Below are 115,343 nucleotides of genomic sequence, written 5' to 3'. Positions count from 1 at the left end.
GGGTGACGCCGCGTCGCAGGCAGAATACCTGACCCGCTTCCGTGCCGATTCCATTGTGGCTGACGCCGAGTACATCCGAGGTGTCCTGGGCTCCGGACCCTGGTCAGTGTTGGGACAGAGCTTCGGCGGGTTCTGTGCACTGACGTACCTGTCATACGCGCCGGAAGGACTGCGCGAAGTGCTCATCACGGGCGGCCTGGCACCGCTCCACGGTTCAGCGGAGCGCGTGTATCAAGCAACGTTCCGTCGGGTTGCAGCCAGGAACGCCGAGTATTTTTCGTGGTACCCGGAGGACCGGAAAAAGGTCACGCGCATTGCCCGTCATTTGGAGCAGCACCCTGAATTCCTCGCCAGTGGCGAACGGCTAACGCCGGAGCGTTTCCAAATGGTGGGATCCTTCCTGGGCGGCAACACCCGGGTTGATGCGCTTCACTATCTTTTGGAGGACGCGTTCATCGACACGCCCTCCGGCGAGCGGTTGTCCGAATCATTCCTTGAACAAGTACGGGGACTGGTGAGTCGGGCGGCCAATCCGCTCTACGCCGTCCTGCACGAATCAATCTACGCTCAGGGAGAGGCAACCAACTGGGCCGCCTGGCGCGTTCTGGAGGACTACCCGGAGTTCAAGCCGGAAGCCGGGGAGCCTCTGCTCACAGGCGAAATGGTGTATCCGTGGTATTTCGAACAGGATCCAGCGCTGGTTCCCTTACGCGAGGTGGCCGAACAACTGGCCGCCCGCAAGGACTGGAAACCGTTGTATGACCCCACCCGGTTGGCGTCCAACACTGTTCCCGTCGCAGCGGCTGTGTACAAGGACGACATCTACGTGGATCATGATCTATCGCTTGAGACCGCGGCCGCGGTGCGCGGACTTCAAACCTGGGTTACGTCGGACTTCCATCATGACGGCATCGGCGAAGACGGTGAGGGCATCTTCGGGAGGCTCTTCGGTATGGTGCGCGCCAACCGTTAGGTGGAGGTGCCATCGGTGCGGCCATCTATCGAGGTGGCCGCCCGCTGCCGGGTTGCCGTGACGGCTGTCAGGGCCAGCACGGCTGCGGCGAGAAGGCTGGAAGCGATATTGAGCCCTTGATAGCCGATCCACGCAAGAAGCAGGCCTGAGGTTGCGCCTCCGAGCGCCCCCGCGGCACCCATCAGGGTGTCGGAGACACCCTGCACGGTGACCCGTTGGTCAGGTACGACGCTCTCGGCCAAAAGCGTTGATCCAGCAATGGTTGCCGCCGACCAGCCCAGTCCCAGGAGAATCAACCCCGCTGTCACCAACACAGGCTCCTGCTGGCCGAACCCGGCGATGAACACCGCCACGAGAAGAAGTCCATGGCCCATGGCAATGGTCTGAAATCGGCCGGCCTTGTCTGTTAGCCAACCCCAGAGCGGAGACAGGGCGAACATTCCAGCAATGTGGAGGGAAATCGTGAGCCCGATAACCACCAGTGCATCCGTGCTGTCGGTGGTTCCGTGGTGTCCCTCATGGGATCCGCCCACCAGCTGTTGAAGATGCAGTGGGGTCATGGACATGACCGCCACCATGACGCCGTGCGCAGCCACGACGGCTGCCAGGGCCAGTATCGCCTGCGGTGATGATCGGACGGCTCGAAGACCGGACCGGATGGTTCCCCGGACAGGCTGAGGTCCCGGCTCGCCGCTAACGTCGGTCTGACGGGCCAAGCGACGGGACAGCAGCAGAGGATCTGGCCGTAGTCCCGCGTGCAGTAGCCCGGCCGCCAGGAACAATCCCACGGCCGAGAACACAAAGGGGCCGGCGATGGGCGGCAGGCCCAGTGCCGCACCTACGGCGGCTCCTGGCTGTATCAGGTTGGGCCCTGCCACAGCCCCGATGGTGATGGCCCAGACCACCGTGGACAATGATCGTCCGCGGTGCTCCGGTTCGGCGAGGTCGACGGCGGCGAAACGAGCCTGCAGGTTCGCGGCTGTGCCAAGGCCGAGAAAAGCTGCGCCAAGCAGAAGCAGGACGAACGACTCGCTCATCACTGCGGCGATGATGAGCAAGGCACCCACCATCGCAGCTGCCAGGCCGGTGACGAGTCCTACGCGCCGGCCCCGTGCCTCAGCCAACCTTGCCAGCGGCAGTGCTGCGATTGCTGCAGCCAGTGTCAGGACGGTGGTGATGGAGCCGGCCCAGGCTTCGGAACCTGATAAGTCCACGGCCAGCAGGGACCCGATGGAGAGAGTCGCCCCATTGCCAACGCCGCTGAGCAGCTGTGCGGAGCTGAGCAGGAAAACAGTACGGCGCTGAACCCGTTGTGGGTCCAGCGCCGTAGTTGAAGTGGTAGTCACTTCACGAGACTACAACCTTTGGAGGTCAGTTACTCGGCCTCGCTCATGCTCTTCTTGGCATCTGCCTCGAGTCGGGCATCCAGCTTGGCTTGCCGTGCCTGCGGGCTCATCAAGCTGGCTACGACAGCAACGATGATGGTACCGACGATGACAGCCAACGACACATAGGTGGGGATCTCAGGAGCCCATTCGATGTGGTGTCCGCCGTTGATGAACGGAAGCTCGTTCACGTGCATTGCGTGGAGGACAAGCTTGACCCCGATGAAGGCCAGGATGACGGACAGGGCATGCTTCAGGTACACCAGCCGTGTCATGAGTCCGCCGAGGAGGAAGTACAGCTGGCGCAAGCCCATCAAGGCGAAGATGTTGGCTGTGAAGACGATGAAAGCGCTTTGGGTCAGGCCGAAGATCGCGGGGATGGAGTCCACGGCGAACAGGAGGTCCGTGAGGCCGATGGTGATGAAGACGATCAGCATGGGCGTGAAGACCTTCTTGCCGTCCACCACGGTGCGGATCTTGTTGCCGTCGAACTTCTCGGACATCGGCAAGACCTTGCGCAGGCGGGCGATCAGAGGGTTTTCGGCGCCTTCTTCTTCGTCTTCGCCGGAGTCCTTGGCCTGCTTCCAGGCCGTCCAGAGAAGGAACGCGCCGAAGATGTAGAAGACCCAGCTGAACTGCTCGATGACCACTGCGCCCAAGGCGATGAAGATACCGCGAAGGATCAGCGCGATGATGATGCCCACCATGAGCACTTCCTGCTGGTACTTACGGGGCACCGAGAAGCGGGCCATGATGATGATGAACACAAAGAGGTTGTCGATGCTCAGGCTGTACTCAGTGACCCAGCCTGCGACGAATTGGCCGCCATATTCGGGGCCTGCAAAGACGAACATTGCAACTGCAAAGAGCAGGGCAAGCGCGACGTAGAAGCCGACCCACAGGCCGGCTTCCTTCATGGAAGGTTCATGGGGACGCTTGACGACCAACAGGAGGTCGATCAGCAGGATGATTCCGAGAGCGACAAAGGAGCCGATCTCAAACCAGACGGGAAGCTGCATTAAAGGTGCCTTTCGCAGGGTACGGGAAAGCGGTGTAAGTCTCTCCGGCCTGCCAGGGTGCGGTGAATGCAAATTTTGGCGGCCCGCTAGATCCGGCGAGGCATCTGTGCCTTGCGTGCTGACGGACGTAGCGCTTGGGATACTCCCCTACGTGACCTCAACCTTACCTTAGGCGTGCCCGGCGGACTGCATCTGGCGTAATTCGCGCTTCAATTCCTTGACTTCATCGCGGATGCGGGCAGCGACCTCGAACTGAAGCTCAGCAGCCGCCCCGTGCATCTGTTCGGTCAATTGCTCAATGAGGCCTACAAGGTCTTCTGCCGGAGCTGCGGCAAGGCCATCCTGCCGAACTGTGGCGGCACCTTTGGCGGCCGCCTTGCGCTTGCCGCCCTTGGCCAGCCTGTTGTTGTTGAGCAGTTCCTGGGTGTCCGCGTCTTCCTTGGCCAGCTGATCGGTGATGTCCGCAATCTTCTTGCGCAACGGCTGCGGGTCGATGCCGTGATCCGTGTTGTATTGCACCTGGATAGCTCGGCGCCGGTTGGTCTCCTCAATGGCATGGGCCATGGAGTCGGTAATCCTGTCCGCGTACATATGTACCTGACCCGAAACGTTACGGGCAGCACGGCCGATGGTCTGGATCAGGGAGGTGGAGGAACGCAGGAAACCTTCCTTGTCCGCGTCCAGAATGCTGACGAGGGATACCTCGGGAAGGTCCAAACCTTCGCGGAGCAGGTTGATGCCCACCAGGACGTCGAAGACGCCCATTCGAAGTTCGCGGAGCAGTTCCACTCGACGCAGGGTATCGACGTCGGAGTGAAGATACTCCACCTTGACGCCGTGACCCACGAGGTAGTCCGTAAGGTCTTCTGCCATGCGCTTGGTCAAGGTGGTGACCAGGACGCGCTCATTCTTTTCCGTGCGGGTCCTGATTTCACCGAGCAGGTCGTCAATCTGTCCCTTGGTGGGCTTGACCACTACCTCGGGGTCGATAAGGCCGGTGGGGCGAATGATCTGCTGCACATAGCCGTCGGCTTTGCCGAGCTCGTACTTGCCCGGGGTTGCGGACAGGTACACAGTCTGGCCGATGCGTTGCAGGAATTCATCCCATTTGAGGGGCCGGTTGTCCATCGCCGACGGCAGGCGGAAGCCGAAGTCCACGAGGTTGCGCTTACGGGACATATCGCCCTCGTACATGGCACCGATCTGCGGAATGGTGACGTGGGATTCATCAACCACCAGCAGGAAGTCATCCGGGAAGTAGTCGATCAGGCAGTGTGGTGCTGTTCCAGGCTCGCGGCCATCGATGTGCACGGAGTAGTTCTCAATGCCGTTGCAGAACCCCATCTGCTGCATCATTTCGAGGTCGTACGTAGTGCGCATCCGGAGTCTCTGGGCTTCCACAAGCTTGTTCTGGCCTTCGAGGACCTTTAAGCGATCAGCAAGTTCGTCCTCGATCCGCTTGATGGCGCGGGCCATACGCTCAGGGCCCGCCACATAGTGCGAGGCCGGGAAAACGTACATCTCTTCCTCGTCCCGGAGGACCTCACCGGTGAGGGGATGGAGTGTCTGGATGTTCTCGATTTCATCACCGAAGAACTCGATCCGAATGGCGAGTTCCTCGTACATGGGGATGATCTCAACGGTATCGCCACGGACCCGGAAGGTGCCCCGATGGAAGTCCATGTCATTGCGTGCGTACTGCATGGAGACGAACTTCCGGAGGAGATGGTCGCGGTTCATTTCTGCGCCCTTGCGGAGCGTCACCATGCCGGCGATGTACTCTTCAGGCGTACCCAGGCCGTAGATGCAGGATACCGTAGCCACCACGATGACGTCGCGGCGGGTCAGGAGGGCGTTAGTGGCAGAGTGCCGAAGCCGTTCCACTTCCTCATTGATTGAGGAGTCTTTTTCGATGAAGGTGTCCGTCTGCGCTACGTAGGCCTCTGGCTGGTAGTAGTCGTAGTAGGAGACGAAGTATTCCACCGCATTGTTAGGCAGCAGCTCCCGGAATTCATTGGCTAGCTGGGCTGCAAGGGTCTTGTTCTGGACCATCACCAGGGTGGGCCGCTGGACCTGTTCGATGAGCCATGCCGTGGTGGCGCTCTTGCCCGTACCAGTGGCGCCGAGCAGGACAACGTCCTTTTCACCGTTGTTGATTCGTTCGGTCAGTTCTGCGATGGCAGTCGGTTGATCACCCGCGGGTTTAAACTCACTGATCACTTCGAAAGGCGCGACGACACGGTTGATTTCCTGGGCAAGGCTCATGAAACCAATCTACCCCCGCCCTAGGACAGCTACTGTCCGCGTTTGCCTTCAGCTGAAGACATATACGACGGCGGCATCCAGCCTGTGCGCTCGGCCCAGGCGTTCATGAGCGGCCAGGCAACCTCGGTGAACCACGGCTCCTTTGCGTCAGCGTAGTCCCCCGTGCCGTGATCCGCCGCGTGCGCGGCCGCCAATTCCTGCTTGTGCGCCTGGTAATGGGTCAGGGCAGACTGGTCTGCCCGCAACCAGTCGCGGAAAAGCAGCGCATAGCGCCATCCGGGCGAGCCGGCCACCCGGACATGAAGGTTCACCGGCCGACCTGGATCTGCGTTGGCATGGAGTCTCTTCTGCCACTCTGCGGGATCGGCTTGGGAGGGCTTTGGGGTGTCTTGCTTAGCCTCCGGCACGGCGGGGAAGCCGGCAGCGGCAAGGAGCGGCGCGATCCTGTCGGCCGTCGCAAGATCGGCCACAGCGAGTTGGAGGTCAATCACGTCCTTTGCCGCCAGGCCCGGTACCGACGTGGAGCCGATATGGTCCACTGCAAGGATGTCGTGGGGAGCGGCAACGAGAACCCGCTCCGCGAGCCGCTCGGCCTGGACCCCCCAGTCCCCCTTCGACCGGCTCATGACAGGGCCATCGTTACGGGAGGCCCTGGTGCCCCGGCTGAGGTTCTCCGCGAAGGGGATCAGGCGCCGCTCCCACAAAGCCTCGACGGCGGCGAGCAACTCTTCCCGGCTTCCGGAGTTGGTCAGGACAACGTCGGCAGCAGCATTGCGCTCCGCACGCGTGGCCTGTGAAGCCATACGGGCCAAGGCGTCATCCCTGGACATCCGGCGGAACTCCACCATGCGCTGAATGCGCACTTCATCGGGAGCATCCACCACCAGTACCAAATGGAAGCTACTGCCCTGCCCGGTCTCGACGAGGAGCGGAATGTCCTGGACCACGATGTCACCAGGGCCGGCACCTGACACAATCGCCGCAGCAGCCTCGCGGACCAGCGGATGGATGATGCCGTTGAGTACTTCGCGTTGAGCAGGGTCCCGAAACACGATGGAACCAAGTTTGGGCCGGTCAAGCCTTCCCGTTTCGTCAAGGATTCCAGGACCGAATGCGTCCACGACGCCAGCCAGTCCTGGAGTTCCAGGCTCCACTACTTCCCGCGCAATGAGGTCTGCGTCCACAAGGATGGCACCCAATTCCTGCAGCTTGGATGCCGCCAGTGATTTCCCTGAGGCGATGCCGCCCGTCAGCCCGATCTTCAGCACCCTCCAACACTAGACTGAAGCGGTGGAAAATGAGGATGACAGCCGCGCGACAACGTACACGACACTCGCGGTGGGTTCGGATTTCCGACACGAACTGGAGATCCGGCGGTCCCGTTTCATTACCGTTCTTCGGCGCTCACCAGACGAGGAAACCGCCCGCTCACTGGTTAGTGACCTGCGGCGTGAATTCTACGACGCCCGTCACCATTGCTCGGCCTTCGTCATAGGTCCTGATCGGATGATTCAACGGTCCAGCGACGACGGCGAACCCTCGGGCACGGCAGGCATTCCCATGCTGGAGGCCCTGATCAAACGCGAGACCGCGCCGGGGGTGACGGACCTCAGCGACGTAAGTGCCGTCGTCGTGCGCTATTTCGGTGGAATCCTCCTGGGTGCGGGCGGCCTGGTCCGTGCGTACTCCGAATCGGTGTCGGCAGCCCTGGAGCGGGCACCGTTGGTTCATCGGCGAAGGCTGCGCCTGTGCGTCATCGACGTCCCCCATGCCGAGGCCGGCCGTTTGGAGAACGAACTTCGCAGCGCCGGGTACGTCATGGCGGAGACCGGATACGAACCCCGGCACACCGTACTGCGAGTGGCTTTGCCGGATGATGCAGCAGCAATTTCGGCGGCACGCTCACGGCTGGCTTCGCTGACAGCCGGCAACTTGGAGCTCAGGCCACAGGGAACAGAATGGGTTGACGTCCCCCGCTAAACATGGCCGGCTTCACGGAATATGCAAAAGGACCCCTGCCCGGAGGCAGGGGTCCTTTTTTGGCTATTCAGCACATCCCGTGAGGGAGGCGGAATTAGTTGCCGGTCAGCTTCTCACGCAGTGCGGCGAGTGCTTCGTCAGACGCCAGGGTACCAGCGTTGGACTCGGCAGCAGCCGGCTCCGAGGAGTAGCTGGTGGTGCCGGAATCGCTCTCACCGGACGTTGCAGCAGCAGCGTCGTCAGCAGCGTGCTGGGCAACCTGCTTCTTGTGGGCTTCCCAGCGGGTCTGGGCGTCAGCGTACTGCTGCTCCCAAGCGGCGCGCTGGGTCTCGTAACCTTCGAGCCATTCGTTCGACTCGGGGTCGAAGCCCTCAGGGTACTTGTAGTTGCCCTCTTCGTCGTACTCAGCGGCCATGCCGTACAGAGCGGGATCGAACTCGGTGCTGTCAGCGTCAACGCCCTCGTTAGCCTGCTTGAGGGAGAGGGAGATACGGCGACGCTCGAGGTCGATGTCGATGACCTTGACGAACAGTTCGTCGCCAACGGAGACAACCTGCTCTGCAAGCTCCACGTGGCGGACAGCCAGCTCGGAGATGTGCACGAGGCCTTCGATGCCGTCTTCGACGCGAACGAACGCACCGAACGGAACCAGCTTGGTGACCTTACCCGGAACAACCTGGCCGAGGGCGTGGGTGCGGGCAAAGGTCTGCCACGGATCTTCCTGCGTAGCCTTGAGCGACAGGGAGACACGCTCGCGGTCCAGATCCACTTCGAGGACCTCGACGGTGACTTCCTGGCCAACCTCGACAACCTCGGACGGGTGGTCGATGTGCTTCCAGGACAGCTCGGAAACGTGAACGAGGCCGTCTACGCCGCCCAGGTCCACGAATGCACCGAAGTTAACGATGGAGGAAACGACGCCCGGACGAACCTGGCCCTTTTCCAGCTTGTTGAGGAACGTGGAGCGAACCTCGGACTGGGTCTGCTCGAGCCATGCACGGCGGGACAGCACAACGTTGTTGCGGTTCTTGTCCAGCTCGATGATCTTGGCTTCGATCTGCTGACCGATGTACGGAGCGAGGTCGCGGACACGACGCATCTCCACGAGCGATGCGGGCAGGAAGCCGCGCAGGCCGATGTCCAGGATGAGGCCACCCTTGACAACCTCGATGACGGTACCAGTAACGACACCGTCTTCTTCCTTGACCTTCTCGATGTCGCCCCAGGCACGCTCGTACTGAGCACGCTTCTTGGAGAGGATCAGACGGCCTTCTTTGTCTTCCTTGGTGAGAACCAAAGCTTCGACCTGATCGCCAACGGCGACGACGTCACCGGGATCAACATCGTGCTTGATGGAAAGCTCGCGGGAAGGGATGACACCTTCGGTCTTGTAACCGATGTCGAGCAGAACTTCGTCGCGGTCGACCTTGACGACGGTACCTTCGACGAGGTCTCCGTCGTTGAAGTACTTGATGGTGGCGTCGACAGCTGCGAGGAAGTCCTCAGCGGTACCGATGTCGTTAATGGCGACTACGGGGGTACCGGGCTTCTCGGTGGAGGTGATGGTCATGTAGTAGGGGCTCCGTTGTGGATAGTTAGTCGGTCAGGCAAACCGCTGCCGCCCGGGTCCGGACGGCAGAACACGGCAAAATACCGGGTCAACCTGATTTGTGGATTAGTACAAATGGATGCATGCACGTAGTACACGCCCGTTTATTCTAGTCGCATTGGCAAAGCAGGGTCAAAAGGAGTGTCACGGCGAGAGGATGTCTCCCAGACGCGTGAACGTGACTCCTTGATCCAGTAGCTGCGGCAGGGCACGCGCATAGCCTCCGGCTGTGCCTGCGGCCGGTCTGTTGAAGTGTGAAATGACGATGTCTCCGGGCGCCACCCGCCCCACTTCGGCGGCAACGGTGGCCGCCGAAAACGTTGCGCCGCCGTCGCCGTTGACTGTGAAGTTGACCGGCAGCATACCGAGCCTTCGCGTCACCTCGACTGCGACGTCGTCGTAGAACGCAGTACCCGGACGGAAAAACTGTGGGACCTTGCCACTGATCTCCTGGAGGATCGCCTGGTTACCCATGAGTTCGTCGTAGGCAGCGGCAACGGTGGCGGTTCCATGGATGCCATACGCTGCCCTGCCGTTCACCGACAGCGGGAGGTGGGCGGTGCCGTGATTGGCGAGTTCGAACAGCGGGTCGAGCGCCAGTTCAGCCGAAAGCGAGGGGTTGGCGTGGAGCCATCGGCTGTTGACGAACAGGGTTGCAGGGACCTTGTGCCGGCGAAGAGTGTTCAGCAGTGCGTGGTCGCACCCTGTACCCCCGGGCCCGCCGCAAGCGTCGAATGTCAACGCCACGTGATGCGACCGCGAATTGTTCACGACCCCCGTCACATGCAGTCCCCATTCCTTGGGCTGCCTCCCCGCGAACTCGGCCACGATTTGTTGCTTGTCAGGTATCGACTTGGGGGGAACAGTCGGCGCGAGGGCAGCGGCCGCCTGTTCACTGGACCTGGTGGCTATGGACGGTGGCGGTACGGCCGGTCCCGTTCGGTGGGACATTGGAGCGGGCGGGCTTGTGCTTGACGTGGAAGGCTGCGTCGTACCGCCCCTGTCCGCACACGCCGTCAGAGCGGCGGACGCAAGGCCCGCCATTACAAGCAGCACTGATCGCCGGCCGGCCAATGGCCGCCGCTTGGAATCCCCCATGGATGTCCCTATCTGGTTTGTAGCTATGTGGTTGTAAAGACGTGCTTGCGAAAGACGAGGTTGCTAGAAGTGCGTCAGACAGTGAGCGGAACGTTCGACGGCAAACAACTGCTGGGCCAGGAAAGCAGCTCCCGCTGTTTTCTCGCTGATACGACCTGCAGCGGCCAACGTTACCGGCGACACGGCACCAAGGTAGATGGATGCGAGATCTGTGACGTCCAGGATGAGGTCCGGCGCCTCGCCGGACGCTTCATTCACGACGGCGGCAGCACCGCCGTCGGACTCCAGAACCCAGGTGCCACCCGCCAGACCCAAAGAATCCGACACCTCCAGCACCAGCCTGCCGGCGGCCGGGAAGCTGCGGGCGCGCAGGGCAGCAGGAGTATCGAGGATCCTAAGCCACAGCATGTCGCGGATCTCAGAGGCCTCGATGCACCTTGGGTCTTCCAAGGCCCATGCGAGGGGGTCGTCCACAGGCGCTTCTGCCCAGGTCACTTCGTCAATGAGGTCGATGCTGCCCAGGAATCGCCACAGGTCCAGGTAGGCCGCGTTGCTTGCCGCGACGAGGTCCACGATTTCCATGGTGTAAGGCTTATGGTCCCACCCTTTAAAGCGGTACGAAACGTAACCATCCAATGATCCGGAAGGGTCATAGTGAAGGGCGCAGCGGACGGAGGTGTCGGGCTTGCCGTCATGGCCGATGGAACCGGAGGCAAGCAGCCGGTAGTACTCTTGCCTGTCGATGGAACCCGGCGAGAGCCGCTGGACGCGTTCAAAAACCTGCGGCGCGATGTCCAGCAAAACAGAGGGATCGGCGACTTCCACGGCGCCCAGCGGCTGGCCCCTGAGGCGGAATCTTGGCCCGGTATCAACCTTGATGCTTCGCTCAAAAGTGGCAACACCGAAGCCGAAGCGGCCATAAATGGACGCCTCTGACGCGGTGAGGGCGGCCATGGCCAGGCCGTCATCCTTGGCAGCTTCCAAGTCGGCGGTGATCATGCCGCGAAGAATCCCGTTCCGCCGGTGGGTGCCGCGGACTGTCACGGCGGTGACGAGGTTGGATTCAAGCTGGCGGCCAAAACCTATGTTCAGGGCCTTGCGCATAGTCGCGTACGTTGCCACCGGAACCTCGGAGCCAAGCGAATGCACAGGCACGGTGCCATTGGCATAGACGCCTGTCAGTTCGCGCTTGTCCCTTTGGTAGGCCGCCAGGGTTTTGGCCAGGTATTCATCATCGCGCCGCTGTTGATGGAATCCGTGGGAGACGGCCTGCACCCAGGTGGTGCAGCGGCCATAGCCGGCGTCTTCAGGATCGGCTACGGCTGGGAAACGTTGGACGGTGTATTTTCCGGACATCTTTTCATTGGGATCGGCCACGCCTTCGAGCCTAGCCAGAGGCCGGAGGGCGCGCCACCATCAAGGCGGCGCGCCCTCCGGCGTTCCTCTGAAAGCTTCCGTGGACTAGTGTCCGGCCTCGTACCAGCTGGAACCGACGCCAATCTGGACATCAAGCGGGACGGACAACTCAGCGGCCGAACCCATCTGGTCGATGACCAACTTCTCCACGGCTTCGCGTTCGCCCGGGGCCACTTCCAGGACAAGTTCGTCGTGGACCTGCAGCAGCAGGCGCGATTTGAGGCCCTGGCTGGCGAGCTCCGCCGAGACACCCAGCATGGCGCGCTTGATGAGGTCCGCAGCCGAGCCCTGGATGGGCGAGTTCAGGGCGATGCGTTCTGCTGCTTCCCTTGCCTGCCGGTTCGTGCTGGTCAGGTCCGGCAGGTAGCGGCGACGACCCTCAATGGTGGCCGTATAACCGTCCGTCCTGGCCTGATCCACTACACCGCGCAGGTAGTCACGCACCCCGCCGAAGCGGTCGAAGTAGTCCTTCATGAGCGTGCGTGCCTCATCCACGGAGATTTCCAGCTGCTTGGACAAGCCGAAGGACGTCAGGCCGTACGCCAGGCCATAGGACATCGCTTTCACCTTGGAGCGCATGGCACTGGTAACTTCGGCCGGTGCCACGTTGAAGATCCGCGATCCTACAAAGCGGTGCAGGTCCTCGCCGTCACGGTATGCCTGGATCAGCGCTTCGTCGCCTGAAAGGTGAGCCATGATGCGCATTTCGATCTGCGAGTAGTCGGCCGACAACAGGCACTCGTAGCCTTCGCTGACGACGAAGATGCCGCGGACGCGACGTCCTTCCTCGCTGCGGACCGGGATGTTCTGCAGGTTGGGGTTGTTGGACGAGATGCGGCCGGTGGCTGCAATGTTTTGCGCATACGTTGTGTGGATGCGTGCATCATCAGCAACGGACTTTTTGAGGGTCTCCACCATCTGAGCCAGCTTGGAAGACTCGCGGTGCGCCATGAGCTGGACCAGGAATTCGTGGCCGGTCTTCTCCAGCAGCCCCTTCAGGGACGCGGCGTCCGTGGTGTAGCCGGACTTGATCTTCTTGGTCTTGGGCAGGCCGAGTTCCTCGAAAAGGACCGTCTGCAACTGCTTGGGCGATCCGAGGTTCACCTCGTGGCCGATCGCCGCGAATGCCTGTTCCTGGGCATTCTCGATCACCTTGGTGAGGTCCGCGAGTTGCTCGTCCATACGGTCCGTGGACACAAAGATGCCGGTCAGTTCCATCTGTGCCAGCACACGTGCCACAGGAAGCTCCAGCGTCGTCAGCAGGGCGTCAGCCTTGATGTCGGCAAGTTCCGTTTCGAAGTGCTTGCTGAGGGCATGTACGACGGCGGCATGCTGGACGAGCGCTGCTGCTGCAGCCTGGTCTGTTCCACCCGAGAGGTCGAGTTCCAGCTGCCCGGACTGTGTGGCGGCCGTGGCAAGGGAGATCTTCAAGTGAACTTGGGCGAGCTCGGCGAGGTCGTAGCTACGGCGGTCCGGCTGGATCAGGTAGCCGGAGATGGAGGTGTCATCCACTACGCCCTCCAAGCCGAGGCCACGGTTGTGGAGAGCCTTGAGGGCCGACTTGAACTCGTGAAGCACCTTGGCTTCCTCGGGGTCCTTGAGCCACCGAGCCAGGACGGTCTCAGCTGCAGCGTCCAGGCTCGTCAATTCGATGTACGCAGCTCCGTTGCTCCTGACGACAGCCAAGGCACTCGCGTCATCACCGATGCGTCCAGGGACCAGCTGTACTGCCAACGCTGAACGCACACCGGATCCGGCTGCGAAGAAGGCCTCAAGTCCCGCGGCGTCCGTGAGTACCGAGTAGTCAGGGGCATCGATGGTGTCGGGGGCCGCTCCGGCAGTGTCATCACCGTAGAGGTCGAACAACCGCGTACGGAGCGTCCGGAATTCGAGTTCCTCGAACAGATCCTCTATGGCCTGGCGATCCGGACGTGGCTCATGCAAGTCAGCCAAGGTGAGGGGAAGGTCGAGGTCGGTCAGCAGCCGGTTGAGCCTGCGGTTGCGCTTGACGTTTTCAATGTTTTCCTTCAGGGCCCCTCCCACCTTGCCGCCGATGGAGTCAAGGTTGTCAAGGATGCCTTCCAGGCCACCGTAGAGATTAATCCACTTGGCCGCGGTCTTGGGGCCAACGCCCGGAACGCCGGGAAGGTTGTCCGCAGTTTCGCCCACGAGCGCGGCGAGGTCCGAGTACAAACCAGGCTTGACGAAGTACTTCTCCTCGATGGCCGCAGCGTCCATCCTGGGGATGTTGCTGACACCCTGCTTGGGATACAGCACAAAGACGTTGTCGTTGATCAGCTGGAACGCGTCCCTGTCGCCTGAGACAAGAAGGACTTCGAAGCCTGCAGCGTCACCTTGGGCTGCCAGCGTGGCCAAGACATCATCGGCTTCATAGCCGGGCATGGCTATGGTCCTGATGCCCCAGGCTTCCATGACCTTGGCAATGAGGCCGATCTGGCCGGCAAACTCCGCAGGAGTGGCGTTCCTGCCACCTTTGTATTCGCTGTACTCCGCTTTGCGGAACGTCGTGTCGTCCGAGACGTCGAAAGCGACGGCAACGTGGGTGGGCTTCTGGTCCTTGATCAGGTTGATCAGCATGGACGTAAACCCGTGCACTGCGTTGGTGTACTGACCCCTGGCCGTGGAGAAATTCTCTGCGGGAAGGGCGTAGAAAGCCCGGAAAGCCATGGAGTGGCCGTCCAGGACCAGCAGCCTGGGCCGGCCCTCCCCCATTGAGCTGGTGGATGCTGTGGCAGAGGGGGTGGGTGCTGTAGCGATGGCAGCAGCTTGGGCCGTTGGAACCTGGTCCGGTTTGGTTGTTTCACTCACAGGTGCCAGCCTAGTTGGCATGATGGACAATTTCACGCCGAACCGGTTTGTCGACGAACTCAACGAGGCAGGTGTTCCCGAAGAGTTCCACGATTGGCTTTCAGCGCATGGCGTTGGCGCCCTTGTGGTGAAACTGGGCATCCGGTTCACGGAAATGAGCGCCGAGCGCACGGTGGCCACGATGCCGGTGGAAGGAAACACCCAAGTGGCCGGTATCCTCCATGGCGGCGCGCATGTTGTCCTGGCTGAGACTTTGGGTTCGTTCGCCGCTTCCCTCCACGCAGGCAGGGGTCGCCATGCGGTGGGTATCGAGGTGGGCGCAACCCATCACCGGTCCGTTGCGAGCGGCATAGTGACAGGCACGTGCACGGCCATTCACCTTGGCGGGACCTTGGCCACCCACGAGATCGTCATCACGGATGACAAAGGGCGCAGACTCTCAACTGCCCGGATCACCAACATGATCCGGGACAACCGCCACTGAGCTGGAACCGTCACTGAGCCTGAAGCGTCACGGCAAGCGGTAGTGCAGTTCGGCCGCGGCCCCACCCAGGATCTTCGACGAAACCAACTCAAGTGGCGCCGTCGGGCCGTTGAGGGGCAGTAGTCGCTTCCCTGCGCCCAGCACCACGGGAATGATGGTGACGATCATCTCGTGAAGCAGGCCGGCATTGGCGAATTGGGCCACGAGGTCGCCTCCGCCCACCAGCCAGACGTTCTTGTCGCCGGCATCCTTCAGCAGGTCCGGGGCGAACTCCCGGACGTCACCCCGGACGAAGGTGATATCCGAACCGGCCGGAGCGGAGTATTCGTGATGGGTGAACACCCAGCAGGGCGTGTCCGGATACGGCCATTTGCCGGGTTCGTGTTCCATGAGCCAGCGATAGGTATCGCCGCCCATGGCGATACAGCCGACGCCCGCCATGAAGGACTCGATGCTCTCGTTAACGCCCTCAACCTGGTCGAACTGCAGGAGCCAGCCAAGGTCGTCGTCCGGCGAAGCGATGAAGCCGTCAATGGTTGAAGCTACGTAGTACTGGAAAATCGACATGGCCCCAGACTAGGACATGACCCCGGACTAGTCAGCGGCAGACTTACTGCTCCGCTTAACGGCGGGTGTTTCACCGGCTCGTTTGGAATCCGGTGGTGTTGCAGCGTCATCCGGCGGACTTGGGGTGTTGCCGGAATCGTCATAGAAGAAGGTCACCGTTCCGGCGACATCCGCCGTGTCCGTGATGGATATCCGGATGGCGTCCCTGCCTTCGGCCGCGGGCATCCGCAAGTACAACGCCTGGTAGTCCCCTCCCCCGGCCACGACGTCCGGGGCTGTGGGGACACCGTCGAACAGGACCTCTCCTACCCGCACGTAGTAACCGTCCAAGCGGACAATCGTGCCACCGGCCCTGGGACCTGAGGCGCGGGTCGACCCGGTGACGGGCCGCAAGTCCCCGTCCACCACGGTCAGCCCGAGCAATTGCCGGGGGCAGGCTTCTCCCGGCGACTGTTCCGCTTTGAAGATGCCGCCGGGATTGCTCCGGTACTGCGCCACCACAGATGCTGACGTGGCGGCAACCCTGAACTCAAGGCACTGCCGTTGCGGGATCCGTGGGGTGTTGGCGACGGCGGCGGTTGCCCGCTGCCAGTCCTCTTGGCTTCCGGTCTGAAGGGCACGGCAGACGGCGGCACCCGCCAGCCAGACGGCCGCGTCTGCTGCCCCTGCCACGCTTTGGGCCAAGGCATCGCATTGGAACTGCTGGAGCAGGAGATAGCGCTGGCCCGGGGCTGGATCATTCGGACCGATGGGTCCCGTGGGCACCCAACTCACCACGGTGGGACTCTGGGAAGGGACCTGGGGGCCCGGAGTCTCCTGCTGTTGAGTAGTGGTGCTGGAGCCGCGTGTAGGGTCGACGGCGGTGGGTTCGGGTGTTGCGGTCGTGGCGTCCGCGGAGTTGGTGCCTGACGGGGTGGCTTCTGTGGCGGCGTCCGATGACGGGGCGCCCTCTGCCTGGGTCGGTTGTGTCGTACCCGATTGTGTCGTGCCGGCCTGAGCCGTGCTGGCCTGCGACGGTGTGGTCGCCGGTGGCGAGGCGGAGGTCGAGCCAGGCGGGAGACCGTCGTTTTCAGGAGGAAGGCACGCCGAAAGTCCAAGCATCAGGACCGGAACCAGCGCCAGTCCGATGAGATGCTCCCGGGATCGGCACGTCATCACAGCCCCACATCTGCCGGATTAAAACAACGCAGCTATGTGCATAACTACACTGCTGATTATTCTCCCGAACGGACCTGACGGCTAGAAAGGGGCTTACTTCCCGAAATAGGGCACGATCAAGTAGATGCCGAAAAGAACGGCCAGTGCACAGAAGCCAAAGCAAACGAATGCCAGGGAGCGCACCAGGGCGGGCGACTTCTGCCGGGCGTCACCGGCGATGGCCGTCAGGCGAACGCCCAATGAGTAGAGCACGACCAAAGTCACTGCGGCCACGAGCGTTACTCCGCCCACCTGCAGCAATTCCAACCATTTCATCGCTGCACATCCTCGCTGGGGGTGGTCTTTCGGGACTTCTTCTTCTTACGGAACCGCACGGCGTGGCCGGCTTCTTCAACCTCGACGGCGTTGTGGTGGCCAACGTGCGACCGGCGGGAAACGACGAACATGAACAGGACCGCGACAGTTCCCACCACTGCGGCGATGACGACGCCTACGACGCCGATGCTCACCAGGAGAGCTGTGAGGGCGCCGACGATAGCGGAGGCCGGGAGGGTGAACAACCATCCCAGGGCGATCTTTCCAGCGGTGCCCCATCGGACGGATGTGCCCTTGCGGCCGAGGCCTGAGCCGATGACCGAGCCTGAGGCAACCTGTGTAGTGGAGAGGGCAAAGCCCAAGTGGGAAGAGGCCAGGATGGCCGAGGCGGTGCTGGTTTCAGCGGAAAAACCCTGAGCCGGCTTTACTTCGGTGAGGCCCGAGCCCATGGTGCGGATGATGCGCCAGCCACCAGCGTAGGTTCCGATGGCGATGGCGAACGCGCAGGCGGCGATGACCCAGAACTGCGGACCGCTTCCCGGTGCCTGCGTGCCTCCGGCGATGAGGACCAAGGTGATGATGCCCATGGTCTTCTGGGCGTCATTGGTACCGTGCGCGAGGGCCACCAGGCTTGAGGTGAAGATCTGGCCGGTGCGGAAGCCGCCGCGTTTCTGCGTGAGCTTGTCACCGGTTTCGGGATCATGCCGCGAAGTCAAGGCATACGCGAGGCGGGTACAGATGTACGCCACAAGGCCTGCGATGAGCGGAGCGAAGATAGCGGGCAGGATCACCTTCTGGAGCACGGTCTCGAAGTTGATGGAATGCAGGCCGATGCCCACCACTGCTGCGCCGATGAGACCGCCGAAAAGAGCGTGTGAGGAACTCGACGGCAGGCCCTTGAGCCAGGTAATCATGTTCCAGAGGACGGCCCCCATGAGGCCGGCAAAGATAATGTCCGGCGTGATGTGGATTCCGTCCGAGCCTTCCCGGATCAGTCCGCCGGAAATGGTCTTGGCCACTTCCGTGGAGAGGAACGCGCCTACGAGGTTGAGCACGGCGGCCAGGGCGACTGCCGTCTTGGGCTTGATCGCCCCTGTAGCGATGGGCGTAGCCATCGCATTGGCGGTGTCGTGGAACCCGTTGGTGAAATCAAAGAATAGGGCCAACGCTATTACCAGCGCGACCATGAAGGTGATATCCACCTGTTGCCCAATCTGCAGAGTCGTCGACGTTCAGCAGTTTCACTTCCCCATACCTGCCATCCACAGCATAGTTCAGCAATTGTTCAACTGACTTGGCTTGCGGGATTCACTCTGGCGGGCTTGAAACCTTAAGAATCCTACGTGGCATCCGGTGAGCGGACAAACGTGCAGATGCTCCGCCTCAGCCCAGGTAAGCCCGTACGGACGCGAGGTCGCGACGGGACAGGCCCTTGCGGGGATCCGGTGAGATGCAAAGCACACGGTCCTGCTGGTATTCGGCCCAAGACCGGGCATCGGACTCCTGGCTGAGTTGGTCGTCAAGCCAAATGATCCGCTCGCTGCCGATGGCGGCCAGATCCTTTTGGAGGGCCGTCAGCTTCCACCACTCCGGGCCCTCATCCCAACCTTGACTGGACAGCACGGGCCAGTCATGGCCATTCAAGCCAATGGCAGGGCACAAAAACTCCGGGGCCAGGCGTTCCCACGTAGTAAGCCAGACAAAGCGCGCAGCTGGATGGTCCGCCAAATCATTGAGTTCGGCAACAACTTCCGGCGCATAGGCGACATCAAGGATCCCTGCGTCAGCGATGCTCCATTCGCCACCCCAGTCAGTGGTTCCGACCGGACTGAAGGGGTTCACCACGCCGTCGACGTCCAGATACACGGACACTGGCGCAGTGGCACCTTGGCTGGCATCCATGGCCACTCCCCCTTCCCCAACGGTTGTGAATCAGCCTACGGGAGAGCGGGGCAGGAGAAGCGGATCGCCGGAAACGGATGAGCATCGGGAGACTGGATAAATCATTCTCTTGACGTGCGTCATGGAAGTGATAATCTCGAAGTATGGAAAAGCCCACAGTTCATTCCGCCCAAAGCGTCCGGGATATCGAGGACACAGTCCGTACGGATTTCCGGCATGCAATGTCGTACGGCGGATATCTGGACCTTGACCACCTGCTCAGCTCCCAGCACCCCCTCAGCGAACCCGAACACCACGATGAGTTGCTGTTCATCATCCAGCACCAGACCAGTGAGCTCTGGCTGAAGCTGGTTCTGCACGAGTTGCTGGAAGCCCGGCGGCTTTTCGATGCCGACAACCTCGGCAAGGCACTCAAGTGCATCGCCCGGGTAAAGGCAATCCAACGCACCATGACCGAGCAATGGTCGGTGCTTGGAACGCTCACACCCCGTGAGTACGCTCAGTTCCGCGGTTTCCTGGGGAGCTCGTCCGGCTTCCAGTCGTACCAATACCGCGGCGTTGAATTCCTGCTCGGCAACAAGAACCGTGGAATGTTGCGGGTCTTCGAAAGTGAACCCGAGGCTCACGCATTGCTCGGAAAGCTCCTTGAGGAGCCCACGCTGTATGACGCCTTCCTCAGGGTCCTTGCGCGAGCCGGCTACGACATTCCGTCCGACATTCTTGACCGGGACACCAGCGAGCCGTGGACGTTCCGCAAAGACCTCGTCCCCATCTTCCAGAAGATCTACGAATCGGACGACACCCCGTGGGGCCTCTACGAAGCCTGCGAAGACCTGGTGGACATTGAGGACAACTTCCAAGCCTGGCGCTTCCGCCACCTCCGGACGGTCCAACGCACCATCGGCTTCAAGGTAGGTACCGGCGGATCGTCCGGCGTGGACTTCCTGAAGCGCGCCTTGGACCTCACCTTCTTCCCCGAGCTCTACGCCGTCCGAACCGAAATCGGCAACTAGCAACTCCGCCCGGCCAGGGCCGCCACACACTTCCGCAGGAGGAACCATGACCACAGCACAGCAGACCCAAAAGCCGACGTCGGCCGAGCTGGACGCCGCTGATCCCCTCGCCGCCCAGCGTGAGGCGTTTTACACGCCCGACGCCGATCAGCTCGTCTCATATCTGGACGGCAACTCCCTCGGACGCCCGCTGAAGGTCACCTCCGCGAATCTGGCTTCCTTCGTTCACGACGCCTGGGGCAGCCGCCTCATCCGCGGCTGGGACGAACAATGGATGGACGAGCCCACCGTCGTGGGTGACCGCATCGGCAAAGTGGCCCTTGGCGCTGCTCCGGGACAGACCACGGTGGGTGACTCAACCTCGGTGATGCTGTACAAGATGATCCGCGCCGCAGTGGATGCCCAGCCGGGTCGCGACGAAATCATCATCGACCGGGACAACTTCCCAACTGACCGGTTCATCATCGAGGGCATCGCCAAGGAGCGCGGGGCGAACATCAAATGGATCGCCGCGAACCCTGCCAGCGGTGTGTGCGCGGAAGATCTGGACGGGTTGCTGGGCGAGCGGACCGCCGTCGTGGTCCTTAGCCATGTGGCCTACCGCTCCGGATTCCTGGCCGATGCCAAGGGAATCACAGCCAAGGTGCACCAAGCCGGCGCCTTGATGTTGTGGGACCTGTGCCACTCCGTTGGCTCCGTGCCTCTGAACCTGGACGAATGGGGCGTTGACCTTGCCGTAGGATGCACCTATAAGTACCTCAACGGCGGACCGGGCTCACCGGCCTTCGCCTACGTCAACGCGTCACAGCAGGATCGTTTGCAGCAGCCCATCTGGGGTTGGATGGGTGCGGACAACCCGTTCGGGATGACTGACTCGTACAAGCCCGCGCAGGGCATGCGCAGGTTCATCACGGGAACGCCTCCGGTGTTGGCCATGCAGCCCCTCAAGGACATGGTGGAATTGATCGCCACCGTGGGAATGGATGCCGTCCGTGAGAAGTCGATCAAACTGACCGAGTACGCGATCGCGCTTTCCGAGGAACTCCTGGTCCCGCTTGGTGCGGAAATCGTGAGTCCCCGCAATCCCGCCGAACGTGGCTCGCACATCACAGTGGACCACCCGCTCTTCGCCGATGTCACCGCCAAGCTGTGGGAAAAGGGTGTCATCCCCGACTTCCGTCCCCCTCACGGCCTGCGCATCGGCCTGTCACCGTTGAGTACAAGCTACGCCGAGGTTGAGCTGGGAATCGCAGCCATCCGCGATGTCCTCTCGGACCTTCTGTGAGCCGGAAATGAGTGCCGTCCTGGACGACATGGACTCCCGCCCCGGGAGTACGACGTCGCTTCTGCGCACCGTCATCGGCCTGTATCTGCGAGATGCCGGCGGGTGGATGTCAACCAAGGACATGGTGACCCTCATGGAAGCCCTGGGCACCTCCGGAACAGTGACCCGGACGGCTCTGGGACGGCTCCGCAAGAAGGACGTGGTGGTGCAGGAGAACCGCGATGGTGTCCCCGGGTTCACCCTCACCGAGGGCGCTGCAACCATGCTAGCCCGCGGGGATCGCCGGATCTATAACCCCCGCAGCATGTCAGTGTCGGATCCCTGGTGCCTGATCTCCTTCTCCATCCCCGAGACGGAGCGCGAGAAGCGGCATCAGCTACGGCGCAGGCTCCACTGGATCGGCTGCGGTACGGTAGCCGCCGGACTGTGGATTTGCCCTGATTCGCTTCGGGTGGAAGTGGAAGAAATTCTTGCCGACCTTGATCTCCGTAGCATGGCCACGATCTTTGTGGCGGCAACTCCATTGGTGGGTGGCAGCCTTCAGGATGCTGCGTCCAAATGGTGGGACCTGGAAGCGGTAGCTGAGCTGCATAGGGACTTCATTCGTCAGCACACTAACAGCAACAGCAACGGCGAGCTTCCGCGGCATGCCGGCCAAGCCATGGAGCCCTCCCCCGAGGCGTTTGCTACCTATGTCCAGTGCATCGACCGATGGCGGATCATTCCCTACCTTGACCCTGGCCTGCCGTCGGCCTTGCTGCCTGCGGACTGGCCCGGAGCAGAGGGCACTGCCTTGTTCGGCCGACTCGTCGCCGCCTATGCGGAACCGAGCGCGGAGTTTGTGCGCAACACCTTGCGGGAAAACCGCCGGGGCTGCCATTTCCTGAGGCTCGTTTAGCCCCCTGACTTCACACGGGACACGAACCGGAATCTGTCGCCGCGAAATGCACTGCGGGTCCACTCCACCGGCGCGCCGGCCGCATCACGGGCCAGGCGGTGGACCACCAGCAATGGTGTTCCCATTTCGATTCCCAGCAGCCTGACGTCCGCCGGACCGGCGAGGGATGTCTCCACCGTGTCCTCAACGTCGGCCACCTTGACTCCGTAGACGTCCGCAAGAACGGAATACAGCGAGCCCGTCGTGGCCAGATTGGACTTGAATCGCGGCAACCTCCCGGGAAGCCATGCGATCTCATGCGCCAACGGCTCCCCCTCAATTAATCGGATGCGCTCCAGCCGGGTCACCGGGTCACCTTGGTCTACCCCCAGATGGGCGGCGACCTCCGCATCAGATCGAAGGACGTCGAGGGCAACCAGCGTGGAATCCGGCCGCAGGCCCTGGCTCCGGGCGTCATCCGAAAAAGACGTCAGCTGCCGGAGGTGCGTCACCTTTGGGGGCGCCACGAAGGTGCCGTGTCCTTGGATGCGCCCCAGCTTCCCTTCCGCCACAAGCTCGCTGATGGCCTGCCTGACAGTGGTCCGGGAGGTGGTGTACTTTTCGGCAAGGGCGCGTTCGGTGGGAATCAGCGTGCCCGGTTGGAGCCCGGCTATCAGCCCGAGTACCTCGGTTTTCAGGAGGTAGTATTTGGGCGTTGCGTGCTCGACTTCGCTGGACATAGTGGCATCCTACTTATGGACAACACCATTGGTCTATGCCAATGTTGATCGAGTTGGTCTGTACCCGCTCCGGAACCGCTTCCGAAGACCGTCACTTATACGAAAGTTCGCACCCGAAACGAAGGGACGTCAGTTGGAGGAAATACAGCAGAGGAACACCACCAAGTCGGCGGAGATCCTGTGACTCCCGCTGTTCTTGGCCTCCACATAGGCGGCTCCAAGACGCACGCTGTCAGGTCCGATACTGCACACGACGACACGGACTCCCAGGGTGGCTCCGGCGTCGAAATCACCGAAGCCAGCGCCAATCTGTCCTCTGTCGGGCACCAAGGCGCTGATGCCGTGCTGCGCCGGATCGCCGCAAGTGTGGGTGGCGGTATCGAGGCTGTATGTGCCGGAGCCGCCGGAGCGGACACCCCGGCAAGTCGTGCAGTTCTGTCCGCCTTGCTCACGGAACATTTCCCCCGCGCCAGGATCGACGTGGTGCATGACACCCGCATTGTGCTGGCGGCAGCAGGCCTCGACGCCGGAGCCGTGGTTGTCGCGGGCACCGGATCGGTGGCGTGGGGCCGCAACCGCGAGGGCCGGGAAGCCCGCAGCGGAGGTTACGGGTACCTGCTGGGCGATGAAGGCGGAGGCTACTCGGTGGTGCGCGACGCAGTCCGCGAGGCACTTCGCGAGTACTATGCGGGGCTGGAACCCGGCACCCTGGTCAGAGCACTCATGGCGGCTACAGCCAATGTGGATGCTTTGCAGCTCATGGACTCCTTCTACGCCAAGCCCGAACCTGACCATTGGGCCGGTTTGGCCCCGCTGGTCCTGGACCTGGCAGCGGAGGGGGATCCTGCGGCGTTGCGTATCCAGGCAGAGGCCGCGCACTCGCTGGCTACGCTTGCCCGACAAGTCATGGGTGAGCTCGGATTGGACCTGCCGTTGGTCATGGCCGGCGCCCTGTTAGTGAATCAGAGCCAGCTCGCCGCCGCCGTGGCGCGCAAGATGTCCTTGGAAGATCCGTCCTTGATCCGGATCCTGGCTCAGCCCCCGGTCCATGGTGCAGTGGAATTGGCCCGGCAGCTGGTCCAGGAGTAATTCAACTGACCAGGGAGTAACCGGGCAGGTGATCGGCGCCGCCAACCGGAGTAGTCTGGATTCATGCCTCTCACGATCGGTGGTTGGTAGCATTGGCGCGGACCAGGCAGCGGTGGCTGCCGGCTCTGTTGATTCCCTTTGCCTTGGCGATTGCAGTGCTGTTTGGCTCGGTCCAAGCCGGCGCCACCGTTTCCCTTCCGCCGAAGGCCGCTGAAGAAATCCTGGCCATGATCGCGCGCACCGAGGTGCGCGCGTTTTCCGGCACTGTGGAGCAAACCGCCGAGCTGGGGTTGCCGGAAGTTCCCACATCAGGTCCGGGCATCGCCCCGGGCGCCGTCTCTGCCTTGGAGTTTCTGACCGGCTCCCACACGGCCAGGGTCTATGTGGATGGACCTTTGCGGGCACGGCTGCAAGTTCTGGACCAGATGGCCGAACGTGACGTGGTCATCAATGGCGGAGATGCCTGGTTCTACAACTCGAGGGACAACAGCGCAACCCATCTGAGCGCACCCGCCAAACCGACCGTGCCTGAGAAGTACGAGCCACGCATGCTCCCGCCGGACATGAGTGCGCCGGACATGCCGACGCCGGAGGCAATGGCCAGCCGTTTCCTGGCAGCGGTCGATGCCAGTACGGAGGTGACCGCTTCTGAGTCGTCAACAGTGGCGGGACGCAGCGCCTACTCTCTGGTCCTTAACCCACGCAGTACCGAAACCCTGGTTGATTCGGTGACCATCGACGTGGACTCCGAGACCGGTTTGCCTCTGGGTGTCGAGGTGCGGGCCAACGGACAGGCCGAACCAGCCTATTCACTCGCGTACACCCAGTTGGACCTTTCCACGCCGGATGCTGAGTTGTTCAATTTCACCGCGCCGCCCGGTGCCACCGTCACTGAGAAGGTATTGCCTGTGAAGCCAGTGCCTACCATGGCCATGCCGTCCACGCCGGTACCCGATCCTGCTGTAGCGGAACCAGAGGTGCGCGGTCCCGGAGCGTCCGTCACCGGCAAAGGTTGGGATTCCGTGATCTCCCTGCCCGCGGGTTCTGCTCCTGCTGAGCTCACGTCCAATCCCCAGCTTTCCCAAGCCCTGCAGCCTGTTGGCGGCGGCCGGGCCTTGACGACGTCGCTGCTGAGCGTGTTGATTCTCGACGACGGTCGCGTCTATGCGGGCATGGTGCCTTTGGAACGGCTCCAGTCAGCCGCTGCCGCCCAGTGAACAAACCCCCGACAGCCGCCTCTGTTGGTGCAACCGGGCGCGCGACTCCCGTCCGCTCGTCTGATCCCGCCATAGAAACGCACGGACTCGTAAAGCGGTTCGGTCACCGGTCGGCTGTGGATGGCATTGACCTTGAGGTACCCCGCGGCTCGGTGTTCGGCTTCCTGGGACCGAATGGTTCGGGGAAGACCACCACCATCCGGGTGCTGCTGGGCCTGGCATCGGCAAGCAGTGGTGACATCCGTGTCCTTGGCAAGGAGATGCCTCAAGCTTTGGCTACCGTGCTGCCGGACGTCGGCGCTTTAGTGGAAGGTCCCGGCTTCTACCCTTTCCTTTCGGGGACGGGAAACTTGATGCGCTTGGATGCGGCTGACCGTCATGGGTCGTGGTCAACCAGACGGCAACGTGTGCACGACGCGCTTGAAAGGGTAGGGCTGGGCCACGCCGCCGGCAAGAAGGTCCGCGCTTACTCTTTGGGCATGAAGCAGCGCCTCGGCTTGGCGAACGCAATGCTCAGGCCGCGGGAGCTCCTGGTTCTGGATGAACCAACCAATGGTCTGGATCCCCAAGGCACCCGTGAAGTCCGTAACCTGGTGCGCTCCCTCGCCGCGGGCGGGGCCACGGTGTTCGTGTCCAGCCACTTGCTTGCCGAGGTGGAACAGATGTGTACCCATGTGGGCGTGATGAGCGCCGGGCGCTTGGTGGCACAGGGGCCCTTGGAGGAGCTGCGAGCGGCCGGGCAGGCACATGTGGTGGTGCAAACGCCCGACGTCGAATTGGCGTCCCGAGTGCTGACGCGGCTCGGCCTGGTCCCCGGTGAAGCGCCGGGAACCGGCAGTCCGTGGGGAACCACCGCAGTGTTGGGCACCGGGATCAATGGGCGCGAGCCGGAGACGCTCGTGGCTGCTTTGGTGGCTGAGGGTGTCCGGGTCCGTGGTTTCACAGTGGAGAACGCGAGCCTGGAAGAGCGTTTTGTTTCCCTCACCGGGGAGGGGTTCGACGTTGTCGGCTGAACCTGCTGGTCCTCCCCAAGAGACTGCCGTTCGCCCCGGCATCGGATGGGCGCTCCTGGGCTCAGAATTGTCCGTGCTGTTCAGGCGGCTCCGGACGTGGGCCATGCTGATCGCCCTCGCCGCCGTACCTGTTTTGATCGCAGTTGCCGTCAAGTTGTCGTCCCGGCCCACAGCTCCTGGCCGCGGGCCACTGTTCCTTGACCGCATCACCCAGAACGGCCTGTTCGTCGCAGTCACGGCCTTGGTGGTGTGCGTTCCTTTGTTCCTTCCCCTCACCGTCGGCGTGGTGGCCGGGGATACCATCGCCGGGGAGGCGAACCTGGGAACCTTGCGATACCTGCTCCTTGCCCCGGCAGGGCGGATTCGTCTGCTGCTGGTGAAGTATGCAGGGGCCGTCGCTTTCTGTTTCGCCGCTACGGCCACCGTGGCAGCGTCCGGCGCCTTGGCCGGCGTCGTACTTTTTCCTGTAGGTCCGGTGACTTTGCTGTCAGGTGACACCATCAGCGTGGGCGAGTCGGCGTTAAGATCGTTGCTGATCGCTGCCTACATCACGGTGTCCCTCCTGGGACTCTCCGCAATCGGTCTACTGATCTCCACCTTCACGGACGTGCCGGTGGGCGCCATGGCTGCCACCATCGTGCTCTCTGTGGTGTCCCAGGTGCTCGACAACCTGCCCCAGCTTGAATGGCTGCACCCGTGGCTGTTCAGCCATCACTGGCTGGGGTTCGCGGATCTGCTGCGGCAGCCCATTTCGTGGACGTCGTTCGGTGAAAACACCCTCCTCCAAGCCGGGTACATCGCCGTTTGCGGCGCGCTGGCGTACGCAAAATTCTCCAACAAGGACGTCTTGTCATAGCTTTGTCGTAGGCTCTTTCCATGGCCAGATTCTTTGATGTGCACCCGGAAGATCCCCAACCACGCGCCATCGGCCAAGTGGTGAACATGCTCCAAGGGGGCGGCCTGATCGCCTACCCTACCGACTCCTGTTACGCGCTTGGCGCACAGATCGGCAACAGGGAAGCATTGGACCGCATCAGGACCATCAGGCAGTTGGACGACAAACACCACTTCACCCTGGTGTGCAAGGACTTCGCCCAGATGGGGCAGTTCGTGATGTTGGACAACGATATCTTCAGGAGCATCAAGGCCGTCACGCCCGGCAGCTACACGTTCATCCTCCCGGCAACCCGTGAGGTTCCCAAGCGGCTCCTGCACCCCAAGAAGAAAACCGTGGGTGTGCGCATTCCGGATCATCGGGTGGTCCAGGCGCTCTTGGCCGAGCTCGGCGAGCCCTTGCTCTCCAGCACGCTCCTACTGCCGGATGAGGAAGAACCGTTGACCCAGGGATGGGAAATCAAGGAGCGCTTGGACAACCAGGTGGATGGCGTCATCGATGCTGGCGACACCGGCTCAGAACCAACCACCGTGATCGACTTTTCCAGCGGCGTGGCCGAGGTTGTGCGGTACGGAACCGGCGATCCCTCGCGCTTCGAATAGGCGCCTTACCGTCATTGACAGTCACCTGAATTGAAAGCGGCACCCGGAATTCAGGGCGACTTGTGCAACGCCAGTCATTTCCAGTGCCAGGGCTGACGGCTTGGGCGACACAGGCTGCGGCGGGTAGGCCATGAAAACGGACAGCTGGCGGTTGCCATCGGCGCTGCTGATGGCAATGCTTCCGTACCCTGGAATGTCGCCTGCATGGCCGTAGTAGAAGCCGTTGGTGCAGCGGTCATCCCAGTGGTCCAAGCCGAGGCCATAGTCGGCAAACACCGTGCCCTTCATGGCAATGAGGCTCGCCGGGGACAACAACTGACCCCTTAGCAGCGCGGCTTGGAAGGCCAGGATGTCCTGCACTGTGGATACCAGACCTCCGTTGGAGATCCCGTCAGGGAGCCCGGTGCCGGTAACGTCCACGGTTTCTCCCTCCAACTGGACATATCCGTGGATGACGTCATCGGGGACAGTGGAGTTGGCAATCAGGAAATCCGTGGATTTGAGATTCAAGGGCGTCAGGACGTCCGTTCGCAACACAGCCCCCAGCGGCGCACCTCGAAGCTGCTCCACTACCCGGCCCAGCAGGGCATCAGCATTGAGTGCCGCGGCGGGCAGGCCAGCGGCAGGTACGTCAGCGGCGTCGCCAAGAAGCTGGCGGATCGTCACGGGACTATTTGCCGTGAGGGCTCCGGGAAGGTACGCGGTGACGGGGTCGTCCAAACCCAGCCGGCCCTCTTCCGCGAGCTTCATCACGGAAACAGCCAAGAAGGTCCGGAACTGTTCACCCACAGGGAAACGGTCACCCGACTGTACAACGGCCTGTCGCTCCCGGCTCAAGACTCCTTCCGCGAGCGTCCATTCCTGCTGGCCCACCTTGGCTTTGATGAGGACGGCAGACGCCCCTTCTTCGAGCTTCTCCCGCGAGAAGAGCTCCAGAGTGGCGCGGAGCTCCTGGAACGCAGGGGTGGTTGCAATGCTCTCCGTGGGCGCCGGAGAAGTGGTAAGCGTGGGTGCGGCAGGAGGGGCCGGCGTCGAAGCTTGAGCAGTTGTTGCCGGCGGGGGCGCCATCGCGGTGGTGGGCTGAATCGGCTGTGGTTCGGGGGTTTCGGTGCACGCGCTGAGGAAGAAACCGCTGAGCACCAATGCGCTGGCAAGCCAGCCGCATTTGAGGGCGGTAGTCCGTAACCCTCTCGCTGGACGTCGCGGCATACGTACTCCCGCTGCAGTTTCTGCGGCCTACTCCTCCGGTGTGCGTGCCCGGCTCGGCTGCACGCGCATGGGTTCGCCCGGCATCTTGGGGAATTCCGGTGGGAAGGGCATTTCGCCCTGACCGTTCTTGACGTCGCGCTCCCACCACTTGAGCAGGACGTCGATGTCACCCGGGTGATGGTGCATGGATTCCCAGGGGTCGCCTACTTTAGCCAATCGATCCGGAACTGTCTTAATGGTGTATTTCGCAGGATCGGCGCTCTCCAGTTCGTCCCACGTCAACGGGCAGGACACCTGGGCCGTAGGTACGGCACGTGGACTATACGCCCCGGCAATGGTCCGATCCCTGTTGGCTTGATTGAAGTCCACGAAAATCCTGGTCCCGCGTTCTTCTTTCCACCAAGCCGTAGTGACCTTCTCCGGCATTCGCCGCTCCAACTCGCGTCCAGCGGCGATCACGGCGTGGCGTACGTCGAGGAATTCATGCTTGGGATGGATAGGTGCATACACGTGGAGTCCCCGGTTGCCGGAGGTTTTGATGAACGCCGTGAGTCCGGCTTCTTCCAGCACGGAGCGCAGTTCCAGCGCAGCCGGTATGGCGTCGTCGAAGTCTGTGCCGGGTTGGGGATCCAAGTCGATCCTGAGCTGGTCGGGATTGTCGGGATCGTTGGCCCGGGACGCCCAGGGGTGGAATACCACAGTGTTCATTTGCGCGGCCCACACGGCAACGGCTGGCTCGTCGATCACCAGCTGGGGGTGTGAACGTGCGCTGGGGTAGGTCACGGGCACTGAACGGACGTACTCCGGGGCGCCTTTGGGCGGATTCTTGGAGAAGAACATCTCGCCCTCGATGTTCCCCGAGTAGCGCTGGAGGCTGATCGGCCGGTTCCCGTTTGCCGTCACGAAAGCCTCGCCGACGTCAATGAGGTAGTTGGCAAGGTCCAGCTTGGTCAGTCCGGCTTCAGGCCACATCACCCGGCTTGGACTCGAAATCCTGACCTCGCGGGGGCCGTCAGGACCAGGGACACTCACGGTGGTTGCTTCGCTCGCCATGGCCACAAGCTACCGCGTTTAAGCCTTGCGCGTCAGCACCCGATGCGTTTTGGTGTCGTGGGCAATGATGGATGCATGCCAAACATTGAAACATCCGTGACCATCGCCGTCGGTGAAATCGAAGTGTCAGCCCTTCACATTCGGCCCCCGATGCCCTTCGCTACCCTTGTTGTGGCACACGGGGCGGGAGCCGGAATGGAACACCCGTTCCTGGAGGGTTTCGCTGGGGCAATGGCCGACGAAGGCGTGTCCACGTTGCGCTTCAACTTTCCCTACCGGGAGGCTGGCCGGCGTTTCCCGGACCGCCCGCCCCTGGCCATCGCTACATGGCGGGCAGTGATGGACAAAGCAGCTGAGCTAGGCGAAGGGGAACCCCTTTGGGCAGCGGGTAAATCCTTTGGTGGACGTATGGCTTCCATGGCAGTTGCCGAGGGCATGCCCGCACGGGGTTTGGTGTACCTCGGTTATCCGCTCCACGCACCCGGCAAGCCGGAGAAACTGCGGGATGAACACCTCTACGGCGTCACTGTGCCCATGCTCTTCCTCCAAGGAACACGCGATACGTTCGCTACGCCGGAACTGCTGGAGGCAGTGGTGGCGAAGATAGGCCCGACGGCGACACTCCAGTGGAGTGAGGGCGGTGACCATTCGTTCGCGGTCAAGGGCCTGAAACGTGGGGCGGCCGAGGTTGGGGCGTCGCTTGCCCCGGCGGTTGCTGCTTTCCTGCGGGCAAACGCCTAGGCCTGCTTCGGCAGAGGTTCGTGGCGAAGGAAGGACCGGCGAAAACGGCCCGTGCCTGCAGTGAGGGCACGGAGTTCTATCGCGTACCGCAGGAGCTCCTGGTCCGGCACTTCGGCACTGATTTCCGTTCCTTCACCCTCAGCGGCGGTAGTGCCGGTCACACGCCCCCGGCGTCCGGACATATCACTCATCACCGCGCCCACGAATTCGTCGGGAACGCTGATGACAACGGATGAGACGGGTTCCAGCAGCTGGATCCTGGCGCTGGCCGCAGCTTCCCTCAGGGCCAACGCGCCGGCCGACTGGAAGGCTGCGTCGGATGAGTCCACGCTATGGGTTTTTCCACCTACCAGCGTCACCTTGATGTCCACCACCGGGAATCCGGCTGAGACACCCTTCAGCATTTGTGAGCGGACGCCCTTCTCGACGGATGTGACAAACGTCCCGGGGATTGCCCCGCCCACGATCTTGTCGGTGAACTCAAAACCCTCACCCCGGGCCAGTGGCTCCACCTCAATGTCACAGATGGCGAATTGTCCGTGGCCGCCGGATTGCTTGACGTGCCGCCCATGTCCGGTTGCCTTGGTGGCAAAAGTTTCCCTGAGGGGCGTGATGACATCCACGGTCTGGAGTTTGACGCCCTGGCTCCGCAGCCTGTCCAGGACAACCTCGGCGTGGGCCTCCCCCATGCACCACAGGATGAGCTGGTGCGTGTCCTGGTTGCGTTCCAAACGAAGCGTCGGATCGGCAGCTGCCACCTTACCGATGCTCTTGGCCAGAGCGTCCTCATCACTGCGCGATGCCCCTTCAATAGCTACAGGCATCAAAGGCTCGGGCATGTTCCAGGTTTCGATCAACAGCGGCGCCTCACGGGCGGAGACCGAGTCCCCTGTCTCCGCGCTGGCCAGCTTGCTGATGGCGCAGATGTCACCGGCAAGGCACTGCGGAATGGCTTTCAGGCTCGAACCCACGGGCGAATAGAGATGGGTGATGCGTTCATCGGCGTCGTGGTCCTCGTGCCCCCGATCCGCCAAACCCCTGCCACCGATATGGATCGCAGAGTCTTCCCGCAGGGTCCCTGAAAAGACCCGCACCAAGCAGACACGGCCGAGGAATGGATCTACGGTGGTTCGCACTACTTCTGCGGCAAGTCGTCCGGCCGGGTCACACGGCAAAGGCTTCAGTGAGGAGCCGTCGAGTTCCATCACCGCCGGGGCGATGCGTTCCAACGGCGATGGCAAAGCATCCGTCAACAGTGCCATCAGTTCCGGAAGTCCCAGGCCTGTTTCGGACGACGTCGGCATCACCGGGAAGAAGCTGCCCCGTGCCACTGCAGTTTCAAGATCGTCGATGAGGTCCGCGAGGGGCAGTTCTTCACCGCCAAGGTACCTGTCCATGAGCGTTTCGTCTTCGCTCTCAGCGATGATTCCCTCGATCAGGGGTCCCCTTGCTGCTTCGACACCCGAAGCCGGGTCCAGCTCCCCCTTCTCTGTGCCGTGGGAATTATCTGTGCCGTGGAGTACGCCGATGAGTCCGGCGTTGCCCACGGCCGGTAGATACAGCGGGAGAACAGATTCACCGAACGCTTCCTGGCAACGCACGACGGCGGCACTGAAGTCAGCGCGCGGATGGTCCAGTTTGCTGACTACCACCGCACGCGGCATTCGGATTTTCTCGCACTCGCCCCACAACGCAACGGTGGCACCGTCAATGCCATCAACAGCGGACACAACGAAAAGGGCCGCGTCCGCGGCCCTCAACCCAGCGCGCAGTTCGCCGGTGAAGTCGGTGTAGCCGGGGGTGTCGATCAGGTTGACCTTGATGTCCCCCACAAGAATCGGCGCTACGGACAACGTGACTGAGCGTTGCTGATGGATCGCGGAGGGGTCCGAATCACTGACAGTGGTGCCTTCGCTGATGGAGCCCATGCGGGTGATGGCACCTGTTGCGGCCAGTAAGGCCTCCACCAGCATCGATTTGCCCGCACCCGAATGTCCCACGAGTGCCACGTTCCGGATTTTTGCTGGATCGTGCACCGCCAAGGCAGCTCCATTGTCACCGCGCCTGGTATCGGTTGCGCCAGGTCCGGTTCCCTTTGCTGTTTCGCGCGGGCCCTTCGCGGACATGGGCACCTCCTGGTGTTTGTATCCCGGCACCGTGTCCGAACACATCCAGTTCGAACGTTAAAGAGGATTGGACACCCTGAGGCGACCACAGGGCAAGGCCTCGCGGCGACGAAAGCCGGAGAATCGCCGTCGGGCCCTGAAAGCGACGGTCAACCACCGCGTTAAACGGTCAGCATCCCCCACAACAACCACACCGACGCTACCGCGCATCCGGTGATCACCACCGTGAATCCAGCCAGCCAGACGAACGCCGGGACGCCCGTGGTGCGGCCAAGAATAAAGGCATCAGAGGCAGCCAAGCGGTCGCGGCGTCGGGTGTGCACACCGGCAAGTTTGAGCAGATCCCGAACACCGCCCACGGACAGGGCGACGCCGAGCGCCAGGACTACATAGTTGACTACTGCGGGCGTCGCAAACAGAACCAGGAGCTGCGCGATGGCAGCGCTCAACACGGCCACCAGGATTCCGGTGAGGTTTCTGAGGAAGATGAGCGAAACCAGCAGGATCAAAGCACCGATGGACATGGCTGCACCCGACCGGCCAGAGGCGAAGGCTGCGATCAGGCACAACCCGACGACCGCCGGTGCGGGATAGCCCCAAAACCCGGACCACGCTGCCCCGAACGCGCTCCGGCCACTGCTGACAAGGCGCCCCGAATGGTCGAGGCCGATCCGGAGCCCATGGACAAAGCGCCCAGTCATGAGTGCGGCGTAGGCATGCCCCAGCTCATGGACGAAAGTGACGTAGAGGCCGAACCACCTCCACGTTGCGCGAGGGATGCTCAGGACGACGGCGCATGCGAGGATGCCCAGCAGGGCCGGTAGGGGCACGGCGGTGGTGTGCGTGTCGGTGAAGCCGCGGACCACTGCTTCCCACCAGTTTTGCGCGAAATTCACAGCACTGACGGCTGAAGACGGGAATGCAGGCCGGCAATGAGGATCTCGAGTCCGAAGTCGAAAGCCGCCTCGCCTCGCTCACTGGTGGGGCCGGCGTGAGCCAAGGCGCTGGTGAGGGCGGGGTACCCCTGCGCCGGTGGCGCCCAGACGACGTCGGGTGCTGCCAGGTCCAAGGCGAAGCCCAGGGCGAAACTGTCTATGGTGGAAATTGCCGACATCACGTCCCGCCCGCGGAATCCCGCGGCTTCGAGGGCCACTGCCAGGTTCTCGTAGAGGGCCATGACCTGTGCGTCCTGGACGGTTTGGAGGACCAGCAGGGGCGCGAGTTTTGGATGGCGGGCAAAGGCGTCTCGATAACTCCTGACAATAGCGCGAAGTGACGCCTCCCAATCTTGCTCGTCCTCCAGGATGTAGGGGCTCTCGGAGATGATCCGGCCACGCATGAGTTCGAGGATCTCCTCCCGCCCACTGACGTGGTTGTAGATGGAGGACTGGCTCACGCCGATCCGCTTGGCAAGTTTTGGCAGGCTGAAGTCCCCTGCCTCATCCACCAGCTCAAGGGCAGCGGTGACGAGTGCATCAATCGATATCAGCGGGACCAACGGGCGTGCCATGCGGGTGTCTCCATTCAAGGTTGTTGTTACGACTCTAGCCAGAAGTTTGCGTCGAGGTATTGTGCCCCGGGTCACAAGGACTTACGATAAACGAAAGCCTTTCGCTTAAAGTTCGGCTTCTCCTGAAAACTCCCCCCAAACACCCCAGAGGATCCCCATGTCTGACCTCGAAACCCGACCTCCGGCAGCAGACGCCGGGAATGGGCTCAAGCGCAACGCCATAGGCACCGGCGGCATCGCCTTCCTGGTGATCTCCGCGGCAGCTCCCCTTACCGTGATGGCCGGCGTGGCACCTGTAGCCATCGGCGTTGGGGGCATAGGCGCCCCCATGGGCTACGCCATTGCCGGAGCGGTCCTGCTGGTCTTCGCCGTCTCCTTCATGGCCATGACCAAACACGTCAAGGCCGCTGGCGGCTTCTACACCTACATCACCTTGGCCATGGGCAAAACCGTGGGCCTGGCCGCAGCCATCCTTGCGATCGTGTCCTATAACTGCCTGCAAATCGGCGTCTACGGATTGTTCGCCGTCCAAACCCAAGCCATGCTGCTCGCACTCTTCGGCTGGGACGTGCCCTGGCCTGCCGTCGCTTTGGTAGCAATCGCGGCCGTCTGGTTCCTGGGATACCGGGGCATCGATGTTGGCGCGAAAGTCCTCGGCGTCCTGCTTATCGCCGAGACTGCGATCCTGGCCATCATGGGCTTCGGAATCCTTGCACGTGGCGGCGCTGAAGGCATCAGTTTCGCCTCGTTCTCCCCCGAGCATGCCTTCACTCCGGGTGTTCTGGCCATCCTGGCTGTCTGCTTTGCTGCCTTCATGGGCTTCGAATCCACCGTGCTGTACCGCCGCGAAGCGCGTAATCCAGACAAGTCCGTTCCCCGGGCAACCTACATCGCAGTGGGTTTCATGTCCGTGTTCTACGCCTTCATTGTGTGGACCGTCATCCAGGCCTACGGCGATGGAAACGTGGTTGTTGCCGCCGGGGAGCTGGCCGATGGAATGTTCTTTGCCACCATCAACCAGTACGTGGGCCCATGGGCGGAAGTCGTCATGTACGTGCTGATCGTGACCAGCGTTTACGCCTCCCAACTGGCTTTCCACAACGCCATCAACCGCTACGTATACATGCTCGCCAAAGACGGCGTGCTCCCCGCGTTCCTCGGCAGGACCCACCCCAAGTACAAATCCCCGCACCGTGCAGGGCAGATCCAGTCCATTCTCGCCGCCGTCGTCATCAGCATTTGTGCCATCGCCGGTGCGGATCCCTACAAGCAGCTGCTCATCTGGGTCAACACGCCGGGCATCTTCGGGATCGTGGCCCTGCAGGGCCTGGTGTCGGTAGCTGCATTCATCTACTTGCGGCGCAACCCCGCCGCGGCCACGCACCGTTTCCTCATCCCCCTGAGTGTGACCTCCGCCGTCCTGCTGTTCGGCGTGGTGGCACTGATCGCCATCAACATCGAACTCCTCACCTTTGCGGATGCGCTGACCAACACCATTTTGCTCCTGGTCGCGCCCGTTGTTTTCCTTGCCGGCCTTCTGATTGCCCGCAGGCTTCGCACCACCCGCCCCGACGTCTTTGCCCGGATTGGAAGCTTTGAAACCCATGACTCCTGACCTCATTGTCCTTGCCGACACCATTCACACGATGGATGAACGACACCAGGACCAGTCGGTCCAGGCCGTCGCCGTCAGCGGCGGGTTGATCACCGCCGTCGGCAGCCGCCAAGACGCCAAGGACTGGCAACAGGCGGACACACGGGTGGTGGACCTCGGTAACGCGACGCTCACGCCCGGTTTGGTGGACTGCCATATGCACCCGGTGTTCGGCTTGGACCTGACAATCGGCGTCGACCTCGCCGCCGCTACGTCGCTGGATGAAGTCTTCACACTTCTGAGCGCAGAAGCAGCAGACGACGGCGGCTGGTTGCGTGGATGGGGACTGAACCCGAACGCTTTCGGAACTGTACCGTTGCACCGCAGTGTGCTGGACACCGTCACCGGGGACCAGCCCGCGCTTATTCGCTTGTTCGATGGTCATTCGGCATTGGCAAACAGCCGCGCCCTGGAACTGGCCGGAGTCCATGGCCGATTCGAATTCGACCAAGCCTCTGAGGTGGTCTGCGACGCGGACGGCGTTCCCACGGGGCTCCTGCTCGAAGCTGCGGCCATGGAATTGGTGCAGCGACACATCCCGCAAGAGTCCTTCGCCCAACGCAAAACGCGACTCGCCGAGCTCCTGGGGGACTTCGCCCGCTCGGGCCTGACTGGCGGCCACATCATGGACCACAGCGAGGAATCCACCGCACTCTTCCAGGCACTGGAGGCGGACGGCGAACTCCCGCTGCGGCTTCGGGCCGCGCCGTGGTGCATGCCGGGCAGTGGTGAAGCCGAATGGAAAGAGTTGGCCCGCAGCATCGGCACCGGCGGCCGGCGCTGGTCCATTGAGGCCATTAAGCTCTTCGTCGATGGCACCGTGGACAACGGAACAGCCTGGCTCTACGAAGCTGATATTCACGGCCAATCCACCGCACCGTTCTGGCCGCGGCCCGAGGAATACTCAGCCGCCGTCCGGTACTTTGCCTCCCGCGGAATTCCCACAGCCACACACGCTATCGGCGATGCCGGGGTGGACCATGTATTGGAGGCCTTGGAATCGCTGCGAAACAACGTTCCTGCCGACATCCTGCACCGAACCGTCCACAGGATCGAGCACATTGAAACAGTGCCCGATGAGCTGGTGGCACGCTTCAAGGGCGCAGGCGTGGTGGCCAGCATGCAGCCGACCCATTGCACCCACTACTCACTTGCCGATCACAGCGACAACTGGTCTACGCGCCTTGGCTCGGAGCGGGCCGACCGGGCATGGCGCTGCCGTGATCTTCGCGACGCCGGAGTGACTCTGGGTATCGGCTCTGACTGGCCGATCGCGCCCTACGAGCCGCTTCCAATCATCGCGGACGCCCAGTTGCGCCGTCGTTCGGGCAATCCGGAGCAGGAGCCCATCGCACCGTCACAAGCCCTCACAGCGCTCCAAGCTCTGGAGGGATACACCTCCCACGCAGCGAAAGCTGCAGGCCAGTGGGACGTTTCGGGCTCCATTACCGTGGGCAAGCGCGCCGATTTCACGGCGTTCGAGCTCGATCCCCTGACCACTGCCCCGGACGAATTTGCCGCAAGCAGCGTGCTCGGAACGTTCGTAGACGGGGAAATCCAGTTCATGTTGGAGCGGCAGGCTTAACCAGCCTTTCCGGGGACGAGCGGCTACATCCTGTTCTTCGTCCTGGCCGTGGCCGGTGCGGCCCACGGGTCTTCGGGCCAGGGATGCCTGGGGTAACGCCCACGCATCTCGGCCCGAACCTGGGAGTAGGGACCGGACCAAAAAGAGGCGAGATCATCCGTGACGGCCAGCGGCCTTCCTGCCGGGGACAGCAAGTGAAACAGCACGGGGACCCTACCCTCCACGAGACGCGGCGTGCGGTCCCAACCGAAGCATTCCTGAAGCTTGACCGCCACAACGGGGCGGCCGTCGTCGTGACCACCGCCGCTGCTGTCCGAAACCTCGGGGTAGTCGATCCGGACACGCGAACCACTCGGCACCGCCAAGCGCTCCGGCACGAGGGCTTCGAGCCGGGCAGCCTCCGGCCATGGGAGCAGGCGCCTCAAAGGGTCGAAGAGGTTGATGGAACTCACCCGGGCTCCGGCGGCAATCGCTTCCAGCTCCGGGCCCAGCCAGTCCTCCAGCGTGGACAGCAGCGCGGCTTCGCGGACGTCGGGCCAGGGACTTCCGAGCACGCGGTGCAGCAATGCAAGGCGGCGGCGCAGGGCATCAGCTGCGGTCGACCAGCCGATCATGGACAAACCTGCCTTCGCCAACGCCTCGGAAACGGCATGACGCCCGGACTCGGCGCTGGGACGGATGGGCGTCGAGGACAAGACGATGGCTCCCATACGGCGCTCCAGCCTGGCCATTACCCGGCCCTGGTCAAACTTCGCCCGCACCGTCTCCGTGAGGAGATCCGGCGCGGCAGCTTCCGCCATTTCAAGCGACAAGGGCGCGGCGGAACGGATGACCGCGCCGGTGCCCGCGGCATCACGCCCCTGGGCGCGCGACACCTCGGCAACTGCGAGCCAATCGTGCCCGGACAGTGAACTGCCAGTGGGGAGCCCGGCCCGCGTCCCTGACGAGAGCAAGTACGTGGAGGATCCATCGCCGGGTACACGCCTGGCCACGCGGTCAGGGAAAGCCAACGCCACCACAAAACCGGGCGCTTCCCTCGCCGTGACACCGGCAGGCGGTGTGGGATGCACGACGGCGGCAACCTCCTGCCGTACCCGCGTCTCCTCCTGTATCAACGACTCCATCCGCCTGACGTCTTCCGCGAAACGTCGGGCGCCCGGATCTGATCCCGAATGCAGCGCCGTAAGCAGCTTCGTGAGGTCAGCGCCGGGTGCCCTTTGATCGCCGGCAACGAGTGCTACTGTTTCAGCCGCTGCGCGTTGGCCCACAACAGCCGATCCATCCAACAAGGCACGGGCGAGCCGGGGGTCGGCTGGGATGCGCGCCAGGGTCTTACCCGCGGCAGTGACTGTTCCGTCGCGTGTAACAGCACCCAGTTCGCGGAGGACCTCCACGGCATCGTTTATGGCCGCGGCTGGTGGTGCGTCCGGCAGCTGCAATCCTGAACCGCCGGGCGCGCCCCAGCAGGCAAGGACCAAGGCAGCGCTGGTGAGGTCCGCAACGGAGATTTCGGGGGTCTGATGTGCCGGAGCTGCAGCATAGGCTTGCTGGTCATAGCAGCGAACCACCGTGCCCGGTCCTTGTCTCGCTGCGCGACCGGCGCGTTGATCTGCCGAAGCACGCGAACAGGAGACGGTCACGAGGCCGGACATTCCGCGGCCGGCGTCCCGTCGTGGTTCCCTTGAAAGGCCGGAATCGATGACCAACCGTACGCCGGGAACGGTCAGGGACGATTCAGCCAACGATGTGGACACAATGATCCGGGGCGGCCCGCCGGGTTCACGGCCGGATACTGCCCGGTCCTGGGCTTCCGGACCTATCTGTCCGTGTAGCTCGAGCACCTCCACACCTTGTGGCAGCTGCCCGCGAAGACGAGTGGCGACGTCGGAAACTTCCCGGGCTCCCGGGAGGAAAACCAGTGCGTCTACCTCGGGATTCCGGCTCAGGGCCGCTGCGTGGGATGTCGCAGCCGTGTGGGCCACATGATCAAGGAAAACTCGGGATACGCCGCGGGTATCCAGTCGATGCTCCCGGGCCGGAGCCCACTGGACCTCCAACGGGTACAGCGCGGAAGGGCAGTCGACGACGGGAGCCGGCCCACCGCCGTCGAGCCCTGTCCCAAGCAGCTCTGCGAAACGTGGGGCGTCGAGGGTTGCCGACATGGCCACCAGCGTGAGGTCACCGCGCAACTCACGAACCTCCGCGAGCATGCCGACCAGGAGATCCGTTTCGAGTCCACGTTCGTGGACCTCATCCAGGACCACGGCGTGGACGTCTTCAAGGCCGGGGTCAGCCAGAAGACGTCGAAGGAGAATGCCAGGCGTGACGAATTCGACGACGGTGTTCGGGCTGACTTTGCTTTCACCTCGGACGGTGTAGCCCACCCTTCCACCCACGCGGCTTCCGTCCAACGTGGCCAGGCGGCGTGCGGCTGAGCGGGCGGCTACACGCCGTGGTTGAGTGACGACGACCCGTGGTTGGCCCGGGTTCTGTTCGGACACGAGATTGGCGAGCAGGGGTGGAACCAGTGTGGTTTTTCCTGTGCCGGGCGGCGCCTGGACTACTGCCGTTCCGCCGACTCCTGTGCCGCCGTCGCCTTGGTCATGCAAGGCGGTAGCAAGCTTGGCGAGGGATTCCGCAAAGACCAGTCCCGTACCGATGGTGTCCAGTCTGAAAGTCACCAGACCATTGTCCCTGCTGCATGGTGCAGGAAAGGCCACGCCCCATAGACGGGGGCGTGGCCTTTCTCATGATGCTGCTCTAGGAGTGCTGTGCATCTAGCCGATAGTGGAGGCGTCGATGACAAAGCGGTAGCGGACATCGGAGGCAAGAACGCGTTCGTAGGCATCGTTGATCTTGCTGGCCGGAATGACCTCGATCTCGGCGCCAAGGCCGTGCTCCGCGCAGAAGTTCAGCATTTCCTGGGTTTCGCGGATACCGCCGATCGCGGAACCGGCGAAGCGGCGGCGACCCATAATCAGCGAGAACACGTTGACCGGCAGCGGCTCGGCGGGCGCGCCAACGTTGACCAGCGTGCCGTCGAGCGTGAGCAGCTGCAAGTAGGCGCTGATGTCGATGGAAGCGCTGACAGTGTTGATGATGAGGTCGAAGGTGCCGGCGAGCTGTTCGAACGTGGCGGGGTCGCTTGTGGCGTAATAGTGGTCCGCGCCCAACTTGAGCCCGTCCTCCATCTTCTTCAGCGACTGCGAGAGCACTGTTACCTCGGCACCCATGGCGTCGGCGATCTTGACAGCCATGTGGCCGAGCCCGCCAAGACCGACGACGGCAACCTTCTTACCGGGACCGGCGCCCCAGTGGTGCAAAGGCGAGTAGGTGGTGATGCCGGCGCACAGCAACGGTGCGGCGACGTCGAGGTCCAAACCTTCCGGGATGGTGACGACGAAGTCCTCATTCACCACGACGCTGCTGGAGTACCCGCCCTGCGTGATGGTGCCGTCACGGTCAACGGCGCCATAGGTGCCCACGTTTCCCTGAAGGCAGTACTGCTCCTCACCGGCAAGGCAGTTCTTGCACTCCTTGCAGGAGTTCACCATGCAGCCGACGCCGACACGGTCGCCCACCTTGTGCTTGGTGACATCCGAGCCAACCCCGGTGACGATGCCTGCGATTTCGTGGCCCGGGGCCAAGGGGTACTGCTGCGGGCCCCAGTCACCGCGAACAGTGTGGATGTCCGAGTGGCAGATGCCGGCGAACTTGATATCGATGTGGACGTCGTTCGGACCGACCTCGCGACGTTCGATGGTGGTCAGGGTCAGGTCGCCCGTGGCCGAGGGGGCAGCGTAAGCGTTAGCGGTAGGCATGTTTCTCCTGCGTGGTGAACGTTGTTGGATGTTTCCATCTAACCTCCTTTCCCTGAGTGAAAGGAGTTACTGCTGTTAGGGGTAATGACAGGGACTCCCTTAGCGGGCCAAAGGTCATACCGTTGAAGCATGGACAACCGGACAGAGACGCGCGATTTCCTCTCCACGCGACGGGCGAAGATCACGCCCGAGCAAACGGGACTGGCCGCCTATGGCGGCAACCGCCGCGTACCGGGCCTCCGCCGCGGCGAAGTTGCCATACTGGCCGGAGTCAGCGTGGAGTACTACACCCGCCTGGAGCGGGGAAATCTCGCAGGCGTCTCGGAAAGCGTCTTGGAATCCCTGGCGAACGCCCTGCAACTCGACGACGCCGAACGCGCCCACTTGTACGACCTTGCCCGCGCAGCGAGTGAAGGTGGCAGGTCACGACGCCGGCCGGTACGGAAACAGGTCATCCGGCCTGGCGTGCAGCTCACCCTCGATGCGATCAGCGGCTCCCCTGCCTTTATCCGCAACGGTCGCCTGGATCTCCTGGCAACAAACGCCCTGGGGCGTGCTTTGTACTCAGATATTTACGACAGTCCGGCCGGGCCGCCCAACCATGCCCGTTTCCTCTTTCTCGATCCTCGCAGCCGGGATTTCTACACGGATTGGGAACGGGCGGCTAACGACACAGTGGCCATTATGCGGACCGAGGCGGGCCGCGATCCTTACGACCGGGGCCTCAGCGATCTGGTGGGTGAACTGTCCACGCGCAGCGAGGAATTCCGGGTTCGTTGGGCATCCCATAACGTGCGCCAGCACTACACCGGGAAGAAGCACTTCCGGCATCGGATAGTTGGCGATCTGCATTTGTTGTACGAGGCCCTTGAGCTTTCCGCCGATGCCGGTTTGACCCTAACGGTCTACAACGCGGAACCCGGCACCGGTACGGCGGATGCCCTGCAGCTGCTCGCAAGCTGGGCCGCGACGACCCCCGCCATTCCTGAGGATGCCGGGGACCTCCGAAACATTCACAACAAGTAATCCAGCCATCAACTTCTACTCATTCGTCAACTTGACGCCGGAGGGCAAACGCTTCACGTCACCGACGGGTCTGCTTGGTGCAGGCGCGCGGCGGTGACGTGCAAGTGGTCCAGCATGGCGTGGTCTCGGAGCCGTCTGTGAGGCACGCGGTTCCCACATGGCCAGGTGACTCATGAAGTGGTCCGGAGCCGCGCCGTGCCAATGCCATTCGCCGGGCGGCGTGTAGACGGTTTGGCGCTGCCCACGCTGTAGGCATCCGACGCCAGCATTTTCCGTTGGTTACCGCCGAATGCCCTCTTCTTTGCCGTCATACAGGAGGGTCATTGCAGAGGAGCTAATAATGTCAGAGCTCCATGACAGGGTTGGTTTATGGGAGCAATCGGGCAGTTGACAGCACTTCGGACGGAACCGTCCCCTGTTGTTGCTGCCTTGGCCGCGGCCCGGTCACGGCGCTTCATAAGCATGCCGGACTTGGTCAAGGCTGGGTTCAAGGATTCGACCGCGCCCATCACCGTGATCGGCCATTTCCACCGCGCCGGGATGGGCATGGACACCGAGTCGACGGGCGCGCCGATCGCAGACGCCTCGGTCCCCAACCCCGGCGAATCCACCCCTCCAGGGGCGCCCGTATGGTCGACCCCCGAAAAGGCGCCGGAGTTGCTGAGGCCGGAGTCCTCGACGCCTGGTTTACCGGCTCTGGAAGCGGCGCTCCTTAAGGGCGCCGCTGCAGCGGACGCGTTGCGATCAATGGCTGCCGATGAGGCGCGGTTGTTTGGTTTTGTTGAGGCTGCCGATTTCGCGGGCAGGGTCGAGGAGATCTCCCGGTCGTTGGAGTACTTGCAGGTCGTCGCCGCGCAGGCGGTGGAACGGACCCGGAAAGAAGCACAGCAAACGTCGCCGGGGCCGTCAGCGTTCGGGGCCGGGCCGGGATGGCGGACGGGCTGGACTGAACCAGAGACAGCATCCGACGTCGGGCCAGGATCCGACGTGGGGCAAGGATCCGGTGTGGCATCAGCTGCCGCTGGAGCACGCTCCATAAGCGCAGGAGCTTCCGTGCGCGGGGCAGGTTCCGTGACCGGTCCAGGGCCAGTAACTGAGGCCGCCGGCTCAGTGAGCCCTTTGGATGACGGGTACCGGAACGCCGCGGAGTTCCTTCGGGCCCGGTTGCGGATCAGCATCGGGGAAGCCCGGCGCAGGCTCGCCCTCGCCCCCGATGTCCTGCCCCAGACGGGAATGGCCGGGCAACAGATCCCGGCCCGACGCGAAGTGCTGGCCAACGCCCTCTCCTCAGCCCTGGTACCGTCCCGGTCCGCGACGATCATCAGCACCGCCCTGGACACCGTCCGGCAACTCACCGATGAGGACACCATCACCCGGATGGAACACGCCCTCACCACCACCGCGATGGAATCCGACCCGGACTTCGTCACCAAAATGACCAAACGCTGGACCGACGTCATCGACCAGGACGGTGCCGAACCATCCGAGGAAGTTCTCCGCCAACTCCAAGGCGCGTTCCTCCGCCGCCGACGCCGCCACGGACTCCACCACCTCGAAATCTTCGCCACCGCCGAACAATACGAAACCCTCACCACCGCCATGAACACCGCCACCAACCCACGACTCACCACCGGCAACAATCCCACCGACGACAAGCCCAGCGGACCGGACCTGGACCGCCGCAGCCGGGCCCAGAAACTCCTCAACGGCCTCGTCGGAGCCTGCGCCCTGGCGATGACCACCGGGAAACTGCCCTCCAACGGCGGACTCCGACCCCAACTCACCGTCACCATCGACCACCGCGACCTCTTCGAACAAGTCACCCACAACTCACGACCTAGCGACCACGGCAACACCGGAGCGGCCCTGAATCCACTCAGCACCGGCACAGCGACCTTCACCGGCCCCATCCACCCGAACACCATCCGCAAAATCGCCTGCGACGCCGACATCATCCCCGTCCTCCTCGGAACCGACTCCCGCGTCCTGGACATCGGCCGCACCACCCGGATCTTCCCACCCCACATCCGCAAAGCCATCACCGCCCGCGATGGCGGCTGCGCCTTCCCCGACTGCACCATCCCCGCACCCTGGTGCGAAGCCCACCACACCACCTACTGGTCCCACGGCGGCACCACATCAACCAACAACGGCACCCTGCTCTGCAGCCACCACCACCACCTCATCCACAAGGAACAATGGCGCATCGACATCACAACCGGGGTCCCCTGGTTCATCCCCCCACCCCACCTCGACCCCCAACAAACACCACGACGCAACCACCACCACACACCCCAGAGACCATAGAGATGTCGTGATTTGTCAGCTCTGCTGGTCTGCCAATTCTGCGATCTTCCGCTCCAGCGCGCTCCGTTCGGCGGCGTTCGAACACAGGCTGAGTGCTTCGCCGAGGGCTGCCTTGGCCTCCACGAGACGGCCCAGCCGGGCAAGGAGTTCGCCTCGCACTGTCTGCACGAGGTGTGAGCCATGCAGCTCACCCCTCTCTGCAAGGGCTTCCACGAGGTGAAGCCCTACGGCCGGACCCGCAGCCATGGCAACCGCGACTGCATGATTCAGTTCAATGACGGGCGATGGAACCAAACGCCCCAGTGCCTCGTACAGGATGACAATTCGTTGCCAATCCGTGTCCTCTGCTGACCGCGCCACCGCGTGGCATTCCGCAATGGAAGCCTGCAATCCGTAGGCGCCTAGACCGCGGCCGGCCGCCACCGCCGTCGAAAGTGCCGCCCGGCCCCGGCGTATCGCAGACTGGTCCCACCGGCGCCGATCCTGGTCTTCGAGAAGGACAGGCTGACCGGCTGCGTCGAGCCTGGCCGGAAAACGTGCGGACGTCAGTTCCATCAGGGCCACGAGGCCAAAAACTTCGGGCTCAGGGGCCAGCCGAACCAAAACCCGTCCCAGACGACGTGCTTCGCTGGCCAGTTCCGTGCGCATCCACGAGTCGCCGCCGGACGCAAAGGCACCTTCCGAGAAAATCAGGTAGAGCACCTGCAGCACTGATCCCAGCCGCTCCGGTATATCAGTTTTCTCGGGCACCACAAACGGCACGTGCGCCGCCGACAAGGTCTTCTTGGCTCGTGTAATACGGGCTTGGACGGTGGGAACGGGGACCAGGAACGACTTGGCAATCTCCTCCGTGCCCATACCGCCCACAACCCGAAGAGTCAGCGCAATTCGCGACTCCTTGGACAACACGGGATGGCAGGAGACGAACATCAATGCTAGGACGTCGTCATCGATGGCATCCGGATTGAACAAAACGTCCATGCCCGGTTCCTCCTCTGACAGGTCACGGGCCAACAATGCGTACTTTTCGTCGCGAACAGCACGACGCCGGAACGAATCGATCGCCCGGCGCCGGCCGGCCGTAAGGAGCCAACCCGCCGGCTCTGCGGGGATGCCGTTGACGGACCAGGACACGAGAGCTTCTGCCAGCGCTTCCTGTGCCAGGTCCTCTGCCAAAGTAAAGTCGCCGGTGTAGCGGGCAAGGGCGCCGACGATGCGGGCGGATTCGCTCCGCCACACCGCTTCGACGGCGGCCCTTGCCTCATTGCTGCTCACGACGGTCGTTGATGACCGGGGTTCCGGCGGCGAATCTCAGAGCTGGCCGGTCTGCTCGCGCCATGCGCGTTCCTTTTGAATCCATTCGTTGTCCTGAGGGAACTCGTCAATGCTGGTGACGCGACGGATTTCGGTCTTGGTACCTGCAGTCATTGGCGCACGCTTCGCCCATTCGATCGCTTCTTGCTTGGAAGCTACGTCCAGGATGTAGTAGCCGCCGAAGAGTTCTTTCGTTTCACCGTAGGGGCCGTCACTGACCACCGGGGTTTCACCGGTGAAGTCCACCACCACTCCGTCCTTGGCGTCGTCCAGGCCTTCGGCGGCCAAAAGGACTCCGGCGCGGATCAGTTCGTCATTGAATTTGCCCATTGCCTCGAGGATCTCGTTGAAATCGATGTTCTCGAACTTGGCGTAGGAAGCGTCGTCTGCCCGCATGATCAACATGTATTTCGCCATTTGACTCAATCTCCTGTGTCGTGGAAAGCCGCCCTTCGACCTTCTCATCCATAGGTCGAACAGCGCGAGCAGAAATCGACAACTGGTTGAAACAAATTCCTGGTTCTTTGTTGGCATCACCGGCGTAGCCTGAAGGGACGGTGGGAAACGATTCTGTTGAGTCCACCGGGAAGTGGTTCGAGGCATCATGGCATCGGAACGTTCGTCCGATGGAAATCAGCCGGACCGGGGTGCCGCCCGGACGGTCCTTTCGTACTCCGCACTCCTGAAGTCTGTTCGTAGTGCCGGATTGCTGAAGCGCCGCAGAGGGTTTTACATCACGGTCTTTGTGATCCTGATGGTGGTTTGGGCGGGAACCTGGAGTGGGTTGATTTTGCTGCGGGACACATGGTTCCAGCTTCTTATTGCGGCGGGAATGGGCGTGGTCCTCACCCAGTTCGCGTTCCTGGCCCATGAAGCCGCGCATCGGCAGGTGTTCAAGTCCAAGGGAATGAATGAGTGGTCCGCGCGGCTTGTTGGTACAGGCCTGGTGGGTATCAGCTATTCAATGTGGGTGCAGAAACACACCCGTCACCACAACTTTCCCAATGTGATCGACAAGGACCCGGATATCCATACCGGCGCAATCGCGTTTCATCCCGAAGCGGCAAGCTCGCGCCGGGGGGGTGATGGTTCATGTCACGCGCAAGCAAGGCTGGTTGTTGTTTCCCTTGCTGTTCTTCCTGGGCGTCAGCCTGCACATTGATTCCCTGAAGTATCTGCTGCACCAGAGACAAGTCGATCACCGCTGGGTGGAGATCCCTGTCATCATGCTTCGACTCCTCGTGGTTCCGTTCCTGGTTTTCTCGTTGCTGCCGTTAGGTATGGCGTTCGCTTTCCTCGGAGTTCAGTTGGGTGTCTTCGGTTTTTATATGGGTGCGTCTTTCGCCCCAAACCACAAAGGCATGCCAATACTGCCCGGTTCAACCAGGGCAGACTTCCTCAACCGTCAGGTGCTCACTGCCCGGAACATCTCCGGTGGCCGGTTCATGGACACGCTGATGGGCGGACTGAACCGGCAGATTGAACACCACCTCTTCCCGGACATGCCTCGCCCCTACCTGCACCGCGCGTCCGGCATCGTGAAGGAGTGCTGCGGCGAACTGGGCATTCCTTATACCGAAACCAGTTTGTTGGCGTCTTACACGGCGGTAGTGAAGTACTTGGATGACGTCGGACTCTTCGCGGGTGAACCTTTCGAGTGCCCGGTCATGGACCAGTTCCGGCCGCGATAAGGGCATCCCGGGGCGCCTCGATAAGGATCCCCCGGATACGTCCGGGGGATCCTTATGCGGACGGCTTTCGCGTAGTGGTCCTAGCGCCCGCCTCCTCCGATGACACCGGCTTCAACGGCTTTGGTCACGGCATCAGCTTCGGCTTGTGTGAGCTTGCCGTCCGTGACCGCTTTGTCCAGCTTGGTCTTCAGGGCGGCGGAACGTTCAACTTGGCCCGCGGCTCGGATTTCTTCCAGTGCAGCGGTGACCTTGGCTTCGTCTACACCCAATGCTTCAGCGAGCGATTTCGCCAGGGCGGCATCCTGTGCCGTACGGTCCGGCTTGGTTCCTTCCGCTCCTTCGGCGGGCGGCGTGGTGGGTTTGTTTGCCTCACGGAACGCCTTCAAAGCTTCGGTGACCTTGGCCTCGTCCACACCGAGCTTGGTGGCCAATTCAGCTGCTATTTGTCCCCGATCGCGTCCGTGCCCGCCAGGCTTTCCCCCACGATCTGACGGGGTGGCTGCGTCCCCGGACGACGTGGTGCCAGGGGTCGACGTAGCGCTCGGCGACGGTGTGGTGGCCGCCGTCGCGATGCTGGTTGCACCAAGTCCTGCGCCTAGTGCCAGAGCTCCGGCTGCCATGCCCAGGCTGATTCTCTTGATTTTCAACATATGCCTCTCCTCAATGAGCCGCTAGTACGGCTGGGTGTCTGAGGGACGGTCAATGGTTCCGTCCTCTTAACACGATGAGAGACCCACCACAGCCCCGGCTGTTTCGAACCTGTCATTGGGCTGTGAAAATGAACCGGTTTCTGTGAGGGCTGTCCTCAGCGGACGGCGGGCTCAGCGGCCGCGGTCCAGCGCGTCCAGCAACCTCTTAACCGATCCACCCAGATTCCAGTCATGGGCCAGTTGCTCAAGTTCAGTGCGAGCCTCTCCTGTGACGGGGCGCAGTTCAGCACCTGCTTCTTCCAGCGTCGGCACCTTCAAGTCGCGCACGACATTCACGACGGCGGGCGCCACCTTGAGATAGTCAGCCGCCGCGGACAGCTTGGCCCGGACGGAAGCCGACAACCCGCCGTCGGGGGCTTCCGCCGCCTCAAGAAGTCCTTGCAATGAACCGTGCGTGCCAAGCAACGACGCCGCCGTCTTTTCGCCGATGCCGGCGACTCCGGGCAGCCCGTCGGAGGCATCGCCCCGGAGTGTTGCGTAGTCGGCGTATTGCTGGGGCAGGACACGGTACTTGCCCACCACGACGACCTCGGTGAGGACTTCCAGGTTCTTCATGCCGCGCGCCGTGTAAATGATACGGATCCCACGGTCGTCATCCACGAGCTGAAAAAGGTCGCGGTCACCGGTAACCACGTCCGTCGGGAAGGTCGCCAGGCTCGCATAGGTCCCTATGACGTCATCAGCCTCATGCTCGTCAACTCCCACCACAGCGATCCCGGCAAGGTCCAGTACCCGCCGGATCATGGGAATCTGCGCCTCAAGCGGGTCAGGGACAACCTCTACGTCCGGACCATCCGCAACGATCTCCGCAACCCTGTGCGATTTATAGCTGGGAATCAGGTCAACGCGCCATTGCGGGCGCCAATCGTTGTCCCAGCAGGCGACCAAGTGCGTGGCTTCGTAGTCGGTGGTGAGGCGGGCGATCATGTCCATCAGTCCCCGCACTGCGTTCACGGGCGTTCCGTCGGAACGGCGGATTGAGTCGGGCACACCGTAGAAGGCGCGGAAATACAACGAGGCAGTGTCCAAGAGCATCAGTCGCGGCATACCTGATCCTGACATGCCCATGGTTCAATCCGCCGGAAGCTACACAAGGTTCCGTCATAAGACTCTTCAAGGACTTGAACACGGGTGTGAGCCGCATTACGATTATCTGAGCGATAATAGAACACGTTGTTCTATTATCGAACATCGCAACGAGATAGCCCACAAAGAAGTGAGGAAAGCCTGTGCAGTTCCACCACCACGGTTACGTATCCGGTGACCCTCGAGTCGAGCCGGCCGACGGCGTCGGAATCAACCGCCCAGCCAAGCTTCCCGACGAAGTTGACGTCCTTATCGTGGGCACGGGCCCGGCGGGCATGCTGACCGCGGCACAGCTATCCCAGTTCCCTGACGTCACCACACGTATCATTGAGCGCCGCCCCGGGCGGTTGGCCATCGGCCAAGCCGACGGCATCCAAGCCCGAAGTGTCGAGACTTTCCAAGCCTTCGGCTTTGCAGAGCGGATCACGGCCGAGGCGTACCGCATCACGGAAATGGCGTTCTGGAAGCCGGACCCGGCCGACCACTCCCGGATCGTCCGGGCCGCTCGGGCAGTGGATGATCCCGCCGGGATCAGCGAGTTCCCTCACCTGATCGTCAACCAGGCCCGGGTCCTGGACTACTTCGCAGAATTCATGGCCAACTCCCCCACACGCATGACACCGGACTACGGCTACGAGTTCCACAGCCTCAACGTCACCGGCGAGGGCAACTACCCGGTGGAGGTGACCCTTGGCCACACATCCGGGTCCAACGAAGGCCAGGAACGGGTCATTCGCGCCAAGTATGTGGTGGGCGCAGACGGAGCGCGCAGCAAGGTCCGCGAGTCCATCGGATGTCACCTCGCCGGTGACCAAGCCAACCACGCATGGGGCGTCATGGACGTCCTTGCCGTCACCGACTTCCCTGACATCCGCACCAAGTGCGCCATCCAGTCCGGCGCCGGCGGCAGCATCCTGCTGATCCCCCGCGAAGGCGGCCACCTGTTCCGCATGTACGTCGACTTGGGCGAAGTCAACCCGAATGACAAAGGCGCCGTGCGCAAAACCACTATCGAACAGATCATCCAGAAAGCCAACGACATCCTTCACCCCTACACCCTGGACGTGCGCAACGTGGCCTGGCACAGCGTTTACGAGGTAGGCCACCGGCTCACGGACAGGTTCGACGACGTTCTGCCGGAGGAGCGCGGTACGCGCACCCCGCGGGTGTTCATCACCGGCGATGCGTGCCACACCCACAGTGCCAAAGCGGGACAGGGCATGAACGTGTCCATGCAGGACGGCTTCAACATCGGCTGGAAACTCGGCCACGTCCTCGAGGGCCGCAGCCCCGAAAGCCTGCTGGACACCTACTCGGCTGAACGCCAGGTAGTGGCGAAGAACCTCATCGACTTCGACAAGCAGTGGTCCACGCTGATGGCCAAGAAGCCCGAAGAATTCGAAGACCCCGCGGAACTGGAGACTTTCTACACCAGTACCGCCGAGTTCCCGGCAGGTTTTATGACCCAGTACGCGCCCTCAATGCTGGTAGCGGAGGCACGGTATCAGGAGCTCGCCACGGGCTTCCCTGTGGGTAAACGCTTCAAATCGGCTCCCGTCCTGCGGGTCTGCGATACCAACCCCATGCACCTTGGGCACCACGCCAAAGCGGACGGCCGCTGGCGCATCTATGTCTTCGCTGACGCGGCGCAGGCTGGATCCCAGGGACCCGTGGCGGACTTTGCCGAGTGGATTGCGAACTCGCCGGACTCGCCGCTGGCCGCGACGCCGTCGGACGCTGACCGTGACGCTTGGTTCGACGTGAAGGTGATCTACCAGCAGGACCACACCAACATTGATATCAACGCGGTTCCTGCAGCGTTCAAACCCACCGTAGGGCCGTTCAAGCTCACCTACCTTGAGAAGGTCTTCGGCACAGACCCCAGCAACGACATCTTTGAGCTCCGCGGCCTCAGCCGCGATGGCGTGGTTGTAGTCGTTCGGCCGGACCAGTACGTCGCCCACGTGCTTCCGTTGACAGCGACAGCTGAACTCGGCAACTTCTTTGCCCCGCTGCTGTCAGCAGGGCGTACTGAAGTCACGGCGAAGAGGCCGGGCCTGGTGAGCAATCAGGCGTAGCCCGCCGGACGTTTATGGTTTTTGTCCCCGCTTAGGCGTACAACGGGCGTATGGGCAGAAGTCGCGTCGGGGCCCTGATGGTCCTGATGCTCATTGCGTTGTTCCTCAATGGTTGCACCGGTGGTAACGCCGGTCCGTCGCCGTCTCCAACTGCGTCCAGCGCTGCGATTGTTTCGTTGGAGGGCACCATCAAGCGCTTCATGGATGACGGGGTCACGTCTGTAGTCGCGCAGGTCCGCTGGCCGGGCGGAGAATGGTCGAAGGCCTATGGCGTCCGGGACGGCGGGACGAACGAACCAGCACGCCCCGAAGACAGGTTTTCCATAGGTAGTGTCACGAAATCGATGACCGCTGCCGCCGTGATGAAGCTCGTGGACGAAGGCCTCATAGGGCTTGACGACCCGGTGAACGGGATCCTGGAGAGTTTCAACACCCCGTTGAAGCCTCCGGGACCCATCACCGTGCGCCAACTCCTGAGCCACACATCAGGGATGCCTGAATTTCTGTCCGTGTATGAGCAATCCGGAACGCCCAAAGAACTGATAACAAGTGGATTCAGTATGCAGCGCGGACTGGAGATGACTGCAACGTTGCCTTGGGACCCCAGGAACGTTGGGCACTTCGCATATTCGAACAGTAACTACCTTGCCCTCGGACAGCTGCTGGAGAAGCTCCGGGCAAAAGCAATTGGGGATGTGCTCAGGGACGACATCTTCCGGCCGCTCGGCCTTGACCGCTCGACCCTTAGTGCACAGGACCGGGAAGCGCAGGACAACCTTCGTACCTATATAGAGGTGGATGGAGAACGCGTGGAGGTCACGCAGGCCGAGCAGTTGATCGGCTTCCCGGGAGGCGGCGTGGTCTCCACCGCTGAGGATGTCAATGACTTTTTCCGCGGCCTTTTCACAGGGGGCTTGATATCTGCCCCAGCGCTCAAGGAAATGAAGACAGTGGAATCCACCAACTACGCCCTCGGACTCATGCGGTGGCGTGACACGTGCTCCTCTTCCGGCTATCGCTACGGTCACCGCGGGAGCGTCACCGGTTACCTCACCACCGCCGTGGTGAGTGACGACGGCGACTCTCAGATCGTCATCGCTATGGCACTGCCCACACTGCCTATGAAAGTCGGCGATCCAGTCACCGCACGCAAGGTGGATCATTACGATTCACAGATGGAATTGGCCGCCAACAAGGCCCTGGACCAGTTGTGTGCTTGACTCCTAACGCCCTGGGGTAACGCTGGTCCAACGCCACACCGTGACTGCTGTTCTATAGTGTCGGAGCCGTCAGGCAGAATGTGATTCATGGGGCGTTGGAGCGAAGAGACAGTAATGAAGGCCGCCCCGGACTCGTCCTCGCTTGCAGCAGCACGGAAACTTGCGCATCCCGGCCCGTGGTCCGACTCAGGCAGCAACGATGTCCTTGTATGGGGAAAGTGCCAAGGCAGCGGGAAAACGCCATATCAAGTGAGCGTGGACATCATCGCACCCGCCTACCGGTGCTCGTGTCCCAGCCGGAAGTTTCCCTGCAAGCACGCATTGGCACTGCTGCTTCTTTGGTCCCGGGGTGAGGCAGCCGAGGCCGGAGCCGACACCGCTGATTTCGCAAAGGAATGGGCCGATCAACGGGCCGATCGTGCCACGGCAAAAGAACGGCGACAGGCCGAACAACCCGTTGATCCGGAAGCACAGGCAAAGCGGCTCGCCGCCAGGCTCGCCCTCATGGATGCCGGGATCGATGATTTCTCGCGCTGGCTAACGGACCTCGTACGGACCGGACTTGCCGCTGCCCGCAATCAGCCATATTCCTGGTGGGATGGCGTGGCAGCCCGCTTGGTGGACTCCCAGGTTCCCGGTTTGGCCGAACAAGTGCGGGAAATGGCATCCCAAATCCACGGCAGGACGGACTGGGCAGACCATCTTCTCCTTCACGCGGGCCGGTGGTGGGCCCTGACAAAGGCATGGGCCGCAAGAGACGCACTCACACCGGACGAATTCGCTGACGTCAAGGCTGCCCTCGGCTGGGCCACGGCATCTGCTGACGTACAGGACACCGAGTCGCTGGTGGGCCCGTGGCTGGTGCTCGGAGCCCACCGCAGTGACGACGGACGCCTCCAGCAACAACGGACCTGGCTTCGCGCACCCGACGGCACGACGGTTGTCATCCTGGACTTCGCCGGACAAGGCCAGGGGCTGGCTGCGCCGCAACTCGCGGGAGCGCAGCTTGATGTCACAGTTGCCCGTTACCCCGGTTCAGCGCCACGGCGTGCTTTGTTCACAGGACCCATCACCCCACAGGGCGTGGCCAGAAGCCTCGGCACCGGCTACAGCATCCGGCAAGCGCTCGAACAGGAGTCAGCAGCAGTCGCGCGCTCGCCGTGGCGGACCAGGCATCCGGTGATGCTGGAAGGTGTCACCGTCAACCCGCAGGGCATGGGGTGGGTGCATGATCCGAGTGGCGACGCACTTCCATTGGTAGATGCTCCCCTCGACTCCCTGCTGGCACTGACAGGTGGCCATGCTGCGGATGTTTTCGGAGAACTGGAAGATGGCCGCCTGCGTCCGCTGACCGTCGTCGTCGATGGAACGGTGGTGACCCCATGATCTGGTTGGCAGAACTCCGAACAGCGGCCTTGGTGGGAACCGCTCGGCACGACGCCCCCGAGCCGCCCGTCGCGCTGGGTTTTCGTGCGCCGGATAACCTGACCCGCGAGGAATCCCTGCTGGATCAAGCAGCACTGGCCGACGCCGTGACCCGTGCGTCCCGGACAGCATCCTCAACCCCAGCCCCCGGCTTGGCTTCGCCTGCCCCCGCTGACACGGAGCTCCAAGCCAGCGGTGAGGCCGCCCGGCTCTTGGAGCTATTGCTGACCCAGCCGCCCGTGGGGCTTGAGCTGAGAATCCAGCTGGTGGTGGACTGGCTGAGGTTTGCCGAAGAATCACGACGGCGGGTCCCTCACCGGCTGCTGCCGGCGTTGCTCAATTTGGCGGAGAGCAGATCCGCTGTTTTCAGGAGTCTTGAACCGGCAATCGGAACCCGCGGCCGCTGGTTGCAAGAACTTAAGAGCCCGTCCTCACACGAACCGGCAGAAGAATGGTCTGAACTTGGGAGCGCCGCCGCTGCAGTCGAGCTGGACCGGCTAAGAGGCCGTGACCCGGCAGCTGCGCGCGAGCAGCTCCGTGGGCACTGGACGTCGCTCAGCGCCAGGGAACGCGCGGGCAACCTGGCCCTGTTTGCCGGCAACCTCAATGACGACGACGAAGGTTTGCTGGAACAAGCCTTGGACGACAAAGCGAAGAGCGTACGGGACGTTGCGCTCCGGCTCCTCGACCAACTCCCCGGGAGTGCGCGTGCAGCCCGCATGGCCACCCGGCTCCTACCGCTGCTGCACGTCAAAGGGCTCCTGAACAAGCGCCTGGACATCGATCTCCCTCCGGCCCCTGACCAAGAGGCACTGCGCGACGGAATTCCCGCCGATCCCCGCAGAGGTGAACCTGATCGGCTTGCACGGTTGGATGTGATCATCCGTGGCGCACCGCTTGAGGTTTGGACATCGGTATCCGGCCGGAACCGGGCGGGCACCGCGGCACTGCTGCAGGGCGAACCGCGCATCATGGAAGCGTTGATCGCCACCACTGCCGCCCGCGAAGATGCTGAGTGGGCACGCGCGCTGCTGACTGTCAGGACGGACAGAAGGCTGCTGGGTTGCCTCCCTCCAGACGAGCGGGAACATTGGCTGGTGAGGCATGTCCGGGAAAGCGGCGACGAACCGCTGACGCTGGCTCCCCTACTGCAGGACGTGCCGCAGCCTTGGTCCGCGCCGTTGGCGGAAGCGGTACTGACACTGATTTCCGGCAAGGACGGCGGCCGCTTGGCAGCGACGCTGGCCGCAGTCCTTCCTACCGCCCTTCCGCCGGCGGCCACCGAACAATGCCGGCAACTTTTGGCACGAACAGACGATGACGCCGTCCGGCGCCGGGTGCTGCGCGATGCCGTCCAATACCAATCATTCAGACAATCCCTGACGGAGGCTTTCCGATGACCGACGCCCAGAATGCAACGGAAGTTCTTCGCGCCCACGCCGAGAATGCGTATGCCGATGAGCTCAGCGCCGTGGCCGCTGTTGACGACCGCCCCCGTCCGCCCAGTTGGCGCCTCTCCCCTTGGGCTGTCACCACCTACATCCTCGGTGGGACGTTGGCCAATGGGGCCGTGATCACTCCAAAGTATCTGGGCTCCGAACGCTTGGTGGAAATCGCCGTGGCGTCACTGGCCACGGACCGCGCCCTGCTGCTGCTGGGCGTTCCGGGAACCGCGAAAACATGGCTTGGAGAGCATCTGGCCGCAGCGATCTCAGGCTCGTCCACTCTGGTGGTTCAGGGCACGGCGGGTACACCGGAAGAAGCCTTGCGTTATGGGTGGAACTATGCGCGTCTGCTCGCGGATGGACCCTCCCGTGCCGCCATGGTCCCCGGTCCCGTCATGCGGGCCATGGAGACGGGAAGCCTGGTGCGCGTGGAGGAACTTACCCGCATCCCCTCCGATGTGCAGGATTCCCTCATCACCATCCTTAGCGAAAAGACCCTGCCCATTCCCGAGCTCAACGAGGAAGTCCAAGCACGGAAGGGCTTCAACGTGATCGCCACCGCGAACAACCGCGACAAAGGCGTCAACGACCTCTCGTCCGCCCTTCGCCGCCGTTTCAACACAGTGGTCCTGCCGCTCCCGGACAGCATCGACCAAGAGGTGGAGATTGTGACTACCCGTGTTCGCAGTCTCGGTGAGTCCCTGGAGCTGCCGGCGGATTTGGCTGCACTTTCCGAGATCCGGAGGGTGGTCACTGTCATGCGCGAGCTGCGGTCCGGCGTAACCCAGGACCAGCGCACCACCATCAAATCGACATCGGCTACGTTATCCACGGCGGAAGCTATTTCCGTGATGACCAACGGGCTCTCCCTGGCGGCGCACTTTGGAGATGGCACCGTCCGGGCGGACGATGTGGCCGCGAGCCTGGTGGGCGCAGTAATCAAGGATCCCGTCCAGGACCGCGTGATCTGGCAGGAGTACTTGGAGACCGTCGTCCGGAATCGGCCTGAATGGAAAGACCTCTACCGGGCCTGCCGCGATCTCGAATCGCCCAACTAAGACATGACAGACGTCCACATTCTCGGGATCCGCCACCACGGTCCTGGTTCGGCCCATTCCGTTGCTGAAGCCTTGGCAGCCCTTCGACCTGATCTGGTGTTGGTCGAAGGGCCGCCCGAACTTGACCAGGTCATCCCGCTGGTCACGGATCCGGACATGGTTCCGCCGGTCGCCGGCCTGATTTACGCTGTGGACGAGCCCCGTTTGGCCTCCTTCTACCCGATGGCCGGTTTCTCGCCTGAATGGGTAGCAATCCGCTGGGCCCTGACCACCGGTAAGTCCGTGCGTGCCATCGACCTGCCTGCTGCACACACCTTTGCGCTCCGGGTAGCGGAGGAACGTGCATTATCGGCTTCGGTGGAGGATGACCCCACCGAGGACGACGGCGGCACCGCCGACACTGTCGAGGAACCTCCAGCTGTCGCGCAGCTGGCTTTCCGGCCCGACGCTATCGGGATGCTGGCCGAGGCTGCGGGGTACAGCGATGCTGAGCGCTGGTGGGAGGACGCGGTGGAACACAGGAACTCGGACCCTGTTGAGCGGTTTGATGCCCTCCTCGATGCGATCTCGGAAATCCGCGGCATGGATCAGCGTCCCGCTGACCATCCTGACGTGGTGGAGAACAATCGCCGGGAAGCTGCCATGCGGCGCATCCTGCGGGCTGCCATGCGGGAAGGGCATGAACGCATCGTTGTAGTGTGCGGCGCCTATCACGCACCGGCATTGGTACCCGCCGGTTTTCCTTCAGCTTCGGCCGACAACAAGGTACTCGCCGGTTTGCCGAAAGCGAAGGTGGCCGTCACCTGGGTTCCCTGGACCTCGAACCGGCTCAGCTTGGGCAGCGGATACGGCGCAGGGGTCACTGCGCCGGGCTGGTATCAACACCTGTTCGCACATTGGATGGTGAACGATCCCACGAGGGATGTGGCAACAACTTGGCTGGTTCGGGTAGCCCATGCGCTTCGTAAAGAGAACTTGGATGCGTCCACTGCGTCGGTGGTAGAGGCCAGCAGGATGGCTACCGCGTTGGCCGCCGTTCGCGGAAGGCCCAGCCCTGGCTTACCTGAATTGGACGATGCCGCGCAGACTGTTCTTTGCGACGGTTCTCCCCTGCCGCTGGCCCTGGTTCACCGCGAACTTACTGTTGGCCGCGAGCTGGGGAACGTTCCAGACTCTGTGCCAACCCTCCCGTTGGCCGCCGACCTCGCCGCTACCCAGCGCAGGCTGCGCATGAAAGCCAGCGCCATGGAAGAAGTCATGGTCCTGGACCTGCGTAAGCCGAACCAGTTGGCACGTTCGGTGTTACTCCACCGCCTTGCGCTGCTGGGGGTGGACTGGGGTCAGCCAACGGACACCGGCCGGACCACCGGCACTTTCAAAGAAGCGTGGACCCTCCTGTGGAAGCCTGAATTGGCTGTTTCGGTGGTGGAAGCCAGCCGCTACGGCACCACCGTTGCCTCAGCCGCAAGCACTTTCGTCTCGGAGCAGGCGCAGGCAGCCGAAGGCCTGCCGGTCCTTGGCAAACTGTTGGAAGGCTGTCTCCTGGCCGAACTACCCGACGGTATTGCCGGCGTCGTGTCCGTCCTGGCGGAACGCACCGCACTTCAGCAGGACACTGCTCCCCTTTTGGAAACCATCGCCCCCTTGGCCCGCACTTGCAGGTACGGCAACGTTCGAGCGGTAGACGTGAGTGATGTTCGGAAGATCCTCGAAGCTACGGTGGTGCGCGCCTGTGTGGGACTGCCCACGGCCTGCGCCGGCCTGGATGACAATGCTGCTGGCGCGATGCGTCGGGCCATTGATTCGGCGCAGGATGGTTTGGCCCTGCTGGCTGAGCTGCCGTTGGATGACTGGCATGCAGCGCTTGCCGCAGTGGCCCAGTCAGACACCATTCATGGTGCGGTGGCTGGTAGGGCCACCCGGCTTCTGATGGACGCGGGGTTGGTGGAAGGAGACGACGTGGCGGCACGTCTTAGTCGACGCCTCTCCATCGCCACGCCCGCGCCGGAAGCCGCTGCGTGGCTGGACGGTCTGCTGTCCGGGGACGCCACATTGCTCATCCACGATCCGCGCCTCCTGCAGATCGTCGATGACTGGGTGGAGGGTGTGGACGACGAAGTGTTCGAGGACGTCTTGCCATTGGTCAGGAGGACGTTCTCGGCTTTCAGCAGGCCTGAGCGGCGGGAAATCGGCGAGCAGCTAAGCCGGGTCGGGTCTGGCGGCAGCGCGGAAGCCATCAACATGGACCTGGCCGGAGCTGGCCCGGCAATACAAACGATGGCAGGAATTTTGGGATGGGAGGCGATCGCATGACGGGTACTTCCGACCAGACGGATGGCTCAGGCTCGGCCGATGTTTCCGGCAATGCGTCCGCCGGTGCCGGCCGGGACCGGTTGAGCCGGTGGCGTCTGGTACTGGGCGGGCAGGACGCGGACGGCATTTCAACAGAGGACGGTGTCTCCGTCCAACTATCCGATGATGATGTTAGACGGGACCAGGCGCTGGAAGAGCTCTACGGTGGCGGGTCCGGACAGCGGGGAGGACTGGGGTCGTCGAGTCCACGCGTGGCCCGCTGGCTCGGGGATATCCGCGGGTACTTTCCCTCCTCAGTGGTCCAAGTGATGCAGTCTGATGCTATGGACCGGCTCGGCCTGAGGCAGTTGCTGTTGGAGCCGGAGATGCTGCGCACTGTACAACCGGACATTGGCTTGGTGAGCACCTTGGTGGGACTGGGGCGGGTGATCCCCGAAGAGTCCCGGGAAACCGCCAGGTCAGTCGTTCGCCAGGTCACCACGGAACTTGAGGAACGGCTGCGCGCCAAGACGATCCAAGCAGTCTCAGGTGCCCTCAATCGTTCCGCCAGGACGCGCCGCCCAAGGCACAGGGACATCGACTGGAACAGGACCATCGCCGCCAACCTCAAGCATTACCAGCCCGAGTACCGCACGGTGGTGCCTGAGCGGCTGCATGGCCATGCAAGGCGCAGCACCGAGATTCAGCGCGAGATTATCCTGTGCATTGACCAATCAGGATCAATGGCTGAATCCGTGGTGTACTCCAGTGTCTTCGGAGCAGTTCTCAGCTCTCTGCGGTCCGTGAGCACCAGGTTAGTGGTTTTTGACACCGAAGTTGTAGATCTCACGGACGACCTGGATGACCCCGTGGATGTGCTGTTCGGCGTACAGCTGGGCGGCGGGACCGACATCAACCGAGCCCTTGCCTACTGCCAGGATCAGATAACCAAGCCCGCCGAGACCATCCTTGTCCTGATCAGCGACCTTTATGAAGGCGGCATAGCTGAAGAGATGCTGCGTCGAGCCGCGTCAATTGTGGGTGGCGGGACCACCATGATTGCTTTGCTGGCGTTGAGCGACAGCGGCCATCCGTCCTTCGATTCACGTCATGCAGCGGCTCTGGCCGGCATCGGCGTGCCGGCTTTCGCGTGCACACCGGATCTCTTTCCGGACATGATGGCTGCGGCCATTGAGCGCCGGGATGTCAGCGAATGGGCGGCCTCCCAAGACATCCCCACAAGTCACGAAACGTAGTTCTCCATCCACGGAGCTCTGGCGGAGGACGGGCAACGGCGCGAGAATTAGCTGGTGGTCCCTCCTCGCACCGGCGAGGGCGGCGACACCCTGAATGACGCCGCCCGAAAGATCCAGCGCGTCTATCTGACATTGACGCTGGGCAATACCGTTGCGGCCTCCTTCATCTGGGGAATCAACACCCTGTTCCTGCTGGATGCCGGTTTAAGTAACCTGGAGGCGTTTGCCGCCAACGCCTTCTTCACCGTAGGCATGGTGCTGTTTGAGGTCCCTACCGGAGTGATCGCCGACGGGTGGGGCCGGCGGGCGTCATTCCTGCTGGGAACGGTGACGCTGGCCGTGTCCACTTATCTGTACTTCGTGATGTGGCAGATCTCCGCGCCGTTCTGGATGTGGGCTGTGGTCTCGGTTCTCCTGGGTCTCGGCTTTACGTTCTTCTCCGGTGCTGTTGAAGCATGGCTCGTGGATGCCCTGCGTTTCTCGGGCTACGAAGGCGGGCTGGAATCTGTGCTTGGCCGAGGCCAGATGGTGCAGGGTGTTGCGATGCTGGTGGGCTCAGTAGCAGGAGGGGTGATTGCCCAGGCCACCAATCTTGGCGTGCCCTTCCTCCTTCGTGTGCTGGTTCTGCTCGCCATGTTTGCGGTGGCCTTTGGACTCATGCACGACGTCGGCTTCACGCCTGAGCGTTCGACGCATCCCCTCCGCGCGACAAGGGCGGTACTGTCTGCGTCGATCGAGAACGGCTTGAAAAACCCGCCCGTGCGTTACGTGATGCTGGCCGCCCCCTTTAGTGCCGGCGTCGGAATTTACGTCTTCTACGCACTGCAGCCGTACCTCCTTGACCTGTTCGGCGACCCCAGGGCTTATTCCATCGCGGGCTTGGCCGCCGCGATTGTTGCGGGATCGCAGATCCTGGGAGGCTGGCTCGCCCCGCACGCCCGGCAGCTATTCCACAGGCGCACCTCCGTGCTCATCCTTGGAGCGACGGTGGGTGGCGTCATCCTTCTGGTCCTCGGTTTCACGCGTATCTTCTGGGTGGCTCTGATATTGCTCGCGCTCTGGGCCGTCGTCGGTTCTGCCGCCACGCCCGTCCGGCAGGCCTATGTCAACGACATGATCCCTTCGAAGCAGCGGGCCACAGTCCTGAGCTTCGACTCGCTGATGGGCTCCAGCGGCGGCGTAGTTATCCAGCCGGTCTTGGGCCGGGGAGCTGACCTTTACGGCTATCCGGCATCATTGGCCATGGCAGGATTCATTGAGCTCATCGCGTTGCCGTTCCTGCTGGCCAGCCGGAAGCAGGGCGCAGCCGCCGACCGGGCCAGCACAACTGAAACCTCCCCGGACACGGAATCCTTGCCGTGAGTAGGGTGTTCGGGGCATGGCTGCCAGTTTGGACGGATACATCGCGTCAGAGAACGGCGACCTTTCATGGCTGAACGACGCCATGGCCAAGGACGAGGACTACGGTTTTGAAGCCACCGAGCGCAGAACCGGGGCTTACATCATGGGGGCCAACACCTTCCGCGAGGTAGCAACCATGGGCGGCGGGGTTCCGTTCTTCGGCAGGGTCAGCCAGTGGACGAAGTTGGAACTTATGGGGTGCCGTCATTACCCGTCCGGAATCGTCCTGCTGAATTACCGGTTGAAGGGCCCGGGGACTGAGGGAAATCCGTCAGCGAAGGGCATCTGAGATTGACTTCGCTCCTCCGTGGCTGCTCTGTCCACCGTCAACCGGCAGGTCCACTCCCGTGACGAAAGCGGCCATGGGGCTCAGGAGGAAAAGCACGACGGCGGCCACCTCCTCCGGCGTCCCGGTCCGGCCCAGCGGGGTTTCGGCAATGGTGGCTTCTTTGAACACGGGGTTTGCATCGGCGGTCATGGGGGTCTCAATGAATCCTGGATGTACCGAATTGACCCGGATTCCCTGTGGCCCGAGCTCCGTGGCGGCGGCGATGGTTAGCCCACGCAGAGCCCATTTGCTGGCAGTGTAGGCGACCGGATAGTGCCCGGTGAGCGCTGCCACTGATCCAACGTTGACGATGGAACCCCCGGACTTCATCAGCGGGACGCAGGCCTGCATTCCCAACAGTGCCCCCGTAACGTTCACATCCGATACCGCAGCGAGATCGGCCGGGGTTACCTCAAGCAGGCGGCTGCGTCGGGTGATGCCGGCGTTGTTGACCAAGCCGTCCAGCCGGGCGCTTGCACTTTGCAGGTACTCAGCCAATGCCCTCCAATCATCCGTCCGGGTGACATCGAGCTGGCGGTAAGTAATGCGGTCCGGGTATTCAGCGGTTGCGGCCTTCATGGCAGTCGAGGGCTCCGCGGCCAGGTCTGCCGCGACTACGGCGGCTCCTGCCGCGGCCAACATCAGGGTTTCGGCAAGACCCTGCCCGCCATTGGCCCCGGTAATCACAACATTTCGATCAGTCATGTCAATCACGGCAAAGACATCCTTAGCTTCTGAACGGGTCATCCAGGCAGAACAGCTGACCAGCCGCCGTCGACCATGAGGTTGGCGCCGGTGACATAGGAGGCCTCATCGGAAGCAAGGAACAGCGCGCAGCTGGCTACCTCCATGGCATCACCCACCCGCCCGAGCGGTATGTGTGCCGCAATAGTGCGCATGGGATGCTCTTCCGCGAGGAGATCGGACTCCGTGGCGGGAGTGCGGATCATGCCCGGACTGACACAATTCACGCGAATCCCGCGGGGAGCGCCTTCTGCCGCCAGCTGTTTTGTCATTGCCACCACCGAGCCCTTGGTTGCGGTGTGTGCCAGTCGCCCGTTGGTCACCGAGCCGGACACCCCTGCCGTGGAACCAACAAGAACGACGGCGGACTGCCTGGCTTTACCGAGCAACGGCCAAAAGTGCCGGACGGGAAGAAACACGACGTCCACCTCGTGCCGGAAATTCCAGGTCCAGTCTTCGTAGCTGATCGCCTCCAACGCCGCAAAGCGGGTGGCCGCCGCGTTGGCGTAGAGTACGTCAACCCGGCCATGGAGCCTGTCCACGACGCCTGCCCATGTTCGCACGGAAGCCTCATTGCTCAGGTCCACCTCTTGGGCGGGCTCTGCAGCCCCTCCCTCTGCACGGATGGCTTCCACCGTGGCCTCAGCCCCGTTGACGTCGAGATCGCACCCCACTACCTTTGCTCCTTGCCGGGCGAAAAGCAGGGCTGCGGCGCGGCCTTGCCCGGATGCAATGCCGGTAATCACGGCTACCTTCCCGGCGAGGCGGAGTGGCGGTGCGGCGGAGTCGACTGTCATCCCACCATCCTGTGGCCACGTCAGCTATCGGGGAATACCGCATTCAGGATAGGAGCTATCCATGCCGTGGATGGGCGCTGGCTAACTGCTGTGACCTGCCGACACGACGACAGGATGCGCCGTCACCGGAAAAATCTCATGGAGCTGTGAACAGGCGCGCTGGACTACGGAACGGAGCCAGACGTTTGCGGGATCCTCGGTCTGGGAGGGATGCCAGTACATGGCCTCCACCAACGCAGCTTCGAGCTCTTCGGTGAACTCAAGGACTTCGATGTTCGCCCCTCGCTGCGCCCTTGAGGCCAGCATGCGCGGAACCAGCGCCACAAGATCCGTGCCCTCTACCAGGAGCGGCAGTGACAGGAAACCGGCCACCACGGCCGCTACGCGTCGCCGAACCCCACGGGATTCAAAAAGCTTGTCGGCCGGTGTGCTGATGCCCTCGCCGAAGTATCCAACAGCGTGCGGCACCGCAACGAGGTCCTCCAACGTCAATCGGGGCAGATGGAGAACCGGATTTCCTGCATCGGCCACAGCCACGAAGCTGTCCCGGAAAAGCTGTTTGCTCTCACCCTGCATCCTGTAGCCGGTGGGCCCCACCAACAGGTCCATCCTGGAATATTCGGCCATGGTTCCCTGGAGCCCGGACGTGGGGACGAAATTCACCACCACCTGTGGCGCCTCCCGCTGAAGGATCCCGCGCAAAGGACCCACGATGAGTGCCGCCGCGTAATCAGATGCGGCGATCACAAACTCCCGCTCGCTTGTAGTGGCATCGAACCCGGACCGGACGCGCGTGGCCCGCTGGATGTGGAGCATGGCTTCATCAACCAACGGGACCAAAGATTGCGCGAAGGGAGTGAGCTCATAGGTGCGCCCGTTGCGGACCAGAAGTTCGTCGTCGAAATGCCTCCTGAGCCTTGCCATCGCAGCACTCGTGGCCGGCTGGCTAAGCTGCAGCCGCTCGGCCGCCCGGGAAACATTCCGCAGCTCCAACAGAACCTGGAGTTGTGGCAGCAGGTTCAGGTCCAGGTTCTTCATGCCCCTAGGTTATCCAGCGGTGGAGGACATTAGTGCGTTGCGCTCACAAGCCGCGGGCCTCGAACCAGGACGGCCAGCAGCGCGAGGGCACAAGCTCCGCCCAATGCCCCGAGTGCGAGGGCGAGGTTCCCCAGGGCGGCAGCCGTTGCGCCGAGGACGATGGGCGTCAGGAATTGCCCGATGAACAAGGTTGCTGTCCAGATACCCGTGCCGCGGCCGCGCTGGGAAAACTCCAGTCCGTTGACGGCCCACGTCAGGAGTGTCGGCAACAGCACACCGGTACCGGCGCTGGCCACAACGGCACCCAGTATTGCCAAAGGAACGCTGCCCGCTGCCGACACCACGCAAAGCCCGACGGCGGCAAGGCCGAAGGCGCCCACCAGCAGTTTGCGGGTACCCAATTTGGCGAGGTAACGGAAGGAGATGGCGCCTGCTGCAGTGGCCAAGGAAGCGACCGCAGCCGCTCCACCGATGAGCCCGGTGTCCGTAACGCCCAGCCCGGTAATGACGTAGGGCAGATGGACGATCAAAGCGTAAAACACAATGCCACCGAACAGTGTCACAGCGGCCGGCGCACCAATTTGTCGCCATGGCACCGGCTGTTTCGCCGTCGTAGCGACGTGGGCTTGGCTCTTTGCCGGTTCCCACAGTTTGAAAATCATGGGGACCACCAACACCGCGCTGACAGCGTACAGCCAGAAGGGAGTCCTCCAGCTGATGCTGCCCAGGACGCCACCCAGTGCGAAGAAGGCAGTGGCTGCCAGCGCGCTGACCATGGTCTGGAGACCTAAGTATTTGTTCCGCTGCTGGCCCGCGTAGTAGTCGGTGATCAGGGTGGTGCAGCACGTCATGATCGCAGCCTCGGCGATACCTACGCCGACTCGCGACAACGCTATGGCCCCGAGGGAGTCCAGCCATAGAGGCGCCGTTCCGAAGAGGGCGTACGCCAGCATCGCAACTATAAGAAGTTGCTTGCGTCCCACACGATCCGCCACGTACCCGGCCAGCGGCGAGAACAACGCCACAAACAGGGCTGGCAAGGTAAGGACCAAGGGAACCAGGATGGCGACTCCGGCGGTATCGGCGAAGACCTGGTTCAGGGTGGGGAGTACGGGTGCCAGCAGAACTGCACCCAGTACGGGCATGCAGCTGCCGGCGACCAGTAGCGCAGCCTGTGTCTTTCCGGCCGCTCGGCCGGCAAGTGGCGGGCGGGTTTCAGTTGCCGTTGGGTCCATGGTGCTCATTAGGTGTTCCTTCGCCTTTGAAGATGGTCCCCGGGGTGGCAGAAACGCCGGGAGGGACTGCATTCACTGTGGCAAGGGGTCTGTAGGCGGAGAATAGCGGTTTTGGTATAGCAGGTATTCGTACGATCGATACCCACCTGCCCGCCACAACTATTTGTTCAACGGATAGTTGCTATCAGATAGTTGCCCTTCTCCGAATACGTGATGTGACTCATGGTTGATACAGGACCTGCAGATAACTGTCCGAGCAACCAGAGCACTTAGAAGGAATTCATCGTGGAAACTCCCCTCTCCCATCTTGCCCACCTCGAGATCACCACGCCGGACATCGAAGCCTCGGCACGGTTCTACGAGGAAAAATTCGGCATGCGCATCATCGACCGCGTAGATGGCAACGTTTATCTGCGATGCTGGGGCGATTACTACCGTTACAGCCTGGTGATTACCGAAGGCCCGGAGGCCTCCTTGGGTCGGATGGCATGGCGCACCAACTCGCAGGCCGCGCTCGAAGCTGCAGCAGCCCGCGTTGAAGCAACCGGGGTGCAGGGCACCTGGACTGCGGGCGGCCACGGCTTCGGCAAAGCCTACGAGTTCACGGGTCCTTACGGCCACCACATGCGCCTCTTCTACGACGTAGAGAAATTCGTTGCAGAACCCGGTTTCGAATCCATCTATCCGGACCGTCCCGAGCGCCGCAGCAGCCACGCAGCTGCTCCCCGCTTCCTGGACCACGTCACGGTCGCTTCCTCTGACGTCCGGGGCTTCGCCAAGTGGTACAACGAGGCTCTTGGCTTCCGCGTCATGGCCTTCGTCGACCTGGATGAAGCACCCATCACGGTGTTCTCAGTACTGACCACCAACGAGAAGTCCCACGACCTCGGCGTCGTGCTCGATACCTCCAAGCGCGCCGGCCGAGTCAACCACATCGCCTTCTGGGTGGACGCTACCGAGGACCTGCTCCGCACCGCCGATGTGATGATGGAAAACGGCACTCCTATGGAATATGGTCCGTCCATTCACGGCGTGGGAGAGCAGAACTTCCTGTACTTCCGCGACCCGTCAGGCCTGCGGGTGGAGCTGAACTCCGGCGGCTACCGCAACTACGTTCCGGACTGGGACGCCAACACGTGGAAGCCCTCGGAAGGATCCAACAACTTCTACAAGAACGGTGCGATGCCACACTCCATGACAGAATCCTTCCCGCCGGCCGAAGGTTTCACCGCGACGGAGGAAGGCGCTTCCGCAGAAATGAAAGAAGCTCTCCTGAACCCCTACGCAAAGCAGGGTCGGGGCTAAATCCATGGCGAACGCAACATACTCCCTGATCCGCTTCCAGGAACCCGGCGACAGTAAAGCCAAAACGGGCCTGCTGGTAGGCGAACGTGTCCTGCCACTGGATACGGACATCAACTCACTGATCCAGCACTGGGAAACCACCGAAAGCGTACTTGACCAGCTTGCCGCATCAGCCGATGGGCAGTCGGGCCTGGCACTCGCCGGCGTCGAGGTCCTGGCTCCGGTGGAACCCGCCCAAGTGCTGCAAACCGGAGCCAACTACCGCAAGCACGTGATTGACCTTGCCGTGGCACACCGGGAATCCGGCCAGGACGCAGAAGAGGTGCGGGCCAAGACGGCGGCCATGATGGACAAGCGAGCAGGCCAGGGGACGCCGTACTTCTTTATCGGGCTTCCCACCGCCATTGCTCCGGCTACGGATGACCTGACACTCCCGGGCTACAGCAAATCCCACGACTGGGAGCTGGAACTGGCCGCCGTGATTGGGAAGGAAGCCTTCCGCGTCACCCCCGAAAAGGCTCTCGAGCATGTCTTCGGCTACACCATGGTCAACGACATCACCACCCGGGAGTACGTCTTCCGCAAGGACATGCCCGCCATCGGTTCGGACTGGTACAGGGCCAAGAATGCCCCCGGCTTCCTGCCCACCGGTCCCCTGCTGGTGCCGGCGAAGTTCTTTGGCGACCCACAGGACGTCCAGGTCACACTGAAGCTCAATGGCAAGGCCATGCAGGACGAGTCCACTCAAGACATGATCTTCGGCGTCGCCAAGCTTGTCAGCGAAGCGTCGCAGATCATGCCGCTCCGGCCAGGCGATCTGGTGCTGACCGGCAGCCCCGCCGGCAACGGCCAGCACTGGGGCAGGCTCCTCCAGGACGGCGATGTCATGGAAGGCACTATCACCGGGCTGGGTACCCAAATCATCCACTGCAAGGACGAACAGTGACTACCGACGCCGTGGAAGCGCACACGATGCAGCGGGCTGATCCGATGGCCAGCATCACCGCAGCCGCCAAGCTGTACAACAACTGGGGTCGCTGGGGTGAGGACGACGTCCTCGGTACCCTCAATTTCATCGACGATGGCAAGCGGGTGGAGGCGGCCTCGCTGGTGAGGTCGGGCGAGGCGTTCTCCTTGTCCCAGCCGTTCGATACCAATGGACCCCAGAAGGGGTGGCGTCGCCGAACCAACCCGGTCCACACCATGACCGACACCGGCGTAGATGCTGAGCGCGGCAATCAGGGATTTCCCCACGGGTTCGGCGGGGCTGATGATGTGATCGCCATGCCGCTGCAGTGCTCCACTCAGTGGGACGGGCTGGGCCATATCTTTGATCGCGGCAAAGCTTGGAACGGCCGGGCAGCAGGCGACGTCGTGACTTCAGAAGGCGACCTGGTGACAGGGATCGAAACCGCCGCCGCCAAAATTGTCACCCGTGGCGTTTTGCTGGATGTGGGCCGCGCACTGGGTCCGGAGCTGGGGCGCGCCGACGGAGAATTACCCGACGGCTTCGCCATCACTCCGGAGCATCTGGAGCGAACCATTGAACGCCAGGGCCCCACCTCCGCCGTTCGCCGAGGGGACATCGTGGTGATCCGCACAGGGCAGTACACGCGGGCCTGCCGCGACGGCTGGGGTGAGTACGCAGGCGGCTCGGCGCCGGGTCTGTCCTTCACCACCGCATCGTGGCTGCACGCCTCGGAAATCGCCGGGGTAGCAACGGACACTTGGGGATTCGAGGTCCGGCCCAATGAGTTTGAGGGTGCTTTCCAGCCGCTTCACCAGATCGCCATTCCAAACCTCGGATTGTTCCTTGGTGAAATGTGGGATCCGGATAATCTGGCCGAGGCGTGTGCGGCAGACGGCAGGTACGAGTTCATGCTCACCGCCGCTCCACTCCCCATCACGGGCGCTGTCGGTTCCCCGGTCAACCCCATCGCCGTCCGCTAGCAAATCTGTTACAACGCAGCACAATAGGCAGTAACGCCGTCACCACAAAGGAGTCAAAGATGGCAGCAGTACAGAGGGTCGGAATCGTCGGAGCGGGAGCTGCGGGACTGGCCGCCGCCATCCTTCTGGCCGAAGCCGGCGTCGAGGTGGAGGTTCTGGAGAAGGCCACCGAACCGCAAACCCTGGGCTCCGGCATCACCTTGCAGGGAAACGCCTTGCGCATCCTGCGCACCCTGGGTGTTTGGGAACAGGTGGAAGCAAAAGGCTACGGGTTCAGCACCCTCGTCCTGCGGGCGCCCAATCCCGACGGGACCGTCCTGGCCGTTCTCGAGGACATCAAAACCGGTGGTGACGATCTCCCGGCCACGTTGGGAATGTACCGCCCGGACTTGACCTCGATACTTCGGGACCGTGCCGAAGACGCCGGTGCGACGATCAGCTACGGCAAGGCCGTCACAGTTATGACGGACGACGGCGGCAGCGTCACCATCCGCACTGCCGACGGCGGCAGCTCGCGCTATGACCTGCTCATCGGCGCTGACGGACTCCACTCGGCCGTACGTAAGGCGATCGGCATCAACGAGGAGCCACAACCCACCGGCATGGGTATCTGGCGAGCCTTCGTCGAGCGGCCGGAGGAAGTCGTCAGAACTGATCTGACCTACGGTGGGCCGTGTTTCATCGCCGGATACTGCCCCACCGGACCTAACACCATCTACGCCTACCTTGTGGAGAAAGCCCAAGAACGCCGGCACGAGGACGGACCCAAGGTGATGACGGAACTCGCCGCCGCGTACGGCGGCCCATGGAACGAGATCCGATCCAACCTGGACCATGGCGCACGCATCAACTACACCTGGTTCACCTCGCACCTCGTGGAAGGCCCCTGGAACCGTGGGCGCATCGTCATCATCGGCGATGCAGCACACAGTTGCCCGCCCACTGTTGCCCAAGGTGCTGCCATGGCGTTGGAAGATGCTGCGGTCCTCGCGGAACTGTTGATTGCCGCAGACCACGTCACCGAGACTCTCTGGAAGGAGTTCGCCGACCGTCGGATGGAGAGGGCAACCGCCGTGGTGAGGGCGTCGGTCCAGTTGGGCCAGTGGATGCTGGACGGCGTCCGGGACGCAGACGTCCCCGGCCTCATGAACTCGCTCTCCACTACGCTCAAGGAACCCGCATGACCCACATCGACACCGCCCAACACCCCATTGTGGATGTCCACGCGCATGTCCTCATTCCAGCACTCCAGCAGTTGGTGGCAGAGGGAGACCCTCAAGGATTCGCTGAGCTGCAGGCCCTGGAAGTGAGGCGAAACGGGCCCGAGTCCATGGCCAACTCCGGCCTGATGATTAAGGAGCGCTGGCCACAGCTCACTGACCTGGAACGTCGCCTGGCGGACATGGACGCCCAAGGCGTGGACGTGCAGCTGGTTTCGCCCTCGCCGTCGCGCTTCTACTATTTCGCCGGTGAAGGACTCGCGCTCAAGCTCGCCAAACAGTCCAACGAGGCAGTGCGCGACGTTGTGCAGCAAGCGCCCGAACGGTTGAACGGACTGGGTTTGGTTCCGTTGCAGCACCCGCAGCTCATGGTCGAAGCCTTGGAACATGCCGTTCTTGGCTGTGGCCTCATGGGCGTGGAGATCGGGTCCTTTGCGGCCACTCCCGGAGACCCGGAACGGAGCACCGTTGAACTCTCCGATCGACGACTGGAACCCTTCTGGAGCCGGGCCTCGGAGCTGGGCGCCATTGTGTTCCTGCACCCGTTCGGCTGCTCATTGGACGAGCGACTGGATCGCTTCTACCTGGCCAACACGGTCTCCCAGCCTGCAGAGAACGCCGTAGCCCTGTCCCACCTGATTTTCAGTGGAGTGCTGGACAGGCACCCCGGCCTCAAGATCCTCGCCGCACATGGGGGTGGCTACCTTCCCACTACCATCGGCCGATCGGACCACGCCTGGAAGGTTCGCCCTGAGGCGCAGCGGTGCGCCGAACCGCCGTCTTCCTACCTTCAGCGGATCTTTTTCGACTCCCTGACGCACGGGCCCCGCGAGCTGCGCGCCCTCGTCGAAGTCGCGGGCCCCGGGCAGGTGATGCTTGGCTCGGATTACCCGTTCGACATGGGCTCCGACAATCCCGTTGGTGAAGTCCATGCGGCCGGTCTCCCCGCGACCGATGACGCCAAGGTTCTCGCTGGCAACGCTGCTGCCTTGGGCATCACCGCTGCGGCAGCCCTCACCGTCCGCTCCAGAGCGTAAGGAAAAGACATGGTCAAGATCGCCCGCTGGAATGACGACGGCGGTACTCGGGCCGGGTTCGTAGCTGACGGCAGCTGCTTCCCGTTGCCCGAGGGACAAACCGTGAACCACCTGTTAAGTGCAGGCTTGGCCAAAACGCTGGAAATCGCTGCGGAAACAGTTCGAACGGCATCTTCCGTTCCCCTGTCCGAGGTACAGTTGCTGGCGCCCTTGGTACCCGCCACCATCCGCGACTTCGTGGCGTTCGAGGAACATGTGGAAGGCGTGCGGAAGAGCATCGACGGCGTGGCCGGCGTGGTGCCCGAGTGGTATGAGGCACCCACGTTCTACTTCACGAATCCGCATACTGTGACCGGTACGGAAGAAGTGATCGGAATCCCGGCCGGTTGCAACGAGCTGGATTTCGAGACCGAAGTAGCGGCCGTCGTCGGGCATGTACCGGGAAGTGAAGGCAGAAACCTGTCGGCGGCCGACGCGCACCAGCACATCTTCGGCTACACAGTCCTCAACGACTGGTCGGCGCGCGACCTGCAAAGGCGTGAGATGAAAGTCAGTCTGGGTCCTTGCAAAGGCAAGGACTTCGCCAACACCTTGGGCCCGTGGATCGTAACTGCTGATGAATTTGAGCACCTGCACGACGCCGAAGGCTTCCTGCCGATCTCCATGGCCGTTGAGGTCAATGGCGAACATATTGGACAGGATTTGCTGTCCAATATGGGCTGGCCCTTCGTCGAACTCGTAGCGTATGCCTCGCAGGACTCAGTGGTGCGACCCGGCGACGTTTTGGGCTCCGGGACATGCGGTAGAGGATGCCTCGCTGAACTTTGGGGACGGAACGGTGCCAAGACTCCCCCACCCTTGAAGACCGGAGACGTGGTCCGGATGACCGTTGAGGGAATCGGAAGCATCGAGAATACCGTGGGCGAACGGCGGGCGGCCATCACCAGGGTCCCTGCGCTGAGCCGGCCGCGTCACCGTGTTGCGGCCACTGCTGAGAAACTGTAGGTAACAATCGTCGAAAGGGCGGAATTCTTGATTTCCCTGCAGCAGGACGCGCAAGGCTTTATCCGAATGAACAGGCACTTCCCGGGAAGCGTGTCAGTGAGCGTGGTTTTCGCCGACGGAACCACGGAAGTCTTCACCGGGCGGCGGCTCAACGAGATTTATGACCAAGCGCTGGCAGCCTACCGTGCCGGCAACCACCTGGACGCCAAAGGGTTCAACCGGGGCCCCAGGAAGAAGGTCCAGCAGGGCATTGAGTTCGTGCCGGTTTCGCCGGGAATGTCCAGCTGACTCAGCTTCTTCCTGAGGCGTGGTTGACGCAGAACGGCGTCCACGGCCTCGCCTCCAACCTGCCCTCGGGTATGGCCACGCCGCACACCGCGCACAGTCCGTAGGTTCCTGCCGCTATCCTCGCCAGTGCGTCATCGATCTGCTCCAAGCCAACCTGGCTTTGGCTCATGAGGGCGGACGCTTGGGAGAGCTCGAAGGCTATAGTGCTGCCCTCGGGATCGTGTTCGTCGTCCACATTGGAGTCTTGCCGGGCGAGGCTCACCGAACTGATGTCGCTTCGCAGCGCCTTGAGCAGTTCGAGTTTGCGACTCCTTTCCTCCTCCAAAAGGACCCGAAACCGCTCGACGTCAACCATGGCGGGTCATAGTTCCACTGTGCCGCTTTCGCCCACGCTGAAGCGGGAGTGGGTGACCTTGGACTTGACCCATTGAAGTACCGTTGCTGCCGTTCCGCCCGGGCTCGTCCAGTACTCTGCCGAATCCGAATCCACGTGAATCAGGCAAACTTCCGGGGTGTCCGGACCGTCAGGGAACCATGCCTCCACAACCTGGTTCCACATCTCGTGGATCTTCTGTCGGTCCGTGACCACGTGGGCAGTCCCGGCTACAGACACCCACTCGGTGCTCTTGCCGAAGGAGACATTGACTCGCGGATCCTGTCTCACGTGGGCAACCTGTGAGGTCCCCAGTCCCGTAAAGAACCACATGTCGCCGTCGTCCTGCACTTCCTGGACAGCCAGCGGCCGGCTGACCAGCGCACCTTCTTCATTGACGGTGGTCAGCATTCCGATCTTGGAATCGTTGATGATGTCCGTGACTTTGCTGATGGGTTGCTCTTCAGTCATGCGGGCCTCACTTCTCTTCGCATCCGGGGGCCTTCCCCACAACCACCCTATTAGTAAGGCTACTGATTTGCTAGGCGGCCAAGGAATGACGCGGCTAGAAAGCAAAAACACCGTTTTTCAGGGAATCATGCTGCTGCTTCATCCGTTCTGTTTGATAGTGACATGCCGACGGCGGTCCGGCCTGCCCATTCGGGTCAGGCAAAGCGACGGGAAGTTTGGGGACTACCATGACGTTGAATGAAACTATCGCCCGCCTTCGGGCCGCGCACCTCATGGTCCGCGATGCCCACGAATGGGATGCTCTTTCCGCCGCCCTCTCGGACGCCTATGACAGCGACGACGATGACCTGATTGAGCAACTGCAGCAGCCCTTTGTCCAGTCCTGGCGCACGGTCACGCACTACGTCCTGCGGGATACCTTCGATGCTGCCGGCATCTCCGTGACCGACCCAAGCCACCCTTGGGGAATTGCCACCTTGACCGCCAATGGCTTCAGCCGCGAACCTGTTCTCTGCCAGGTGGACCTGGCAGACCCACAGGGCTCGGCAGTTACCACCGCCGGCGGACCAAAGTTGCTCACTTTCGCCGAGGCCATGACCTATTACTCTGATTGCCTCGCTCCACTGTTCGAACACGTTAGTGAAGGTCAGTCACTGAAAGTTAGCTGAGGTACGCGCTCATCATTTGCGGGCTACGACAGGGACGAAGGCTGATCGAGGAGGGCGCGGAGCCGGGCGTTCGCATCGGAAATCTCGGCCCCATGCGAGAACAGCATCCTGTTGTGCGATACCTCGGAGAGTTTCCGGAGCGATGATTCAGCCTCCACTGGGTCGGCAGTGAAGGGAATGGTCTGCATGGGAGTGGGTGAGCACCACATCGGAGACATCACCCCAACCGGCGCCCAGACGTTCCAGCGCCTGGTTGATATCCACGGCACTGCCTCCCATTCCCGTGTCAATCAGAACAATCCCACCGGAAACAGGCAGCACGAAGCAGCGAACATCGAAACTGATCTCTGTGGGGCCCGCAACCCCTGCAGGCAGCTGCACCTGCTGGACAATGACTTCGGGCAAGGGCCCGGCTTCCGGTGGAGATTCAGGTAAATTCGGAACTGATTCGCTGCCGGCACCCATGTGGACTCAATCCTGCCTTGCTGGTGGCGGGCCCTCGATGACAGTGGGTATGTACTCCAGTAGCTGCGAGCGGCCGTCGAACGTCCGGCTGTCCACCAATTCCAATGCGACATCCGGGTAGCCGTCATAGATTCGCTCACTACCGGTCCTCCCGGTGATCACGGGAAAGATCACCAAGCGAAACCTGTCCACCAGACCGGCCGTCAGCAGGGAACGGCAAAGGCTCAAGCTGCCCAGAGTGCTCAACGTGCCGGTTCGGGTCCGCTTTAGTTCCCGGACGGCTTCCACAGCATCACCCGAAATAAGTTCTGAGTTGGGCCATGCCAAGGGCTCCTTCAGGGTGGAGGAAAAGATGATCTTGGGCATGGCAGCCAACCCGCTCAGGCTGGCGCCTTCCTCCTTTGAAAACCCCGAACTGTCTTCAGAGGCTTCCTCCGACATACTCGACATCACCCGGTACGTGTTCGCGCCCATCAGTGTGGTGAAGTCCTTCTTTCCCTCTTCATCCAACCAGGCCAGGTACTCCGGACCTTCCAATCCCCACCAACCAGGCCAGCCTTCGGCAGAAGCGTAGCCGTCCAGGGAAATGATCAGGTCCACCATCAGGCTTGCGGTCGTCTCACTCATAGCAGTCTCCTAGGTTTACGGTGCGCGTTGACCGTGCGCGCAAATGCTAGCCCCGGAGCAATTGGACGTTCAAGGGGTTCGCGCTAGAGAAGGAGAAGGACGAACCCGCCGAGGGTGCTCAGTATCCCAACACCAGTGAGGATCCAGCCGAGAATCAGAACGGTGTTGTCGTGGCGCGGCGGATGCAGCGAGCATCGGGAGGGGTGGCAGAGGTCGTAGTGGACCAGCACAGCGCCTGATTCAACGCTCCCCTCGCGGGCAGGGATATCCAGCAGGACCTTTTGTTCCTCGTTCGCCCGATCTACCCAATGCAGTCCCAGAAATCCGCCTGCGGCGAACTGTTCTCCCTCAGCGGTGGTCCAAACGCATCGGCGCCGGGCAATGACCCATGCACATAAAAGCAACGGCACGCCGGGGACAAACCCCACCCACGTCATCATTTCCAGGATGGGGCCAAGAACATCCAGTGAACCGGCCATGAGTCGATCCTATGTGCAGAAGCCGCGCGCCGGCAGACGGCATAGCGGACAGCTTAGACCGTGCGGTCCACCCGTGAACGCCAGAGCAGATACACAAAGTAGGGGGCGCCCACCAACGCCGTCATGATTCCGGCAGGTATCTGGGCCGGCGCTATGACCGTGCGGCCAATGAGATCGGCCAGTACCACCGTGCAGGCGCCGATCAACGCTGCCACGGGCAGGACCCTTGAGTGCCGTGCGCCTACAAGTGTGCGGGCGGCGTGGGGTGCCACAAGTCCCACGAAAGCGATCACGCCCACCGAAGAGACGGCACCAGCGGTCAAAAGCACAGCCACCGTAAGCAGGAGCACCCGGGATCCGGATAGCCCTATGCCCAGCACGCGCGGAGAATCGTCATCCACGGCGATCAGATCGAGATCCCGTCTCATGCCCGCCAGCACAGGCAGCGCAAGCACCAAAGCCAGCAGCGGTGGCAGGACGGAGGCAAAGTTACGGCCATAGGTAGAGCCTGACAACCAAGTGAGGGCCTTTGTCTGGTTGAACGGATCTGTCGTCACCAGGAGGACGGTGATAGCGGCCGCCAGCCCCGCGGAGATGCCGATGCCGATCAACACCAGCTTGTTTTGTTGAAGTCCGCCGCGGAAAGCCAATCCGAAGACCAACAGGGCAGAAAGTGCCGCTCCCCCAAGCGCGGAGCCAGTGACCACCCACGAGCCCGCCGTCGGGACTGTGGTGATGACGATGATTGCCGCGAGTCCGCCACCGCCGGAGACGCCAAGAATGCCGGGCTCGGCCAGGGAATTGCGGGACACCGCTTGGATAAGTGCACCGGCGAGAGCCAAGGCCGCGCCGGCGAGGACCGCCGCCAGGACACGCGGCATTCGTGTACCCAGGACGGCGCTGACACGAGTTCCCGACTGTCCGGTGAGCCAGTTGACGAGATCCCCGAGCAGGAGCTTCGCATCACCCAGTAGGGCACCCGCCACCAGCAAGCCGGCGAGCAGGACAAGGAGCCCGATCAATACTGTGAGGAAGAACCTGCGCGTGCGAAGTCTTGCCAGGGCATCACCGGCAACACTCAACCCGGCGTCGGACATCCGCATGGCCAGGATCACCAGGAATACGGCTCCGAAGACCGTAGTGACTGCGCCGGTGGGGACTTCAACGCCTGCTTGGGCACCGAAAAGACCACGAACAAGGACGTCCGCTCCGATGACCACCACTGCACCGGCCAAGCCGGAGATGGGCAGCAACGCCCTATGCCGGCCAAGGCCGCGAAGACGGGAGGCCAGAAGACGCACGATTGCAGGGGCACAGAGTCCAACAAATCCGATCGGGCCGGCGATCGTCACCGCTGCTGCCGACAGTACAACGGCAAGTACGACGGCGCCCACCCGGGCCAGGCGCGGATCCGCACCCGCCAGCCTGGAGGCGTCGTCACCCAAGCCGAGCAGGTCCATCCGACGTGCGAGGAGAAGGAGCGCGGCGATAGCCATGAGGACTATAGGCGTGAACTGGATCAACTCGTCGGTGCGGGACTGGGCAAGACTTCCCTGCCCCCACGCATACAAACCCGTGGTTTCCTGACTGAACAAAAGAAGGAGTGCGCTGGTGGCCGAATGCAGGCCCAACGCCAGCGCTGTGCCGGCGAGCACCAGGCGGATGGGGCCTCCATTGCCATTGGCACCACCGCCCGACAGCGCAAGCACCAGCACCGCCGCGGCGAGGCCGCCGATGAAGGCGACGCCACCGGACAGGAGTGCCGGAAGCGTCATGCCGAATGCAGCCACTGCAACTATCGCGAAATGCGCGCCGGCATTCACAGCCAGCGTGTCAGGGGAAGCAAGGACGTTGCGGGTGGCCGACTGCAAAGCCGCGCCAGCCACCCCCAACGCCACGCCGACCAACAAACCGGCGAAAAGTCGCGGTACCCTCGAGGCAACCAACACTGCGGTTTCCTGGTCCGTGCCGCCTCCGGTGAGCAGCCCCAACAGCTGGAAAGGGCCGACGTCGGCCGTTCCTTGTGTGAGGTGGATCAGCGAAAACAGGGCCAGGATAACTGCCCCGGCGCCAGCCACCAGGACCGGTCCGGAGCGCCGGCGGACAAATAGTCCAGTCGACGCGGCAGGTACGGGAGCACCCGCCACGGCCGTGGGAACGGTCATGGCGGGCCTCTTCACAGTGTCGGTCATGCGGGTGGGACTACTTCGTGAGGGACGCGACGATGGCGTCGACGTACTGGGTCATCGAGGCTGGGCCACCGAACATCCAGATGCCGTCAGAGAGGCGGTGCACCTTGCCGGCCGACACGAACGGAAGCGACTTCCAGACTGCGTTGTCGGTCAACTGCTCGGTGAAGTCACCATCGGCGCTGTTGGTGATGTAGACGAAATGGTCGGCGTTGACGGCGGTCAGGCCCTCGACGTCGGTGGAGCCCAGTCCGTAGGCAGGGTCGCCTTCAACCGTCCACGGGTTCACGAGACCCAGCTCGGTGTTGATATCAGCCAGCAGGGATCCCTTGGTGAACGGGCGGATGGAAACCTTGCCATCAGCAACCCAACCGTCTGCGAACGCTACGCGGGACCCGCCCAGGCCGGCTTTTTCAAGATCGGCCTTGCCCTTGGTAACGGCGGCGTCGAACGCTGCGATGGCCTCATCAGCTTTCTTCTCGGTGCCGGTTGCCTTGGCGACGAGCTTCAAATTGTCCTCGGCCTGCGCGATCTGGCGGCTGCCATCCGCGGACTTCACCACAACGACGGGAGCCAGCTCTTCGAGCTGCTTGATCACGGGCTCGGTGAGGTCGGTGGTGGCAACGATCAAGTCCGGATCGAGGGAGGCGATGGTGTCAAAGCTGGGCTCGTTGCGTGTTCCGATGTCGGTGGGCGTGCTGTCCAGCTTGCCGGCCGTGACCCAAGCGCTGTAACCCTTGACGTCCGCAACCCCTACCGGCATAACGCCGAGGGTCGTCAAGTTCTCCACCACGTTCCATTCGGTGCCGACCACGCGCTTGGCGGGGCTATCGAGCTTGACCTCGGTGCCGCGGGCGTCGGTCAGGGTGATGGCTTCTACTGCACCGGCACTGTTCGAAGCGGAGCTCGCGGGGCCTTCCGTGGTTCCGCAACCAGTGAGCAGGACCGCCAAGGCAGCGGTGGCGGCCAGGGCTTTATGGATCTTCATGGACACAGGGGTCCCTTTCGTGTTGGGGGGGCTTACGTTGATGAGGGGGTGTCAGCTGTCGCTGTGCCGGCCTACAGCGCGGGTGCGCAGCCTGCCGGTGAGCGGATCAGTGTGGGTAACAATGGGAATTGAGTAGACGTCACTGAGGAGCTCCGCATCGAGTGCCTCGTGCGCCGGTCCGGCGGCCGCGATCCGCCCTTCCGACAGAACCACCACATGATCGGCAAGTGCGGCTGCCTCGTCGAGGTCGTGCAGAACCACGCCAATTGCAACACCATGGATGCGGGCGAGGTCGTAGACGAGATCGAAGATCTCCACTTTGTAGCGGAGGTCCAAGTGGTTGGTTGGTTCATCGAGCAGCAGCACCGAGGTGTCCTGCGCAAGGCAGCTTGCCAGCCACACCCGTTGCAGTTGCCCGCCCGAAAGTTCATGGACGCCCCGGCTGGCGAGCTCCGCCACACCGGTCAGCTCCATGGCGCGGTCGACGGCGGCCGGCCCCTCAGGATCGCCAGCGCGCCACCGTCCGCGGTAGGGATGGCGCCCGAACTCGACGACGTCACGGACGCTGAGGCCGTGCGGCACCGGCCGGCTTTGCGAAAGCAACGTCACGTGCCTGGCGAAATCACTGCGCTTCATCATCAACGCATCTGACACTTCGCCGTCGGCAGGTTTGACCGTTACGGTGCCGGAAGAAGCCTCGTGCAACCGGGCCAGCGCACGAAGCAGGGTGGACTTGCCACTGCCGTTCGGGCCTACCAAGGCAACTATGCGCCCCGGCTCCAAGCGGAGCCCTGCGCCATGGACCACGTCCTTGTCCCCATAACGGAGGACCAGGTCAGTGGCCTCGAGCCCCGAGAGTTCAGTCAGTTCAATCACAAAATGAAAGATTAGCTTAGGCTTACCTAATTTCCGAAAACGTGTCAGAGAAACTCAGCCCAGGCCTGACTGGGTTGGAGTCAGCGACGTGCAAGGCTTGTTCCATGGACCTGGAAGTCTCCCCTTCGCTGACGATCCCCGCCGCCGAACTCAATTGGCGATTCTCCCGCTCCTCCGGACCGGGCGGTCAACACGTCAACACCACGGACAGTCGGGCCGAATTGATGTGGAACGTTACCGGTTCTGCCACCCTGACAGATGAGCAGCGGTCGCTGCTGCTCAAACGCCTGGGGCGAAAACTCGTCGGCGGTACCATCACTGTGACCGCATCCGAGGAACGATCCCAGCTGCGTAATCGCGAGATCGCCATGGCCAAGCTCGCTGATCTGATAAAAGCAGGCCTCGTCCCCGAGTCCGTCCGCCGTGCCTCAAAACCCACCCGGGGTTCCGCCAGGCGCCACCGGGTGGCAAAAGAACTCAGGTCTGCCACCAAACAACAACGACGTCGACCTGCCGCCGAGTAGCCCCGGGCGTTCCTTCGGGCGAACGTGACTAAGTACTACTGATTTCGACCCACTGCGAACGCCACTCCGGGGCCTGGAATGCCTCACTCCAGTAGGCAGTCTCCTTGGCTATCCTTCCATCGCGAAATTCGAAGATGAAGACTGTTTCATAGGCGGGTCCGCCGTAGTCCAGCAGCGCCTCAGCCACCACCAGGTTCCCACCGCTGAGCAGGCGCCGGGGTGTGATGGTGGGCAGCTGCGGAAAAGCGTTGTAGATTCCCCTGCGATTCCCGGCGCCGCGTACCACTTCCCCGGATTGGGGCCAATGCATCACGGCGTCGTCGTGGAAGAGCTCATCCATGACTTCGATGTGGCGATCGTTGATGCAGTCGATCAGCCGCTTGACTATTTCTTCGTTGGCGTCCTGTTCATTGACGCCTTGTTCATTGACTATTTGTCCAGCCATGATCGGCATTGTCCTCTTGGGGACCGGATTGCGCCATGGCTTACTGTCGCCGGTTCAGGTTTTCTTGATCAGGCGACGCGTCGGCTTCTCCAGGGCGACATGGGTTAGCTGGATCTGAAGCTGACCTTGCCACTCGAACCGAACCAGCTGATGCTACCTCCCTGGTAGTCCTGCATGACGGTGCCGGCTGAAACGTACTCATCGGAGATCGGGTAACCGAGCTTGCCCTTCTCAAACCCGTGCTGGGCCCAGAGGTTGCGAATCGCACCCATGCTGAGGTGTGCGCCGCTGGCAGGCGAGTAGTAGATGGCCCCGTTTTCGTACGCCTGTCCGACGCCACCGTTCACCATGCCTCGGATTTCGTCCGTGACCGGGTACCCCAGAATCCCCGCCTCATAGCCGAGGGAGGCCCATTTGCGGCGGATCAAGCCTGTACTGACGTGCGCTCCGGTTGCCGGCGTGAAGTAGATCGAGCCACCTTCGTATGCTTGACCGATGCCGCCTTTGGCCATGCCGGATATCTCATCCGTGGTTGGGTAGCCGAGATAGCCTCTTTCGTACCCGGCGGCACCCCACGCAGCACGGATGGCACCCATACTGATGTGCACCCCTGTGCTGCCGCCCCAGTAGATGGATCCGTTCTGATATGCCTGGCCCAAGGCTCCCCGGGTCATCCGTATCTCATCGGACGCCGGGTAACCAAGGAATCCGTTTTCATAGCCTGTTGAACCCCACTTGCCGCGCATCACTCCTGTGCTGAAGAAGGTACCGGACAGTGGCGAGTGATAGATGGAGCCATATTGGAAAGCTTGGCCGGCTCCACCATTTTTGAGGCCATACATCTCGTTGCTGATGGGATCACCGGCGTAGGCGGGCCCCCCGATTGCTGCATATTTGTTGGTGATTGCCCCGAACGGTGAGCTGCTGTAGGGAGTAAAGACGTCGTCCACGGCGCCCATGATGATGCGGTCACCGGGCCGGTTGGTCCTCAGGAGTTGGGTTACGGTCCCCAAGTGCGTTGAAATGCAGCCAGCGCTCGGAACGTTGCCGGCGTGGAAGAAGATGGCATAGGACGCCCCTTGGACAGTGGGCATGTCCGGGTATCGGTTCCAGTTGATCACCGCGGCCTGCTCATAGAATCCTTGGTTCATATATGTCCAAAGGTTCTCGTCCGATTCGCCGCCTGGCCCCTCAAAATATTGGTTATAGGTGGGTCCATGTTCACCTCCCCAGCGGGAACTGGGATTCACTGTGTAGTACTTCAAAGCGGTCCCCGGATTGGACCGGCCCAAGGCCTCCGTGAAACTGAAGCTTCCGGTGGGAGACTTCCAAGTGTCTTCCCACGCCAGATTCTGCGCCGAGAACCCATTGGAACCGGCGAACCCGGTGGTTTGCCACTCCTGTGCGTACCCGCTCCCCGCCCGTACACAACCCGTGATGACAACAGCCGACTGTGAGCGGTCTGTCGCAGTGGCGAACGTGACACGATTGGCCGCGTATGACGGGAACTTCACCTGCCCGGCACTGAGCCGCTGACAGGGGTTGTACACCTGCGGGCCCGCCTCTGCTGGAACCGCGAACACCAGTGACGACGCCGCCAGAGTTGCCGCGAGGAACCAGGCGGACACTATTTTTCTGATCACGAGTCTTCCCCCAACGAGACAATCAAGCGAAAGATTCACAATGAAACTTTCAAGGCAGCGCGAACGCCCCCGGACAAAAGGTTATGGGACCGCCCGGCAAGTTCCCCACATGGCCACAGCGAATCGCGTTGGTTACTGGCGCCAGATAGAGTCGTTCCAATGGACAGCAAACTGACAATTGCCCGGCACCAAGCTTCCACCCAAGGGTCAGCACAGTCTGCCGACACTGAGGATGGGTTCGTCAGGGTCCGAGGAGCCCGCGAGAACAACCTCCGTAACGTGGACGTGGACGTGCCCCGTGATGCAATTGTCGCCTTCACAGGAGTTTCAGGATCCGGGAAATCGTCCCTGGCGTTCGGCACGATCTTTGCCGAAGCCCAGCGCCGCTACTTCGAGTCCGTGGCCCCGTACGCGCGGCGCCTCATCCAACAGGGCCACAATCCCAAGGTGGAAGCGATCACAGGGCTGCCACCCGCCGTCGCCCTCCAACAGCGCCGCGGCACGGCAACCGCCCGTTCCAGCGTTGGCACACTGACTACGCTGTCCAATTCCCTGCGAATGCTCTTCTCACGAGCCGGGAGCTATCCGGAAGGGGCGCGGCCATTGGACTCCGACGCCTTCTCCCCCAACACTTCCGCCGGTGCTTGCCCCGAGTGCCACGGACTGGGAGTCGCCCACACGGTCACGGAAGAGTCCTTGGTTCCCGACCCGTCCCTCAGCATCCGTGAGGGTGCCATAGCCGCGTGGCCCGGGGCTTGGCAAGGCAAGAATCTCCGCGACATCCTCACGCATCTTGGTTACGACGTCGACACGCCATGGAGGAAGCTCCCCAGGAAGGACCGCGACTGGATCCTCTTCACCGAAGAACAGCCCGTAGTGGAAGTAACGCCGCAACGGGACCGCGTCGCCAAGCCCTACAAGGGCCGGTTCTGGAGCGCCAAAAGCTATGTGCTCCACACCCTTGCAGACTCGAAAAGCACCACGATGCGTGACAGGGTGCTGCGCTTCATGGAAAGCGGGCGCTGCCCGCAATGTGGCGGCAGCGGGCTCCGGCCGGAAGCACTGGCTGTGACCTTCGCGGGCAAGACCATCGCTGAGCTCAACGCGCTGCCGATGACCGACCTGGCCAACATCATCCGCCCCACCACGGAATTGACGGCCGCCGGCACAGCCTCACGGACCGGGACCTCCGGTGAAACCAACGAGGTGGCCGTCGCCATTACCCGCGACCTACTAAACCGGGTCACGGTACTTTTGGATCTGGGCCTGGGTTACCTCGCGCTGGGTCGTCCAACACCAACGCTCTCTCCCGGCGAGATGCAACGCCTCAGGATCGCCACCCAGCTGCGTTCCGGGCTTTTCGGCGTCATATACGTGCTTGATGAACCATCTGCAGGACTGCACCCGGCCGACGCCGAGCCGCTCCTCGCTGTGCTGGACCAGCTCAAGAGCTCAGGCAACTCTGTGTTCGTGGTGGAGCACAACATGGACTTCGTTAAGGCAGCCGATTGGCTTGTCGATGTCGGACCCCGCGCGGGCGATGGCGGAGGGCAGGTCCTGTACAGCGGTCCCGTGGCAGGACTTGCTGACGTACAGGATTCCATCACGCGGCCGTTCCTGTTCCCTGACAGCCACAACCCGAATCCACCCAAAGAGACCCGTCCACCAAAAGAACCCCGCCAGCCGAAGGAGTGGCTCAAGCTTCAGAACATTAACCGTCACAACCTTCGGGACTTGGAGGCTGAGTTCCCGTTAGGCGTGCTCACGGCGGTGACTGGCGTGTCCGGCTCGGGTAAGTCTTCCCTGGTCAGCCACGTTCTCGCCGAGGTTGTCGGGGCCGAGCTGCACCCCGAAGCAGACGCTGCGCACGAGGCGAACACTGTGGGCCTGGTATCCGGGCTCCACCAGCTCGACCGGCTCGTCAAGGTGGACCAGAAGCCCATCGGGCGGACCCCTCGCTCCAACCTGGCCACCTACACCGGGCTCTTTGACGGAGTCCGGAAGGAGTTCGCAGCCACTGAGGAAGCCCGTGCCCGTGGCTTCGGGGCTGGCCGGTTCTCCTTCAATGTGGCTGGTGGCCGTTGCGAGACTTGCCTCGGAGAAGGGTTCGTGGCAGTGGAACTACTGTTCCTCCCCGGGAGTTACGGGCCCTGCCCCGAATGCCACGGTTCGCGGTTCAATCCCGAAACCCTGGAAGTCACCTACCGTGGACACAATATTGCCGACGTCCTGGGCATGACAGTGAACGCGGCTTCCGAATTCCTGGCTGATCTTCCCGGCGTTGCCCGCAGTCTCCAAACCCTTCGCGAGGTGGGCCTGGGATACCTCCGCCTGGGCCAGCCGGCCACCGAGCTTTCCGGCGGCGAGGCCCAGCGCATCAAACTCGCCACCGAGCTGCAGCGCATCCAGCGTGGCCACACCCTTTATTTGCTGGATGAGCCTACTACTGGATTACACCCGGCCGACGTCCAACTCCTGATGGCCCAGTTGCACAAGCTGGTGGACGCCGGAAACACGGTGATCGTGGTGGAACATGAGATGGACGTCGTAGCAGGCGCCGACTGGGTGATCGATTTGGGTCCCGGCGGTGGCGACGCCGGCGGCGAGATCATGGTCGCAGGCCCGCCAGCCGTCGTCGCGCGTTCCCGAACAAGCCGGACAGCGCCCTACCTCGCTGCTGTTACCCGGCGGCGGTAACTACCGCCGAGGAATGTTCCGCAGGTTGCTTCGCGCCATGCTGACAGCCTCCCCGGCACCGCGGTTAAGAACCACCTTGGACATGGCTGTAGCGAATCCAATAACCTGCGACCCCGAAATTTTCGGCGGGATGGACAGGGCATTGGGGTCGGTGATGAGCTCCACCAAGGACGGGCCGGGGTGCGCAAACGCTGCCCGGTACGCTGCCTCGATGTCCGCCGGATCCGTGACGCGCACGGCATGGAAACCCAGGGCTTTGGCCACCGCTGCGTAATTCGCGTCCGGCACGTCCACTCCGAAGTCGGGTAGCCCGTCTACCAACATTTCAAGCTTGACCATGCCCAACGTGGAGTTGTTGAACACCACCACGTTCACGGGTAGCTTGTGTGCGGCAACTGTAATGAGTTCGCCCATCAACATGGATAGGCCGCCGTCGCCTGACACGGAAACCACCTGTCGCCCGGGGTAGGCCACCTGCGCACCAATGGCGTGCGGAAGGGCGTTCGCCATGGATCCGTGGAGGAACGAGCCGATCAGCCGACGGGTGCCCAGCGGGTTGATGTAACGCGCAGTCCAGACGTTGCACATGCCGGTGTCGGCCGTGAAGATGGCGTCTTCCGCTGCAACCTGGTCCAAGAGCGAGGCCGCGTATTCGGGGTGGATGGGCTGCTTTTTCTCTACTTTGCGCGTGTAGGCGCCCACGGCTTTGTTCATCAGGCGGTCATGCTTCTTCAGCATCTGGTCAAGGAAACGTCGGCTCTTCTTTGGCGTCACCAAAGGCAGCAAAGCCGTCAAGGTGGGGCGTACGTCGCCATGGACTGCGATGTCGACGTCGGTCCGCCTCCCCAGCCGCTGTGGGGCCCTGTCAACCTGGGCCGTGCGGGTGTCCGGCAGGAACTGGTCGTAGGGAAAGTCAGTGCCGAGCAGGATCAGCAGATCCGCGTCTTCAATACCCTCGGCCGCAGCTCCATAACCGAGCAGCCCGGTCATTCCGATGTCAAAAGGGTTGTCGTACTGGACGAAGTCCTTACCCCTCAGGGAGTGGCCTATTGGTGCGTTTATCAATTCTGCCAGGGCGATCAGCTCGTCATGCGAGCCTTCGACGCCGGCACCGGCGAAAATAGCCACCTTACCGGCGTCGTTAATGGCGTCAGCGAGTTCCCTGACGCCGGCTGGATCAGGCACCAGGGCCGCCGGACGGAAGGCGGCCGGCAATGGGGTCGGTGCCGTAGCTTCAAGCCCGGCGATGTCGCCGGGAAGGGTGACAACTGCGACTCCCCCGAGGCCTACAGCGTTCTGGATGGCGCTGTGCATGACCCGCGGTGCTTGCTCGGCCGTACTAATCATCTCCGAATACACGGAGCACTCGTTGAAGAGCCGGTCCGGATGAGTTTCCTGGAAGAATCCGCTGCCAATCTGCTTGCTGGGGATGTGCGAAGCGATGGCAAGCACCGGGGCTCCGGTGCGGTTGGCGTCGTACAGCCCATTGATCAGGTGCAGATTTCCGGGTCCGCATGAGCCCGCGCAGACCGCCAATTTTCCCGTCAACTGAGCCTCTGCAGCGGCAGCAAATGCGGCCGCCTCCTCATGGCGCACATGGATCCAGTCGATGCCGCCCTTCTTGGAGCCTCCAGTTTGCCGGACGGCGTCCACAATTGGATTCAAGCTGTCGCCAACGATTCCGTAGATCCGCTGCACCCCGGCAGCCTGGAGTTGTTCGATGAGTTGGGTGGCAAGTTCCTTGGCCATAGTGTGCAGGCTCCCTCAATGCTGGTGTTGGGCTGACAGGGCCAATATAGTCGGCCCGTCCCGTCCCCACCTGTGAAGGCCCGCTGCTTAAGCTGCCAGCCGGGTCTCGAACAGGCGCTCTGCCAGACTCAACAGATGACTCGGCACGTCCGCGGCGGTCCCGCTGCTGCCGTGACCGAGGAAAACGGCAGTGCCACTGACGGTGCCGTCCATTGGAGTGCCCGCTTCCCGTATCAAGACCTCGGCACGCGGGTTCAGAGGCAAAGGAATGTGAATTGCCTGGTCGTTCAAAAGAACGTGCCAGCCACGGCCGGAAATTGCTTCAACATTTCCCTCCACGAGTGACTGTTGTATTGCCATGGCGGCCTCAATGCGTTCCACTCGAATTTGCTCATTGAGGCGCGCAGGAATAATGAGCGCAGAGACCAATTGCCGCATTTTTTGAATTTCCGTTTCTGCTGCTGGTGGCCGCCCTACCGCTGGTTTTTCCTCGGTTTGGAAAAAAGGTCTTTGCTGCCATCAGCTTTTGCCCTCTTTTCGGCCCGCTTTTCCAGAATAGTCTTCCCTGTCTTCTTCGACCTGGCACCGCTGGGTGATTTACCGGACATTTTGGACTCCTATATATTTTCGTTATGACAACACCATACCTACTTATATTTTTAAAGCCAGTTGCAGAATTTTTTCTCCAGGTTGGAGTCCTTTTATGCCTTTTCGTTGAACGTGTCTCTGGCTGGGAGGGCTGTTGGTTGCTAGCGTGGCCGCATGAACCCGTCGAAGTCCCCGGCCGAGATCCTCGACATTGCCGGCAGCGAGGTCCGCATCTCCAATCCGGACAAGGTGGTGTTTCCCGAGCCTGGGCTGACGAAGCTCGATCTGGTGAACTACTACCTCGCAGTGGCAGAGGGGGCCCTACGCGGTGCCGGCGGCCGTCCGATGGTGCTCAAGCGCTTTCCCAAGGGCATCGACGCAGAACCGTTCTTCCAGAAGCGCGTCCCTGAAAACCATCCTGACTTCATTGACACAGCGACTCTCCACTACTCGTCCGGCACCTCCGCCGAGGAGACGGTCATCCGCGATGCCGCAGGCTTGGCGTGGGTGGTAAATCTCGGATGCTTGGACCTCAACCCGCACCCTGTACGCGCGGAGGATCTTGACCATCCGGACGAACTGCGGGTGGATTTGGACCCTATGCCCGGCGTCGACTGGTCCCGGATTGTGGACACCGCGTACGTTGCACAGGATGTCCTGGATGATGTCGGGTTGGTGGGGTGGCCAAAGACAAGCGGCTCCCGGGGGCTCCATATCCTGGTCCGAATAGCACCGCAGTGGTCTTATCGCGATGTGCGGCTCGCCGCCGAGACCCTTGCCCGTGAAGTGGAAAACCGTGCTCCCGGGCTGGCAACCGCCAAATGGTGGAAGGAAGAGCGTGGGGAGAGCGTATTCGTTGACTTCAACCAGAACGCCAAGGACCGCACCGTAGCTTCGGCTTACTCTGTCCGTTCCCGTCCCGACGCCCGCGTCTCTACCCCGCTCACGTGGAATGAGGTGCGCTCCGCCCGCCCGGAACAGTTCACAGTCCACTCAGTACCCGAGCGTTTCTCGGATCTTGGCGACCCCCACGCGGGAATCGACGACGAGGCCGGCTCGCTGGATGGGCTTCTTTCGCTGGCTGCCAAGCTGGGCCCGGCCGAGAAGGCGCCCAGGAGCGGCGACGGCTCGGGTCGCCGGATGTCAACGATGCCGCTGATCGAGGTGGCCCGCACCAAGACCAGGCCCGAGGCCGAGGCAGCACTCGATGAGTGGAAGGCCCGGTACGCTGACGTTGTTTCCCTGCTGCACCCTGCCGACGTCCTCGTCGACGGGATGCGGGGATCGAGTTCCCTGTGGTATCGGGTGCGGGTAAACCTTCAGCACATCCCTGAAGACAGGCGCCCGCCCCAAGAGAAACTCATCGCAGATTATGACCCGTGGGCGGGTAAGGAATGGCCCGGCCGGCCAGCTTCCTGACGCTGCCCAAAACCTGAAGACGCACGGCTAGTCCTGACCGATGGTGATGCCCGTAATCGGCGCACCGGCACGCTCGTAGGAGAGCAGTACCGCTCCTTTCGGGAACGCCCGCGGTGGTTGCGCAAAACGGAATGCCGCCGGGACTCCCGATCCTTCGGCAAACAACCGCTTTCCCGAGCCGAAGGTGAGCGGGTAAAGGAAAAGGTTGAGTCGGTCGAGAAGGTCAGCCTCCAGGAGCGAGCGAATAAGGTGTCCGCTGCCGAACATGTGGATATCCAGGAACCGCTCCTTCACTTCAGACAGCTCCGAGACTTCCGCAAGTGCAGTGGTGCCTTCCCATTCCGGGCGGGTCAGTGTTTGTGAGACGACAAACTTTGGCAAGGCGTTGAACGTCTCACCGATGTGGTCTTCCTGATGCGGCCAGAACCCCGCAAAGATGTCGTAGGTTTTTCGTCCAAGCAACAAGGCGTCCATGCGGTCAATCCCCGCCCCGATGGCTTCGCCTGTCTCGTCGTCAAAATACGCTGCCTGCCAGCCTCCGAATTCGAAGCCACCGCCCCTGTCTTCTTCAGGGCCACCGGGTGCCTGGTAGACGCCGTCAAGCGTAACGAACAGGTTAGCGGTGAGGATTCCCACGGTGCACTCCTTCTTCTGGCCCCGGCCGGATGCCGCGGTGCTGTGGCGTCTTCCTCGAATCAGTATGCTGCTTCACCGTTCCCTGCGGAACCCGGATCCGGTGGTTCAGGGCCAGGACTTTCGGCGAAGGACTTCTGGCGCACGGGGAGAGCTGGCGGTAGCTTTGGAGTACTTTTCCTTGAAGCAGCCGAGGTACCGGAGGCACTGCCGATGCAAGGCTTGTCCACGTCACTGGTCCTTATCGCCGTCCTGGCTGTGGCAGCACCGATTGCCACCCGGCTCCTTGACCGTTGGGTCAAAGTGCCGATCGTTGTCTTTGAAATTGTTCTTGGCATCCTGTTCGGTCCCAGCCTCCTGGGGTGGGTCCAATCCGCCGCTTTCACGGATACTCTGGCTGACTTCGGACTGGCCATGTTGTTTTTCGTAGCGGGCAACGAGATCGATTTCACGGCAATCCGCGGCCGTCCCATTTACCGCGCATCCGCAGGCTGGGTCATTTCCCTGGCCGCAGGCGTTGGGGCCGGTTTCGTCCTGGTCCCCTCACCGGAGGGCGCCGTGATTATCGGAGTTGCCTTGTGCTCCACGGCTTTAGGCGCTTTGCTGCCTATCCTCCGGGACGCCGGCGCTTCCAAGTCGCCGATCGGTGTGGCCGTAACCGCCTTGGGTGCGGCCGGCGAGTTTGGACCGTTGATTGCTATCTCGCTGTTCTTCAGTGGCAAACAACTGGGCGTGGCATCAGGTGTCCTGCTCGGCTTCGTTCTCCTGACTGGTGTGGCAATCTATCTTGCTTCCCAGGCGCGGCACACGTTGTTCCATGCACAAGTCACAGCCACACTGCATACCAGCAGCCAATTCGCCATGCGTTCCATCCTGTTGATTCTTAGCGGGCTGGTAGTGCTCAGCATGGTCCTGGGACTCGATATGCTGCTCGGTGCCTTCGCCGCCGGGGTCCTCTGGAAAGTCACCATCGCGCGCGCTCCTGAAGTGGACCGGAAGGTCATTGAGACGAAGATCGACGCCGTCGCGTTTGGCTTCCTGGTCCCCATCTTCTTCATCGATACCGGCATTGATTTCGATCTGGGCGCTTTGACCTCCAGTCCCGTGACCCTGGCCATGGTCCCGCTGTTCCTTGCCCTATTGCTGATCATCCGAGGCCTCCCGTCATTGCTCGCCGCGCCTCCCGGCTCCACCCGAGCTGACAAACGGGCCCTCATGCTGTTCGGGGCCACAGCTTTGCCAATCATCGTTGCCGTGACAACCATCGGCCGGGAGCATGGGTTTATCAGCAGTGGAATTTCCTCGGCACTCGTAGGCGCAGGGATGCTCTCGGTACTCCTGTTTCCGCTGCTGGCACTTCGCGCACTAGGCCGCACAGAAACAGCAGACCGTACGCTGCTCCCACCGAAAGCGTGACCCAACCCGGCTGCCCTGAAGCAGCCCCGGCAAAGGCAACAAGCAGACGACGGCGCCCTCCCGCCGTCGGACGTTCTTCCCACCGACGCCTACGCGTCTCCGCAAATGTGTTGCCCCAAGCGGAACCGGCCCATAGGCTCGTATCGTGAGTGGCAGGGACGGCAAACCGACCAGCGGGACCGACCAGCGACCGGGTGAAGGAAATAAAGGCATGGCAACAGGAACAGTTAAATGGTTTAACGCTGAAAAGGGTTTCGGATTCATCGCCCCGGACGATGGAGGCCCCGACGTGTTTGCTCACTACTCAGCGATTACGTCGAGCGGATACCGCTCGCTGGAGGAGAACCAGAAGGTCCAATTCGATATCACGCAGGGTCCCAAAGGTCCACAGGCGGAGAACATCCAGCCCGCCTAGGTTCACAACACCAGATTCACTAACAGAGACCGGTCCGGCCAATAGGCCGGACCGGTCTCTTGGCGTCCTACGCGCGGCCTTTGAGGATCAGGTGCCAGTAAACCTGCGGGAACATATCACGGTCCACCCACCAGGAGAGCCTGTTTTCCTTCCAGGTGGGAACCTTTGGGATGGTTGGCATGGGCCGGTATTGGGGGTCGAACTCGGCGAATACCACGGTGCTCCGCGACACGGTGAACGGACATACGGAGTAACCGTTGTACTTTTGGCTGAGCGGTTCGCCTTTGCGGGCCGAGACCAGATTTTTTGCCAGAACCTTGGTCTGCTTTCGCAGCGCCCCGCCGGCTTTGGAGTTAGTGGTTCCGGCAGCGTCGCCCAGTGACCAGACATTGGGGTATCTGGGGTGGCGCAGCGTCTGCGTGTCCACCTCCACAAAACCGTACTGGTCCCCTACTGCGGGCAAGTCCGTGGTTTTGAGCCAATCCGGTGCAGACTGGGGAGGGACGGCGTTGAGGACATCGTATGGCAAGTCCTCCGACGTGTGGTCCGCATTGTTTCGGATAGTGGCCGTGCGTCCGGCGGGATTCACCGCCACCAATTCGCTGTTTGTCCTCAGTTCGATTCCGTACTCGGCAATCTTGCGGTCAAGCTCCCGGTCTACCTCGGGAATTCCGAAAACTGTGGGATATGGCTGGACCATGACAACCCGGATGTTCTCCAGCACGCCTTGTTCCCTCCAGTAGTCACAGGCCAAGTACATCGGTTTCTGGCTGGCCCCGCCGCATTTCACAGGTCCCGAAGGCATGGTGAAGATGACGGTGCCCGACTTCATAGTGCTCAAGAGGGTCCAGAGTTTCGGCGCAAGCTCGAACTCGTAATGAGAGGAACCGTACGGCGATTGCACCGCTTCAGACAGCCCCGGCACGGCATCCCAGTCGTACTGCAGCCCCGGGCACACAACAAGGTGTCCGTAGCTCGCTGTGGAACCGGACGCCAGCGTCACTGAGTTGGCACCTGCATCCACGTTGACGGCCCTGTCCTTGATCCACGCGACGCCCTTGGGCGTCACGGACTCCTGGCTTCGGACTGCTTCTTTGACCTGGGCCCGGCCACCGGCGATATGCGAGAACAAGGGCTGGTACAGATGATGCTTCTTGGGCTCGATGAGGGCGATGTCCTTGACGCCATATCGCTTCAAGCGGGCAGCCAGTGACACACCTGCGTTGCCGCCGCCGATGATGACAACCTCGTGTTGCGGTGCCATGCCACTAGCTCTTTTCAGTCAATGCGGAGCCCTTGTGCGCTGCCCTGGCACCGGTCTTCCCTGACTCCACTACGTACTGCGGCTCGTCCTCGCTGGCCACATGTTTGTTGCCATCCAGTACAAAGTCACTAGTTTTCTTTTCCACGATCTTTCCGTGCGTCTTGCCCTGCGGGGTGTTCCACTCCACGTGTGTTCCCTTGCTCAGTGCCATGTCCGCTCCTAGTGTGGTGTGCCTCTCCGACTTCGACTGCCCCACAATAGTAAGCATGATGATCATCTGGCGATACCTGGCGGGGCTGCCGGATACAAAGTGCCGAGGAAAGGATTCCTGATGCTGATCTGCGCAACCTGCGCCGTTGAACGTGACGAGCCTACGCCGGACGTCTGTCCCATCTGCGCCGACGAACGGCAATACGTGCCCGAGGACGGACAGCAGTGGCTCACTCTGGACGAACTGGCTGGTGCCGGGCGGAAGATCGTGCTGGAGCAAAATGAACCCGGCCTCATAGCGGTCAGCACCGAGCCCAAAACCGGTATCGGGCAGACTGCCCAGCTCGTGGTGACGCCCAAGGGCTCGCTGCTGTGGGATCCCGTGGGTTACGTCGATGACAACGCTGTGGCAGCGGTCCTCGAACACGGCCCCGTTGCAGCTATCGCCGCCAGCCACCCGCACATGTTCGGCGTTCAGGTGGAATGGTCGCGCCGTCTTGGCAACGTCCCGGTCCTGATCGCGGAGGCCGACCGCGAATGGCTCGGTCGCAGCGACCCAAGCGTTACCTACTGGTCTGGAAACACAACAATCGCCGATGGATTGGTCCTGCACCAGACGGGTGGGCATTTCCCAGGCAGTGCGGTGGCGCACTGGGCAGCAGGAGCCGGCGGCAAAGGGGTACTGCTGACCGGCGACACCGTGTTTCCCAATCCCGATCGTCGCACGGTCGCCTTCATGCGCAGTTATCCCAATCGCTTACCTCTCTCCGGCGCAGTGGCATTACGTATTGCAGCTCAACTGGAAATGCTGACGTTCGACCGGATCTACGGCAACTTCAACAACGTCATCGATTCCGGAGCGAAAGGCGTACTGCACGACTCGGCCCAACGGCACGCAGCATGGACGCGGGGGGACTTCGACCACCTGACCTGATTCCGGGTTATTCCTCCGGTGGCTGATTCGCCTGTGCTCGGGCTGGTTCTCCCCCTCTGGTGTTGGTTTTCCTGGTGATCAGCCAGGTGATGAACCACAGCACCACGCCGATGGCCATGAGGCCGCCAGCCACTTGGTACTGGACGGGGTTCCTGCCCACCCATGGACCAGCGAGGAAGGCACACAGTACGGCTGCCACCAACGGCAGTTGTCCAGGGGAAGTGAAGAACACCTTCCGGTGGGGGTCCCGCTTTCGGCGAAGGACGACGCAGGCGACGTTTACCAGCGTGAACACGCACAGCAGCAGGAACGCCGTGGTCCCGGAAAGATTGGCCACGATGTTGCTTGAGGGGTCGATGCTGACGTACCAAATCAGCCCCATGGCAAGGACGGTAGAGAACGCGATGCCAGCCCATGGCGAACGACGACCCGGCAATACTCTTCCCAAGGAGCGGGGCAAAACGTGCTGGCGTGCCATGCCATAAATCAGCCGGCTGGCCATCAACATGTTGATCAACGCAGTGTTGGCCACTGCGAACACGGCGAGGAAGGGAAAGATCTTGTCGATGGGGAAATCAGGTGATCCCTTGTGCACCACTTCCAGGAGCGCCGCACCTTCAGCTTCCCTGATCTCCCCCAGCTCTGCCGGGGTCAGCACACTCACCACGGACACAGCCACCAGCATGTAGAGGATCACTGCGATGCCGAGGCCAGTCAACATGGTGCGGGGGAAAATCCGCTCCGGATTCCTGGTTTCCTCAACCATGTTCACGGAGTCCTCGAAGCCCACCATGGCAAAGAATGCAATGGACGTAGCTGCCGTGACCGCCAGGAACAACCCCTTGTCCTGATAGTCGGTAAAAACGAAGATCTCCTGGACATTGCCGGTTCCCTGGGCCATCACGAAGAAGCCAACCCCGATCACCACGCACAGTGCAAGCACCTCAACGGCGGTGAGTATGACGTTGAACTTAACGCTTTCCCCCACGCCGCGCAGGTTGATCACCGCAAGCAGGAGCATGAAGCCCAAAGCCACGGCGGTGATCACGCCACGGTCCGGCACATCCATCCAGCCGTTGACTTCCAAACCGCCAAAAAAGTTCTGGGCAAGGACATTGGCGGAAGTCGACGCGCTGGTGATGCCGGAGCAAACAACAGCGAACGCCACGAGGAACGTGACGAAATGGATCCCGAAGGCCTTATGCGTATAAAGCGCGGCGCCTGCTGCCTGAGGGTATTGCGTCACTAGCTCAAGGTAGGAAAACGCGGTGAGGGTGGCGACGACAAAGGCGAGCAGGAAGGGCAACCAGACGATGCCACCAACGGTCCCTGCCATGGTCCCGGTAACCGCATAGACCCCGGCCCCAAGAATGTCGCCGACAATGAAGAGCAGGAGAAGTTTGGGTCCCAGCACGCGTTTTAGCTCTGGTTCCTCACCTGCAGGCGTTGCTTCCAAGGCGTTGTCTGACGTGGTGCTCATGGTCCACCCCCGGCCCGTACACGGCCCCCCGGACCATGTAAGTGATCTGATTTATCTCACTTTGATCCTGCGGTTAGGGTTTGGCAACACTGATACGGTGAAAAGGCAGAACCGCTCTTGCGATCCCGGCCTGTTTCCCTATGGCCGGATACTCGAACCGTAGTACTCGGCCAACCTGGCCAGTCCTTCATCAATCGAGACAGCAGGTGCCCAGTCGAGGAGGTCACGGGTAACTCGCTGGTCGAACCAATGCGCGGTGGAGAGCTGTTCGGCGAGGAACCTGGTCATCGGCGGTTCCTCTTTGCGCCCCGCCCAGGTCCAGAGTTTTTCCACTACTGCTCCGACTGCCCGTGCCGCACCGCCCGGCACAGACCACGACGGCGGGGCCACGCCACCCGCTGAGCAGATGCCGGCCAGCAGCTCGCCGATGGGTCGGGGCTCACCATTGCTCACCACCACGGCCTTGCCGTGGACGTGCTCCATCCGGTGCAGCGCAGCAACGATGGCGGAAGCGGCGTTGTCCACGTAAGTCGTATCGATCAGGGCAGCGCCGGCGTCGAGCAATGGCAGACGACGGTGACTGGCGCGAGCCAGGACGCGTTCCACCAACTGGGTGTCGCCGGGGCCCCACACAATGTGGGGCCGCACTGCTGCCACCCGGAACTCCGGTCGATCCGCCGCGAGGGCCAGCAATTCTGCCGCGGCCTTGGTGCGGGCATAATCGCCCCGCGCATGATGTGGGTCAGCCTGCTCCGCCCCCAATCCCACGATGGCCGCGCCGGAGTGGGCCACCGACGGAGACGAAACATACACGACGTCCCGCACCCCCACCGTCCGGGCCTCATGGAGCAACCGGCGGGTTCCCTCCACATTCACTGCCTCAAACTCGGCCGGGCGCCCTGTGATGGACACTTTGGCGGCGAGGTGGATGATTCCTTCTGCCCCGGCGACTGCGTCGCGGAGAGCCGCATCATCGTCAATGGAACCGCAGAAGTCCTCCGCGCCGTCCACGCCCGACGGGCGGCGCTGAAAGGTTGCGACGGCATGGCCTTGGCGAAGCAGTTGCCGTGCAACCTCCCCTCCCAGGAGCCCGCTGGCACCGGTGACCAGAACCCTCATGGCTTTCCCGGACGTCCGCCAGCCAGCACCCGTGAAGCCCAGCGGGCCAGGCGGGTCCTGTCGATCTTGGCGTTGTGCCGGATGTCGGTGGGCTGCGCGGGGACCACCAGCACGGCACTGACATCGACCCCGGCTTCGGAGGCCGCTCGTCGGACACGCCCCGCGAGTTGCGGCCCGGCGGGGCCGGCTTTGGGGACGGGAGGCGCGGTCTCCACCACCGCAACCACCGCTTGGGTTCCCGACGGTCCAACCCCGGCGATGGCAGCCACCCGTACGCCGTCCAGGCGTTCGATGGATTGTTCTGCCCCGACTGGCGTCACCACGGTCCCTGGTGCCGTCACAACATGGGCAAGGCGTCCCTCCACCCACAGTCGGCCAGCGGCGTCGAAGTGTCCCACGTCGCCCGTGCGGTGCCATCCGGTAACGCCGGCACTCTCCCGTTGGGTCAGCCAGAGCCTGTCATAGGCCTCCTTGACGTGCGGCGCGCTGACCAGGATTTCGCCGGTGACCCCCGCCTCTGTCACAAGGTTCGATCCGGTTGCGGTTCCATCCGCCGCCAACGGAACAACAGCCAGATCGGCTCCGTGTACCGGCTTCCCCACGCAAACCCCGTTCCCGGCTCCGATCACGGTCCCGGCAGCCGCGTCGGCTTCCGCCGCTTGAATTTCTTCCAGGCTGATGTCCGTGACCGGGAGCGCCTCCGTCATCCCGTAGGGAGTATGCAGGGACGCTTGGGGCATCAACTGCTGCACCTGTGCCAGGAGCCGCTCAGGGACGGGCGCGCCTGCGGACAGGAGCAGCTCAATGTTTTGAAGAGCAATGCGCCCTGTCCCGCTCAGGTCATCCCGGGTAGTAATGACATTACGCAACGCTGCGGGCGAGGCGAAGACCACGGTAGCGTCGATGGCGGCGACAGCGTCTGCCAGTGCCCGGGCAGTCAAGGTGCGGGGCGCAGTAACGTCCATGGCCGGGGTCACCGAAACTGCTCCGAGCGCCGGACCCAGTAAAGCAAAGGGGGCGAACCCCGCTACAAGGCGGGCACCGGCACGGATTCCAAAAGTCGCGGCAACCGTATCCCGCATCGCGGCCAGCTGCCCGTGGGTATACAGCACGCCCTTAGCGGGGCCAGTGGAGCCGGAGGTGAACAGGACAGCGGCGGGGGCAGCCGGGTCCACACTCGTCCTTGGCACCTCACTGCCGCGCCCGGCGTCGCCTGTTGCTCCACGCCGCCCCAAGGCCGCGAGCGAGGTCTCAACCCCCAGGATTCGACGGCGGGTGGCGGGGAGGTCCTGCACGCTGATGCGCCGCCCAGGCCAGCCGAGCACCGAGGCTGCCGCAAGTGCCTTGTCGATGCCAATGAGGAAGTCGGCAGTGGCACCCTTCACGGCGCGGCTCATGCCTTTGGTTCCCAGTCCGGCGTCGGCCACCACTACTACCGCACCCAATTTCAGGCAGGCGTAGAGTGCCACGGTGAGCTCAGTGCCGGGCGGGACCATCAGGCTCACACGGCTACCGCTCCCTACACCGACTTCCCGCAGGCCATCGGCCAAATCGCGGATGTTCCGGTCCAGCTGTTGCCAACTGAGCGCCCGACTCACGCTGCCGTCGGGCGACATTTCGGCAACAGCGATGTCGTGCTTTCCCGGACCAGCAGCCAGCTCGCGCAGCGAGTCCCACAGTGGACGGAACGCTGGATCCTTCTCTCCGGACACATCCTTGACCGGTTCTCCGCCGACGGTAGCAACCGCCACGTGGGAATCGTCGCCACTGATGACGGGACCATGTACAGCAAGCCAGTCAAAAACAGGCGTGGCAATGTCCCGGTCCTCCGGCAAGAGGTGTCCTGCTCCTTCGAAGCGATGGACGTCTGCGTGCGGAAGCCGGCCGATGAGATCTTTGAGGTACCGATCGGAAAATATCGGATCCTTGGGGCCCCAGAGCATCAGGACCGGCGCCTTCAGCCCGCGCAGGCCTTCCGCTACACGGGTCAGCGCAGGGAAGCTGGGATGGCCCGCATCCGCGGGGATATCCGCAACAAAATTCCCCACCCCTGCCCGGCGTCCGGCTCCGCGGTAGGGGGCCATGAAAGCCCTTCCGACGTCCGCCGGCAGCGGCGGGGTTGCCAGCGAGTGCGTCACGCGCAGGAAGGCGTCCGACGTCGTGGTGCCCCACCGGTGCACGGCGGGGTGCAAGGCGAGCCGCAGTGCCGACGGGATGGGCGAATCCGAGGGCTGATGGACGGCAGTATTAGTCAGCACCACACCCCTGACGAGCTGAGGGTGCTCCAGCGCCCAGCCTGTGCTGATCACGCCACCCCAGTCGTGGCCCACCGTCACAACCGGCCCCTCCAGGCCCAGCGCATCTGTGAGATCACCCAGGTCATTGATCCTGTCAGCCAGGCGACGGAATGTTCCGGTGCGCTCTGAATAGCCCATGTCCAGCTGGTCCACAGCTACGACCCGCCACGGATGGGCGGCGTCTCCACCTGCGCTCAACAACGTCCGCCATAAATAAGACCAAGTGGGGTTGCCATGCACGCACAGCAAAGTCCCGAGCGGAGTCAGGCCACGGCGTGCGAGCTGGGCACCGTTATCCAGCACATGCCAGCGGCGAACAGAGCCCGGCGCGTCCACCTCCGACGTGGAAAGTACACGGATTGTCCGCGACCATTCCGGGTCCACACCGGGCCAGTTGGTGGCTACCAAACGATTTCCACCATTCCGGCATTCAGTCCCGAGCCCACGCCCATGCACAGGACCCGGTCACCCGAGGTCAATGACTGCGCCTGGGCGGCGAGCGTCATGGGGAGCGAGGCTGGCCCCACATTGCCCCAGTGCGGGAACGTAATGGGAACCTTGTCCGGGTCCAGGTCGATGGCATTGATGATCGCCTGGGTGTAGGCGTTGCTGACCTGGTGAGTGACGTAGCGGTCCATGCTGGCCCAGTCCCATTCAGGCTGGGCTTCATGCCAAGCGTCCACCACAAGCTGCAGGCCGCCGTCGAGCAAGCCCTTGGTGTCGGTGGACATGCCATCGATACCGCCAACGCACAATTCGTGGTGTTCCGTGCCGGCACGCATCACGCCGCCCACAAGCCGGTGCGCTCCCGGGTGCTCGTCCACCGGACCCAGGACGGCCGCGGCGGCCCCGGACCCGAGGGTCAACGTGGCAAACTCCCGGTTGAAGTCTTCGCGCGTGGTCTCAGGCCTCTGGAGTCGCGCCAGCGTAGCCTCTTGGGTGCCCTGCGCGTCCTCTCCGTTGACGATGACCGCATACCGGATCTGGCCCGAGTCGATCATGTTGGCCGCCAGGATCAAGCCGTTCACGAATCCGAGGCAGGCGTTGGCCAAGTCAAAGTTCATGGCCGACGACGGCAGGCCGAGTTCGTGGTGGATTTTGACCGCCACGGACGGCTCAAGGTTGCGCCTGGTAACCGAGGTGTTGATCAGCAAGCCGATTTCCGAGGCTTCGACGCCGGCTTCAGCCAGGGCTTTTGCGCCCGCCTCCACCGCAGCGTCATCGAACGATGTCCCTGCCGCCCACCAGCGGCGGTGCGTGATGCCGGCAACGCGCTCGAGCAATCGTGGTGGAAACTTCAGCCGCTGCAGGGTCGAAGCCAATCTCCGGTCGAAATCCGTGGAGCTCACTATCCTCGGAGCCTCGACGCTGCTCACCGAGAGCAGCGCGGTGTTGCTGTGCCGGAAGGTCGCATTCCCTGCCAAGTTAAGCCCCTGTTCGTTTCTGTCCTGCCTTCATGCGGTGACTGTACCCATAAAGTGCAACCCCAAGACGTTAACTATGCCGGTGTGAACCGGTTCCTGCATATTTGGCATATGTCGGACCGACCCAAGACCAGGCGGGATGACCGGAGGCTAGCCTTCCCGAGCCTTTCGCGTCGCGGCGTCGTTGGCCTTCTGCAGCGCTTCCACCAGCTCGTTCTTGGCCATTTTCGAGCGGCCCTTGATATTCAATTCCCGCGCCCGCTGGTAGAGGTGCTCTTTGGAGGCATTGGCATCCACACCCCCGGCCGTGGGTTTGGCTGAATCCACGCCCTCCTCGGCGTGGGCATCGGAAGGTCCGCGTTCCTCTTTGGGCTCCCAGTGGTCGCCCACCTTTTCGTAACTGTGCTTCAGAGCCGCAAAAGCCGTGCGGGCAGCCCGACTCGGGTCATTGTCATAGGACTCCATGGCCGAATCGTAGGTCTTGGCAAAAGTGTCCTGGGCCTTCTGGTCCGAGCGCTGCAAGGTGGACGGCAACTCACCCTTGCGGGCGTGATCGTTTTTTCCGGTCTTCGGCATGGCACTCATCCTCCCGACGTTTTGTGCTCTGACATAAACCATTTGACCATCGAAAGTTGACTGCTACCATCGAGGGAGAAAGTATGTCCTATCAAGCGAACAAATGGCTACATACCTTGAGCATCCGCCAGGAGGCAAGAGGTTGCGCCTGAAACCCGGGGTATTCCAGTGGTTACAAAACTTGGTCTTAACATCGACCGCTCTTCTCCTGTGCCTCTCTACCACCAAGTTGTACAGGGTATCGAGGCCGCCATCCACAGCGGAGTATTGGAACCCGGCAGTCGCCTTGAGAACGAAATCGACCTCGCAGCCCAGCTCAACCTGTCCAGGCCAACCATGCGTAAGGCCATGGACGAGTTGGTCCGCTCCGGTCTCCTGGTTCGCAAACGCGGGGTAGGTACCCAAGTGGTATCCAGCCAGGTCCGTCGACCCTTGGAACTTTCCAGCCTTTTTGACGATCTCACCAATAATGGCAAGAAGCCCACAACTACAGTGCTCAGCTTTTCCCACGAGGAAGCCGACGCCGCCACCCTCGCGGCGCTTGAGCTGCCCGCTGGCTCCAAGGTCTACCACTTCACGCGTCTTCGTAAAGTTGGGGGCAAACCACTGGCCCTGATGGAGAACTGGGTGCGGGATGACATCGCCACCATGGACGAAGCCATGCTTGCGGCAGAGGGACTCTACTCAATCCTGCGCCGTGGCGGCGTCAACTTCCGTCTGGCCACGCAACGTATCGGCGCCATGATCGCCAATGACTACCAGGCACCACTCCTTGAGACCGAAGTCAATTCCGCCTTGGTCACCATGGAACGCACGGCTGTGGACGACACCGGCCGGCATGTGGAAACCGGCCACCACGTCTACCGCGCCGATTCCTACAGCTTTGAAATGACACTCGTACAGCGCTGATTAGGCCAAAACAACTAGTACAGCTAATACAAAGGACTCCCCTTCCATGACGAATTGGGTTTACCCCTTGGGTTCCGCCGCCGACGGCGTGTGGGACATCTCGCTCGGCACTTCTGATTCCACCATTGCCATTGATGGCTGGGAACACACGGGCCTCAAGGTCGCCACCATTCCGGCGGGCGCCGCCGTCGAGCTTCCTGCTGTTGGTGAGGAACGCATTGTGGTGCCCCTCAGCGGCACCTTCACCGTAACCGTCGACGGCGTCGATCATGCCCTTGAAGGCCGGGCCTCCGTGTTCCACGGCCCCAGCGACATCCTGTACTCCGGTACCGGAAAGTCCGTCAGCATCAGCTCGGCAGACGGCGGGCGTGTTGCCATCGCAACCGCCCCTGCGCACACCGCCTACCCGACCCGCCTCGTCACTGCTGCCGAGACGCCCGTGGAACTCCGGGGCGCCGGTAACTGTTCGCGGCAGGTACACAACTTCGGCACTCCGGCAGCACTGGAGGCCGACCGCTTTATCGTGTGCGAGGTCATTACTCCCGCCGGGAACTGGTCCTCCTATCCCCCACACAAGCACGATGAGGAAAAGGACGGCGAAACCCACCTTGAAGAGATCTATTACTTCGAGACACAGGTAGCCGTCGGCTCAGGTGCACCGGCAGACGCGGACGCAATCGGCTACCAACGGGTCTACGCCTCGGACGAGCGTCCCATCGACGTTTCCGCCGAAGTCAGGACCGGCGACGTCGTCCTGGTCCCCTATGGTTGGCACGGCCCCGCCATGGCAGCACCGGGCTACGACTTGTACTACCTGAACGTCATGGCGGGCCCTGGGCCCGTTCGCGAATGGTTGATCAGCGACGACCCCCACCATGGTTGGGTACGGCAGAGCTGGGAAGGCCAGGACATCGACGCGCGGCTGCCGTTCGGCGCCTAGTTTCAAGCATGAAAGTGCCCCTCCTTCGCATCCAACAGATCCGAAGAAGGGGCACTTCTGGCAGAAACGTCAGTTGGATACTTTGAGAGCAACCCTCACAGGCGTACCGGTTGCCAGCGATTCCTGGGCCGCATCTGCCACACGGGAGGCTGCTACTGCGTCTTCCGGGGTGCAGGGATTTTCGCGCTCCCCCATCACCAACTCCACAAAGGCAACCATCTCGGAGCGGTACGCCTGGTCGAAACGCTCGGCGAAAGTCTGATGCGGTTCTCCTCCAGGGAAAGTGACCTCAGCTTCAGCCGACGTCAATGCGGTCTTCTCATCCAAGCCCACCATGACCGAACTGTTGGACCCCTGTATCTCCAACCGCACATCGTGGCCGGCCCCGTTGTAGCGGCTGGCAGAAACCGTGCCCACCGTGCCGTCGTCGAAAGTGATGAGGGCCAAAGCCGTATCCACGTCACCCACGTCGCCGATGGCCGGGTCTCCATTGTTGGAACCCTTGGCATAAACCTCCACGATTTCGCGGCCCGTCAGCCACCGAAGGATGTCGAAGTCATGGACTGAGCAGTCCCGGAACAGTCCCCCGGATGTCGCCAGGAACTCGACCGGGGGTGGCGCCATATCGCAGGTAACTGCGCGCAGGGAATGGATCCACCCCAACTCACCGGCCTGATACGCGCGCTTGGCCTCCAAATAGCCTGCATCGAAACGTCGCTGGTGGCCGATTTGCACCACGCCGTTGTTCTCGCTGATGTAGTCCACCACAGGCAGCGCATCGGAGACGTTCATGGCCACGGGCTTTTCGCAGAACACAGGAACGCCTGCATCCACTCCGGCGCGGATCAATTCCGGATGGGTTGCCGTTCCAGTGGCAACAACCAAGCCATCCACACCGGAGTCGAGCAGCTCCGACACCGAAGTCACAAACTCGGCACCCAATCCAGCAGCGACGGAGCGGGCATGCTCCGTAGCTACATCGGTAAGCTTCAGGCGAATACTGACGCCCCTGCGACCCAGCGTTTCCTTGAGGGCGACGATGTTGTTGGCGTGCATGACGCCGATGCGTCCTACGCCAACCAAGCCAAGAATGACATCACTCATGATTTTCCTTTGAAGGTAGAAGGGTGACTGGTACCGGGAACACCACGCCCAGCTGGCGTCGAATCTCATCGGCGACTTCCAAGGTGCGGATGGAGGCCGCCAGCGTCCGTTCGCTGGATTGCGTGCTGCCGGCGGCAATGGCCCTGGCCACTGCCGCGGCCTCATAGTGAAGGCCTTCGAAGTGTCCGCCTGCTGGTTCATCGTGGCGTAGTCGGGAACCGTCGGGAAACCTGATCTCGAATGCGCCGGGCATGTTGAAGGGACCGTCGATTACCAAGGTGGCCTTTGAGCCAACAATGGTGGCTGCGGTGGGCGTGAAGTTATGGACGTGGGTGTTCACGACAGCCTGTGCGCCGCCGTCGAACTGCATGATGGCGGACAACTGGGCGTTAACTCCCGACTCGTGGGGCTGGCCGACTGCCCGCAGATAGCGCGGACTGCCTAACACCTCTGTCACCAGGGCCAGGGGGTACGTGCCGAGATCAAGCAGCGGACCACCGGCCAGATCCGGATTAAAGATTCGATGCGAAGGATCAAAGTGCTCACCGTACTCCGCCACCACCGTGGTGATGGTGCCCAGCGTTCCGGCATCGAGTATCTGCCGGATCACATCGAATTTTGGCAGGAAGAAGGTCCACATTGCCTCCGCGGCAAAGACACCTGCAGCCTCTGCCCGCGCCGCGATGTCCCGTGCCTGGGCTGCGTCGAGTCCAACCGGCTTTTCGACCAAGACGTGCTTGCCGGCGTCGATGGCCAGGGCCGCGGCCGCGTGGTGGCCGGTATGCGGCGTACACACGTAGACGATGTCTACGTCCGGGGCTGCCGCCAGTTCCTCATAACTGCCATAGGCGGCGGGAATGTCGAACGCCTCCGCAAACGCCTTGGACCGGTTCAGGGAACGGGAGCCGACGGCGGCGATCACCTGCCGGGTGTGCGCCTGGATGGATTCGGTGAACCGTTCGGCGATCCATCCGGGGCCCATGATGCCCCAGCGCAGACTCGGAGCATCGCGGGATTCCGGTACACGGGAGTGCGGAAGCCCTATTGACGTCACGAGTAGCTGACTTTCGTAGACGTCCCCTCGCTATGCAGCGACTGGATCATCGCTTGTGCAACGAGGGAGGCGTTGAGTCCGTCCTGTGCACCGGCAAGGGGAGTCGGCTCTCCGCCAGCGAGTGCAGAAATCCAGGCCTGCAACTGAAGCCGGTACGCGTCAGCGAAGCGGGGGCGCCAGTCCGCAGGGATTAGCTCCTGCCTGGCTCCGTCCTGTTCGATACCGAGTAGGGCCGGCTCCTGAAGGGACGTGGTACCGAGCTCCGAAACCACTTCGCAGCGCGTGGTGTAGCCGTACTGGGCATTGAGGTACAGCTCCAGCGTGGCCAGTGTCCCGTCCGCCGTGCGCAACGTCATGAACGCAGGATCCTGCAGCCCGGCTTCGGCACGGCGGGTGCTCTTTCCGGCCTGCCATGAAACTTCCGTAATAGGAGAATCCAGTAGCCATGGGACGATGTCCAACTCGTGGATGGCTGAGTTGGTGATGGCCGATTCCGCGGTTGTTCCTGGCGCTGCTGAGCCGTTCCTGCTGACGCAGTGAACCATAAGGGGTTCGCCCTGCTTTCTCCCGCGCACGGATTCCCGCAGAGCCACATAACCCGGATCGAAGCGTCGCATGAAGCCAAGCGAGAGCAGCGAAGCGCCCGTTGCGGCCACGATGTCGGCGTCAGCCGCAACTACTTCCAGGCTTTCAAGAAGTGTTGGTGCCAGCGGCTTTTCGCAGAGCACAGGCGTCATTGCTTCGAAGCATTCAAGGACCAGGCCGGCGTGGGTGGAATCGTGCGAGGCAACGACGACGGCGTCCACCTCGCTGGCATTGATCAGTTCCGATGGGTCTGAGGTAATACGCGCGGTGGGCGGTGCCGCCGCGGCGGCACGGTCGACGTCGAGGTCTGCCACAAAGGTGACTTCGGCGCCGCCGATGGTGGTGGAAAGGTTCCTGATGTGGTCCGCGCCCATGATTCCGGCGCCAATCACACCTACCCGGATCGACATGGTGTTCCCTTCTTTTCCTAAGTGTGTGCGTATTGTGCGCACAGTGTGGCGGGGTGTTCCGGGTAGACCGGAAGCACCCCGCCGATGCTGCTACTGGGCCTGCTGTTGCTGAGCCTGTGCTGCTGCTACGCGTGCTTCGGAGCGCCGGCGTTCACGCTGTCCGTCACGTCCGCAACTTCCGCTTTGACCTCTTTCACCACGTCGCCGTGGCCACCCAGCTGCTCGAGCTCATGTGCGAGTTCAGCCAGTTCAGCGCCACCGGCCATCTGGGCAGTGAGTTCGTCCAGGGTGATGTCCTTCTTGTCGTAGTAGCCAATGGATTTGCCGCGCTTGAGCAGCAGGAAACGGTCCCCGACCGGGAAGGCGTGGTGCGGATTGTGGGTGATAAAGATGACGCCTAGGCCACGGTCGCGGGCCTGGAGGATATAGCGCAGGACCACGCCTGACTGCTTCACACCCAGCGCAGCCGTGGGTTCGTCCAGAATCAGGACCTTCGCACCGAAGTACACGGCGCGGGCAATCGCGACACACTGGCGTTCACCACCGGAGAGCTGACCAATGGGTTGCTCCACATCGCGCAGGTCGATGCCCATCTCGGCCAATTCCTTGAGCGTGATGGCCTTCATCTGTTCGACGTCCATGTACTTGAACGGTCCGAAGCCCTTGGTGAGCTCTGATCCGAGGAAGAAATTCCGCCAGATCGGCATCAGCGGTACCACTGCAAGGTCCTGGTACACCGTGGCAATGCCGGCGTCCAGGGCATCTCGGGGGGATCCGAACTTCCGTTCCTCACCCATAATGTTCAGGACGCCTTCGTCGTGCTGGTGGAGGCCGGCGATGATCTTGATCAGCGTTGACTTACCCGCGCCGTTATCTCCCAGAACACAGGTGACACGGCCGTTGTCCACGGCCATCGTGACGTCGCGCAGGGCGATGATGTTGCCGTAGTGCTTGCCGACCCCTTCCAAGGAGAGGAGATGGACGGGCGTGTGGGTGAGGGGATCGCGCTCATTCTGGAGCAACGTTTCCTGGTCGATCGCTTTGGCATTCATTTCCCGGGCCCCTTACTTGAGTTCCGCGCGTCGCTTGACGATGAGGTTGACGATGGTGGCGAGCAACAGCATCAAGCCCAGGAAGAACTTGAACCAGTCCGGGTTCCACTGCGCGTAGACGATGCCCTTGTTAGCCATGCCAAAGATGAAGGCACCAATAGCGCCACCCACGGCCGAGCCGTAGCCGCCGGTGAGGAGGCAGCCACCAATGACGGCCGCAATGATGTAGAGGAACTCGTTTCCAACGCCTTCACCTGACTGCACGGCATCGAAGGCAAAGAGGTTGTGCATGCCCAGGATCCAACCGCAGAAACCAACCGCCATGAAGAGACCGATCTTGGTCTTGGTTACAGGGACACCAACTGCGCGGGCGGCATTGGCGTCACCGCCCACGGCGAAGATCCAGTTGCCAACGCGGGTGCGCAAAAGGATCCACGATGCCACTGCCACGAGGACGATCCAGAAGAACACCGTGATCTTGACTTCCACGCCGCCGATGCTGATGGAGGAGGCGAACACGGCCCGTGCTGATTCGAATCCGTCCAATTTGGAGATCGACGGCGAGGAAACACTGCCGCCGATAAGGCGGGTCAGTGCCAGATTGAGGCCAGTCAGCATGAGGAAGGTAGCCAGGGTAACGATGAAGCTGGGGAGCTTGGTCTTGACGAGAATCCAGCCGTTGATGAATCCAATGCCGAGCGAGACCACCAGAGCCAGCGTGACACCAACCCAGGCATTCAGTGAGAAGTTCCAGCTGAAGAGCGAGGCAGTCAGGGCGGAGGAGATCACGGCCACACCAGTGGAAAGGTCGAACTCGCCACCGATCATCAGCAGTGAAACCCCTACCGCCATGATGCCTATGGTCGATGAGCCGTAGAGCACAGTTGCGAGGGCGTTCGGTTGGGTAAAAGTCTGGGAAACAGAAGCGAAAAAGATGAACAGGACAACTGCTCCGACCAGTGCACCGACCTCGGGCCTCGCCAGGAACTTTTGGACCGGACTACGGCGTCCGACCCGTTCGTCGCCAGGGGCCGAAGCCCCCGCCGGCGGCAGAGTTGTTGTATTTGCCATAGGAATGACTCCTTGTTGGTCAGGCTGCGTGGCGGTTCTCCGCCACGCAGCCGGATGCCTGGATCTAGCGGACGCCCTGCTGGGCGAACTTGAGGACGTCTGAGGCGTTGGCCTTGTCCACAATGGTTGGACCGGTCAGGACGGGCTGGCCGCCGCCGATCTTGAAGCCGCCGCGCTTTGCCTGCCACAGGGCATCAACTGACATGTAGCCCTGAAGCCATGGCTGCTGGTCGACTGTGAAGATCACTTGGCCGTCTACGATCTTCTGGGCAAGTTCGGCATTCAGGTCGAAGCTGGCTACCTTGGACGAGCTGCCGGCATCGGTAACTGATTTGAGCAAGGTAAGGGTGATGGGAGCGCCGAGACCGATGATCACATCAGCATCTTTGGACGCCTGAAGCTTGGCCGTGGCCGTTGACTGGACAGCAGTCATGTCCTTGCCGTCGACGTAGAGGATTTCCGTGGCAGGCACCTTGGCCTTTACGCCGGCGCACCGCGCTTCCAAGCCCACGTGGCCCTGCTGCTGGATGACGCAAACCGGGTGCTTGTAGCCTTCTGAGGCGAGCCGGGTGCCGACTGCCTCGCCGGCAAGCTGTTCGTTGGACCCGAAGTGCGTGAAAGCACCGAGCTGGCTGGAAACAGATTCACCGGCATTGAGGCTCACCACGGGGATACCCGCATCAGTGGCTTTCTTCAATACATCCTTCAACGCATCCGGAGTTGCCACCGTCACAGCAATGCCGTCAACCTTCTGGTCGATGGCCTGTTGAACAAGCTGGGCCTGGCGCCCTGCTTCGGGATCGTTGGTGTACAGGAGTTCTACATTGTCCTTGCTTGACGCTTCTTCTGCCCCCTTGCGGACAATGTCCCAGAAGGTGTCTCCTGCCGCTGCGTGAGTAATCAGGGCCACCTTAATGCGGTCTGTGCCGGCTACCTGTCCAGCGCCTGCACCCCCACCGGAATCTGCAGGTTTGCCGCCCTGGCTGGAACAGGCGCTCAGGGCCACCAACGGAACCACTGCTGCGACGACTGCCGCTTTGCGCCACGAGAATTTTGCCACCGTTATCTCCTTTGATGTCAGCTTCGGGCGTCCGGGGACTCGTTCCCGGATCGCCTGCTACCTCGATCATGGTGACCGAACTCACAAATGTCAATAGTTTGTCCTGACATTAGTATGTTTGTACGTGGTATCCACATTTCGACCTCACGATCTCGGTGCCGCCGTGGTGCCCCGAACCTTCAGGACGGGTGCAATAAGCTTGCGCTGAGGTCCCGTCGCGGCACCCTGGATGCGATCCAACAACGCCTTTGCAACATCCACTCCCACCACATCGCTGCGGTTGTCCACCGACGTCAGCTCAAGATAGCGGGACTTCGCCAGCGCTGAATTGTCATAGCCAATCACCGTGATATCCGTTGGGACCGACAAGCCGCGGGCCTTGATCGCACCAAAGGCGCCCAGCGCCATCGTGTCATTCGCAGCGAAAATCGCCGTGATGTCCGGGTGGTGATCAAGGAGCCAGCAGGCCGAAGCGTAGCCGGCCTCCTCCGTGGTATCGCCCTCCTCCCCCACGATCAGCGGTTCTACACCGGCTTGATGGAGTCGGCCCCGGAAGCCGTCCCTGCGGTGGGCTGCAGCGCCGCCGGAGCCCGAAAGGTGCCCGATCCTGCGGTGCCCGAGTTGCAGCAGGTGGTCTGCCGCCATCGCGCCGCCCCCATCGTCGTCGTTGGTGATGAGGTCAGCGTCGTCCGGAACTCCATTCCGCCACCCCGCAACCACGGTGGGAACTTCCGTGCCGCTCAGCGCCGTGGCGCCAGGCTCGGCTGCGATCACCAATCCGTCCACATGCATGGCCAGCAATCCGTCTGCGGCCTCCTTGATGCGGTTTTCACCCGGGCGGGAATCAGCGAGCATGACCTGATAGCCATGTTCGGTCAACACTGATTCCAGTCCGCGCAGCAGGTCAACAAACCAAAGGTTGCGGTAGTCGTCAATGACGAGGCCGATGCTCTTGGTCCGGCTGCTCGCCAGCGTGGTGGCCGCCCGACTGGGGCGGTATCCCAGCTGAGCGATGGCAGTTTTGACCGCCTCCCGGCGCTTGTCACTGACTTTCGCGGGGTTCTGGAGGACCAGCGAGACCAGCGACGGCGAAACGCCGGCAAGCTTTGCCACATCGTAAATCGTTGGCCGCCGCGCCTGCGGCGTACTTGTGCTCATGGGACCAACTTCCGTAGGGGTGGCCTGGTGGGGAGGAAGGATTGACAGGACATATAGACATGGCTAATCTCGAATCCAACCTACAAAATTGTAGCGCTACAAAATGCCGTCGAGTCTCCCCGCCGCGGCAGAATTTCAAAGGAGAAATCATGGCTGAAAGCCTTGGCGTCGCGGTCATCGGCGCAGGCATGGCCGGCAAGGCCCATGCAGCGGCCTACCGGACTGCGTCCACCCTCTACAGCCCGGTGCTTCCGGAAATCCGTTTGGTCTCCATTGGTGACGTGAACGCTGAATTCGGATCGTTGGCTGCCCGCCGCTTCGGCTACGAACGCAATGACACTTCATGGCAGGCAATTGCAGCAGCGGACGATATTGACGTTGTAAGCGTTGTCATTGCGAACTCATTGCACCGCGAAGTGGTTGAAGGCCTCCTGGCCTCCGGCAAGCACGTGCTGTGCGAGAAGCCGTTGAGCGATTCGCTGGAAGATGCCCGTGCCATGGCGGACACTGCCCGGAACGCCACCTCCATCGCACGTATCGGATTCACCTTCCGCCGCACCCCGGGTATCGCCTACATCCGCGACCTTATCCAGAACGGCACCTTGGGGAATGTCCTGCACTTCAGCGGCCGGTACTGGACCGACTACGGTTTCAGCCCCGAAGCGCCAATGAGCTGGCGCTACAAAGGCGGCCCCGGCTCCGGTGCGCTGGCCGACGTCGGAAGTCATCTGACGTACGTCTCCGAGTTCCTGTGCGGCGACATCAAGTCCATCAGCGGCGGCCGGCTCACCACTGCGATCCACAAGCGTCCGTTGCCGCTCAGCGCCGTCATGGGCCATGACCATGTGGCCGTCAGCGACACCTTCGAAGCTGTTGAGAACGACGACTACGCGGCATTCAACGCAGAGTTCGCAAACGGTGCAGGAAGTTTCGAAGTCTCACGTGTAGCGGCAGGGCACGCCAATAGCCTGCAGTTCGAGGTGTTCTGCGAAAAGGGCGCAGCCAAGTTCGACCAGCGCCGCCCATCGGAAATCCAACTGTTCCTCAATGACGGATCCGGCAATCAGAACGGCTATCGCCAGGTAATCCTCGGCCCCGGCCACCCGTACATCACAGGCGGCCTCGCCATGGACGCTCCCGAGGTGGGTTTCGGCCAAAACGACGCGTTCGGCTACCAGGCCCGCGCGTTCCTCGAGGAGGCTGCAGGCCTTGGCGAAGACACATCCCTGCCTCGCTGCGCCACCTTCGACGAAGGCGTGCGCAACATGGAACTTCTCGGTGCCGTCACCGAATCTGCCCTCAACAACGGGAAGAAGATCACACTATGAAACTCGGCGTCTACAACGCAATCCTGCACGACCGGCCACTCCCGGAGGCGCTCAAGGTCATCGCAGACCTTGGACTGACCGGCATTGAAATCAATACCGGCGGCTTCCTGCCGGCAGTTCATGTACCCACCATGGATCAGATCCTGGAGAGCGACGCGGCCCGCGATGATTATCTGGCGCTATTTGAGGGGACCGGCGTTTCGATCGCCGGCCTGAACTGCAACGGCAATCCCCTGCACCCTAAGCGCGAAATCGGCGAAAAGCATGCTGAAGATATCCGCCGCTCCATTCGACTGGCGCATCGGCTGGGACAGAAACGGGTAGTCACCATGTCCGGGCTGCCCGGCGGCGAGCCCGGTGCCACTACCGTCAACTGGGTGGTCAATGCCTGGAACTCGGCGGCACTTGACGTGTTGGACTATCAATGGGGCGGCGCCGCCGATTTTTGGAGGGAAACCGACCGCCTTGCTGCGGACCACGACGTCAAGGTGGCACTCGAACTGCACCCGCAGAACATCGTGTTCAACACTGCGGACGTCTACAAGCTCATCGAACTCACCGGCGCCACGCATGTCGGTGTGGAACTGGATGCTTCCCACCTCTTCTGGCAGCAGATGGATCCAGTTGCGGTGGTCCGCGAGCTCGGTCCGTTGGTGTTCCAGGCGGCCGCAAAAGATGTCCGGGTGAATACCGGCAATGCCGCCCTCTACGGCGTGCTGGACAACAGCTTCCGCCGGCTCTCTCCGGATGAGAACCGCACCAACCTTGGCGGCGACGAGTGGGCCAATGAATGGCCGAAGAAATCCGCATGGGACTTCGTAGCTCTGGGCCGCGGGCACGACACCGCCTTCTGGACTGAGTTCCTGCGTGCGCTGCATGAGGTGGACCCGGACATGCTGGTCAACATCGAACACGAGGACGTTTCCCTGGGTCGCATCGAAGGGCTGCAGGTGGCAGCCCAGGTCCTGCTGGATGCTGATGCGGCACTCTCCGCGTCATTGAACCCGACGGCCTGAGGCTTCACGCCCCCCGGGACTACTTACCGGGCCCGGATGGGGACGGCGCGCAGGCGCCGTCCCCATCTTTTTATCGCCACACAGCACCACTCAAGGAGGGTCCTCAGTTAAGCGGTTACTCCAGCCTTCTCTTTGAAAAGATTCTCCAATTCCTCAAGGGACTTGCCTCTGGTCTCCGGAACAGTGCGCTTGACCCACACAATGGCGCACAACTGCAGGGCCACGAAAATGAAGAATGTCGCGGAAACTCCCATCAGCGAGACCAACTGCGGGAAGAAAAATCCGATCACGAAGTTGATCATCCACAACACGAAAACGCAGATGCCCATGCCGATCCCACGAACATGCATCGGGAAGATCTCGGACATGGTCAGCCAGGTAACGGTTCCAATGCACCCCTGCATGGAAGCAAGGAACGTCACCATAAACAGCAACACCAGATAGCCACGCAGAGTGCTTTCCGGCAAGGCCAGGGAGATAAGCGCAATGGCCGTCAGCGATGACGCGGTACCGATCAACCCCACAATGAGCATGGGTTTCCGGCGCACGCGCGTCATCAAATACATGCCTACGATGACGGCCGCCACAGACGTCATGCCATTGAGGACGTTGGCAATCAAGGCCCCTTGGTCCCCAAAGCCGGACGAGGACAAGATGGTGGTCCCGTAATACATGATGGCGTTGACGCCGCTGATCTGGTTGATGACGGCCATACCAAGACCAACCACAAAGATCCTGCGTATCCAGGGCACGGTGAGGTCCTTGAACGTCCCGAGTTTTGACTGATAGTCCTCCCTGGCCGCCTGACGCACCTCGTCGAACTCGGCCCCGACCTCTCCCGCACTCCGTGTGGAGCGGAGGACTTCCAGGACCTCGCCGAAACGTCCGGCCGATGCGAGCCAACGGGGGCTCTCCGGCAGGACGAGCATGCCGAACCACAGAATAACGGCAGGAAGCGTGGCAATCACCAGCATCCAGCGCCACACATGCAGCTCTTCAGGGAACAGGTTGCCCAGGACCGCGTTGAACGTAAAGGCGAGGAACTGGCCGGTCACGATCATCAGCTCGTTCTGCGTCACGATCCTCCCGCGCTGGGCCGCCGGAGACATCTCTGCCAGATACACGGGAACGATCACCGAGGCACCGCCGACGGCGAGACCCAGGACTGTGCGGGCAAGGACAAGGAGCTCAGTGCTCGGTGCCAAGGAACAACCCACAGTGGCAAAGGCGAAGATCAAGGCAAGACCCATAATCGTCTTGCGCCGTCCAAAGCGGTCGGAAAGCCGTCCTGCGCTGATCGCCCCGAACGCCGCACCGAAGAGCAGCGTCGAGGTGACCAGGCCTTCAGTCAACGGCGTCAGGCCAAGGTCCTTCTGCATGAACGGCAGGGCGCCGTTGATTACACCGGTGTCATAGCCGAACAGCAATCCGCCGAAGGTAGAAAACAAGGCCACCTTGCGGAGGAACTTCTTGGGGTTGTCCGGTTTGCCGGTCTTCCCCGATGGTGTCGGAAGAGTTTCAAGCTGGTTCGTGTTGGTCTCGATTGACGAAGACTTGGTCATGGCTTCCTTTTCCCGCTACCGCCTTTAGTTAGTCCGGGCGACGTAGTCGACCATCGATTTGAGCTGGTAGCGGGAAACATCTTCCGCGTTCTCATCCTCAGCGAAAACCGACGAGACCATCACGGTGTTTTCCTTGTCCAGGAAGCCGATCTCCTTCAGGCCGCCAAAGAACTCGTCCCAGTTCACGTCGCCGTCGCCGATCTTGAGGTGCTGGTGAACGCGGACGGCATTGCCGGGCGGGTTGGTGATGTAGCGGAGGCCGTGGGAGGCATGATGGTTCATGGTGTCCGAGACGTGCACCAAGCGGAGCTTGTCCCCCGCTGCCCGCATGATCTCCAACGGCTTGTTGCCCATGTGGAAACTGTGCGAAGCGACGTAGACCATCCCGATGTTCGGGGAGTTTACGCCCCTGATGACACGGAGAGCGGCCAGGCCGTCCTCCACGAAGTCGTCCGGGTGCGGATCAATGAGGACGTCCAGGCCCTCGCGTTCGATGATCGGGAGCAGTTCCTCCATGGAGCGGTAAAACGCACGCTCAGACTCCTCCGCTTTCTCCGGACGGCCGCTGAACTCGGTGTTCATGGTCTGGACGCCGAGGTCTACCGTGATCTGGATGGCGCGCTTCCAGTACCGGACTGCGGCTTCGCGGGCGTCCTCGTCCGGACCTGACCACCGCAGGACCGGAAGGACCGAGGCGATTTCGACGCCGGTGTCCTTGCAAGCTGCCTTCAGCTTTCCTACGAGTTCGTCGTCGGCCTTTGGGTGGTTATAGAACGGGATGAGATCCGCGTGCGGGGTCATCTGAAGGTATTTGTAGCCGAGATCGGCTGCCACGCGCGGGAACTCCAGCAGGGTGTGGCTGTGGTGGAACGGTGTGGGATCCAGTGCAATCTTCATGGTGAATGTCCCCTACTTATACAGGTCCGGCTTGGTGTTCAGTTGAACTTTGACCTTTTCGCCCGACTTCTGGGCTTCGACGCCGGCCTCGCAGCAGGCTGCGGTAGCGTAGCCGTCCCAGGCGGTTGGTCCGCCGATTTCGCCGCGAAGTGCGGCGTCTACCCAAGCCTGCACCTCGACGTCGTACGCAGCTCCGAAACGCTCTTCAAAACCTGGGGTGACGTTACCGCCCCACTTGCCCGCGGACTGGATGTACGGGCCGTTGTCGCCGCCGATACTCACAATGCCCTCTTCAAAGGACGCTTGCGTGGCCACCTGATAACCGAATTTGGCGTTTACGTAGATTTCGACGTCGGCCAGCACACCTGACTCGGTTTCGAGCAGCACGTGCTGCGGGTCATGCTGGCCGTTCGGCGCACTGCGCGTGGGCTTGCCCAAGCGGACCTGCACGGAGGTGATTTCTTCACCCGTGAAGTAGCGGATCGCGTCGAACTCGTGGACTACGGAGTCGTTGATCAGCATCTCGTTGGTGAATCCCACGG

Annotated in this window: 103 protein-coding genes and 1 pseudogene (2 of these 104 running past the window's edge); 45 read left to right on the top strand and 59 right to left on the bottom strand. The window is 62.2% G+C overall.

Annotated features, from left to right (window positions below):
• A protein-coding gene (locus tag KCX59_RS11390) for an alpha/beta fold hydrolase (protein ID WP_179016669.1) crosses the window boundary here: on the top strand, positions 1–973 show its 3' portion. The gene continues 371 nt to the left of window position 1, outside the view; 973 of the gene's 1,344 nt are visible here — the last part of the coding sequence; the start codon falls outside the window, past its left edge; the stop codon is at positions 971–973.
• Here the strand turns inward: KCX59_RS11390 and KCX59_RS11385 are convergent.
• The 4 genes from KCX59_RS11385 to coaE all read right to left on the bottom strand — a co-directional run bounded on the left by KCX59_RS11385 (position 970) and on the right by coaE (position 6,910).
• A complete protein-coding gene (locus tag KCX59_RS11385) occupies positions 970–2,319 on the bottom strand; it encodes an MFS transporter (RefSeq protein WP_179016670.1) in 1,350 nt (449 codons plus the stop codon). The two genes, KCX59_RS11390 and KCX59_RS11385, sit on opposite strands and share 4 nt — an antisense overlap.
• A gap of 29 nt (positions 2,320–2,348) precedes the next feature.
• Positions 2,349–3,377 (bottom strand): TerC family protein, encoded by a 1,029-nt coding sequence (locus KCX59_RS11380; RefSeq protein ID WP_091467322.1) that lies wholly within the window; start codon positions 3,375–3,377, stop codon positions 2,349–2,351.
• A gap of 168 nt (positions 3,378–3,545) precedes the next feature.
• Positions 3,546–5,642 carry an excinuclease ABC subunit UvrB gene (gene uvrB, locus KCX59_RS11375; protein ID WP_091467321.1) on the bottom strand — a complete coding sequence of 699 codons (2,097 nt, stop codon included), beginning with the start codon at positions 5,640–5,642 and terminating at the stop codon, positions 3,546–3,548.
• Between the two features lie 29 nt (positions 5,643–5,671).
• On the bottom strand, positions 5,672–6,910 hold the full coding sequence (coaE, locus tag KCX59_RS11370; protein ID WP_179016671.1) for a dephospho-CoA kinase: 1,239 nt from the start codon (positions 6,908–6,910) through the stop codon (positions 5,672–5,674).
• Positions 6,911–6,932: 22 nt separating this feature from the next.
• On the opposite strand from coaE, the gene KCX59_RS11365 reads away from it, so the two are divergent.
• Positions 6,933–7,622: an IMPACT family protein gene (locus tag KCX59_RS11365; protein ID WP_179016672.1), complete on the top strand. Its 690-nt coding sequence runs from the start codon at positions 6,933–6,935 to the stop codon at positions 7,620–7,622.
• A 94-nt stretch (positions 7,623–7,716) separates the two neighbouring features.
• On the opposite strand, the gene rpsA is transcribed toward KCX59_RS11365, so the two are convergent.
• Both rpsA and KCX59_RS11355 read right to left on the bottom strand, forming a co-directional pair.
• Positions 7,717–9,192 carry a 30S ribosomal protein S1 gene (gene rpsA / locus KCX59_RS11360; RefSeq protein WP_011774756.1) on the bottom strand — a complete coding sequence of 492 codons (1,476 nt, stop codon included), beginning with the start codon at positions 9,190–9,192 and terminating at the stop codon, positions 7,717–7,719.
• Positions 9,193–9,375: 183 nt separating this feature from the next.
• Entirely contained in the window at positions 9,376–10,059 is a 684-nt protein-coding gene (locus KCX59_RS11355) for a polysaccharide deacetylase family protein (protein ID WP_370629155.1), read from the bottom strand.
• 10 nt (positions 10,060–10,069) lie between these two features.
• Between KCX59_RS11355 and KCX59_RS11350 the strand changes: the two genes are divergently transcribed.
• Positions 10,070–10,366 carry a hypothetical protein gene (locus KCX59_RS11350; protein ID WP_256871322.1) on the top strand — a complete coding sequence of 99 codons (297 nt, stop codon included), beginning with the start codon at positions 10,070–10,072 and terminating at the stop codon, positions 10,364–10,366.
• A 26-nt stretch (positions 10,367–10,392) separates the two neighbouring features.
• Here KCX59_RS11350 and KCX59_RS11345 read toward each other — a convergent pair whose 3' ends face one another.
• Both KCX59_RS11345 and polA read right to left on the bottom strand, forming a co-directional pair.
• The gene (locus KCX59_RS11345; RefSeq protein WP_179016674.1) at positions 10,393–11,706 is read right to left on the bottom strand and encodes a GNAT family N-acetyltransferase; all 1,314 of its coding nucleotides are present in this window, start codon (positions 11,704–11,706) and stop codon (positions 10,393–10,395) included.
• 84 nt (positions 11,707–11,790) lie between these two features.
• Positions 11,791–14,433, bottom strand: coding sequence for a DNA polymerase I (gene polA / locus KCX59_RS11340; RefSeq protein WP_256870492.1), 2,643 nt, complete (start codon positions 14,431–14,433; stop codon positions 11,791–11,793).
• Between the two features lie 160 nt (positions 14,434–14,593).
• Here polA and KCX59_RS11335 point away from each other — a divergent pair, with 160 nt between their 5' ends.
• Complete coding sequence (locus tag KCX59_RS11335) at positions 14,594–15,058, top strand: hotdog fold thioesterase (protein ID WP_243836761.1); 465 nt, start codon at positions 14,594–14,596, stop codon at positions 15,056–15,058.
• A gap of 27 nt (positions 15,059–15,085) precedes the next feature.
• Here the strand turns inward: KCX59_RS11335 and KCX59_RS11330 are convergent, their stop codons facing one another.
• From KCX59_RS11330 to KCX59_RS11310, 5 genes are all read right to left on the bottom strand, one after another.
• The gene (locus KCX59_RS11330; RefSeq protein WP_091467313.1) at positions 15,086–15,625 is read right to left on the bottom strand and encodes a dihydrofolate reductase family protein; all 540 of its coding nucleotides are present in this window, start codon (positions 15,623–15,625) and stop codon (positions 15,086–15,088) included.
• Positions 15,626–15,652: 27 nt separating this feature from the next.
• Entirely contained in the window at positions 15,653–16,780 is a 1,128-nt protein-coding gene (locus KCX59_RS11325) for a hypothetical protein (protein ID WP_179016676.1), read from the bottom strand.
• Positions 16,781–16,876: 96 nt separating this feature from the next.
• Positions 16,877–17,098 (bottom strand): hypothetical protein, encoded by a 222-nt coding sequence (locus KCX59_RS11320; protein ID WP_091467309.1) that lies wholly within the window; start codon positions 17,096–17,098, stop codon positions 16,877–16,879.
• Positions 17,095–18,300 (bottom strand): inorganic phosphate transporter, encoded by a 1,206-nt coding sequence (locus KCX59_RS11315; protein ID WP_178993015.1) that lies wholly within the window; start codon positions 18,298–18,300, stop codon positions 17,095–17,097. The genes KCX59_RS11320 and KCX59_RS11315 overlap by 4 nt, the downstream gene beginning before the upstream one ends.
• A gap of 181 nt (positions 18,301–18,481) precedes the next feature.
• Entirely contained in the window at positions 18,482–19,000 is a 519-nt protein-coding gene (locus tag KCX59_RS11310) for an HAD domain-containing protein (RefSeq protein WP_178993014.1), read from the bottom strand.
• A 143-nt stretch (positions 19,001–19,143) separates the two neighbouring features.
• Between KCX59_RS11310 and kynA the strand changes: the two genes are divergently transcribed.
• Genes kynA through KCX59_RS11295 form a run of 3 tightly spaced genes read left to right on the top strand, consistent with a single transcriptional unit; the run spans position 19,144 to position 22,196 of the window.
• A complete protein-coding gene (gene kynA / locus KCX59_RS11305) occupies positions 19,144–20,013 on the top strand; it encodes a tryptophan 2,3-dioxygenase (RefSeq protein WP_178993013.1) in 870 nt (289 codons plus the stop codon).
• A 46-nt stretch (positions 20,014–20,059) separates the two neighbouring features.
• A complete protein-coding gene (locus tag KCX59_RS11300) occupies positions 20,060–21,298 on the top strand; it encodes a kynureninase (RefSeq protein ID WP_179016677.1) in 1,239 nt (412 codons plus the stop codon).
• Complete coding sequence (locus KCX59_RS11295) at positions 21,276–22,196, top strand: PaaX family transcriptional regulator (protein WP_256871323.1); 921 nt, start codon at positions 21,276–21,278, stop codon at positions 22,194–22,196. The genes KCX59_RS11300 and KCX59_RS11295 overlap by 23 nt, the downstream gene beginning before the upstream one ends.
• Here the strand turns inward: KCX59_RS11295 and KCX59_RS11290 are convergent.
• Positions 22,193–22,915, bottom strand: a complete 723-nt coding sequence (locus KCX59_RS11290) for a GntR family transcriptional regulator (RefSeq protein WP_179016678.1) — start codon at positions 22,913–22,915, stop codon at positions 22,193–22,195. The genes KCX59_RS11295 and KCX59_RS11290 overlap by 4 nt on opposite strands.
• A gap of 180 nt (positions 22,916–23,095) precedes the next feature.
• Here KCX59_RS11290 and KCX59_RS11285 point away from each other — a divergent pair, with 180 nt between their 5' ends.
• The 5 genes from KCX59_RS11285 (at position 23,096) to KCX59_RS11265 (ending at position 27,731) form a co-directional block, all read left to right on the top strand.
• The gene (locus tag KCX59_RS11285; RefSeq protein ID WP_179016679.1) at positions 23,096–24,004 is read left to right on the top strand and encodes an N-acetylglucosamine kinase; all 909 of its coding nucleotides are present in this window, start codon (positions 23,096–23,098) and stop codon (positions 24,002–24,004) included.
• Between the two features lie 92 nt (positions 24,005–24,096).
• Positions 24,097–25,221, top strand: coding sequence for a LolA family protein (locus KCX59_RS11280; protein ID WP_179016692.1), 1,125 nt, complete (start codon positions 24,097–24,099; stop codon positions 25,219–25,221).
• On the top strand, positions 25,218–26,234 hold the full coding sequence (locus KCX59_RS11275; RefSeq protein ID WP_179016680.1) for an ABC transporter ATP-binding protein: 1,017 nt from the start codon (positions 25,218–25,220) through the stop codon (positions 26,232–26,234). Before KCX59_RS11280 ends, KCX59_RS11275 begins: the two co-directional genes overlap by 4 nt.
• Positions 26,224–27,090, top strand: a complete 867-nt coding sequence (locus KCX59_RS11270; RefSeq protein WP_179016681.1) for an ABC transporter permease — start codon at positions 26,224–26,226, stop codon at positions 27,088–27,090. The genes KCX59_RS11275 and KCX59_RS11270 overlap by 11 nt, the downstream gene beginning before the upstream one ends.
• 20 nt (positions 27,091–27,110) lie before the next feature.
• On the top strand, positions 27,111–27,731 hold the full coding sequence (locus tag KCX59_RS11265) for an L-threonylcarbamoyladenylate synthase (RefSeq protein WP_091467290.1): 621 nt from the start codon (positions 27,111–27,113) through the stop codon (positions 27,729–27,731).
• Between the two features lie 21 nt (positions 27,732–27,752).
• On the opposite strand, the gene KCX59_RS11260 is transcribed toward KCX59_RS11265, so the two are convergent.
• Positions 27,753–28,940, bottom strand: a complete 1,188-nt coding sequence (locus KCX59_RS11260; RefSeq protein ID WP_179016682.1) for a serine hydrolase domain-containing protein — start codon at positions 28,938–28,940, stop codon at positions 27,753–27,755.
• A 27-nt stretch (positions 28,941–28,967) separates the two neighbouring features.
• Positions 28,968–29,993, bottom strand: a complete 1,026-nt coding sequence (ligD, locus tag KCX59_RS11255) for a non-homologous end-joining DNA ligase (RefSeq protein WP_179016683.1) — start codon at positions 29,991–29,993, stop codon at positions 28,968–28,970.
• A gap of 75 nt (positions 29,994–30,068) precedes the next feature.
• On the opposite strand from ligD (KCX59_RS11255), the gene KCX59_RS11250 reads away from it, so the two are divergent.
• Entirely contained in the window at positions 30,069–30,734 is a 666-nt protein-coding gene (locus tag KCX59_RS11250) for an alpha/beta hydrolase family protein (RefSeq protein ID WP_179016684.1), read from the top strand.
• Here KCX59_RS11250 and KCX59_RS11245 read toward each other — a convergent pair.
• The 3 genes from KCX59_RS11245 to KCX59_RS11235 form a co-directional block, all read right to left on the bottom strand.
• The gene (locus KCX59_RS11245; RefSeq protein WP_179016685.1) at positions 30,731–32,860 is read right to left on the bottom strand and encodes an elongation factor G-like protein EF-G2; all 2,130 of its coding nucleotides are present in this window, start codon (positions 32,858–32,860) and stop codon (positions 30,731–30,733) included. The two genes, KCX59_RS11250 and KCX59_RS11245, sit on opposite strands and share 4 nt — an antisense overlap.
• 161 nt (positions 32,861–33,021) lie before the next feature.
• Positions 33,022–33,756: a M50 family metallopeptidase gene (locus KCX59_RS11240; RefSeq protein WP_178993003.1), complete on the bottom strand. Its 735-nt coding sequence runs from the start codon at positions 33,754–33,756 to the stop codon at positions 33,022–33,024.
• A complete protein-coding gene (locus KCX59_RS11235) occupies positions 33,753–34,370 on the bottom strand; it encodes a TetR/AcrR family transcriptional regulator C-terminal domain-containing protein (protein WP_091467282.1) in 618 nt (205 codons plus the stop codon). The genes KCX59_RS11240 and KCX59_RS11235 overlap by 4 nt, the downstream gene beginning before the upstream one ends.
• 157 nt (positions 34,371–34,527) lie before the next feature.
• Here KCX59_RS11235 and KCX59_RS11230 point away from each other — a divergent pair, with 157 nt between their 5' ends.
• Together KCX59_RS11230 and KCX59_RS11225 are read left to right on the top strand one after the other, a co-directional pair.
• Positions 34,528–35,985, top strand: coding sequence for an APC family permease (locus KCX59_RS11230; RefSeq protein WP_179016686.1), 1,458 nt, complete (start codon positions 34,528–34,530; stop codon positions 35,983–35,985).
• Complete coding sequence (locus KCX59_RS11225; protein WP_179016687.1) at positions 35,975–37,609, top strand: amidohydrolase; 1,635 nt, start codon at positions 35,975–35,977, stop codon at positions 37,607–37,609. Before KCX59_RS11230 ends, KCX59_RS11225 begins: the two co-directional genes overlap by 11 nt.
• A 23-nt stretch (positions 37,610–37,632) precedes the next feature.
• Here KCX59_RS11225 and hrpB read toward each other — a convergent pair whose 3' ends face one another.
• Positions 37,633–40,290 carry an ATP-dependent helicase HrpB gene (hrpB, locus tag KCX59_RS11220; protein ID WP_179016688.1) on the bottom strand — a complete coding sequence of 886 codons (2,658 nt, stop codon included), beginning with the start codon at positions 40,288–40,290 and terminating at the stop codon, positions 37,633–37,635.
• Positions 40,291–40,386: 96 nt separating this feature from the next.
• Complete coding sequence (locus KCX59_RS11215) at positions 40,387–41,430, bottom strand: NAD(P)-dependent alcohol dehydrogenase (RefSeq protein WP_178992999.1); 1,044 nt, start codon at positions 41,428–41,430, stop codon at positions 40,387–40,389.
• A 129-nt stretch (positions 41,431–41,559) separates the two neighbouring features.
• Between KCX59_RS11215 and KCX59_RS11210 the strand changes: the two genes are divergently transcribed.
• Both KCX59_RS11210 and KCX59_RS11205 read left to right on the top strand, forming a co-directional pair.
• Positions 41,560–42,456: a helix-turn-helix transcriptional regulator gene (locus KCX59_RS11210; protein WP_179016689.1), complete on the top strand. Its 897-nt coding sequence runs from the start codon at positions 41,560–41,562 to the stop codon at positions 42,454–42,456.
• A 369-nt stretch (positions 42,457–42,825) separates the two neighbouring features.
• Positions 42,826–44,763 (top strand): DUF222 domain-containing protein, encoded by a 1,938-nt coding sequence (locus KCX59_RS11205; protein ID WP_434122448.1) that lies wholly within the window; start codon positions 42,826–42,828, stop codon positions 44,761–44,763.
• A gap of 15 nt (positions 44,764–44,778) precedes the next feature.
• Here the strand turns inward: KCX59_RS11205 and KCX59_RS11200 are convergent, their stop codons facing one another.
• Positions 44,779–46,038 (bottom strand): RNA polymerase sigma factor, encoded by a 1,260-nt coding sequence (locus tag KCX59_RS11200; RefSeq protein WP_179018426.1) that lies wholly within the window; start codon positions 46,036–46,038, stop codon positions 44,779–44,781.
• 36 nt (positions 46,039–46,074) lie between these two features.
• Complete coding sequence (locus KCX59_RS11195) at positions 46,075–46,494, bottom strand: YciI family protein (protein ID WP_091467271.1); 420 nt, start codon at positions 46,492–46,494, stop codon at positions 46,075–46,077.
• Between the two features lie 187 nt (positions 46,495–46,681).
• On the opposite strand from KCX59_RS11195, the pseudogene KCX59_RS11190 reads away from it, so the two are divergent.
• A pseudogene (locus KCX59_RS11190) lies at positions 46,682–47,768 on the top strand (fatty acid desaturase family protein).
• Positions 47,769–47,848: 80 nt separating this feature from the next.
• Here KCX59_RS11190 and KCX59_RS11185 read toward each other — a convergent pair.
• Entirely contained in the window at positions 47,849–48,418 is a 570-nt protein-coding gene (locus tag KCX59_RS11185; protein WP_178993815.1) for a Clp protease N-terminal domain-containing protein, read from the bottom strand.
• 171 nt (positions 48,419–48,589) lie between these two features.
• Entirely contained in the window at positions 48,590–49,540 is a 951-nt protein-coding gene (locus KCX59_RS11180; protein ID WP_179018438.1) for a 5'-3' exonuclease, read from the bottom strand.
• A 167-nt stretch (positions 49,541–49,707) separates the two neighbouring features.
• Here KCX59_RS11180 and KCX59_RS11175 point away from each other — a divergent pair, with 167 nt between their 5' ends.
• The 9 genes from KCX59_RS11175 to KCX59_RS11135 all read left to right on the top strand — a co-directional run bounded on the left by KCX59_RS11175 (position 49,708) and on the right by KCX59_RS11135 (position 62,028).
• Positions 49,708–51,642 carry an FAD-binding monooxygenase gene (locus KCX59_RS11175; protein ID WP_179018424.1) on the top strand — a complete coding sequence of 645 codons (1,935 nt, stop codon included), beginning with the start codon at positions 49,708–49,710 and terminating at the stop codon, positions 51,640–51,642.
• 50 nt (positions 51,643–51,692) lie between these two features.
• The gene (locus KCX59_RS11170; RefSeq protein WP_179018422.1) at positions 51,693–52,862 is read left to right on the top strand and encodes a serine hydrolase domain-containing protein; all 1,170 of its coding nucleotides are present in this window, start codon (positions 51,693–51,695) and stop codon (positions 52,860–52,862) included.
• Between the two features lie 87 nt (positions 52,863–52,949).
• Positions 52,950–54,248, top strand: a complete 1,299-nt coding sequence (locus KCX59_RS11165; protein ID WP_179018420.1) for an SWIM zinc finger family protein — start codon at positions 52,950–52,952, stop codon at positions 54,246–54,248.
• Positions 54,245–55,687 (top strand): DUF5691 domain-containing protein, encoded by a 1,443-nt coding sequence (locus KCX59_RS11160; protein ID WP_179018418.1) that lies wholly within the window; start codon positions 54,245–54,247, stop codon positions 55,685–55,687. Before KCX59_RS11165 ends, KCX59_RS11160 begins: the two co-directional genes overlap by 4 nt.
• On the top strand, positions 55,684–56,790 hold the full coding sequence (locus tag KCX59_RS11155; RefSeq protein WP_179018416.1) for an ATP-binding protein: 1,107 nt from the start codon (positions 55,684–55,686) through the stop codon (positions 56,788–56,790). The genes KCX59_RS11160 and KCX59_RS11155 overlap by 4 nt, the downstream gene beginning before the upstream one ends.
• A 3-nt stretch (positions 56,791–56,793) precedes the next feature.
• Positions 56,794–59,103: a DUF5682 family protein gene (locus KCX59_RS11150; protein WP_179018414.1), complete on the top strand. Its 2,310-nt coding sequence runs from the start codon at positions 56,794–56,796 to the stop codon at positions 59,101–59,103.
• Positions 59,100–60,338: a VWA domain-containing protein gene (locus tag KCX59_RS11145; protein WP_256871543.1), complete on the top strand. Its 1,239-nt coding sequence runs from the start codon at positions 59,100–59,102 to the stop codon at positions 60,336–60,338. The genes KCX59_RS11150 and KCX59_RS11145 overlap by 4 nt, the downstream gene beginning before the upstream one ends.
• 54 nt (positions 60,339–60,392) lie before the next feature.
• The gene (locus tag KCX59_RS11140; RefSeq protein ID WP_178993826.1) at positions 60,393–61,700 is read left to right on the top strand and encodes an MFS transporter; all 1,308 of its coding nucleotides are present in this window, start codon (positions 60,393–60,395) and stop codon (positions 61,698–61,700) included.
• Positions 61,701–61,716: 16 nt separating this feature from the next.
• Positions 61,717–62,028, top strand: coding sequence for a hypothetical protein (locus KCX59_RS11135; RefSeq protein ID WP_179018412.1), 312 nt, complete (start codon positions 61,717–61,719; stop codon positions 62,026–62,028).
• Here the strand turns inward: KCX59_RS11135 and KCX59_RS11130 are convergent.
• The 4 genes from KCX59_RS11130 to KCX59_RS11115 form a co-directional block, all read right to left on the bottom strand.
• A complete protein-coding gene (locus KCX59_RS11130; protein WP_256871542.1) occupies positions 62,011–62,772 on the bottom strand; it encodes an SDR family NAD(P)-dependent oxidoreductase in 762 nt (253 codons plus the stop codon). The two genes, KCX59_RS11135 and KCX59_RS11130, sit on opposite strands and share 18 nt — an antisense overlap.
• A 38-nt stretch (positions 62,773–62,810) precedes the next feature.
• A complete protein-coding gene (locus KCX59_RS11125) occupies positions 62,811–63,608 on the bottom strand; it encodes an SDR family NAD(P)-dependent oxidoreductase (RefSeq protein WP_178993830.1) in 798 nt (265 codons plus the stop codon).
• A gap of 81 nt (positions 63,609–63,689) precedes the next feature.
• Complete coding sequence (locus KCX59_RS11120; protein ID WP_179018408.1) at positions 63,690–64,646, bottom strand: LysR family transcriptional regulator; 957 nt, start codon at positions 64,644–64,646, stop codon at positions 63,690–63,692.
• Between the two features lie 29 nt (positions 64,647–64,675).
• Entirely contained in the window at positions 64,676–65,890 is a 1,215-nt protein-coding gene (locus KCX59_RS11115) for an MFS transporter (protein ID WP_256871541.1), read from the bottom strand.
• 276 nt (positions 65,891–66,166) lie between these two features.
• On the opposite strand from KCX59_RS11115, the gene KCX59_RS11110 reads away from it, so the two are divergent.
• The 7 genes from KCX59_RS11110 to KCX59_RS11080 are packed head-to-tail and all read left to right on the top strand — an operon-like array spanning position 66,167 to position 72,686.
• The gene (locus KCX59_RS11110; protein WP_179018407.1) at positions 66,167–67,186 is read left to right on the top strand and encodes a VOC family protein; all 1,020 of its coding nucleotides are present in this window, start codon (positions 66,167–66,169) and stop codon (positions 67,184–67,186) included.
• Between the two features lie 4 nt (positions 67,187–67,190).
• Complete coding sequence (locus KCX59_RS11105) at positions 67,191–68,132, top strand: fumarylacetoacetate hydrolase family protein (RefSeq protein ID WP_179018405.1); 942 nt, start codon at positions 67,191–67,193, stop codon at positions 68,130–68,132.
• A 26-nt stretch (positions 68,133–68,158) separates the two neighbouring features.
• Positions 68,159–69,136: a cyclase family protein gene (locus tag KCX59_RS11100; RefSeq protein WP_178993945.1), complete on the top strand. Its 978-nt coding sequence runs from the start codon at positions 68,159–68,161 to the stop codon at positions 69,134–69,136.
• 59 nt (positions 69,137–69,195) lie between these two features.
• Positions 69,196–70,320, top strand: coding sequence for an FAD-dependent monooxygenase (locus KCX59_RS11095; protein WP_179018403.1), 1,125 nt, complete (start codon positions 69,196–69,198; stop codon positions 70,318–70,320).
• Positions 70,317–71,393 carry an amidohydrolase family protein gene (locus KCX59_RS11090; RefSeq protein ID WP_179018401.1) on the top strand — a complete coding sequence of 359 codons (1,077 nt, stop codon included), beginning with the start codon at positions 70,317–70,319 and terminating at the stop codon, positions 71,391–71,393. Before KCX59_RS11095 ends, KCX59_RS11090 begins: the two co-directional genes overlap by 4 nt.
• Positions 71,394–71,402: 9 nt before the next feature.
• Positions 71,403–72,398: a fumarylacetoacetate hydrolase family protein gene (locus KCX59_RS11085; RefSeq protein WP_179018399.1), complete on the top strand. Its 996-nt coding sequence runs from the start codon at positions 71,403–71,405 to the stop codon at positions 72,396–72,398.
• A 27-nt stretch (positions 72,399–72,425) separates the two neighbouring features.
• The gene (locus tag KCX59_RS11080) at positions 72,426–72,686 is read left to right on the top strand and encodes a hypothetical protein (RefSeq protein WP_178993841.1); all 261 of its coding nucleotides are present in this window, start codon (positions 72,426–72,428) and stop codon (positions 72,684–72,686) included.
• Between the two features lies 1 nt (position 72,687).
• On the opposite strand, the gene KCX59_RS11075 is transcribed toward KCX59_RS11080, so the two are convergent.
• Positions 72,688–73,041 carry a TraR/DksA family transcriptional regulator gene (locus KCX59_RS11075; protein WP_054808897.1) on the bottom strand — a complete coding sequence of 118 codons (354 nt, stop codon included), beginning with the start codon at positions 73,039–73,041 and terminating at the stop codon, positions 72,688–72,690.
• Between the two features lie 6 nt (positions 73,042–73,047).
• A complete protein-coding gene (locus KCX59_RS11070) occupies positions 73,048–73,530 on the bottom strand; it encodes a pyridoxamine 5'-phosphate oxidase family protein (RefSeq protein WP_179018397.1) in 483 nt (160 codons plus the stop codon).
• A 227-nt stretch (positions 73,531–73,757) separates the two neighbouring features.
• On the opposite strand from KCX59_RS11070, the gene KCX59_RS11065 reads away from it, so the two are divergent.
• Complete coding sequence (locus tag KCX59_RS11065) at positions 73,758–74,198, top strand: hypothetical protein (RefSeq protein WP_179018395.1); 441 nt, start codon at positions 73,758–73,760, stop codon at positions 74,196–74,198.
• 147 nt (positions 74,199–74,345) lie between these two features.
• Here the strand turns inward: KCX59_RS11065 and KCX59_RS11060 are convergent, their stop codons facing one another.
• From KCX59_RS11060 to KCX59_RS11035, 6 genes are all read right to left on the bottom strand, one after another.
• Complete coding sequence (locus KCX59_RS11060; RefSeq protein ID WP_179018393.1) at positions 74,346–74,603, bottom strand: MBL fold metallo-hydrolase; 258 nt, start codon at positions 74,601–74,603, stop codon at positions 74,346–74,348.
• A gap of 66 nt (positions 74,604–74,669) precedes the next feature.
• Entirely contained in the window at positions 74,670–75,290 is a 621-nt protein-coding gene (locus KCX59_RS11055; protein WP_179018391.1) for a dihydrofolate reductase family protein, read from the bottom strand.
• An 83-nt stretch (positions 75,291–75,373) separates the two neighbouring features.
• Positions 75,374–75,769, bottom strand: coding sequence for a hypothetical protein (locus KCX59_RS11050; protein WP_178993846.1), 396 nt, complete (start codon positions 75,767–75,769; stop codon positions 75,374–75,376).
• 53 nt (positions 75,770–75,822) lie between these two features.
• Positions 75,823–77,961 (bottom strand): iron ABC transporter permease, encoded by a 2,139-nt coding sequence (locus tag KCX59_RS11045; RefSeq protein ID WP_179018389.1) that lies wholly within the window; start codon positions 77,959–77,961, stop codon positions 75,823–75,825.
• 10 nt (positions 77,962–77,971) lie between these two features.
• Complete coding sequence (locus tag KCX59_RS11040) at positions 77,972–78,952, bottom strand: iron-siderophore ABC transporter substrate-binding protein (protein WP_370629221.1); 981 nt, start codon at positions 78,950–78,952, stop codon at positions 77,972–77,974.
• A 45-nt stretch (positions 78,953–78,997) separates the two neighbouring features.
• On the bottom strand, positions 78,998–79,822 hold the full coding sequence (locus KCX59_RS11035; protein ID WP_179018385.1) for an ABC transporter ATP-binding protein: 825 nt from the start codon (positions 79,820–79,822) through the stop codon (positions 78,998–79,000).
• Between the two features lie 104 nt (positions 79,823–79,926).
• Here KCX59_RS11035 and arfB point away from each other — a divergent pair, with 104 nt between their 5' ends.
• Positions 79,927–80,346, top strand: coding sequence for an alternative ribosome rescue aminoacyl-tRNA hydrolase ArfB (arfB, locus tag KCX59_RS11030; protein WP_178993853.1), 420 nt, complete (start codon positions 79,927–79,929; stop codon positions 80,344–80,346).
• A gap of 28 nt (positions 80,347–80,374) precedes the next feature.
• On the opposite strand, the gene KCX59_RS11025 is transcribed toward arfB, so the two are convergent.
• Positions 80,375–80,791, bottom strand: a complete 417-nt coding sequence (locus tag KCX59_RS11025; protein WP_256870606.1) for a nuclear transport factor 2 family protein — start codon at positions 80,789–80,791, stop codon at positions 80,375–80,377.
• A 104-nt stretch (positions 80,792–80,895) separates the two neighbouring features.
• Positions 80,896–82,434 carry a hypothetical protein gene (locus KCX59_RS11020; protein WP_370629220.1) on the bottom strand — a complete coding sequence of 513 codons (1,539 nt, stop codon included), beginning with the start codon at positions 82,432–82,434 and terminating at the stop codon, positions 80,896–80,898.
• Positions 82,435–82,593: 159 nt separating this feature from the next.
• On the opposite strand from KCX59_RS11020, the gene uvrA reads away from it, so the two are divergent.
• Positions 82,594–85,131, top strand: coding sequence for an excinuclease ABC subunit UvrA (gene uvrA / locus KCX59_RS11015; RefSeq protein WP_179018383.1), 2,538 nt, complete (start codon positions 82,594–82,596; stop codon positions 85,129–85,131).
• Here the strand turns inward: uvrA and KCX59_RS11010 are convergent, their stop codons facing one another.
• Both KCX59_RS11010 and KCX59_RS11005 read right to left on the bottom strand, forming a co-directional pair.
• Positions 85,132–86,880 (bottom strand): pyruvate dehydrogenase, encoded by a 1,749-nt coding sequence (locus tag KCX59_RS11010; RefSeq protein ID WP_179018381.1) that lies wholly within the window; start codon positions 86,878–86,880, stop codon positions 85,132–85,134.
• A gap of 87 nt (positions 86,881–86,967) precedes the next feature.
• A complete protein-coding gene (locus KCX59_RS11005) occupies positions 86,968–87,318 on the bottom strand; it encodes a DUF3846 domain-containing protein (RefSeq protein WP_178993861.1) in 351 nt (116 codons plus the stop codon).
• A gap of 324 nt (positions 87,319–87,642) precedes the next feature.
• On the opposite strand from KCX59_RS11005, the gene ligD (KCX59_RS11000) reads away from it, so the two are divergent.
• Positions 87,643–88,887, top strand: a complete 1,245-nt coding sequence (gene ligD / locus KCX59_RS11000; protein ID WP_178993863.1) for a non-homologous end-joining DNA ligase — start codon at positions 87,643–87,645, stop codon at positions 88,885–88,887.
• Between the two features lie 27 nt (positions 88,888–88,914).
• Here the strand turns inward: ligD (KCX59_RS11000) and KCX59_RS10995 are convergent, their stop codons facing one another.
• The gene (locus tag KCX59_RS10995; RefSeq protein WP_179018379.1) at positions 88,915–89,523 is read right to left on the bottom strand and encodes a dihydrofolate reductase family protein; all 609 of its coding nucleotides are present in this window, start codon (positions 89,521–89,523) and stop codon (positions 88,915–88,917) included.
• Between the two features lie 210 nt (positions 89,524–89,733).
• On the opposite strand from KCX59_RS10995, the gene KCX59_RS10990 reads away from it, so the two are divergent.
• Together KCX59_RS10990 and KCX59_RS10985 are read left to right on the top strand one after the other, a co-directional pair.
• The gene (locus tag KCX59_RS10990; protein WP_179018377.1) at positions 89,734–90,936 is read left to right on the top strand and encodes a cation:proton antiporter; all 1,203 of its coding nucleotides are present in this window, start codon (positions 89,734–89,736) and stop codon (positions 90,934–90,936) included.
• A gap of 211 nt (positions 90,937–91,147) precedes the next feature.
• Complete coding sequence (locus KCX59_RS10985) at positions 91,148–91,351, top strand: cold-shock protein (RefSeq protein WP_014921815.1); 204 nt, start codon at positions 91,148–91,150, stop codon at positions 91,349–91,351.
• A gap of 67 nt (positions 91,352–91,418) precedes the next feature.
• Here KCX59_RS10985 and KCX59_RS10980 read toward each other — a convergent pair whose 3' ends face one another.
• Positions 91,419–92,615, bottom strand: a complete 1,197-nt coding sequence (locus KCX59_RS10980; RefSeq protein ID WP_178993868.1) for an NAD(P)/FAD-dependent oxidoreductase — start codon at positions 92,613–92,615, stop codon at positions 91,419–91,421.
• 4 nt (positions 92,616–92,619) lie between these two features.
• Positions 92,620–92,826, bottom strand: coding sequence for a DUF2945 domain-containing protein (locus KCX59_RS10975; RefSeq protein ID WP_091467208.1), 207 nt, complete (start codon positions 92,824–92,826; stop codon positions 92,620–92,622).
• A gap of 120 nt (positions 92,827–92,946) precedes the next feature.
• Between KCX59_RS10975 and KCX59_RS10970 the strand changes: the two genes are divergently transcribed.
• The gene (locus KCX59_RS10970; protein WP_179018375.1) at positions 92,947–93,759 is read left to right on the top strand and encodes an MBL fold metallo-hydrolase; all 813 of its coding nucleotides are present in this window, start codon (positions 92,947–92,949) and stop codon (positions 93,757–93,759) included.
• A gap of 7 nt (positions 93,760–93,766) precedes the next feature.
• Here KCX59_RS10970 and KCX59_RS10965 read toward each other — a convergent pair whose 3' ends face one another.
• From KCX59_RS10965 to KCX59_RS10945, 5 genes are all read right to left on the bottom strand, one after another.
• Entirely contained in the window at positions 93,767–95,239 is a 1,473-nt protein-coding gene (locus tag KCX59_RS10965) for an APC family permease (protein WP_091467204.1), read from the bottom strand.
• Between the two features lie 138 nt (positions 95,240–95,377).
• Entirely contained in the window at positions 95,378–96,358 is a 981-nt protein-coding gene (locus tag KCX59_RS10960) for an NAD-dependent epimerase/dehydratase family protein (RefSeq protein ID WP_179018373.1), read from the bottom strand.
• On the bottom strand, positions 96,355–99,063 hold the full coding sequence (locus KCX59_RS10955; protein ID WP_179018371.1) for an alpha/beta fold hydrolase: 2,709 nt from the start codon (positions 99,061–99,063) through the stop codon (positions 96,355–96,357). The genes KCX59_RS10960 and KCX59_RS10955 overlap by 4 nt, the downstream gene beginning before the upstream one ends.
• Positions 99,057–100,079 (bottom strand): 3-oxoacyl-ACP synthase III, encoded by a 1,023-nt coding sequence (locus KCX59_RS10950; RefSeq protein ID WP_091467199.1) that lies wholly within the window; start codon positions 100,077–100,079, stop codon positions 99,057–99,059. The genes KCX59_RS10955 and KCX59_RS10950 overlap by 7 nt, the downstream gene beginning before the upstream one ends.
• Positions 100,080–100,229: 150 nt before the next feature.
• Positions 100,230–100,655 (bottom strand): ChaB family protein, encoded by a 426-nt coding sequence (locus KCX59_RS10945; RefSeq protein ID WP_179018369.1) that lies wholly within the window; start codon positions 100,653–100,655, stop codon positions 100,230–100,232.
• A gap of 168 nt (positions 100,656–100,823) precedes the next feature.
• Between KCX59_RS10945 and KCX59_RS10940 the strand changes: the two genes are divergently transcribed.
• Together KCX59_RS10940 and iolB are read left to right on the top strand one after the other, a co-directional pair.
• Positions 100,824–101,564 carry a GntR family transcriptional regulator gene (locus KCX59_RS10940; RefSeq protein ID WP_017199821.1) on the top strand — a complete coding sequence of 247 codons (741 nt, stop codon included), beginning with the start codon at positions 100,824–100,826 and terminating at the stop codon, positions 101,562–101,564.
• 46 nt (positions 101,565–101,610) lie between these two features.
• Complete coding sequence (gene iolB, locus KCX59_RS10935) at positions 101,611–102,504, top strand: 5-deoxy-glucuronate isomerase (RefSeq protein WP_179018367.1); 894 nt, start codon at positions 101,611–101,613, stop codon at positions 102,502–102,504.
• Positions 102,505–102,573: 69 nt separating this feature from the next.
• On the opposite strand, the gene KCX59_RS10930 is transcribed toward iolB, so the two are convergent.
• The 7 genes from KCX59_RS10930 to KCX59_RS10900 form a co-directional block, all read right to left on the bottom strand.
• Positions 102,574–103,608 (bottom strand): Gfo/Idh/MocA family oxidoreductase, encoded by a 1,035-nt coding sequence (locus tag KCX59_RS10930; RefSeq protein WP_179018365.1) that lies wholly within the window; start codon positions 103,606–103,608, stop codon positions 102,574–102,576.
• Positions 103,601–104,662, bottom strand: a complete 1,062-nt coding sequence (locus KCX59_RS10925) for a Gfo/Idh/MocA family protein (protein ID WP_179018362.1) — start codon at positions 104,660–104,662, stop codon at positions 103,601–103,603. Before KCX59_RS10925 ends, KCX59_RS10930 begins: the two co-directional genes overlap by 8 nt.
• Entirely contained in the window at positions 104,659–105,657 is a 999-nt protein-coding gene (locus KCX59_RS10920) for a Gfo/Idh/MocA family oxidoreductase (protein WP_179018360.1), read from the bottom strand. Before KCX59_RS10920 ends, KCX59_RS10925 begins: the two co-directional genes overlap by 4 nt.
• 125 nt (positions 105,658–105,782) lie before the next feature.
• Positions 105,783–106,709, bottom strand: coding sequence for an ATP-binding cassette domain-containing protein (locus KCX59_RS10915; RefSeq protein WP_091467187.1), 927 nt, complete (start codon positions 106,707–106,709; stop codon positions 105,783–105,785).
• 12 nt (positions 106,710–106,721) lie between these two features.
• Positions 106,722–107,780: an ABC transporter permease gene (locus KCX59_RS10910; RefSeq protein ID WP_091467185.1), complete on the bottom strand. Its 1,059-nt coding sequence runs from the start codon at positions 107,778–107,780 to the stop codon at positions 106,722–106,724.
• Between the two features lie 64 nt (positions 107,781–107,844).
• Complete coding sequence (locus tag KCX59_RS10905) at positions 107,845–108,840, bottom strand: substrate-binding domain-containing protein (protein ID WP_178993885.1); 996 nt, start codon at positions 108,838–108,840, stop codon at positions 107,845–107,847.
• 144 nt (positions 108,841–108,984) lie between these two features.
• A complete protein-coding gene (locus tag KCX59_RS10900; protein WP_178993887.1) occupies positions 108,985–109,998 on the bottom strand; it encodes a LacI family DNA-binding transcriptional regulator in 1,014 nt (337 codons plus the stop codon).
• 149 nt (positions 109,999–110,147) lie between these two features.
• On the opposite strand from KCX59_RS10900, the gene KCX59_RS10895 reads away from it, so the two are divergent.
• Together KCX59_RS10895 and KCX59_RS10890 are read left to right on the top strand one after the other, a co-directional pair.
• The gene (locus KCX59_RS10895; RefSeq protein ID WP_178993889.1) at positions 110,148–111,326 is read left to right on the top strand and encodes a Gfo/Idh/MocA family protein; all 1,179 of its coding nucleotides are present in this window, start codon (positions 110,148–110,150) and stop codon (positions 111,324–111,326) included.
• The gene (locus KCX59_RS10890; RefSeq protein ID WP_179018358.1) at positions 111,323–112,342 is read left to right on the top strand and encodes a sugar phosphate isomerase/epimerase family protein; all 1,020 of its coding nucleotides are present in this window, start codon (positions 111,323–111,325) and stop codon (positions 112,340–112,342) included. The genes KCX59_RS10895 and KCX59_RS10890 overlap by 4 nt, the downstream gene beginning before the upstream one ends.
• Before the next feature lie 107 nt (positions 112,343–112,449).
• Here KCX59_RS10890 and KCX59_RS10885 read toward each other — a convergent pair whose 3' ends face one another.
• The 3 genes in view from KCX59_RS10885 to KCX59_RS10875 are tightly spaced (at most 24 nt apart) and all read right to left on the bottom strand, a layout consistent with a single transcriptional unit that may run on beyond the window.
• Positions 112,450–113,904, bottom strand: coding sequence for a sugar porter family MFS transporter (locus KCX59_RS10885; RefSeq protein WP_218649547.1), 1,455 nt, complete (start codon positions 113,902–113,904; stop codon positions 112,450–112,452).
• 24 nt (positions 113,905–113,928) lie between these two features.
• The gene (locus KCX59_RS10880) at positions 113,929–114,801 is read right to left on the bottom strand and encodes a sugar phosphate isomerase/epimerase family protein (RefSeq protein WP_179018356.1); all 873 of its coding nucleotides are present in this window, start codon (positions 114,799–114,801) and stop codon (positions 113,929–113,931) included.
• Positions 114,802–114,813: 12 nt separating this feature from the next.
• Positions 114,814–115,343: the 3' portion of a Gfo/Idh/MocA family protein gene (locus KCX59_RS10875; RefSeq protein ID WP_178993894.1), read on the bottom strand. Its footprint extends 484 nt past the window's final position; 530 of the gene's 1,014 nt are visible here — the last part of the coding sequence; its start codon lies off the right edge, out of view — the gene reads right to left on this strand; its stop codon occupies positions 114,814–114,816.

It is taken from the genome of Paenarthrobacter nitroguajacolicus (assembly GCF_051027655.1).
Lineage (GTDB): Bacteria > Actinomycetota > Actinomycetes > Actinomycetales > Micrococcaceae > Arthrobacter > Arthrobacter nitroguajacolicus.
Note: the sequence above shows the minus strand (reverse complement) of the source record. Positions and strands in the feature narration are given on the sequence as shown.

Bases quoted from the DNA above. Each gene is read 5' to 3' on its own strand.
- KCX59_RS11380 (WP_091467322.1), bottom strand. From the start codon at position 3,377: ATGCAGCTTCCCGTCTGGTTTGAGATCGGCTCCTTTGTCGCTCTCGGA.
- uvrB (WP_091467321.1), bottom strand. From the start codon at position 5,642: ATGAGCCTTGCCCAGGAAATCAACCGTGTCGTCGCGCCTTTCGAAGTG.
- rpsA (WP_011774756.1), bottom strand. From the start codon at position 9,192: ATGACCATCACCTCCACCGAGAAGCCCGGTACCCCCGTAGTCGCCATT.
- polA (WP_256870492.1), bottom strand. From the start codon at position 14,433: ATGGCTTTCCGGGCTTTCTACGCCCTTCCCGCAGAGAATTTCTCCACG.
- KCX59_RS11335 (WP_243836761.1), top strand. From the start codon at position 14,594: ATGATGGACAATTTCACGCCGAACCGGTTTGTCGACGAACTCAACGAG.
- KCX59_RS11330 (WP_091467313.1), bottom strand. From the start codon at position 15,625: ATGTCGATTTTCCAGTACTACGTAGCTTCAACCATTGACGGCTTCATC.
- KCX59_RS11325 (WP_179016676.1), bottom strand. From the start codon at position 16,780: ATGACGTGCCGATCCCGGGAGCATCTCATCGGACTGGCGCTGGTTCCG.
- KCX59_RS11320 (WP_091467309.1), bottom strand. From the start codon at position 17,098: ATGAAATGGTTGGAATTGCTGCAGGTGGGCGGAGTAACGCTCGTGGCC.
- KCX59_RS11310 (WP_178993014.1), bottom strand. From the start codon at position 19,000: ATGGATGCCAGCCAAGGTGCCACTGCGCCAGTGTCCGTGTATCTGGAC.
- kynA (WP_178993013.1), top strand. From the start codon at position 19,144: ATGGAAAAGCCCACAGTTCATTCCGCCCAAAGCGTCCGGGATATCGAG.
- KCX59_RS11300 (WP_179016677.1), top strand. From the start codon at position 20,060: ATGACCACAGCACAGCAGACCCAAAAGCCGACGTCGGCCGAGCTGGAC.
- KCX59_RS11295 (WP_256871323.1), top strand. From the start codon at position 21,276: ATGTCCTCTCGGACCTTCTGTGAGCCGGAAATGAGTGCCGTCCTGGAC.
- KCX59_RS11290 (WP_179016678.1), bottom strand. From the start codon at position 22,915: ATGTCCAGCGAAGTCGAGCACGCAACGCCCAAATACTACCTCCTGAAA.
- KCX59_RS11265 (WP_091467290.1), top strand. From the start codon at position 27,111: ATGGCCAGATTCTTTGATGTGCACCCGGAAGATCCCCAACCACGCGCC.
- KCX59_RS11260 (WP_179016682.1), bottom strand. From the start codon at position 28,940: ATGCCGCGACGTCCAGCGAGAGGGTTACGGACTACCGCCCTCAAATGC.
- ligD (WP_179016683.1), bottom strand. From the start codon at position 29,993: ATGGCGAGCGAAGCAACCACCGTGAGTGTCCCTGGTCCTGACGGCCCC.
- KCX59_RS11250 (WP_179016684.1), top strand. From the start codon at position 30,069: ATGCCAAACATTGAAACATCCGTGACCATCGCCGTCGGTGAAATCGAA.
- KCX59_RS11245 (WP_179016685.1), bottom strand. From the start codon at position 32,860: ATGTCCGCGAAGGGCCCGCGCGAAACAGCAAAGGGAACCGGACCTGGC.
- KCX59_RS11235 (WP_091467282.1), bottom strand. From the start codon at position 34,370: ATGGCACGCCCGTTGGTCCCGCTGATATCGATTGATGCACTCGTCACC.
- KCX59_RS11230 (WP_179016686.1), top strand. From the start codon at position 34,528: ATGTCTGACCTCGAAACCCGACCTCCGGCAGCAGACGCCGGGAATGGG.
- KCX59_RS11225 (WP_179016687.1), top strand. From the start codon at position 35,975: ATGACTCCTGACCTCATTGTCCTTGCCGACACCATTCACACGATGGAT.
- KCX59_RS11215 (WP_178992999.1), bottom strand. From the start codon at position 41,430: ATGCCTACCGCTAACGCTTACGCTGCCCCCTCGGCCACGGGCGACCTG.
- KCX59_RS11210 (WP_179016689.1), top strand. From the start codon at position 41,560: ATGGACAACCGGACAGAGACGCGCGATTTCCTCTCCACGCGACGGGCG.
- KCX59_RS11205 (WP_434122448.1), top strand. From the start codon at position 42,826: ATGGGAGCAATCGGGCAGTTGACAGCACTTCGGACGGAACCGTCCCCT.
- KCX59_RS11195 (WP_091467271.1), bottom strand. From the start codon at position 46,494: ATGGCGAAATACATGTTGATCATGCGGGCAGACGACGCTTCCTACGCC.
- KCX59_RS11185 (WP_178993815.1), bottom strand. From the start codon at position 48,418: ATGTTGAAAATCAAGAGAATCAGCCTGGGCATGGCAGCCGGAGCTCTG.
- KCX59_RS11180 (WP_179018438.1), bottom strand. From the start codon at position 49,540: ATGTCAGGATCAGGTATGCCGCGACTGATGCTCTTGGACACTGCCTCG.
- KCX59_RS11170 (WP_179018422.1), top strand. From the start codon at position 51,693: ATGGGCAGAAGTCGCGTCGGGGCCCTGATGGTCCTGATGCTCATTGCG.
- KCX59_RS11165 (WP_179018420.1), top strand. From the start codon at position 52,950: ATGGGGCGTTGGAGCGAAGAGACAGTAATGAAGGCCGCCCCGGACTCG.
- KCX59_RS11160 (WP_179018418.1), top strand. From the start codon at position 54,245: ATGATCTGGTTGGCAGAACTCCGAACAGCGGCCTTGGTGGGAACCGCT.
- KCX59_RS11155 (WP_179018416.1), top strand. From the start codon at position 55,684: ATGACCGACGCCCAGAATGCAACGGAAGTTCTTCGCGCCCACGCCGAG.
- KCX59_RS11150 (WP_179018414.1), top strand. From the start codon at position 56,794: ATGACAGACGTCCACATTCTCGGGATCCGCCACCACGGTCCTGGTTCG.
- KCX59_RS11145 (WP_256871543.1), top strand. From the start codon at position 59,100: ATGACGGGTACTTCCGACCAGACGGATGGCTCAGGCTCGGCCGATGTT.
- KCX59_RS11135 (WP_179018412.1), top strand. From the start codon at position 61,717: ATGGCTGCCAGTTTGGACGGATACATCGCGTCAGAGAACGGCGACCTT.
- KCX59_RS11130 (WP_256871542.1), bottom strand. From the start codon at position 62,772: ATGACTGATCGAAATGTTGTGATTACCGGGGCCAATGGCGGGCAGGGT.
- KCX59_RS11125 (WP_178993830.1), bottom strand. From the start codon at position 63,608: ATGACAGTCGACTCCGCCGCACCGCCACTCCGCCTCGCCGGGAAGGTA.
- KCX59_RS11120 (WP_179018408.1), bottom strand. From the start codon at position 64,646: ATGAAGAACCTGGACCTGAACCTGCTGCCACAACTCCAGGTTCTGTTG.
- KCX59_RS11115 (WP_256871541.1), bottom strand. From the start codon at position 65,890: ATGAGCACCATGGACCCAACGGCAACTGAAACCCGCCCGCCACTTGCC.
- KCX59_RS11105 (WP_179018405.1), top strand. From the start codon at position 67,191: ATGGCGAACGCAACATACTCCCTGATCCGCTTCCAGGAACCCGGCGAC.
- KCX59_RS11100 (WP_178993945.1), top strand. From the start codon at position 68,159: ATGCAGCGGGCTGATCCGATGGCCAGCATCACCGCAGCCGCCAAGCTG.
- KCX59_RS11095 (WP_179018403.1), top strand. From the start codon at position 69,196: ATGGCAGCAGTACAGAGGGTCGGAATCGTCGGAGCGGGAGCTGCGGGA.
- KCX59_RS11090 (WP_179018401.1), top strand. From the start codon at position 70,317: ATGACCCACATCGACACCGCCCAACACCCCATTGTGGATGTCCACGCG.
- KCX59_RS11085 (WP_179018399.1), top strand. From the start codon at position 71,403: ATGGTCAAGATCGCCCGCTGGAATGACGACGGCGGTACTCGGGCCGGG.
- KCX59_RS11075 (WP_054808897.1), bottom strand. From the start codon at position 73,041: ATGGTTGACGTCGAGCGGTTTCGGGTCCTTTTGGAGGAGGAAAGGAGT.
- KCX59_RS11070 (WP_179018397.1), bottom strand. From the start codon at position 73,530: ATGACTGAAGAGCAACCCATCAGCAAAGTCACGGACATCATCAACGAT.
- KCX59_RS11065 (WP_179018395.1), top strand. From the start codon at position 73,758: ATGACGTTGAATGAAACTATCGCCCGCCTTCGGGCCGCGCACCTCATG.
- KCX59_RS11055 (WP_179018391.1), bottom strand. From the start codon at position 75,290: ATGAGTGAGACGACCGCAAGCCTGATGGTGGACCTGATCATTTCCCTG.
- KCX59_RS11050 (WP_178993846.1), bottom strand. From the start codon at position 75,769: ATGGCCGGTTCACTGGATGTTCTTGGCCCCATCCTGGAAATGATGACG.
- KCX59_RS11045 (WP_179018389.1), bottom strand. From the start codon at position 77,961: ATGACCGACACTGTGAAGAGGCCCGCCATGACCGTTCCCACGGCCGTG.
- arfB (WP_178993853.1), top strand. From the start codon at position 79,927: ATGGACCTGGAAGTCTCCCCTTCGCTGACGATCCCCGCCGCCGAACTC.
- KCX59_RS11025 (WP_256870606.1), bottom strand. From the start codon at position 80,791: ATGGCTGGACAAATAGTCAATGAACAAGGCGTCAATGAACAGGACGCC.
- uvrA (WP_179018383.1), top strand. From the start codon at position 82,594: ATGGACAGCAAACTGACAATTGCCCGGCACCAAGCTTCCACCCAAGGG.
- KCX59_RS11010 (WP_179018381.1), bottom strand. From the start codon at position 86,880: ATGGCCAAGGAACTTGCCACCCAACTCATCGAACAACTCCAGGCTGCC.
- KCX59_RS11005 (WP_178993861.1), bottom strand. From the start codon at position 87,318: ATGCGGCAATTGGTCTCTGCGCTCATTATTCCTGCGCGCCTCAATGAG.
- ligD (WP_178993863.1), top strand. From the start codon at position 87,643: ATGAACCCGTCGAAGTCCCCGGCCGAGATCCTCGACATTGCCGGCAGC.
- KCX59_RS10990 (WP_179018377.1), top strand. From the start codon at position 89,734: ATGCAAGGCTTGTCCACGTCACTGGTCCTTATCGCCGTCCTGGCTGTG.
- KCX59_RS10985 (WP_014921815.1), top strand. From the start codon at position 91,148: ATGGCAACAGGAACAGTTAAATGGTTTAACGCTGAAAAGGGTTTCGGA.
- KCX59_RS10980 (WP_178993868.1), bottom strand. From the start codon at position 92,615: ATGGCACCGCAACACGAGGTTGTCATCATCGGCGGCGGCAACGCAGGT.
- KCX59_RS10975 (WP_091467208.1), bottom strand. From the start codon at position 92,826: ATGGCACTGAGCAAGGGAACACACGTGGAGTGGAACACCCCGCAGGGC.
- KCX59_RS10970 (WP_179018375.1), top strand. From the start codon at position 92,947: ATGCTGATCTGCGCAACCTGCGCCGTTGAACGTGACGAGCCTACGCCG.
- KCX59_RS10965 (WP_091467204.1), bottom strand. From the start codon at position 95,239: ATGAGCACCACGTCAGACAACGCCTTGGAAGCAACGCCTGCAGGTGAG.
- KCX59_RS10960 (WP_179018373.1), bottom strand. From the start codon at position 96,358: ATGAGGGTTCTGGTCACCGGTGCCAGCGGGCTCCTGGGAGGGGAGGTT.
- KCX59_RS10945 (WP_179018369.1), bottom strand. From the start codon at position 100,655: ATGCCGAAGACCGGAAAAAACGATCACGCCCGCAAGGGTGAGTTGCCG.
- iolB (WP_179018367.1), top strand. From the start codon at position 101,611: ATGACGAATTGGGTTTACCCCTTGGGTTCCGCCGCCGACGGCGTGTGG.
- KCX59_RS10930 (WP_179018365.1), bottom strand. From the start codon at position 103,608: ATGAGTGATGTCATTCTTGGCTTGGTTGGCGTAGGACGCATCGGCGTC.
- KCX59_RS10920 (WP_179018360.1), bottom strand. From the start codon at position 105,657: ATGTCGATCCGGGTAGGTGTGATTGGCGCCGGAATCATGGGCGCGGAC.
- KCX59_RS10915 (WP_091467187.1), bottom strand. From the start codon at position 106,709: ATGAATGCCAAAGCGATCGACCAGGAAACGTTGCTCCAGAATGAGCGC.
- KCX59_RS10910 (WP_091467185.1), bottom strand. From the start codon at position 107,780: ATGGCAAATACAACAACTCTGCCGCCGGCGGGGGCTTCGGCCCCTGGC.
- KCX59_RS10900 (WP_178993887.1), bottom strand. From the start codon at position 109,998: ATGAGCACAAGTACGCCGCAGGCGCGGCGGCCAACGATTTACGATGTG.
- KCX59_RS10895 (WP_178993889.1), top strand. From the start codon at position 110,148: ATGGCTGAAAGCCTTGGCGTCGCGGTCATCGGCGCAGGCATGGCCGGC.
- KCX59_RS10890 (WP_179018358.1), top strand. From the start codon at position 111,323: ATGAAACTCGGCGTCTACAACGCAATCCTGCACGACCGGCCACTCCCG.
- KCX59_RS10885 (WP_218649547.1), bottom strand. From the start codon at position 113,904: ATGACCAAGTCTTCGTCAATCGAGACCAACACGAACCAGCTTGAAACT.
- KCX59_RS10880 (WP_179018356.1), bottom strand. From the start codon at position 114,801: ATGAAGATTGCACTGGATCCCACACCGTTCCACCACAGCCACACCCTG.